General features: G+C 71.8%; 84 protein-coding genes, 1 pseudogene and 1 riboswitch. Of the genes and pseudogenes, 39 read left to right on the top strand and 46 right to left on the bottom strand.

From position 1 onward, the window contains the following. Positions 1-408 precede the first annotated feature (408 nt). Positions 409-1,053 carry a DNA-3-methyladenine glycosylase gene (locus HNQ79_RS27780; protein WP_185035705.1) on the bottom strand — a complete coding sequence of 215 codons (645 nt, stop codon included), beginning with the start codon at positions 1,051-1,053 and terminating at the stop codon, positions 409-411. 175 nt (positions 1,054-1,228) lie between these two features. Between HNQ79_RS27780 and HNQ79_RS27785 the strand changes: the two genes are divergently transcribed. From HNQ79_RS27785 to HNQ79_RS27795, 3 genes are all read left to right on the top strand, one after another. After that, positions 1,229-2,011, top strand: a complete 783-nt coding sequence (locus tag HNQ79_RS27785; RefSeq protein WP_185035635.1) for a sporulation protein — start codon at positions 1,229-1,231, stop codon at positions 2,009-2,011. 43 nt (positions 2,012-2,054) lie between these two features. Further along, the gene (locus tag HNQ79_RS27790) at positions 2,055-2,624 is read left to right on the top strand and encodes a YbhB/YbcL family Raf kinase inhibitor-like protein (protein ID WP_185035636.1); all 570 of its coding nucleotides are present in this window, start codon (positions 2,055-2,057) and stop codon (positions 2,622-2,624) included. A 215-nt stretch (positions 2,625-2,839) separates the two neighbouring features. After that, complete coding sequence (locus HNQ79_RS27795; protein WP_185035637.1) at positions 2,840-3,346, top strand: HNH endonuclease; 507 nt, start codon at positions 2,840-2,842, stop codon at positions 3,344-3,346. Between the two features lie 121 nt (positions 3,347-3,467). Here the strand turns inward: HNQ79_RS27795 and HNQ79_RS27800 are convergent, their stop codons facing one another. The 4 genes from HNQ79_RS27800 to HNQ79_RS27815 form a co-directional block, all read right to left on the bottom strand. Then, on the bottom strand, positions 3,468-4,244 hold the full coding sequence (locus tag HNQ79_RS27800) for a sulfite exporter TauE/SafE family protein (RefSeq protein ID WP_185035706.1): 777 nt from the start codon (positions 4,242-4,244) through the stop codon (positions 3,468-3,470). A gap of 83 nt (positions 4,245-4,327) precedes the next feature. Further along, positions 4,328-5,290, bottom strand: coding sequence for an SPFH domain-containing protein (locus HNQ79_RS27805; protein ID WP_185035638.1), 963 nt, complete (start codon positions 5,288-5,290; stop codon positions 4,328-4,330). Positions 5,291-5,452: 162 nt separating this feature from the next. Beyond that, positions 5,453-5,893, bottom strand: coding sequence for an NfeD family protein (locus tag HNQ79_RS27810; RefSeq protein ID WP_185035639.1), 441 nt, complete (start codon positions 5,891-5,893; stop codon positions 5,453-5,455). Positions 5,894-5,970: 77 nt separating this feature from the next. Beyond that, positions 5,971-6,762, bottom strand: a complete 792-nt coding sequence (locus tag HNQ79_RS27815) for an ABC transporter ATP-binding protein (RefSeq protein WP_185035640.1) — start codon at positions 6,760-6,762, stop codon at positions 5,971-5,973. A gap of 191 nt (positions 6,763-6,953) precedes the next feature. Here HNQ79_RS27815 and HNQ79_RS27820 point away from each other — a divergent pair, with 191 nt between their 5' ends. Continuing rightward, the gene (locus HNQ79_RS27820) at positions 6,954-7,727 is read left to right on the top strand and encodes an Rv1486c family protein (RefSeq protein WP_185035641.1); all 774 of its coding nucleotides are present in this window, start codon (positions 6,954-6,956) and stop codon (positions 7,725-7,727) included. 85 nt (positions 7,728-7,812) lie between these two features. On the opposite strand, the gene HNQ79_RS27825 is transcribed toward HNQ79_RS27820, so the two are convergent. The 3 genes from HNQ79_RS27825 to HNQ79_RS27835 form a co-directional block, all read right to left on the bottom strand. Further along, on the bottom strand, positions 7,813-8,058 hold the full coding sequence (locus HNQ79_RS27825; RefSeq protein ID WP_185035642.1) for a chaplin: 246 nt from the start codon (positions 8,056-8,058) through the stop codon (positions 7,813-7,815). A gap of 161 nt (positions 8,059-8,219) precedes the next feature. After that, a complete protein-coding gene (locus HNQ79_RS27830; RefSeq protein WP_185035707.1) occupies positions 8,220-8,852 on the bottom strand; it encodes a response regulator in 633 nt (210 codons plus the stop codon). Between the two features lie 28 nt (positions 8,853-8,880). After that, the gene (locus HNQ79_RS27835; protein ID WP_185035708.1) at positions 8,881-9,972 is read right to left on the bottom strand and encodes a GAF domain-containing sensor histidine kinase; all 1,092 of its coding nucleotides are present in this window, start codon (positions 9,970-9,972) and stop codon (positions 8,881-8,883) included. Between the two features lie 963 nt (positions 9,973-10,935). On the opposite strand from HNQ79_RS27835, the gene HNQ79_RS27840 reads away from it, so the two are divergent. After that, complete coding sequence (locus tag HNQ79_RS27840) at positions 10,936-11,604, top strand: transglycosylase SLT domain-containing protein (protein WP_185035643.1); 669 nt, start codon at positions 10,936-10,938, stop codon at positions 11,602-11,604. Between the two features lie 74 nt (positions 11,605-11,678). Here the strand turns inward: HNQ79_RS27840 and HNQ79_RS27845 are convergent, their stop codons facing one another. Continuing rightward, entirely contained in the window at positions 11,679-14,267 is a 2,589-nt protein-coding gene (locus HNQ79_RS27845) for an ABC transporter ATP-binding protein/permease (RefSeq protein WP_185035644.1), read from the bottom strand. A gap of 262 nt (positions 14,268-14,529) precedes the next feature. Between HNQ79_RS27845 and HNQ79_RS27850 the strand changes: the two genes are divergently transcribed. Together HNQ79_RS27850 and serB are read left to right on the top strand one after the other, a co-directional pair. Continuing rightward, complete coding sequence (locus HNQ79_RS27850) at positions 14,530-16,263, top strand: streptophobe family protein (protein WP_185035645.1); 1,734 nt, start codon at positions 14,530-14,532, stop codon at positions 16,261-16,263. 151 nt (positions 16,264-16,414) lie between these two features. Beyond that, a complete protein-coding gene (gene serB, locus HNQ79_RS27855) occupies positions 16,415-17,629 on the top strand; it encodes a phosphoserine phosphatase SerB (RefSeq protein WP_185035646.1) in 1,215 nt (404 codons plus the stop codon). 104 nt (positions 17,630-17,733) lie between these two features. Here the strand turns inward: serB and HNQ79_RS27860 are convergent, their stop codons facing one another. The 4 genes from HNQ79_RS27860 to HNQ79_RS27870 form a co-directional block, all read right to left on the bottom strand. Further along, a complete protein-coding gene (locus HNQ79_RS27860) occupies positions 17,734-18,252 on the bottom strand; it encodes a SixA phosphatase family protein (RefSeq protein ID WP_185035647.1) in 519 nt (172 codons plus the stop codon). Between the two features lie 81 nt (positions 18,253-18,333). Continuing rightward, the gene (locus tag HNQ79_RS27865) at positions 18,334-18,540 is read right to left on the bottom strand and encodes a hypothetical protein (RefSeq protein WP_221508226.1); all 207 of its coding nucleotides are present in this window, start codon (positions 18,538-18,540) and stop codon (positions 18,334-18,336) included. Between the two features lie 153 nt (positions 18,541-18,693). Next, positions 18,694-18,810 (bottom strand): SGM_5486 family transporter-associated protein, encoded by a 117-nt coding sequence (locus HNQ79_RS34085; RefSeq protein WP_260421832.1) that lies wholly within the window; start codon positions 18,808-18,810, stop codon positions 18,694-18,696. Positions 18,811-18,887: 77 nt separating this feature from the next. After that, entirely contained in the window at positions 18,888-20,234 is a 1,347-nt protein-coding gene (locus tag HNQ79_RS27870) for a CynX/NimT family MFS transporter (RefSeq protein WP_185035649.1), read from the bottom strand. Positions 20,235-20,334: 100 nt separating this feature from the next. On the opposite strand from HNQ79_RS27870, the gene HNQ79_RS27875 reads away from it, so the two are divergent. Continuing rightward, positions 20,335-21,033 carry a FadR/GntR family transcriptional regulator gene (locus HNQ79_RS27875; RefSeq protein ID WP_185035650.1) on the top strand — a complete coding sequence of 233 codons (699 nt, stop codon included), beginning with the start codon at positions 20,335-20,337 and terminating at the stop codon, positions 21,031-21,033. Positions 21,034-21,143: 110 nt separating this feature from the next. Here the strand turns inward: HNQ79_RS27875 and HNQ79_RS27880 are convergent. Then, positions 21,144-21,500 (bottom strand): annotated as a pseudogene (locus HNQ79_RS27880) (hypothetical protein); the annotation flags it as partial. A gap of 173 nt (positions 21,501-21,673) precedes the next feature. Here HNQ79_RS27880 and HNQ79_RS34845 point away from each other — a divergent pair. Continuing rightward, the gene (locus HNQ79_RS34845; protein ID WP_373312627.1) at positions 21,674-21,805 is read left to right on the top strand and encodes a hypothetical protein; all 132 of its coding nucleotides are present in this window, start codon (positions 21,674-21,676) and stop codon (positions 21,803-21,805) included. Positions 21,806-21,947: 142 nt separating this feature from the next. On the opposite strand, the gene fabI is transcribed toward HNQ79_RS34845, so the two are convergent. Beyond that, positions 21,948-22,709 carry an enoyl-ACP reductase FabI gene (fabI, locus tag HNQ79_RS27885; RefSeq protein WP_185035651.1) on the bottom strand — a complete coding sequence of 254 codons (762 nt, stop codon included), beginning with the start codon at positions 22,707-22,709 and terminating at the stop codon, positions 21,948-21,950. 5 nt (positions 22,710-22,714) lie between these two features. Further along, positions 22,715-23,431: a 3-oxoacyl-[acyl-carrier-protein] reductase gene (fabG, locus tag HNQ79_RS27890; RefSeq protein ID WP_185035652.1), complete on the bottom strand. Its 717-nt coding sequence runs from the start codon at positions 23,429-23,431 to the stop codon at positions 22,715-22,717. 186 nt (positions 23,432-23,617) lie between these two features. On the opposite strand from fabG, the gene HNQ79_RS27895 reads away from it, so the two are divergent. Genes HNQ79_RS27895 through tyrS form a run of 3 tightly spaced genes read left to right on the top strand, consistent with a single transcriptional unit; the run spans position 23,618 to position 27,877 of the window. Beyond that, the gene (locus HNQ79_RS27895; protein WP_185035653.1) at positions 23,618-25,165 is read left to right on the top strand and encodes a TldD/PmbA family protein; all 1,548 of its coding nucleotides are present in this window, start codon (positions 23,618-23,620) and stop codon (positions 25,163-25,165) included. Beyond that, a complete protein-coding gene (locus tag HNQ79_RS27900; protein ID WP_185035654.1) occupies positions 25,162-26,556 on the top strand; it encodes a metallopeptidase TldD-related protein in 1,395 nt (464 codons plus the stop codon). The genes HNQ79_RS27895 and HNQ79_RS27900 overlap by 4 nt, the downstream gene beginning before the upstream one ends. 43 nt (positions 26,557-26,599) lie before the next feature. Beyond that, positions 26,600-27,877: a tyrosine--tRNA ligase gene (gene tyrS / locus HNQ79_RS27905; protein WP_185035655.1), complete on the top strand. Its 1,278-nt coding sequence runs from the start codon at positions 26,600-26,602 to the stop codon at positions 27,875-27,877. Positions 27,878-28,036: 159 nt separating this feature from the next. Here the strand turns inward: tyrS and HNQ79_RS27910 are convergent, their stop codons facing one another. Beyond that, positions 28,037-28,312 (bottom strand): GlsB/YeaQ/YmgE family stress response membrane protein, encoded by a 276-nt coding sequence (locus HNQ79_RS27910; RefSeq protein WP_185035656.1) that lies wholly within the window; start codon positions 28,310-28,312, stop codon positions 28,037-28,039. Positions 28,313-28,524: 212 nt separating this feature from the next. Between HNQ79_RS27910 and HNQ79_RS27915 the strand changes: the two genes are divergently transcribed. Both HNQ79_RS27915 and HNQ79_RS27920 read left to right on the top strand, forming a co-directional pair. Further along, the gene (locus tag HNQ79_RS27915; protein ID WP_185035709.1) at positions 28,525-28,902 is read left to right on the top strand and encodes a DUF3099 domain-containing protein; all 378 of its coding nucleotides are present in this window, start codon (positions 28,525-28,527) and stop codon (positions 28,900-28,902) included. Positions 28,903-29,099: 197 nt separating this feature from the next. After that, on the top strand, positions 29,100-29,342 hold the full coding sequence (locus HNQ79_RS27920; RefSeq protein WP_185035657.1) for a hypothetical protein: 243 nt from the start codon (positions 29,100-29,102) through the stop codon (positions 29,340-29,342). A 70-nt stretch (positions 29,343-29,412) separates the two neighbouring features. Here HNQ79_RS27920 and moaA read toward each other — a convergent pair whose 3' ends face one another. The 3 genes from moaA to HNQ79_RS27935 form a co-directional block, all read right to left on the bottom strand. Further along, a complete protein-coding gene (gene moaA, locus HNQ79_RS27925) occupies positions 29,413-30,402 on the bottom strand; it encodes a GTP 3',8-cyclase MoaA (protein ID WP_229923734.1) in 990 nt (329 codons plus the stop codon). Between the two features lie 149 nt (positions 30,403-30,551). Further along, positions 30,552-32,192, bottom strand: coding sequence for a monocarboxylic acid transporter (locus HNQ79_RS27930; protein ID WP_185035659.1), 1,641 nt, complete (start codon positions 32,190-32,192; stop codon positions 30,552-30,554). Beyond that, positions 32,189-32,554, bottom strand: a complete 366-nt coding sequence (locus tag HNQ79_RS27935) for a DUF485 domain-containing protein (RefSeq protein ID WP_185035660.1) — start codon at positions 32,552-32,554, stop codon at positions 32,189-32,191. Before HNQ79_RS27935 ends, HNQ79_RS27930 begins: the two co-directional genes overlap by 4 nt. A 266-nt stretch (positions 32,555-32,820) precedes the next feature. Here HNQ79_RS27935 and HNQ79_RS27940 point away from each other — a divergent pair, with 266 nt between their 5' ends. Further along, positions 32,821-34,350 (top strand): S8 family peptidase, encoded by a 1,530-nt coding sequence (locus HNQ79_RS27940; protein WP_185035661.1) that lies wholly within the window; start codon positions 32,821-32,823, stop codon positions 34,348-34,350. 27 nt (positions 34,351-34,377) lie between these two features. Here the strand turns inward: HNQ79_RS27940 and HNQ79_RS27945 are convergent, their stop codons facing one another. The 4 genes from HNQ79_RS27945 to HNQ79_RS27960 all read right to left on the bottom strand — a co-directional run bounded on the left by HNQ79_RS27945 (position 34,378) and on the right by HNQ79_RS27960 (position 37,144). After that, positions 34,378-35,073 carry a lysoplasmalogenase gene (locus HNQ79_RS27945; protein ID WP_185035662.1) on the bottom strand — a complete coding sequence of 232 codons (696 nt, stop codon included), beginning with the start codon at positions 35,071-35,073 and terminating at the stop codon, positions 34,378-34,380. Then, positions 35,070-35,996: a sterol desaturase family protein gene (locus tag HNQ79_RS27950; protein ID WP_185035663.1), complete on the bottom strand. Its 927-nt coding sequence runs from the start codon at positions 35,994-35,996 to the stop codon at positions 35,070-35,072. The genes HNQ79_RS27945 and HNQ79_RS27950 overlap by 4 nt, the downstream gene beginning before the upstream one ends. A gap of 93 nt (positions 35,997-36,089) precedes the next feature. Continuing rightward, positions 36,090-36,359: a Clp protease N-terminal domain-containing protein gene (locus HNQ79_RS27955; protein ID WP_185035664.1), complete on the bottom strand. Its 270-nt coding sequence runs from the start codon at positions 36,357-36,359 to the stop codon at positions 36,090-36,092. Positions 36,360-36,433: 74 nt separating this feature from the next. Continuing rightward, entirely contained in the window at positions 36,434-37,144 is a 711-nt protein-coding gene (locus HNQ79_RS27960; RefSeq protein WP_185035665.1) for a VIT1/CCC1 transporter family protein, read from the bottom strand. Positions 37,145-37,429: 285 nt separating this feature from the next. Here HNQ79_RS27960 and HNQ79_RS27965 point away from each other — a divergent pair, with 285 nt between their 5' ends. The 4 genes from HNQ79_RS27965 to HNQ79_RS27980 all read left to right on the top strand — a co-directional run bounded on the left by HNQ79_RS27965 (position 37,430) and on the right by HNQ79_RS27980 (position 41,946). Continuing rightward, positions 37,430-38,428, top strand: coding sequence for a DEDDh family exonuclease (locus HNQ79_RS27965; RefSeq protein WP_185035666.1), 999 nt, complete (start codon positions 37,430-37,432; stop codon positions 38,426-38,428). A 57-nt stretch (positions 38,429-38,485) separates the two neighbouring features. Next, on the top strand, positions 38,486-39,292 hold the full coding sequence (locus tag HNQ79_RS27970; protein WP_185035667.1) for an SURF1 family cytochrome oxidase biogenesis protein: 807 nt from the start codon (positions 38,486-38,488) through the stop codon (positions 39,290-39,292). A 64-nt stretch (positions 39,293-39,356) separates the two neighbouring features. Continuing rightward, complete coding sequence (locus HNQ79_RS27975; protein WP_185035668.1) at positions 39,357-41,186, top strand: glycoside hydrolase family 15 protein; 1,830 nt, start codon at positions 39,357-39,359, stop codon at positions 41,184-41,186. Positions 41,187-41,190: 4 nt separating this feature from the next. Beyond that, the gene (locus HNQ79_RS27980; protein ID WP_185035669.1) at positions 41,191-41,946 is read left to right on the top strand and encodes an SDR family oxidoreductase; all 756 of its coding nucleotides are present in this window, start codon (positions 41,191-41,193) and stop codon (positions 41,944-41,946) included. Between the two features lie 240 nt (positions 41,947-42,186). Here HNQ79_RS27980 and amaP read toward each other — a convergent pair whose 3' ends face one another. From amaP to HNQ79_RS28005, 5 genes are read right to left on the bottom strand one after another with little or no spacing between them, the layout of a single operon-like run. Continuing rightward, a complete protein-coding gene (amaP, locus tag HNQ79_RS27985) occupies positions 42,187-42,780 on the bottom strand; it encodes an alkaline shock response membrane anchor protein AmaP (protein ID WP_185035670.1) in 594 nt (197 codons plus the stop codon). Positions 42,781-42,787: 7 nt separating this feature from the next. Further along, the gene (locus tag HNQ79_RS27990; RefSeq protein ID WP_185035671.1) at positions 42,788-43,414 is read right to left on the bottom strand and encodes a DUF6286 domain-containing protein; all 627 of its coding nucleotides are present in this window, start codon (positions 43,412-43,414) and stop codon (positions 42,788-42,790) included. Then, entirely contained in the window at positions 43,411-43,773 is a 363-nt protein-coding gene (locus HNQ79_RS27995; RefSeq protein WP_185035672.1) for an Asp23/Gls24 family envelope stress response protein, read from the bottom strand. Before HNQ79_RS27995 ends, HNQ79_RS27990 begins: the two co-directional genes overlap by 4 nt. Then, positions 43,770-43,973, bottom strand: a complete 204-nt coding sequence (locus HNQ79_RS28000; RefSeq protein WP_185035673.1) for a hypothetical protein — start codon at positions 43,971-43,973, stop codon at positions 43,770-43,772. The genes HNQ79_RS27995 and HNQ79_RS28000 overlap by 4 nt, the downstream gene beginning before the upstream one ends. A 43-nt stretch (positions 43,974-44,016) precedes the next feature. Then, a complete protein-coding gene (locus tag HNQ79_RS28005; RefSeq protein ID WP_229923735.1) occupies positions 44,017-44,544 on the bottom strand; it encodes an Asp23/Gls24 family envelope stress response protein in 528 nt (175 codons plus the stop codon). 100 nt (positions 44,545-44,644) lie between these two features. Between HNQ79_RS28005 and HNQ79_RS28010 the strand changes: the two genes are divergently transcribed. Beyond that, positions 44,645-45,382 carry a nucleopolyhedrovirus P10 family protein gene (locus HNQ79_RS28010; protein WP_229923736.1) on the top strand — a complete coding sequence of 246 codons (738 nt, stop codon included), beginning with the start codon at positions 44,645-44,647 and terminating at the stop codon, positions 45,380-45,382. A 16-nt stretch (positions 45,383-45,398) separates the two neighbouring features. Here HNQ79_RS28010 and HNQ79_RS28015 read toward each other — a convergent pair whose 3' ends face one another. From HNQ79_RS28015 to HNQ79_RS28030, 4 genes are all read right to left on the bottom strand, one after another. Then, on the bottom strand, positions 45,399-46,190 hold the full coding sequence (locus tag HNQ79_RS28015) for an enoyl-CoA hydratase/isomerase family protein (RefSeq protein ID WP_185035674.1): 792 nt from the start codon (positions 46,188-46,190) through the stop codon (positions 45,399-45,401). 193 nt (positions 46,191-46,383) lie between these two features. Continuing rightward, a complete protein-coding gene (locus tag HNQ79_RS28020) occupies positions 46,384-46,602 on the bottom strand; it encodes a helix-turn-helix domain-containing protein (RefSeq protein ID WP_185035675.1) in 219 nt (72 codons plus the stop codon). A gap of 401 nt (positions 46,603-47,003) precedes the next feature. After that, entirely contained in the window at positions 47,004-48,602 is a 1,599-nt protein-coding gene (locus HNQ79_RS28025; RefSeq protein ID WP_185035676.1) for an ABC-F family ATP-binding cassette domain-containing protein, read from the bottom strand. A gap of 103 nt (positions 48,603-48,705) precedes the next feature. Next, on the bottom strand, positions 48,706-49,452 hold the full coding sequence (locus HNQ79_RS28030) for a hypothetical protein (RefSeq protein WP_185035677.1): 747 nt from the start codon (positions 49,450-49,452) through the stop codon (positions 48,706-48,708). 209 nt (positions 49,453-49,661) lie between these two features. Between HNQ79_RS28030 and ypfJ the strand changes: the two genes are divergently transcribed. Next, complete coding sequence (ypfJ, locus tag HNQ79_RS28035; RefSeq protein ID WP_185035678.1) at positions 49,662-50,552, top strand: KPN_02809 family neutral zinc metallopeptidase; 891 nt, start codon at positions 49,662-49,664, stop codon at positions 50,550-50,552. Between the two features lie 107 nt (positions 50,553-50,659). After that, the gene (locus HNQ79_RS28040; protein ID WP_185035679.1) at positions 50,660-51,061 is read left to right on the top strand and encodes a VOC family protein; all 402 of its coding nucleotides are present in this window, start codon (positions 50,660-50,662) and stop codon (positions 51,059-51,061) included. Positions 51,062-51,090: 29 nt separating this feature from the next. On the opposite strand, the gene HNQ79_RS28045 is transcribed toward HNQ79_RS28040, so the two are convergent. The 3 genes from HNQ79_RS28045 to HNQ79_RS28055 form a co-directional block, all read right to left on the bottom strand. Beyond that, positions 51,091-52,488, bottom strand: coding sequence for a hypothetical protein (locus tag HNQ79_RS28045; RefSeq protein ID WP_185035680.1), 1,398 nt, complete (start codon positions 52,486-52,488; stop codon positions 51,091-51,093). 200 nt (positions 52,489-52,688) lie between these two features. Next, the gene (locus HNQ79_RS28050; RefSeq protein ID WP_185035681.1) at positions 52,689-53,831 is read right to left on the bottom strand and encodes an alpha/beta hydrolase family protein; all 1,143 of its coding nucleotides are present in this window, start codon (positions 53,829-53,831) and stop codon (positions 52,689-52,691) included. A gap of 90 nt (positions 53,832-53,921) precedes the next feature. Then, positions 53,922-54,608, bottom strand: coding sequence for a class II aldolase/adducin family protein (locus tag HNQ79_RS28055; protein ID WP_229923737.1), 687 nt, complete (start codon positions 54,606-54,608; stop codon positions 53,922-53,924). A gap of 303 nt (positions 54,609-54,911) precedes the next feature. Here HNQ79_RS28055 and HNQ79_RS28060 point away from each other — a divergent pair, with 303 nt between their 5' ends. From HNQ79_RS28060 to HNQ79_RS28090, 7 genes are all read left to right on the top strand, one after another. Then, positions 54,912-56,183, top strand: a complete 1,272-nt coding sequence (locus tag HNQ79_RS28060; RefSeq protein WP_185035683.1) for an inorganic phosphate transporter — start codon at positions 54,912-54,914, stop codon at positions 56,181-56,183. A gap of 12 nt (positions 56,184-56,195) precedes the next feature. Then, a complete protein-coding gene (locus HNQ79_RS28065; RefSeq protein WP_185035684.1) occupies positions 56,196-56,417 on the top strand; it encodes a hypothetical protein in 222 nt (73 codons plus the stop codon). Positions 56,418-56,515: 98 nt separating this feature from the next. Continuing rightward, positions 56,516-56,663: riboswitch (cobalamin riboswitch) on the top strand. Positions 56,664-56,698: 35 nt separating this feature from the next. Continuing rightward, positions 56,699-57,739 (top strand): cobalamin biosynthesis protein, encoded by a 1,041-nt coding sequence (locus HNQ79_RS28070; protein ID WP_185035685.1) that lies wholly within the window; start codon positions 56,699-56,701, stop codon positions 57,737-57,739. Next, on the top strand, positions 57,736-59,295 hold the full coding sequence (locus tag HNQ79_RS28075; protein WP_185035686.1) for a cobyric acid synthase: 1,560 nt from the start codon (positions 57,736-57,738) through the stop codon (positions 59,293-59,295). Before HNQ79_RS28070 ends, HNQ79_RS28075 begins: the two co-directional genes overlap by 4 nt. Before the next feature lie 67 nt (positions 59,296-59,362). Then, positions 59,363-61,411: a putative cobaltochelatase gene (locus HNQ79_RS28080; RefSeq protein WP_185035687.1), complete on the top strand. Its 2,049-nt coding sequence runs from the start codon at positions 59,363-59,365 to the stop codon at positions 61,409-61,411. Positions 61,412-61,413: 2 nt separating this feature from the next. Further along, on the top strand, positions 61,414-62,013 hold the full coding sequence (gene cobO / locus HNQ79_RS28085) for a cob(I)yrinic acid a,c-diamide adenosyltransferase (RefSeq protein ID WP_185035688.1): 600 nt from the start codon (positions 61,414-61,416) through the stop codon (positions 62,011-62,013). Continuing rightward, complete coding sequence (locus HNQ79_RS28090) at positions 62,007-63,407, top strand: cobyrinic acid a,c-diamide synthase CobB (protein ID WP_185035689.1); 1,401 nt, start codon at positions 62,007-62,009, stop codon at positions 63,405-63,407. Before cobO ends, HNQ79_RS28090 begins: the two co-directional genes overlap by 7 nt. A gap of 11 nt (positions 63,408-63,418) precedes the next feature. On the opposite strand, the gene HNQ79_RS28095 is transcribed toward HNQ79_RS28090, so the two are convergent. Further along, the gene (locus HNQ79_RS28095; protein WP_185035712.1) at positions 63,419-64,147 is read right to left on the bottom strand and encodes a ZIP family metal transporter; all 729 of its coding nucleotides are present in this window, start codon (positions 64,145-64,147) and stop codon (positions 63,419-63,421) included. Positions 64,148-64,239: 92 nt separating this feature from the next. On the opposite strand from HNQ79_RS28095, the gene HNQ79_RS28100 reads away from it, so the two are divergent. Both HNQ79_RS28100 and cobC read left to right on the top strand, forming a co-directional pair. Further along, the gene (locus tag HNQ79_RS28100) at positions 64,240-64,656 is read left to right on the top strand and encodes a cobalamin biosynthesis protein (RefSeq protein WP_308437370.1); all 417 of its coding nucleotides are present in this window, start codon (positions 64,240-64,242) and stop codon (positions 64,654-64,656) included. Between the two features lie 5 nt (positions 64,657-64,661). Further along, a complete protein-coding gene (gene cobC, locus HNQ79_RS28105) occupies positions 64,662-65,705 on the top strand; it encodes an Rv2231c family histidinol phosphate aminotransferase CobC (RefSeq protein ID WP_185035690.1) in 1,044 nt (347 codons plus the stop codon). Between the two features lie 71 nt (positions 65,706-65,776). Here the strand turns inward: cobC and HNQ79_RS28110 are convergent, their stop codons facing one another. Next, entirely contained in the window at positions 65,777-66,265 is a 489-nt protein-coding gene (locus HNQ79_RS28110; RefSeq protein ID WP_185035691.1) for a MarR family winged helix-turn-helix transcriptional regulator, read from the bottom strand. Between the two features lie 146 nt (positions 66,266-66,411). Here HNQ79_RS28110 and HNQ79_RS28115 point away from each other — a divergent pair, with 146 nt between their 5' ends. Further along, on the top strand, positions 66,412-67,485 hold the full coding sequence (locus HNQ79_RS28115; RefSeq protein ID WP_185035692.1) for an alkene reductase: 1,074 nt from the start codon (positions 66,412-66,414) through the stop codon (positions 67,483-67,485). 63 nt (positions 67,486-67,548) lie between these two features. Here the strand turns inward: HNQ79_RS28115 and thpD are convergent, their stop codons facing one another. From thpD to HNQ79_RS28140, 5 genes are all read right to left on the bottom strand, one after another. Further along, the gene (gene thpD, locus HNQ79_RS28120) at positions 67,549-68,448 is read right to left on the bottom strand and encodes an ectoine hydroxylase (protein ID WP_185035714.1); all 900 of its coding nucleotides are present in this window, start codon (positions 68,446-68,448) and stop codon (positions 67,549-67,551) included. Positions 68,449-68,472: 24 nt separating this feature from the next. Further along, a complete protein-coding gene (locus HNQ79_RS28125; RefSeq protein ID WP_185035693.1) occupies positions 68,473-68,871 on the bottom strand; it encodes an ectoine synthase in 399 nt (132 codons plus the stop codon). Between the two features lie 50 nt (positions 68,872-68,921). Continuing rightward, complete coding sequence (ectB, locus tag HNQ79_RS28130; protein WP_185035694.1) at positions 68,922-70,190, bottom strand: diaminobutyrate--2-oxoglutarate transaminase; 1,269 nt, start codon at positions 70,188-70,190, stop codon at positions 68,922-68,924. Positions 70,191-70,299: 109 nt separating this feature from the next. After that, positions 70,300-70,854 (bottom strand): diaminobutyrate acetyltransferase, encoded by a 555-nt coding sequence (ectA, locus tag HNQ79_RS28135; protein WP_185035695.1) that lies wholly within the window; start codon positions 70,852-70,854, stop codon positions 70,300-70,302. Positions 70,855-71,169: 315 nt separating this feature from the next. Continuing rightward, a complete protein-coding gene (locus HNQ79_RS28140; protein WP_185035696.1) occupies positions 71,170-72,276 on the bottom strand; it encodes a pyridoxal-phosphate-dependent aminotransferase family protein in 1,107 nt (368 codons plus the stop codon). A 132-nt stretch (positions 72,277-72,408) separates the two neighbouring features. Between HNQ79_RS28140 and HNQ79_RS28145 the strand changes: the two genes are divergently transcribed. After that, the gene (locus tag HNQ79_RS28145; protein ID WP_185035697.1) at positions 72,409-73,506 is read left to right on the top strand and encodes an amidohydrolase family protein; all 1,098 of its coding nucleotides are present in this window, start codon (positions 72,409-72,411) and stop codon (positions 73,504-73,506) included. Between the two features lie 275 nt (positions 73,507-73,781). Further along, positions 73,782-74,738: an SCO1860 family LAETG-anchored protein gene (locus HNQ79_RS28150; protein WP_185035698.1), complete on the top strand. Its 957-nt coding sequence runs from the start codon at positions 73,782-73,784 to the stop codon at positions 74,736-74,738. A 295-nt stretch (positions 74,739-75,033) separates the two neighbouring features. Here HNQ79_RS28150 and HNQ79_RS28155 read toward each other — a convergent pair whose 3' ends face one another. Together HNQ79_RS28155 and HNQ79_RS28160 are read right to left on the bottom strand one after the other, a co-directional pair. Beyond that, a complete protein-coding gene (locus tag HNQ79_RS28155) occupies positions 75,034-76,110 on the bottom strand; it encodes an aminotransferase class V-fold PLP-dependent enzyme (RefSeq protein ID WP_185035699.1) in 1,077 nt (358 codons plus the stop codon). 68 nt (positions 76,111-76,178) lie between these two features. Beyond that, positions 76,179-76,886 (bottom strand): DsbA family oxidoreductase, encoded by a 708-nt coding sequence (locus HNQ79_RS28160; protein ID WP_185035715.1) that lies wholly within the window; start codon positions 76,884-76,886, stop codon positions 76,179-76,181. Between the two features lie 128 nt (positions 76,887-77,014). On the opposite strand from HNQ79_RS28160, the gene HNQ79_RS28165 reads away from it, so the two are divergent. The 5 genes from HNQ79_RS28165 to HNQ79_RS28185 all read left to right on the top strand — a co-directional run bounded on the left by HNQ79_RS28165 (position 77,015) and on the right by HNQ79_RS28185 (position 82,328). After that, on the top strand, positions 77,015-77,500 hold the full coding sequence (locus HNQ79_RS28165; RefSeq protein ID WP_185035716.1) for a GNAT family N-acetyltransferase: 486 nt from the start codon (positions 77,015-77,017) through the stop codon (positions 77,498-77,500). A 111-nt stretch (positions 77,501-77,611) separates the two neighbouring features. Further along, complete coding sequence (locus tag HNQ79_RS28170; protein ID WP_185035700.1) at positions 77,612-78,649, top strand: hypothetical protein; 1,038 nt, start codon at positions 77,612-77,614, stop codon at positions 78,647-78,649. Beyond that, positions 78,646-80,016, top strand: a complete 1,371-nt coding sequence (locus HNQ79_RS28175; protein WP_185035701.1) for a sensor histidine kinase — start codon at positions 78,646-78,648, stop codon at positions 80,014-80,016. Before HNQ79_RS28170 ends, HNQ79_RS28175 begins: the two co-directional genes overlap by 4 nt. Beyond that, the gene (locus HNQ79_RS28180; protein ID WP_185035702.1) at positions 80,013-80,762 is read left to right on the top strand and encodes a response regulator transcription factor; all 750 of its coding nucleotides are present in this window, start codon (positions 80,013-80,015) and stop codon (positions 80,760-80,762) included. Before HNQ79_RS28175 ends, HNQ79_RS28180 begins: the two co-directional genes overlap by 4 nt. 105 nt (positions 80,763-80,867) lie before the next feature. After that, the gene (locus tag HNQ79_RS28185) at positions 80,868-82,328 is read left to right on the top strand and encodes a peptidoglycan D,D-transpeptidase FtsI family protein (RefSeq protein ID WP_185035703.1); all 1,461 of its coding nucleotides are present in this window, start codon (positions 80,868-80,870) and stop codon (positions 82,326-82,328) included. Positions 82,329-82,378: 50 nt separating this feature from the next. Here HNQ79_RS28185 and HNQ79_RS28190 read toward each other — a convergent pair whose 3' ends face one another. Then, positions 82,379-83,731: a S28 family serine protease gene (locus HNQ79_RS28190; RefSeq protein WP_185035704.1), complete on the bottom strand. Its 1,353-nt coding sequence runs from the start codon at positions 83,729-83,731 to the stop codon at positions 82,379-82,381. Positions 83,732-83,941 lie beyond the last annotated feature (210 nt).

Below are 83,941 nucleotides of genomic sequence, written 5' to 3' on the forward strand. Positions count from 1 at the left end.
CTTTTGGCACGCTGTTGAGTTCTCAAGGAACGGACGCTTCCTTCGTACTCACCCCTGCGGGCTTTCCTCCGGACGTTTTCGTTCGGTGTTTCTTTCGTGTTGTTGCGTTTCCGACTCTATCAGATCATTTTCCGCGCCGTTTCCGGTTTGGATAGTTACCCAATTGGCCGTCGGAGGGCCTCGCCTTTCGGCGTGTCCACTACTTTAGCGGCTTTCCCTGATGACACATAATCGAGCCGGCAAGCCTGAATTACGGCATGCGGACATGCCGGAACTCAAAACCCGTAAGGGAAGTCGTAGTGGTGGTTGGCCGCTTCGGGGGCTGCCTGGTTCGATCCTCTGGACCGTGCCAACAGCAGTGCCCGTCTCAAGCGGCTCGGGCCACGTTAGGCGCGCGCCGAGGGCACGTCAAGTCCTGCGGTGGCGGGGCTTGTGGGCCCGGTACGGGCTGACGGTGGGGTCGCCGGCGATCCAGAACCTCCAGGGGTGAACCGCACCCTCGCCGCCCACGCCTGTTCGGGGACCGTTCTGCCGCTGGTCAGCGGGGGCAGGAGTGCCGTGCAGTACCGAGAGCGGGGAGTCCGCGCTCGTACAGAGATCGACGCCGTCCAGCTCTCGGGTGATGTCCAGGCCGGTGGCCAGTCGGGCGGGGCCTTTGGCCAGTTCGTTGTCCTTGCGGGCTGAAAGTCGCCGTTTGCGGACGAACTCGGCGCCCGTGACGACCTCCCCGGCCCTCAGAAGGACACCGCTGGCCCTTCCCTCCGGGCCGCACACCAGGTTCACGCTGAACCACATGCCGTAGATGAAGTAGACGTACGCGTGCCCGGGCGGACCGAACATGGAAGCGTTGCGGGCCGTCCTGCCGCGGTAGGCGTGCGAACCGGGGTCCCGTTCACCGTCGTACGCCTCCACTTCGGTGATGCGCAGTTCGACAACAGGTCCCTCGGTCGTGCGACGTACCAGGGTGCGTCCGAGGAGGTCAGGAGCCACGTCCAGGACGGGGCGGTCGAAGAAGTCCCGGGTGAGCGGCGTACGGTCTGGGGTCGTCACGATCATGCCTGCCGAGGGTAACCGAACGCCCGCAGTGGGGGTCGGGGTCGGGTCGCGCTGAACAGGCGCGGCCCCAGGCATCCTGCCGCGGGGTTCGCGCGTGTGCAGTAGTACGTGGAGTACCGCGTGCGAAGTAGTACGTGAAGTACGTCGGGTCGAAACGAGACTGGGGAGAACCATGGGATTCAAGAAGCTGCTGGCGAGTCTGGGTGCGGGTGGGGCGTCCGTGGAGACGGAGCTCACCGAGATCAACGTCGTGCCGGGCGGTGTAGTGCAGGGCGAGGTGCGGATTCAGGGCGGGTCCGTGCCGCAGCAGATCGAGGGGCTGTCGGTCGGGCTCCAGGCGCGGGTCGAGGTCGAAGGCGGTGACCAGGAGGCCAAGCAGGACATCGAGTTCGCCAGGCTGAAGCTCGGCGGGGCCTTCGAGGTGCAGGCCGGAGCGGTGCACGTGGTGCCGTTCGGGCTGGACATCCCCTGGGAGACACCGGTCACCAACATCGCCGGGCAGCAGCTGCGCGGGATGGACATCGGGGTCACGACGGAACTGGCGATCGCCCGGGCAGTGGACTCCGGGGATCTGGACCCGATCAGCGTGCACCCGCTGCCGGCCCAGCAGGCGCTTCTGGACGCGTTCATCGAGCTCGGGTTCCGGTTCAAGAGTGCGGACATGGAGCGCGGGCACATCCGGGGGACGCGGCAGAAGCTGCCGTTCTACCAGGAGATCGAGTTCCTGCCGCCTCAGCAGTACCGGGGGCTCAACCAGGTCGAGCTGACGTTCATCGCCGACGACCGGGAGATGGACGTGATCCTGGAGATGGACCGCAAGGGCGGGATGTTCAGCGAGAGCAGCGACTCCTATCGGGCGTTCCAGGTCGGACTGCACGACTTCCAGTCCACGGACTGGGCCGGGTACATCAACCAGTGGCTGGCGCAGGTCGGGGGCCGGCGCAACTGGCTGTAGGGCCGGGCCCCGGTGCCGGGTCGTAGCGTGGAGGGGCAAAGAGATGAGCGAGCAGGAAGGTGTTGATGTGAGCGAGTCCGCCAAGGTCGAGAGGGCGCCGCTGCCCCATGACTTCCATCCGCCGGTGCCGTCCTTCGAGGTGCTGAGCGAGGACGTCGCGGAAGGTGCCGAGCTCAAGGACGCGCAGGTGTACGCGGGTGGGAACACTTCGCCGCAGCTGCGATGGGAGGGCTTTCCCGCGGAGACCAAAAGCTTCGCGGTGACGTGCTTCGATCCTGACGCGCCCACGGGGAGCGGTTTCTGGCACTGGTCCGTCTTCGACATCCCGGCCTCCGTGACGGAGCTGCCGGCGGGTGCGGGCAGTGGGGAGTTCGAGGGGCTGCCCCAGGGGGCCCTCCAGGCGCGCAACGACTACGGGACGAAGGACTTCGGGGGTGCCGCTCCCCCGGCCGGCGAACGGCACAGGTACGTGTTCACCGTGTACGCGGTGGACGTGGAGAGCCTGGGGATCGACGCCGACACGCCGCCTGCGGCCGTCGGGTTCAACCTTCGGTTCCACACCCTCGGACGTGCACAGCTCGTGGCCGAGTACGAGGCCCCGGCCGAGGGCTGAGGCCGAGCCGGTACGGAGGCGCCGCCGCGCGGGGAAAGATTCACTGGGTATTTGCCCGCTCCCGGTCTTGAAAGAGATCGGGAGCGGGCAGTTTTTGTTTGGGGTGTGGTGGCTCTCCCCCGGGGCGCCGTTAATGCGTTGTCCGATCTCGTGCGTCCCGCCAGAGTTGATCCAAGCCCGCCATGGGGCGGGCCGGCACACGGAGGGTGGGCGGGATGCGTGACACGCTGGTACTGAACGCGAGCTTCGAGCCACTGTCGACGGTGACACTGAACCGTGCGGTGGTGCTTGTCCTGCAGGACAAGGCCGTGGTCGAGAAGTCGCATCCCGGGCTGCGCATGCGCGCCGCTGCCGTCGATCTTCCGGTGCCCATGGTGATCCGGCTCAGCAGGTACGTACGGGTGCCGTTCCGAAGACAAGCTCCGTGGTCGAGGCGGGGCGTGTTGGTTCGGGACCAACACCGGTGCGCGTACTGCGGAAAAAGGGCGACGACCGTGGATCACGTGGTGCCGCGGTCGCGCGGTGGTGCGGACAGCTGGTTGAACACGGTGGCTTCGTGCGCCGAGGACAACCACCGCAAGGCGGACCGTACGCCGGAGAAGGCGGGGATGCCCCTGCTGTTCCAGCCCTTCGTACCCACTCCTGCCGACGCGATGCTCCTGTCGCTGCGCGGCGCCGAGTGGGATGCGTTGCCGGATTGGCTGGCAGAGGCGGCGGCTTAGGCCGTACGTCCTGTCGGTGAGGGGCCCGTCCCGTGGTGGGGGCGGGCTTCTTCGCGTACCGGACTCGTGCGCGTACTGGTGCTGCTCGTACCGGAGTGCTGTGCGGGTTGAGAAAGTCGCCTCAGGCGAGCAGGAGTTGGGTGATGGCGATGAGGCCTACGACGACGATCACCGCGCGCAGAGCCGTCGGGGGCAGGCGGCGGCCGATCCTGGCGCCGAGCTGGCCGCCGAGTGCGGAGCCGACGGCGATCAGGGCCACTGCGGTCCAGTCGAATTCGGCGACGAAGAGGAAGAACACCGCGGCGACTCCGTTGACGACTGCGCCGAGGATGTTCTTGACGCCGTTGATGCGCTGGAGGGTGTCGTGGAGCAGGAGACCCATGAGGGAGAGGTAGAGCACGCCCTGCGCCGCTCCGAAGTAGCCGCCGTAGATGCTGGCCAGGAGCAGGCCGACCAGGAGGGCCGGGCCGCCGTCGGGGTGCGGGCCCGCGGTGCTGTCGCCGTTCTGCTCGCGGCGGCGTGTGAGGGCTGCGGAGAGCTTGGGCTGGAGGACGACCAGGACCAGGGCGAGACCGATCAGGACCGGGACGATCGTGTCGAACGCCGATGAGGGGAGCACGAGCAGCAGGACCGCACCGATCAGGCCGCCGACCAGGGCGGTGAGGCCGAGGCGGACGATGCGGGAGCGCTGGCCGCGCAGTTCGTGGCGGTAGCCGATGGCACCGCTGATGGAACCCGGGACGAGGCCCAGGGTGTTGGAGACGTTGGCGGTGACCGGCGGCAGGCCCGTGGCGAGGAGCACGGGGAAGGTGATGAGAGTGCCGGAGCCGACGATGGTGTTGATGGTGCCCGCGCCGATTCCCGCGGCGAAGACGGCGAGCATCTCCCAGATCGTCATGCGGTGCTGCCCCTCGTGGTTGCCGTGATCGGTGCCGTATGCAGCGATCATGCACGAGGGGCAGTGGGCGGGGACGGACGGGGTCAGTCGATGGGGGGCTGTTCGCGGCGTTCGCGGCCATTGCCGGAGTTGCCGCCCGAGCTGCCGCCCGTGCTGCCTGAACCGCCGCCCATGGGGCCGAAGTTGCCCATGGCTCCGGAGAGGCCCTTGAGGGCGTCGCCGATCTCGCTGGGGACGATCCAGAGCTTGTTGGCGTCGCCCTCGGCGATCTTCGGGAGCATCTGGAGGTACTGGTAGGCGAGGAGCTTCTGGTCGGCGTCGCCGGCGTGGATGGACTCGAAGACCGTTCGGATGGCCTGGGCTTCACCCTCGGCGCGCAGGGCCGCCGCCTTCGCTTCGCCCTCGGCGCGCAGGATCGCGGACTGCTTGTCGCCCTCTGCGGTGAGGATGGCGGACTGCCGGGTTCCCTCGGCCTGGAGGATGGCGGCGCGCTTGTCGCGGTCGGCGCGCATCTGCTTCTCCATCGAGTCCTGGATGGAGGTCGGCGGCTCGATGGCCTTGAGTTCGACGCGGTTGACGCGGATGCCCCACTTGCCGGTGGCCTCGTCGAGGACGCCCCGCAGGGCCGCGTTGATCTCCTCGCGGGAGGTCAGGGTCCGCTCCAGGTCCATGCCGCCGATGATGTTGCGGAGCGTGGTGACGGTGAGCTGCTCGATGGCCTGGATGTAGCTGGCGACCTCGTAGGTCGCGGCGCGGGCGTCGGTCACCTGGTAATAGATGACGGTGTCGATGTTGACGACCAGGTTGTCCTGGGTGATCACCGGCTGGGGCGGGAAGGGGACGACCTGTTCACGCAGGTCGATCCGGTTGCGGATCGAGTCGATGAACGGGACGACGATGTTGAGGCCCGCGTTGAGGGTGCGGGTGTAGCGGCCAAAACGCTCCACGATTGCGGCGCTGGCCTGTGGGATGACCTGGATCGTCTTGATCAAGGCGATGAAGACCAGCACCACCAGAATGATCAGGACGATGATGATCGATGACATCGCTTCCCCGTGCCCTTCGTATTTCTCGGTCCTGCCGTGCCGGCCGAGCCTGCCGTGATGATCAAATCTGTGCTGAAGATGGAGCCTGCCAGATGACGGCGCGGCGTGCGGGGTGTTCGGGTCACCCGGCCGAGGACGTGGGTCGGCCCGCCGGCGGCCGGCTCACATGACCACGGCCGTGGCCCCGTCGATCTCGACGACGTCGACCTGCTGGCCGGGTTCGAAGGAGGCGCCGGCGTCGAGGGCGCGGGCCGACCAGATCTCGCCCGCGAGTTTGATACGGCCGTCGCCGCTGCCGTCGACGCGTTCCACAACAACCGCCTGACGGCCCCTCAGGGCGTCGACACCGCTGGCCAGTTGAGGCCGCTGACTTCGGTGTCTGGCGGCGATCGGCCGTACGACGACGATCAGCGCTGCCGAGACGGCCGCGAACACCAGGACCTGGGTGACGAGACCGCCTCCCAGGTACGAGGCGAGCGCGGCCGCCAGTGCGCCGACGGCCAGCATTCCCAGTTCGGGCATCGTGGTCACGACGAGGGCGACGCCGAGCACCGCCGCGCCGATCAGCCACCAGAGCCATGCGTCCATGTTCACAACGGTCATGGTAGGGGTGGTCGGTCGGCGCGGACAGGGCGCATGCGTCTCGCGTACGGGCTCAAGTGCCGTACGTACGCGGGCGATCAGCCGAGCGGGAGGCCCTGGGCGGTGTAGCGGTCGCCGCGGTGCTCGACGACGAGCGGCAGGCCGAAGCAGAGCGAGAGGTTGCGCGAGGTCAGCTCGGTCTCCACGGGTCCCGCGGCGAGGATCTTGCCCTGCCGGATCATGAGGACGTGGGTGAAGCCGGGCGGGACCTCCTCGACGTGGTGGGTGACCATGATCATCGAGGGGGCGTACGGGTCCTTGGCGAGCCGGCCGAGGCGGCGCACCAGGTCCTCGCGCCCACCGAGGTCGAGACCGGCGGCGGGCTCGTCCAGGAGCAGCAGTTCGGGGTCGGTCATCATCGCGCGGGCGATCAGGGTGCGCTTGCGCTCGCCCTCGGAGAGCGTGCCGAACCTGCGGTCCAGGTACTCGGTCATGCCGAGCCGGTCGAGGAAGGCACGGGCCCGCTGCTCGTCGACCTCGTCGTAGGACTCGTGCCAGGTGGCCGTCATGCCGTACGCGGCGGTGAGGACCGTTTCCAGGACGGTCTGGCGCTTGGGCATCTTCTCGGCCATAGCGATGCCGGCCATGCCGATGCGCGGGCGCAGGTCGAAGACGTCGACCCGGCCGAGGGTCTCGCCGAGGACGGTGGCGGAGCCGGAGGAGGGGAAGAGGTAGCTGGAGGCGACGTTCAGCAAGGTGGTCTTGCCGGCGCCGTTGGGGCCGAGAATGACCCAGCGCTCGCCTTCCTTCACCGACCAGGAGACGTCGTCCACCAGAGCCCGACCGTCGCGGACCACGGATACGTCCACCAGCTCCAGTACATCGCTCATGAGCGCGTTGTCTCCCCATGCAGTATCGAAATGTCGCGTGTGCCTGTGGGCACAGCGCCCAGGGAAAACCTACGCCACCGGCCGGACGGTGTTGCCCTTGGGACCGTACTTGGGTGCTGTCCCGCGGCTGTTTCCCGGCTGTCTCCGGGCTGTTCTTGGGGTCGGTGCGGGCGGGAATCTAGGCTGTCCGCATGCTCACGGAACCACGTTCAGGATTGCTGGCGGCCTGGGGGAATGCCCTGTTGGGCGGATTCGTCTCGCCGGACGACGCGGCCCTCGCGATTGTCGGGGACGACGCGGTGCACCGGGTGACCGGGCTGCCGGGAGAGACGGGGCCGGTGGGGCTCACGCTGGCGCTCGGCCGGCTGCGGGTGCTCGGGGCCACCGGGTTCCGGGTCGCGCTGCCCGCGCCGGGCCATCCGCTGGGGCTGAGCGGGCCCCCCGAATTCAACGCGCGGGCGCTGGATGCCGAGGAAGCGGTCGTCTGCACGGGCGCGGCGCTCGGGCTCGTGCCGGAGGTGGAGGAGATCGGGCCGGCCGGGGACGTACGGGTGGAGGTGCGGTGGACGTGCTCGGAGGTCCGGGACGCCCCGCCGGCGGACGTGCCGTCGCTCGGGGAGGCGGAGCGGGAGCTGGCGGAGGCGTTGCGGGACGCGACGGCGGTGCTCGCCCGGCTGGACGTGGCCGGATCGGGGCCGCAGGCCGCGGCGGCGCTCGACGCGTACCGGGCGCGGGCGGAGGCGACGGGGGACGCGTTGGCGCCCGGGTATCCGCCCCGGGCAGTGCGGGTCCTGGAGATGGCGCGGCGGGTGGGGCTGATGGTGTCACTGGCGTACGGGAACGGGCACGGGGGCGCGGTGAGCGCGTCCGAGATGGCCGCCCGCGGTGAGGCGCTGAGGCCGGTGGAGAGGGTGGCCCGACGGGCGATGGTGGCGGCTTACGGGGCCGTGGTGGAGAGGGGGTGACGAGAGGGGCGGGGAAGCGGAACGGCCCCCGGGAGGTCCCGGGGGCCGTTCGCGGTACGTGACGATGCTCGACGCGGGGGTCGGGTCAGTGGTTGAGTCCGTCGTTCCCGAAGGCCGGGTTGAGGGCGCCGATGACGGAGACGGTGTTGCCCACCGCGTTCACCGGGATGTGCACGGGGGCCTGGACCAGGTTGCCGGAACCGACGCCCGGGGACTGGACGGCCTTGCCGTGGGCGTCCGCACCGGAGGTGGCCGAGGCGGCACCGGCACCGGCCGCGACAAGCCCGCCGGCGACCAGGGTGATGGCGGCAGCCTTCTTCAGGTTCTTCACTACAGGTTCCTCCTAGCGATGGCTGCGGCCAGCCGCCGCAGCACGCCATGAAGAACGGGCCGGACCGCGTTCGGGATACGCCATGTGGGGGACTTCCACCCGACAGTATGAATCTCGGACCGGAGGGCGACGGTCCGCTTGCGGTCGGCCGAGGGCGTCGATCAGTCCGTCAGGCCATGTCGGACGGCATAGAGGGCTGCCTGGGTGCGGTCCGCGAGGTCGAGCTTCATCAGGATGTTCGACACATGGGTCTTGACGGTCTTCTCCGAGAGGACGAGGGCGCGGGCGATCTCCCGGTTGGAGCGGCCGTCCGCGATCAGCGCGAGGACTTCGCGCTCGCGGTCGGTGAGGGAGGTGCTGCGGCCCTGCCCGTTGTGCGGAACGTCCTGGGCGAGGAGCGCACCGGCGACTTCCGGCTGGAGGAGTACGTGCCCGGCGTGGACGGAACGGATGGCTCCGGCGAGCGCGTCCGGGTCGACGTCCTTGTAGACGTACCCGGAGGCACCTGCGCGCAGGGCGGGCACCACGGTGCGTTGCTCCGTGAAGCTGGTGACGATCAGTACCCGGGCGGGGTTGTCGAGTGCGCGGAGCCTGCGGAGCGCCTCGATGCCGTCGGTGCCGGGCATCTTGATGTCCATCAGGACGACGTCCGGGCGCAGGGATTCCGCCTGGGCGACTCCTTCCGCGCCGTCGGCCGCCTCGCCGACGACCTCTATGTCCTCCTGGACTTCGAGGAAGGTGCGCAGGCCGCGGCGGACGACCTGGTGGTCGTCGACCAGCAGGACGCGGATCATGGTCCGTGCGGGACGGGTGGGGCCGGTCTCAGGCACCGGGAACCTCCATTGTGATCGTGGTGCCCTCGCCGGGCGCCGATTCCACCGTCAGGGTGCCGCCGACGCCGCTCGCCCGGTCCCGCATGGACACCAGGCCGAGGTGACGGCCCGCGCGGCGCACTCCCCCGGGCTCGAAGCCGCAGCCGTCGTCGGTGACGCCGAGACGGACGCGCTCGCCCCGCTTTTCGAGTACGACGTCGACGCGGGTCGCACCGGAGTGGCGCAGGGCGTTGTGCAGGGCTTCCTGAGCGACGCGGAGCAGGGCCTCCTCCTGGGCGGCGGGGAGGGCCCGTACGCCGCAGCTGTCGAAGACGACGTGGGCGCTGTGGGCGCGGTCCATGACCTGGATCTGGGTACGCAGGGTGGCGACGAGGCCGTCCTCGTCGAGCGCGGCGGGCCGCAGTTCGACGACGGCGGACCGGAGTTCGTCGGCGGCTTCGGCGGCGAGGTCGGCGACCTGGTGGAGTTCCGCCTTGGCGCGGGCCGGATCGCGGTCGACGAGAGCGGTGGCGGCCTGGGCGGTGAGGCGCAGCGAGAAGAGCTTCTGGCTGACGGCGTCGTGCAGTTCGTGGGCCAGCCGGGAGCGTTCCTCCGCGATGGTGAGTTCGCGGCTGCGCTCGTACAGGCGGGCGTTGGTGAGGGCGATGGCGGCGTGCTGGGCCAGGATCGTGAGGAGTTCCTCGTCGGCTGCGGTGAAGCCGCAGCCGCCCTCGGGCTTGGGGCAGCGCTTGTTGGCGAGGAAAAGGGCACCGATGACCTCGTCGCCGTCCCGGATGGGCAGGCCCAGGAAGTCGGACATGTCGGGGTGGGCGTCGGGCCAGCCCTCGAAGCGGGGGTCCTTGCGCACGTCGGCGAGGCGCTCGGTGGCGTCGCCGTGCAGCATCGCGGCGAGGATGCCGTGCTGGCGGGGCAGCGGGCCGATGGCCTTCCACTGTTCCTCGCTGACGCCGTCGACGACGAACTGGGCGAAGCCGCCGTGGTCGTCCGGGACGCCGAGAGCGGCGTACTCGGCGTCGAGGAGCTCCCGCGCGGAGGCGACGATCGTCTTGAGCACGTCCCGGACTTCGAGGTGGCGGCTCATGGCGAGGAGGGCGGTACTCACGGCGGCGAGGCCGGACGGAGCGGAGGGGGCGGGGGGCGCGGGGGTCAGGGGTTGCGCCGGGTCTGCGGGGGTCTGTGCGGGGGCGGGTGCCCGGCACGGCGACGCCGAAGGGCGGCCCGGAGCCGCGCTCTCCCCCGCCGTCGGAGGGCCGGCCGGGGCTTCCGGGGGTGCCGTACGGGGGCGGCGAACGCGTCGGGGCCTGGTCATGCGGTCACCGTACCGGCGGGGGTACGGCGGAGGCATCGGGCCCGGGGACGCCTGAGGCCGGTCCCGCGGCCTAGGCCTGAGGGCGGGCAGGGAGTGGGTCTCCGGACCGGGACGGACGGTGGCCGGTCTCCCGCGCGCGGATTTCGCCCCGAGGGTCGAGCGACCGAGCCGCGTCGGCGGGAGGGCCTGGCCGGGGACGGCAGGCCGGGACCCGTCGCCCCGGGCGGGGCGGTGAGGGGATCAGCCGGTCGGGGCGGACGAGGAACACAGGACGGGCGGGGCGTCACAGCGAGGAGCTCCGGCCGGGCGCAACGGTGCGGAGCCCGGGCCGAGCAGAGGGCCGGGCGGAACGGCCAGGAGCCTGGGCGGTGGTTGTCGTCGGGGCGGTCCGGGCTGTCCCGGGGCGCTCTGCGACTCCGGGAGGAGGGTTGCGGAGGCGCCCTCGTACCAGGGGAGGAGATCTGTTACGGAGAGCTTTGCGGTCGTGACGTCATGTGAGTTCGACGGAGGCCCGATGTGAGCCCGCACATAGGACACAGGTCACTTACGAAGCCGTGTAGTCGACGGTTAAGTGCACTCTGAGCGGGCAGGGCGGGGGTCCGGGACGGTCCTGCGGCGCCCCCGCTCCACTATCGCGCTTCGTAGGTAGCGTCTTTGCCTGGGCATTTTGCGGCCGCTAACAATGGCTGCCGTCGCACACTCTGCGGCGCTTCCCCGTCCGAGAGGTTCGTCTGCATGTCCGCCAACTCTGGCCATTATCGGCTGACCAAGACCCACCGGGTCTCGATCGCCGGCGTCGCCGCTCTCGGCGCCGCCTCCCTCGCGCTCACCCTGCTGCCCGGCGGCGGAACCGCCGAGGCCGGTATGCAGCACGTGGCGCCGGTCGCGATGGTCGCCTCCCAGGACATCGGCACCGCCAAGACCAGCATCGCCGCCCAGCACGCCGCCGCCGACAAGCGGGCCAAGGATGCCGCGGCCGCCAAGGCCAAGGCCGAGGCGAAGGCGAAGGCCGAGGCGGACGCGAAGAAGCGCGCCGCGACCAAGGCGGCCGCCTCCCGGGCCGCCGCGCGCAAGCCGGTGTACGCGAACAACCTGGACGGCTGGATCCGCGAGTCGCTGGCCGTGATGAAGGCGAAGGGCATCCCCGGCTCGTACGAGGGACTGCACCGCAACATCATGCGCGAGTCGACCGGCAACCCGCGGGCCAAGAACGGCTGGGACATCAACGCGCAGAACGGCACCCCGTCGGTCGGTCTGCTCCAGGTCATCCAGCCGACGTTCAACGCTTACCACGTGCCGGGCACCCCGCACGACATCTACCACCCGGTCTCCAACATCACGGCCGCGGCCAACTACGCCGCCGACCGTTACGGCTCGATCGACAACGTCAACGGCGCCTACTGATACGTACCGGCGCACAGACGAAGGGCGGCCCCCGGAGCATTCCGGGGGCCGCCCTTCGTCTGTGCGCTAGCGGGTCACTTGCGCATGACCTCGGGCTCGTGCCGGCGCAGCAGGCGCGCGACCGCGAACCCGCAGATCACGCCGAGGGCCAGCAGGACCGCGATGTTGATGCCCCACTGCGAAGCGGTGTGCTCCCAGAGGGGGTCGAGGTCGGTGGGGTTCTTCTGGTCCCACGGCGGCATCAGGTGTGCCAGGTCGAGCGTGGTACCGGCGGCACCGATGGCCCACCGGGACGGCATCAGCCAGGCGAACTGCTCCAGGCCGATCTGTCCGTACACCTTGAAGAGGATGCCGGTGAACACGACCTGGACGATCGCGAACATGACCAGCAGCGGCATCGTCTTCTCGGAGGTCTTCACCAGCGAGGAGATGACCAGCCCGAACATCATCGAGGTGAAGCCGAGCGCGATCACCGCGACGCAGATCTCGACCGCGGGCAGCATGATCAGGCCCTCGGCCGGGAGGGCCCGGGTGGAGAAGCCGATGGCGCAGATGATGACGCCCTGGAACGCCGTGATCACGCCGAGGACGATGACCTTGGACATCAGGTACGCGGAGCGGGACAGGCCGGTGGCCCGTTCGCGCTCGTAGATCACCCGTTCCTTGATCAGCTCGCGGACCGAGTTCGCGGCGCCGGAGAAGCACATGCCGACCGCGAGGATCAGCATGATCGTTCCCGCGTCGCCGTTGAACCTCGACGGCGGCTTGGGCGGGCCGAGACCGAAGTCGGCCGGGATGACGACGCTGACCAGGCCCAGCACGGCGGGCAGGATCACCATCAGGCCCAGGAAGCCCTTGTCCGACGCGATGACGGAGACGTACCGCCGGATCAGCGTCGTGAGCTGCGCGCCCCAGCCCTGCGGCTTCGGCGGGCGCATCTGCTGAGGGGGCGGCATGTGGACGGGGGTCGCGGCTACGGCGTCGATGTCCGCGGCGTACATCTGGTAGTGCTGCGAGCCGCGCCAGCGGCCCGCCCAGTCGTAGTCGCGGTAGTTCTCGAACGCGGAGAAGACGTCGGCCCAGGTGCTGTAGCCGAAGAAGTTGAGCGCTTCCTCCGGGGGGCCGAAGTACGCGACGGAGCCGCCGGGCGCCATCACCAGGAGCTTGTCGCAGATGGCGAGCTCGGCCACCGAGTGGGTCACGACCAGGACGGTGCGGCCGTCGTCGGCGAGGCCGCGCAGCAGCTGCATGACGTCGCGGTCCATGCCCGGGTCGAGGCCCGAGGTGGGCTCGTCGAGGAAGATCAGCGAGGGCTTGGTCAGCAGCTCAAGGGCCACCGAGACACGCTTGCGCTGGCCACCGGAGAGGGAGGTGACCTTCTTCTCCTTGTGGATGTCCAGCTTGAGCTCGCCGAGGACCTCGTCGATCCGCTGGTTGCGCTCCGCCTCGGAGGTGTCCGCGGGGAAGCGCAGCTTGGCGGCGTACTTGAGGGCCTTCTTGACGGTCAGTTCCTTGTGCAGGATGTCGTCCTGCGGGACCAGACCGATGCGCTGGCGCAGCTCGGCGAACTGCTTGTAGAGGTTCCGGTTGTCGTAGAGGACGTCGCCCTTGTTGGCGGGCCGGTAGCCGGTGAGCGCCTTGAGCAGGGTCGACTTTCCGGAGCCGGAGGGGCCGATGACCGCGATGAGCGACTTTTCGGGGACGCCGAAGGAGACGTCCTTGAGGATGTCCTTGCCGCCGTCGACCGTCACCGTGAGGTGGCGGGCGGAGAAGGAGACCTCACCGGTGTCGACGAACTCTTCCAGCCGGTCGCCGACGACGCGGAAGGTGGAGTGGCCGACGCCGACGATGTCGTTGGGGCCCAGCAGCGCCGTGCCGGACTTCTGCATCGGCTGGCCGTTGATGTACGTGCCGTTGTGCGAGCCGAGGTCGCGGATCTCCATGCGGCCGTCGGGCGTCGCGTGGAACTCCGCGTGCAGCCGGGAGACCTGGAGGTCGGAGACGACCAGCTCGTTCTCCAGGGCACGGCCGATGCGCATGACCCGGCCCAGTGCCATCTGGTGGAACGTGGTCGGGCTGCGGTCGCCGTAGACAGGCGGGGCCCCCGCGACACCGCCGGCCTGGCCGCCCTGCGGCACGTGCGCCTGGGCGGCGGGCGTCTGCTGGTACGGCGGCTGCTGACTCTGCTGCTGCCAGCTCGGCTGCTGCGCCTGCTGCGGCGGCGGCCCCTGCTGGGGCTGCTGCTGCCAGCTGGGCTGCTGCCGCTGCGGAGCCTGGTGGGGCGCCTGATGCGGTGCTGCCTGCTGGTGTGCGGCCTGCGGCTGGTGCGTCTGCTGCGCGGCGGAGACAGCGCCCGGCGCGGCTCCCGAGAGCACCAGCTGCGGTCCGTCGGTGGCGTTGCCCAGGTGCACGCTGGACCCGGGGCCGATCTCCGTGTGGTGGACGCGCTGGCCCTGCGCGTACGTGCCGTTGGTGCTGCCGTGGTCTTCGATCACCCAGCTTCGGCCGCCCCAGCTGATCGAGGCGTGCCGCCACGAGACCCGGGCGTCGTCTATCACCACGTCACCCTGGGGATCGCGGCCGAGGGTGTACGACCGGGACGGATCGAGCGTCCAGGTCCTTCCATTCAATTCCAGTACGAGTTCCGGCACTCCATGCCCCACTAGTTGTCCCCCGTAGTTACGCCCGTCACCGGGAGTCTAGGGATGGTGAACATCGGGGGGAACTATTTCAGGCTCCGGCTCGAATACGAAAGTCGGGCCATGTGAAGAGGGGGTGCGCGCGCCCCGCGCGCGCCCGTTGACGCAGCCGAAACACCCCCGGAGAGTGGTAAGCGCCCACGAGTGCGCATGACTCCGCATGACTGTGTACGGATCATGCATGGCCGGGCAATCCATGTCGTACCGGTACAGATCGGGTGGCCTGATGGATGCGAACGGTCGGGTCGGCGTGCGTTGGGGCGATGTGGTGCTCGCCTCGATTGCCTCTGTGAGCTGGGCTTTGGCGGGAATGGCGGGCGTCGCCGCGCTGGGGCTGCACCTGCTGGGCGCGGACTCGGCCGGGTCGCTGCGGGCCATGACGGCGGCGGTCGTCGTCCTCGCGGTGGGCGGCTCCGTCACCCCGACCGGGAACGTCTCAGCCTTCGGGATCGAGAGCGCCGCGGCACGGACGGCCGTCGATATTGCGCCACTTGGTGTGGGTCTGGTCGGCGCGCTGCTCCTGTCCTTCTCCTTCCTGCGGTCGCTCAAAAGCGCGGGAGCGGAGATTCCGGGCGCCGAACTGGCCGTCCGGGCGGGCTCGGTCGCGGTGCTGTTCCTGGGCACGCTGGCCGGCCTCGCCTGGGCGGGTCACGACGTCATCACAATTGACGGCGGAAAGCTCGGAATCGACGGAATTCCCGGGAACGACCTCCCCGGCGGCATCCAGGACCGGCTTCCGGGGGCGATCGGCGGCCTTCTTCCGGACCGGATCTCCGACCTCGTCGACGCGAAGGCGACGGTCGGGTTCGGCGTCGACACGGCGGACTCGCTGCTCGGCGGTGCGGTGTGGGTGGTGGGCGTGCTGCTGATCGCGCTGCTCGCCTCGCGCCGTACGCCGTTGCCGCCCGGCTGGGACGCGGTGCACCGGGTGCTCCGCCCGGCCGCGTCCGCGCTGGTCGCCGTGGGGCTGCTGGCGGTGCTCGCGGGCGTCGCGGCGGCCGGGTACGCGGCGGCGGGCGACGACCACCCGGGCCGGGTGCTGGGCGCCGCGCTGCTCGGGGCGCCGAACGGGGTGTGGCTCGGCGTCGCGGTCGGGCTGTTCGTCCCCTGGCAGGGGCACGCGTCGGGACAGCTGGCGAACGTCCTGCCTGCGCCTTTCGACGAGCTGCTGTCCGCGTCCGGCGACCGGGCGTTGAGCGTGGGACGGCTCGCGGAGCTGGACGGGCGGGTGTGGCTGCTCGCTGTCGCCGCCGCCGTGGCGATGCTGTGCGCCGGGGTCGTCGCGGCGTCGCGGACACCGCGCGACGGCCTGTCGGCGGTGGAGTACACGGGACAGTGCGCGGTGGCGCTGGGGGCCGTGACCGGTGTCGGGCTGCCGCTGATGACGTGGCTGGCCGGGGTCTCGGCGGACGCGTCGCTGTCGGTGCTCGGCTTCGACGCCTTCGGGGCGGGGATCTCGCTGCGCGGGAACCTGGCGACGGCGTTGCTGCTGGGGGTGGCCTGGGGGGCCGGGGCGGGCACGGTCGGCGCGCTGCTGGCCTGCGCGACGGGGGCGGACGGCCGGCGGGCGGTGGTGCCGACGGAGCGTGGGGGCGGGGCCCGGGCGGGGAGGGGGCAGCGGACGTATCCGGATCTGGCGTACGTGCCGGGGCCGTATCGTCCTTCGCCGCGGTACGGCCCCGACCAGGACGGGACGAATCCGTATCTGCGGGCGTCGGACGGGGGTGGAAGGCCGCCCTCGTCCACGCCGCGGCCGGCCGGGGGGCAGGGCTCGGCTGCGCACCGCGGGGCGCAGGACGCCCGGCACGCGGCGCCGACGGTCACGGGGATTCCCGGGCCGCCGAGGCCGCCGGAGGTGCCGGGGCGCGGGCGGCGTGGGACCGTTCCGCCGGTGCCGCCTCCTCCTCCGCCGCCGTCCGGTGAGGGGCCGCCGCCGCCGGGGAGGCCCGGACGGAAGTGAGGGGCCGGAGCGGATGCCGTGGCCCGCGGCGCCCGTCCTGCCCGCCGCGCGAGCCCGCCCGCCGTTCGTGCCGGGCGCTCGCCCGTGGCGCTGTCCGCCAGTCGGGACAGGTGCCGGAAGTGCGGCGCCGGGCCGATACGGTGGGGGAACCATGAGCGCACTGCCGAACAACGACGTCCCGACCCTCCTCGTGAAGATCTTCGGGAAGGACCGTCCCGGGATCACCGCCGGACTCTTCGACACCCTGGCCGCCTACGGCGTCGACGTCGTCGACATCGAGCAGGTCGTCACCCGTGGCCGCATCGTCCTGTGCGTGCTGGTCACCGAGCCCACCGTGGCCGCCGCGGGCGAGCTGCGGGCGACCGTGCACAGCTGGGCCGACTCGCTGGATCTCCAGGCCGAGATCATCTCGGGCACGGGCGACAACCGGCCGCGTGGCAGCGGCCGTTCCCACGTCACCGTGCTGGGCCATCCGCTGACGGCCGAGTCGACGGCGGCCATAGCGGCCAGGATCACCGACACCGGTGGAAACATCGACCGCATCTTCCGGCTGGCCAAGTACCCGGTGACCGCCGTGGAGTTCGCGGTCTCCGGCACCGCGACGGAAGCGCTGCGCACCGCTCTGGCGACCGCTGCCGCGGAGATCGGCGTGGACGTGGCCGTCGTGTCGGCGGGCCTGCACCGACGCGCCCAGCGGCTCGTCGTGATGGACGTCGATTCGACGCTCATCCAGGACGAGGTGATCGAGCTGTTCGCCGCGCACGCGGGCTGCGAGGCGGAGGTGGCCGCCGTCACCGAACAGGCGATGCGCGGGGAACTTGACTTCGAGCAGTCGCTGCACGCACGCGTGGCGCTGCTGGAGGGGCTGGACGCCGAGGTGGTGGAGAAGGTCCGCGCGGAGGTGCGGATGACTCCGGGCGCCCGGACCCTGGTGCGGACGCTGAAGCGGCTCGGGTATCAAGTCGGCGTGGTGTCCGGGGGGTTCACCCAGGTCACGGATGCGCTGAAGGACGAGCTGTCGCTCGATTTCGCGTCCGCCAACACGCTGGAGATCGTCGACGGGAAGCTGACGGGCAAGGTCGTCGGGGAAATCGTGGACCGGGCGGGCAAGGCACGGCTGCTGCGCCGGTTCGCCGCGCAGGCCGGGGTCCCGCTCGATCAGACGGTGGCGATCGGTGACGGCGCCAACGACCTCGACATGCTCAACACGGCGGGGCTGGGCGTCGCGTTCAATGCCAAGCCGGTGGTACGGCAGGCCGCCGACACCGCGGTGAACGTGCCGTTCCTGGACACCGTCCTGTATCTGCTGGGCATCACCCGCGAAGAGGTCGAAGCGGCGGACGGGGACGTCGTCCACCTGCACTGAGGGCGGGACGTATTCCCCGCGTGCGGGCGGGGGCGGGAAGGAAGAGGGCCCCGGGAGCGAGTGCTTCCCGGGGCCCTGCCGGTACGTGGTGCGGCGGACGCGGATCAGTCGTGCGGCGCCCAGTAGCCCGTGAGCCTGCCCGTTCCGTGCTCCACCGACTTCCAGGAGCCGGTGAACTCGACGATGGCGTACGTCGCCGTGGGAAAGCCGCTCCGGGTCATCCGGGCCAGTGCCTCGGGGTCGGCCTGCCCGGCGAGGGCGTCGGCCAGTGCGTGCATCCCGGGGTTGTGACCGATGAGGAGGAGGTCTGCCACGTCGTCGGGCGTCTCGTTGACGAGGGCGATGAGTTCGCCGAGAGAGGCTTCGTAGAGCCGGTCCTCATAGACGGTCCTCGGCCGGCGCGGCATCTCCTGCACGGCCAGCTTCCAGGTCTCGCGCGTCCTCGTGGCGGTCGAGCACAGGGCCAGGTCGAAGGCGAGGCCGGTGTCGGCCAGCTTCCGGCCTGCGGTGGCGGCGTCCCTGCGGCCCCGGTCGGCGAGCGGTCGCTCCAGGTCGGACGCATCTGACCACTCGGCTTTGGCGTGCCGGAGAAGGACGATCCTGCGGGGTGTGTCGGCGCTCATGCACCCCAGCTTCGCATGAAACGCGCGCCGGGGCCCGGGGAGTTGGTGCGCTCCCCCGACACGGGTGAACGGCTGGATCCGTCAGAGCGACAGGGCGCCGAGGATCCGCTCCACCAGGTACGCGAGGCCCGGCGCGTCCGACGCCGCCACCGCGGCGCTCGCGTGGCCGGATCCGGCTGTCAGGACGAGCAGGACGGCGAAGGCGACGGCCGGGAGCACCACGGACCACCAGGGAAGGCGGCTGCCGAGGGCGGCGGTGCGGCGTGCGGGGTGCGTGGGGGCCGACATGGGCCGCCTCCGTGGGTGCGGTATCCGGTGGGACACCTCGAACCTACGGAGTACCAGCGCCCGCGCCCATCCGGAGAACTCCCCATTCACCCCTGAGTACAGCCCCCTAGGGGAGGGTGGGGACAGCCCCACCCTCTGCCCTGTCTCCCCCGGTCACGGGGAGAGGATCATCGCGACGACGGCGATGATCACGGTGATGGAGAGCATGGCGCCGAGCACGTACAGGAGCTTTTTGCGGCCGTTCGGGGGGTGGGGGTCGAGTACAGGCATGGCAGTCAGTCTCGCACCCTTCGTCCCTCCCCCGCTCGTCCCTCCCCGCCGGACCCGCCGGTGGCACGGGGCACCGGTCAGGTGGCCAGTTCGATCTCGATCGTGCGGTTGCGGCCGGCCAGGACACCGGCGGCCATCTGCGGCAGCATCAGCCCGGCCATCAGCGCGATGGGCAGCCCCCAGCCGCCGGTCGCGTCGTGCAGTACGCCGATGAGCAGCGGGCCAGGGATGGAGATGAGGTAGCCGACGCTCTGCGCGAAGGCCGACAGCTTGACGACGCCCTGGTGGCTCTTGGCGCGCAGCCCGATCATGGTGAGGGCCAGCGGGAACGCGCAGTTGGAGACGCCGAGCAGGAGGGCCCACGCCCAGGCGCCGCTCGCCGGGGCGAGGTAGAGGCCCGCGTATCCGGACAGTCCGCACAGGCCCAGGACGAGGACGACGGGGCCCTGGCTGGGGAGGCGGGTGGCGACGCGCGGGATGACGAAGGCGAGCGGGATGCCCATCGCCATGGTGAGGGCCAGCAGCATGCCGGAGGTGCCGGCGGAGAGGCCGGCGTCGCGGAAGATCTGCGGCATCCAGCCCATGGTGATGTACGCGGCGGTGGCCTGGAGGCCGAAGAAGCAGGCCAGCGCCCAGGCGGTGCGGCTGCGGACCATGGGCAGGGCGGGGGCGGGGACCGGAGCTTCGGCGGCGGACTCCACGGCCTCGGCGCCCGGGGTCCGGGGCTGCGGCTTCGTACCGGCGGCGGGCCGGGTCCGGTCGCGACCGTGCCGGACGGCCAGCGGCAGCCATACGCACAGGGCGAGCGCGGCGAGGATGCCCCACACGGCGAGGCCGGTCTGCCAACTGCCGCCCAGCGCCTTGGTCATGGGCACGGTGGACAGGGCGGCCAGCGAGGTGCCGATGGCCAGTGCCATGGAGTACAGGCCGGTCATCGTGGAGACCCGGTCCGGGAACCACTGCTTGACGATCGCCGGGAGCAGGATGTTGCTGACCGCGATGCCGACGAGGGCGAGCGCGCTGGCGGCGAGGAAGCCCGCCGTGCCGCCGGCGTACGGGCGCAGGAACAGGCCGATCGCGATGGCGGTCATGCCCGCGCAGACGATGGTGGCGGGTCCGAACCGGCGGGCGAGGCGCGGGGCCATGATGCCGAAGACCGCGAAGCACAGGGACGGTACGGAGGTGACGAGGCCGGCGACGGCGCCGCTCATCCCGAGCCCCTTGCGGACCTCTTCGAGGAGGGGCCCGAGGCTGGTGATGGCGGGCCGGAGGTTGAGCGCGGCGAGGACCAGGCCGACGACCATGAGCCGCAGGAGCCAGACCGAGCGGTGCGGCTTCCCGTCCGGGCTCCGCACAGCGGCCGTGCGGTGCTCGCGTGCGGCGCGGGGCTCGGGGCTCAGGGTCCGGGTTTCGTCGACAGGCATGTGAACCATCATAGAATCATGGGATGATTGGTTGTCCAATCGCTTCCCGGCCGGAGCCCGACGGCACCCGAGCCCTCTTTGACCCCGAACGAGGAGCACCATGACGCTGACCTCCGCCCGGCGTTCCGCACTCTCCGACCAGGTGATCAGCGCCCTGCGGAACCAGATCACCTCCGGCGAGTGGCCGGTGGGGTCGCGCATTCCGACCGAACCCGAGCTGGTCGAGCAGTTGGGGGTGGCCCGCAACACGGTCCGCGAGGCGGTGCGCGCGCTCGCGCACAACGGCCTGCTGGACATCCGGCAGGGCTCGGGTACGTATGTACGGGCGACGAGCGAGCTGGCGGGCGTCATGCACCGCCGCTTCGCGGACGCCGATCCGCTGCACATCGCCGAGCTGCGCTCCACCCTGGAGTCCTCGGCCGGGCGGCTCGCCGCGCAGCGCCGCACCGAGAAGGACGTCAGGCAGCTGGACGCACTGCTCGCGCGACGCGAGGAGGCGTGGGAGTCGGGGGACGCGGAGCAGTTCGTGACGGCCGACGCCTCGCTGCACCTGGCGGTGGTGACGGCCTCGCACAACGACGTGCTGATCGGGCTCTACGCCGACCTCGGCGACCTGCTGCGGGACTGGCTGCGCGACGATGTCGGGCACGAGCTGCGGCCCGAGGACCACATGGACCACGGCCGGCTGATCGAGGCGATCCGGGCGGGCGACGCGGAGGCGGCGGCGTCCGAGGCGGCGGGTTACGCGTTGAACTGCCTGTCGGAGCGCGGCTGCCGTACCGGGGGCACGCCCGGCTGAGGTCAGCCGCCGGTGAGGTGCCGTGGGAGGAGTTCGCCGGTGAGCTGCGGCTCGAAGTGGCGGCCGGGTTCCTGGACGTGACCCGGTGCGTGCGGCGGATCCGCCGGCTCGGGGGCGCGCGCGTGGGTGACCCAGGTGCTGCTCACCTCCTTCCAGCAGCGACCGGACAGCCGTACGGTCTCGGCGGGGCCCACGGCGACCGGGGCGCTGTCACCGTCGATGTCCCACCAGCGCCTGCACTCGGTGTGCAGTTGGACCAGGTCGGTCTCCGGATACGGGTTGTGGCAGTACGCGACGGACTCGGAGCGCTCGATCGACGTACGGCAGAAGGCGCCGAAGGGGACCGGGCGGGGGGAGTGGGAGGCGGCGGGCGGAGCTGCGGACGTCGGGGTTCCGCCGGGTATCGAGGCGTGCGCGGCCGCTCCGGCGAGGCAGGCGGCCAGGGCGACCGAGGACAGGGCGAGCACCGCGCGTCCCCCGTGTCTGCCGTATGTCGTCACCGGCTGCCCCCGCCTTCTTCCCTGCGTTCCACCCACGGACGAGTACCGTCCCGTTTCGGACAGTCTGCGATGGTTGCGCGGGGTTTTCGACTTGAGGGGGGCCTGACGAGCACGTTCCGTCGCGGAGGGACGTCTTCGTGGTGGACGGGCTGCCGGGGAGCCCGCTGGATCCGTCGTCGAGGCCGGACGGGACGACGTCACGGGTGGCGCTGGACGCCCCGCGGGGGTCGGCTTCCACGGGGTGCGGGTACGGCCGGCCCCGGAGCGGGTGACGGCGGCGCGGCGGGTCCTGGGCGCGTAGCGCGGGCGGGCGGGGTGCGGGGCCGCGCTGCGGAGACTCGGCCACACGCGCCGGAGCGCCGGCCGGGCCGGGGGTGTCGGCCGGACCGGCGCTCCGGTGCGCACTGCGGAAAGTCAGGCGCCCATCATGTGCACGCCGCCGTCGACGTGGATGATCTCGCCCGTCGTCTGCGGGAAGAAGTCCGACAGCAGGGCCACGATGCCCTTGCCCGCGGGCTCCGGGTCGCCCATGTCCCAGTTCAGCGGGGAGCGGGTGTTCCAGATGTCCGCGAGGTCGGAGAAGCCCGGGATGGACTTGGCCGCCATGGAGCCGAGCGGGCCCGCGGAGATCAGGTTGCAGCGGATCTTCTCCTTGCCCAGGTCGCGGGCGAGGTAGCGGCTGGTGGCTTCGAGGGCCGCCTTGGCCGGGCCCATCCAGTCGTACTTCGGCCACGCGAACTGCGCGTCGAAGGTGAGGCCGACCACCGAGGCACCGTCGCTGAACAGCGGACGGCAGGCCAGCGTCAGCGACTTCAGGGAGTACGCGGAGACGTGCATCGCCGTCGACACGTCCTCGAAGGTGGCTTCGAGGAAGTTGAAGGCGCCCGGCGGGGCGAAACCGATGGAGTGCACGACGCCGTCGAGCGAACCCAGTTCCTCGCGGACGAGGCCTTCCAGGCGGTCCAGGTGCTCCTGGTTGGTCACGTCCAGCTCGATGACCTTCGCGGGCTTCGGCAGCTTCTTCGCGATGCGCTCGGTCAGCGTGGGGCGGGGCCAGGCCGTCAGGATGACGTTGGCGCCCTGCTCCTGGGCCACCTTGGCCGCGTGAAAGGCGATGGAGGACTCCATCAGCACACCCGTGATGAGGATGTTCTTGCCTTCGAGGATTCCACTCATGGCGATCAGTGACCCATGCCCAATCCGCCGTCAACCGGGATGACGGCTCCAGTGATGTACGACGCGTCGTCGGAGGCGAGGAACTTCACCGCGGCGGCGATCTCCTCCGGCTGTGCGTACCGGCCGAGCGGGACCTGGGCGACGATGCCCTTGCGCTGCTCGTCCGTGAGTGCCTGGGTCATGTCGGTGTCGACAAACCCGGGCGCGACGACGTTGAAGGTGATGTTGCGCGAACCCAGCTCGCGGGCGAGTGAGCGCGCGAATCCGACCAGACCGGCCTTGGAGGCGGCGTAGTTCGCCTGCCCGGCGGAGCCGAGCAGGCCCACGACCGAGGAGATCAGCACGACGCGGCCCTTCCTGGCGCGCAGCATGGCGCGGTTGGCGCGCTTCACGACCCGGAAGGTGCCGGTGAGGTTGGTGTCAAGGACGGACGTGAAGTCCTCCTCGGACATGCGCATCAGGAGCTGGTCCTTGGTGACGCCGGCGTTGGCGACCAGCACCTCCACGGGACCGTGCTTCTCCTCGATCTCCTTGTAGGCCTGCTCCACCTGCTCGGTGTCGGTGATGTCGCACTTGACGGCGAGGAAGCCCGCCTTTTCGAGGTCCGACGGGTCACCCGAGCGGTACGTGATCGCGACCCTGTCGCCGTTGTCGGCGAAAGCGCGGGCGATGGCGAGGCCGATGCCCCGGTTTCCTCCGGTGACGAGAACCGAGCGGCTCAACGGATCACCCTTTCGATAGCGGTGTGGTACCGACCGAAACTATCGGTACCGGGGCCCGTACGGAGAATCGGGCCCTGACAGGTCGGCCATCCGCCCGCTGTCGGATCCCTACAGAAAGTGTCTGTGCACGGGAGTCCCGGACGCGACATGATCGGACCGACCTCGTCTCGACGACAGGAGACATCCGTGCCGCATTCCCCTCATCCCCGTTCCCCTCATCCGGTCGACCCGTCCTTCACCGCGCTCCCCCTGCGCGCCCTCGCCGACGCCGCGCTCGCGCGGGCCCGTGCGCTGGGCGCCGAGCACGCCGACTTCCGGCTGGAGCGGGTACGCAGTGCCTCCTGGCGGCTGCGGGACGCCAGACCGTCCGGGTCCAGCGACTCCACCGACCTCGGGTACGCGGTACGGGTGGTGCACGGCGGGGCCTGGGGGTTCGCGTCCGGGGTGGATCTGTCCATGGACGCCGCCGCCCGGGTCGCGGGGCAGGCCGTGGCGATGGCGAAGCTGTCGGCCAAGGTGATCAAGGCCGCCGGTTCGGACGAGCGGGTGGAACTGGCCGACGAACCCGTGCACGAGGACCGGACGTGGGTCTCCTCGTACGGGATCAACCCGTTCGACGTCCCCGGCGAGGACAAGAGCGCCCTGCTCGCCGACTGGAGCGCGCGGCTGCTGCGGGCGGACGGGGTCGCGCACGTCGACGCCTCGTTGCTGACCGTGCAGGAGAACAAGTTCTACGCCGACACCGCGGGCACCGTGACGACGCAGCAACGCGTGCGGCTGCACCCTCAGTTGACGGCCGTGGCGGTGGACGAGACGTCCGGGGGGTTCGACTCCATGCGGACGATCGCACCGCCGGCGGGCCGCGGCTGGGAGTACCTGACGGGCACCGGGTGGGACTGGGACTCCGAACTGGAGCAGATCCCCTCGCTGCTGGCGGAGAAGATGCGCGCGCCGAGCGTCGAAGCGGGCACCTACGACCTGGTCGTCGACCCGTCGAACCTGTGGCTGACCATCCACGAGTCGATCGGGCACGCCACCGAGCTGGACCGCGCGCTGGGGTACGAGGCCGCGTACGCCGGGACGTCGTTCGCGACCTTCGACCAGCTCGGGAAGCTGGCGTACGGGTCGTCGGTGATGAACGTGACCGGCGACCGGACGGTGGAGCACGGGCTCTCGACGATCGGGTACGACGACGAGGGCGTCGCCGCGCAGTCCTGGGACCTGGTGAAGGACGGGACGCTGGTCGGTTACCAGCTCGACCGCAGAATGGTCAGACTGACGGGGCTGGGCCGGTCCAACGGGTGCGCGTTCGCCGACTCCCCCAGGCACGTGCCCGTGCAGCGGATGGCGAACGTGTCGTTGCAGCCGGAACCGGGAGGGCTGTCGACCGAGGACCTCATCGGAGGTGTGGAGCGCGGCATCTACGTGGTCGGCGACCGGTCGTGGTCGATCGACATGCAGCGCTTCAACTTCCAGTTCACCGGGCAGCGCTTCTTCCGCATCGAGAACGGAAGGCTCGCGGGCCAGTTGCGGGACGTGGCCTACCAGGCGACGACCACCGACTTCTGGGGCTCGATGGAGAAGGTCGGCGGTCCCCAGACGTACGTCCTGGGCGGCGCGTTCAACTGCGGCAAGGCCCAGCCTGGCCAGGTCGCCGCCGTTTCGCACGGCTGCCCCTCCGCCCTCTTCCGGGGCGTCAACATCCTGAACACCACGCAGGAGGCAGGGCGATGAGCCGCGCGAGCAGCAAGCCGTACGAGATCGTCGAGCGGGCTCTGGAGCTGTCCACCGCCGACGGGTGCGTGGTGATCGCGGACGAGCGGTCGTCGGTGAATCTGCGGTGGGCGGGCAACGCACTCACCACGAACGGGGTGACGCGCGGGCGCTCGCTCACGGTGATCGCGACCGTCGACGGCGCCGAGGGAACCGCTTCGGGTGTCGTGTCGCGGTCCGCGGTGACGGCCGGGGAGCTGGAGCCGCTGGTACGGGCGGCCGAGGCGGCGGCACGGGCGGCGGGCCCGGCGGAGGACGCACAGCCGCTGGTCACCGGGGTACCGGTGTCGGCGGACTTCCGGGACGCGCCCGCCGAGACCTCCCCGGGCGTCTTCGACGCGTTCGCGCCCGCTCTCGGGGAGGCCTTCGCCCGTGCGCGGTCCGGCGGCCGGGAACTGTACGGGTTCGCGCACCACGAGATGACGTCCAGCTATCTGGGCACGTCGACGGGGCTGCGCCTGCGGCACGACCAGCCCAACGGCACCCTGGAGGTGAACGCCAAGTCCCCCGACCGTACGAAGTCGGCGTGGGCCGGGCGCTCCACCCGGGACTTCACGGACGTCGACCCGGCCGCACTGGACGAGGAGCTCGCGAAGCGCCTCGGGTGGGCACAGCGGCGCCTGGACCTGCCCGCCGGGCGGTACGAGACGCTGCTGCCGCCCAGCGCCGTCGCGGACCTGCTCGTGTACCAGCTGTGGTCGTCGGGGGCGCGGGACGCGGTGGAGGGACGCACGGTGTTCTCCAGGCCCGGCGGCACGACCCGGCTCGGCGAGAAGCTCTCCGGCCTGCCGCTGACGCTGCGCAGCGACCCGCAGGCACCGGGGCTCCAGTCCGCGCCGTTCGTGCTGACGCACTCCTCGGGCGGGGACTCGTCCGTGTTCGACAACGGGCTGCCGCTGGCCCCCACCGAGTGGATCAAGGACGGGAGGCTGGAGCGGCTGATCACCACCCGCAGCACCGCCGCCCTGACCGGGCTGCCGGTGACACCGGACGTCGACAACCTGATCCTCGACGCGGGCGGCACGAAGACGCTGGACGAGATGGTCGCCGCCACCGGGCGCGGACTGCTGCTGACCTGCCTGTGGTACATCCGCGAGGTCGACCCGGCGACGCTGCTGCTGACCGGTCTGACCAGGGACGGCGTGTATCTGGTGGAGAACGGCGAGGTGGTCGGCGAGGTGAACAACTTCCGGTTCAACGAGTCGCCGGTGGACCTGCTGTCGCGGGCCACGGAGGCCGGTGTCACCGAGAAGACGCTGCCGCGCGAGTGGGGCGACTGGTTCACCCGGGCCGCGATGCCCGCCCTGCGGGTGCCGGATTTCAATATGAGTTCTGTCAGCCGGGGCGTATAACCTCGGTCAGCACACACCGCACATCTGAGGAGATACGAGAATCGTGACGGACATCGTCGACGAGCTGAAGTGGCGCGGGCTGTTCGCCCAGTCCACTGACGAAGACGCACTGCGCAAGGCGCTCGCGGACGGCCCCGTCACGTTCTATTGCGGCTTCGACCCGACTGCGGCGAGCCTGCACGTGGGGCACCTGGTGCAGGTGCTCACCATGCGCCGGCTGCAGCAGGCGGGTCTGCGCCCGCTGGCGCTGGTCGGCGGGGCGACCGGGCAGATCGGCGATCCGCGGCCCACCGCCGAGCGCACGCTGAACGACCCGGAGACCATCAGGGAGTGGGTGGACCGGCTGCGCTCGCAGATCGAGCCGTTCCTCGACTTCGACGGCTCGCGCAGCGCCCACCCGGCGACGATGGTGAACAATCTGGACTGGACCGGCGGCATGTCGGCCATCGAGTTCCTGCGGGACATCGGCAAGCACTTCCGGGTCAACAAGATGCTCACCAAGGACTCGGTGGCCCGTCGGCTGGAGTCCGACCAGGGCATCAGCTACACCGAGTTCAGCTACCAGCTGCTCCAGGGCATGGACTTCCTGGAGCTGTACCGCCGCTACGGCTGCACCCTCCAGCAGGGCGGCAGCGACCAGTGGGGCAACCTCACCGCCGGCCTGGACCTGATCCACCGCGTCGAGCCGGAGGCACAGGTGCACGCGCTGGCGACGCCGCTGATGACGAAGGCGGACGGCACCAAGTTCGGCAAGACCGAGGGCGGGGCCGTCTGGCTGGACCCGGAGATGACGACGCCGTACGCGTTCTACCAGTTCTGGCTGAACGTGGACGACCGGGACGTCTCGAAGTACCTGCGCATCCTCAGCTTCCGTACGCGGGCGGAGCTGGAGGAGCTGGAGGCGCAGACCCAGGAGCGTCCGCAGGCGCGGGCCGCCCAGCGTGCGCTGGCCGAGGAGCTGACGACGCTGGTGCACGGCGCGGACCAGTGCGCCGCCGTCGTCGCCGCGTCGAAGGCGCTGTTCGGGCAGGGCGAGCTGTCCGAGCTCGACGAGCCGACCTTGCAGGCCGCCCTGAGCGAGCTGCCGCACGCCCGGGTCGAGGCGCTCGGACCGGTCGTGGACCTGTTGCTCGCGGCCGGTCTGGCGCCCAGCAAGGGCGGCGCGCGGCGCACCATCAAGGAGGGCGGCGCGTACGTGAACAACGTCAAGATCGCCGCCGAGGACGCCGAGGTCACCGTCGGCCAGCTGCTGCACGGCCGCTGGCTGGTGCTGCGCAAGGGCAAGAAGAACCTCGCGGCGATCGAGATCACGGCGGGCTGAGGGCCCTCCGCACGAAAGCTGCCGCCCGTACGGGAGCCGCCGCGGCTGCCTGCCGTACGGCGTCCTGGCGGGTACGGCGGGCGGTGTGATGTACGAGGTGGTGGGCCGGAACCCCGTCGGGGTTCCGGCCCACCGCCGTTCCTCGGCCGGGTCCCTGTCTCAGGCGCGCCGTCGGTTGCCGCGCAGCGAGGCGTAGATCGCGTCGCCCACACCCACGACGACCACCGCTCCCACGACCTGGAGGAGGTGCCGTCCCCAGTCGATGCCCTTGGTGTCGTTGATGCCGAACTGGGTGGCCATCCAGTTGCCCAGGACCGCTCCGATGATGCCGAACACCGTCGTCAGCCAGAGCGGGATCTGCTGTTTGCCCGGGATGATCGCCTTGGCGATCAGACCGAGCACCAGCCCGACGATGATTGCCCACAACCAACTCATGTCGCCTCCTCGTACCGGCGCGGATGTGCGCTGTGATCGAGTCTGACGCCGTCCCCCGTACGGCGCATGTCGGACACCGCCATACGCGGGACGCCGGTCCCCCTCCGTCCGGGCCCGGCCGCCCCCGCTCTGCCGCCTGTCGGAGTACGGGCGTACCGTGGAAGGTGTCCGGGCCGGGGAGCGCCCGGCTCTGGAAACGGGTGGTGGAACGTATGCGGAAGCTGCGCGGAGCCGAAGTCGTCCGGATCACCGGCGCGCGGCAGTCGCTCGCCGACGACGTCCGGGGCAGGCAGCGCCGGTACATCATTTCGATGTCGGTCAGGACGGTGGCGGTCATTCTCGCCGCGGTGCTGTGGAACGTGGAACGGCACGTGGCGATCGTGGCGCTGGTGGCCGGTGTGCTGCTGCCGTACGTGTCGGTGGTGATCGCGAATGCGGGCCGGGAGACGGTGAAGGTGATGCCGTCGACGTTCATTCCCGCGCCGGTACGGCCCGCTCTCGGGCCGGCGCTGGAAGGCACGGTGATGGGTCCGGACGAGGGACCGAAGCGCGCGGAACCCGCCAACGACCCACAGGGCCGGAGCATTTAGTACCGGCCAAGGTCGGGAAAAGCTCAGATCAATCACGCGGTTCCGGTGCACCGCACCCCGTCCCCCGTGACATACTTCGTAGGCGCTCCGCATCCCCCGTCGGAGCGACGGACCGACGCCGGGCAGCTCCCCCCGTGGCTGCTCGGCGTCGCCTTTGTTCGGGCCCCTTCTGTGCGGCCCCCGTTGGGAATTCAGCTGTGAGTGACGAGACCCCCATCTGCTCCGCCAAGGGATGCCGTGCGGCCGCCGACTGGGTGCTGGCCTGGAACAATCCGAAGCTGCACACGCCCGAGCGGCGCAAGACGTGGCTCGCGTGCGAGGAGCACCGTGAGCACCTGTCGCAGTTCCTGGGGGTACGGAGCTTTCTCAAGGATGTCGTGACGCTCGACGACTGGGAGCGGGAGCGCACGGGACCGGAGGACCCGGCCGCCGGGCGCTGACCGCGGGCCCCTCGGGGGCAGCGCGCTCCGGCCCGCGGGCCGCTCCGGTGCCACTGTGCCGGGCGGACGCTCAGCCGCCGATCGCCGACATCGGGCGGTCCGGCTGGAGAAACGTCGGGTCGTCGAGGCCCGAGCCCGCCTTCTTGCCCCACATGGCGACCTTCCACAGCTCCGCGATCTCGCGGTCCGTGGCCTCCGAGCGCAACGCCGCACGCAGGTCGGACTCCTCACGGGCGAACAGGCAGGTACGCACCTGGCCGTCGGCGGTGAGCCGGGTGCGGTCGCAGGCCCCGCAGAACGGGCGGGTCACGGAGGCGATGACGCCGACCCGGTGCGGGCCGCCGTCGACCACCCAGCGCTCGGCGGGCGCCGACCCGCGCTCGCGCTCGCCCTCCTCGGTGAGGGTGAAACGGGTGCGCAGCGATTCCAGGATGTCCCCGGCGGTGATCATGCCGTCGCGCTTCCAGCCGTGCTGGGCGTCGAGCGGCATCTGCTCGATGAAGCGCAGTTCGTACTCGTTCTCCACGGCCCAGGCGAGGAGGTCGGGGGCCTCGTCGTCGTTGAGGCCGGGCATCAGGACGGCATTGACCTTGACCGGGGTGAGCCCTGCCGTGCGGGCGGCCGCCATGCCGTCGAGGACGTCGCGGTGCCGGTCGCGGCGGGTGAGGGTCTTGAAGACGTCGGGGCGCAACGTGTCCAGGGAGACGTTGACCCGGTCCAGGCCGGCCGCCTTGAGGGCGGCGGCGGTGCGCTTGAGTCCGATGCCGTTGGTGGTCAGCGACATCTTCGGGCGGGGCTCCAGGGCGGCGCACTGCTCGACGATGGAGACCAGGCCGGGGCGCAGAAGGGGTTCGCCGCCGGTGAAGCGCACCTCGGTGATGCCGAGGTCGGTGACGGCGATGCGGATGAGTCGGACGATTTCGTCGTCGCTGAGGAGTTCCTGCTTGCCGAGCCATTGCAGGCCCTCTTCCGGCATGCAGTACGTGCAACGCAGGTTGCACTTGTCCGTCAGCGAAACACGCAGGTCGGTGGCGACCCGGCCATAGGTGTCGATGAGCACTGTGGGCCCCCTCCCCGATGGGTGTCTGTTGTATTCGACACTACGCGACGACACCGACAACGCCGGGAAGAGATTTCCACGAGGGACGGCGGGGCCGCGTCGTAGGTCCCTACGACGCGGCCCCGGAATGCTGCGGGACAACGGGTGGCTCAGTGCGCCCCGGTGCCCGTGAGGGACTTGACCTCCAGCTCGGCGTACTTGCCCTTGTCGGGCTCCTCCTTGGTGAGGACCGAGCCGAGCCAGCCGAGCAGGAAGCCCAGCGGGATCGAGATCAGGCCGGGGTTCTCCAGCGGGAACCAGGCGAAGTCGACGCCCTTGAACATGGACGTCGGCTTGCCGGAGACGACGGGCGAGAACAGGACGAGGAAGACGGCCGTGAAGAGACCGCCGTAGATCGACCACAGGGCGCCCTGGGTGGTGAACTTCTTCCAGAACAGGCTGTAGAGGATCGTCGGCAGGTTGGCGGAGGCGGCGACCGCGAAGGCGAGGGCGACGAGGCCGGCGACGTTGAGGTCACGGGCGAGGGCGCCGAGCGCGATCGAGACGACGCCGATGAAGACGGTGGCCCAGCGGGCGGCCCTCATCTCCTCCTTCTCGGTGGCCTTGCCGCGCCGGATGACGTTCGCGTAGATGTCGTGCGCGAACGACGACGACGAGGCGAGGGTGAGGCCCGCGACGACCGCGAGGATCGTGGCGAAGGCGACGGCGGAGATCACGGCGAGGAGGATCGCGCCGCCGGTGGAGCCGGAACCGCCGCCGATTTCGAGCGCGGCCAGCGGGGCCGCGGTGTTGCCCGCCTTGTTGGACGAGGTGATGTCCTCGGGCTTGAGGAGTGCTGCCGCGCCGAAGCCGAGCACGATCGTCATCAGATAGAACGCGCCGATGATGCCGATCGCCCAGTTCACGGACTTGCGGGCGGCCTGGGCGGTGGGAACCGTGTAGAAGCGGATCAGAATGTGCGGCAGGCCGGCGGTGCCCAGCACGAGGGCGATGCCGAGCGAGAGGAAGTCCAGTTTGCTCATCGCGCTGACGCCGTACTTCAGGCCCGGCTCCAGGAAGCCTTCCTTGCCGCTGTTGGTGGCGGCCGCGCCCAGCAGGTCGGAGACGTTGAAGTTGAACTTCAGCAGGATCAGGAAGGTGATCAGCAGGGTGCCCGCGATGAGCAGGACCGCCTTGACCATCTGCACCCAGGTGGTGCCCTTCATGCCGCCGATGGTGACGTACACGATCATCAGGATGCCGACCAGGGCGACGATGGCGATCTTGCCGCCGTCGCTGGTGATACCGAGGAGCAGCGAGACGAGGACGCCCGCGCCCGCCATCTGCGCCAGCAGGTAGAAGATCGACACCACGATGGTGGAGGTGCCCGCCGCGGTCCGCACCGGGCGCTGTTTCATGCGGTACGCGAGGACGTCGCCCATCGTGTACCGGCCGGAGTTGCGCAGCGGCTCGGCGACGAGGAGCAGTGCGACCAGCCAGGCGACGAGGAAGCCGATGGAGTACAGGAAGCCGTCGTAGCCGAAGAGGGCGATGGATCCGGCGATGCCGAGGAAGGACGCGGCGGACATGTAGTCGCCGGAGATCGCCAGGCCGTTCTGGAAGCCGGTGAACTGGCGGCCGCCCGCGTAGAAGTCGGAGGCGCTCTTGGTCTGCTTGCCGGCCCAGACGGTGATGCCGAGGGTGGCGACCACGAAGAGGCCGAAGAGGGTGATGATCAGCGGACGGTGTTCGCTCGCGCCCTCGCCGGCGGCGAGCTGCCAGCCCGGGTGGGTCGGGTCGAGAAGGTTCATTCTCCGGCCTCCAGACGGGACTTGATGGCGGCCGACTTGGGGTCGAGCTTGGTCGCCGCGTGCCGCGAGTAGAACCAGGCGATGAGGAAGGTCGTCAGGAACTGGCCGAGGCCGAAGACGAGAGCGACGTTGATGTTGCCGAAGACCTTCGTGCCCATGAATCCGCCGGCGTAGTTCGACATCAGTACGTACAGCAGGTACCAGGCGATGAACGCGAGGGTGAGGGGGAAGGCGAAGGAGCGGTGGGCACGGCGCAGTTCGCCGAATTCCGCACTCTCCTGCACCTCGACGAACTTCTCCGTCGTGGGCCCGGCAGGGCTGGTGTCCGATCCGCCCTGGGGCGGTGGTGCCTCGGTGGTCACGGAATCTCCTCGCGACGCGGGTGGGGTGGGTGTCGGGGTGGAGCGGCTCAAAATGACCTCACGGGGAAGGGGTGGTTGGTGCTGCCTCCCCCTGACAACGGCACGGTCCGCGTGGCGACTCGGTTCACGGGTCGTGTTTTCTTTTCCGAACTCGTTGTCCGAACTCATTGATCCGGCGGGTTGATCGGCGATAGCTTCGCTGGTCATGTACCCGTCCAACCGCAGATGTGCGGTAGGGCGTTCGGCACGGATGATGTGGAGAACCCATGGCTCATCTGGGAACCAGACGGTCGCGCGCACTGGCGCTGCCCGTCGGGCTTGCACTGACTGCCTCGCTCGGCTTCCTGCCGATGACCTCGGCGACGGCGGCCCCCGTGGAGGAGGTTGCGGCTGCCGCCCCCGTCGCGGACGGCCCGAAGCTGTCGTACGTGGTGAACATCAGCGGCGGCAAGTCCACCGCGGCGTCGGTCAAGAAGGCGATAGCCAAGGCCGGCGGCACCATAGTGGTGTCGTACGACAAGATAGGCGTCATCGTCGTCACCTCCCAGAACCCCGAGTTCGGGAAGCAGATCCGCACGGTGCGCGGCGTCGACTCGGCCGGTGCCACCCGCACCGCTCCGATCCAGGTCGCCGCCACCACGGAGGAGGGCTCCACGGAGCGGCTCACCGCGAGCGAGGCGCAGGCCGCCGCGAAGAAGGCGACCGCGGCCGAGGACCCGCTGGAGCCGCTGCTCTGGGCACTGCCGGCCATCCGCGCGGACAAGGCGCACCAGAAGACCCTCGGTTCCAAGAAGGTCAACGTCACCGTCATCGACACGGGTGTCGACGACACCCACCCGGACCTGGCGCCGAACTTCGACGCCAAGAGCTCGGCGAGCTGCGTCGGCGGCAAGGCGGACACCACGGCCGGTGCGTGGCGTCCGAAGGCCGACGAGTCCGACCACGGCACGCACGTGGCGGGCACCATCGCCGCCGCGAAGAACGGCGTCGGCGTCACGGGCGTCGCCCCGGGCGTGAAGGTCTCCGGCATCAAGGTCGCCGACGCGACCGGCTTCTTCTACACCGAGGCCGTCGTCTGCGCGTTCATGTACGCCGCCGAGCACGGTGCGGACGTCACGAACAACAGCTACTACACCGACCCGTGGATGTTCAACTGCAAGGACGACCCGGACCAGGGCGCCCTCGTGGAGGCCACGGACCGGGCCCACGGGTACGCCTGGAAGAAGGGCACGATCTCCGTCGCCTCGTCGGGCAACTCGAACTTCGACCTCGCTGCCAAGGAGATCGTCGACACGACGAGCCCGAACGACTCCACGCCGGGTTCGCGGACGATCGACCCGAAGAAGTGCCTCGACATCCCGATGCAGCTGGACGACGTGCTGACGGTCTCCGCGACCGGCGCCAAGAACCTGAAGTCGTCGTACTCCAACTACGGCAAGGGTGTCATCGACATCGCCGCTCCCGGCGGCGACCGCACGGCGTACCAGGCGCCGGAGGGCCCGGCCGTCGACGGCCGGATCCTGTCGACCGTGCCGGGCGGCTACGGCTACAAGAACGGCACCTCGATGGCGTCGCCGCACGTCGCGGGCGTCCTCGCGCTGCTGAAGTCGACGCACCCGAACGCCACTCCGCGCCAGCTGGAGCGGATGGTGACGACGCACGCCGAGAGCACCCCGTGCGGTGAGCCGTACGACATCAACAAGGACGGCAAGATCGACGCGGTCTGCGAGGGCGGCGTGAACGACAACGGCTTCTACGGAGCCGGGATCATCGACGCCCTGCGCGCGGTGCGCTAGACGGCACCGCCGGGCACTGGTCAGGAGTCAACGGGGCGGGGAGCTGCGCGTGTCCCGCCGGTCGCGGACGTTCCGCGGCCGGTGGCGCGGCGCCCCGCCCTCCTTGCTGCCCGGTGCCCCGAGTACCCCGAGTGCCAGCAGGAGTTGGGCCGCGGTGTAGGTGCCCATGACCCAGAAGTCGGGCGCGGGCGGCTGCGGCCACTGGGCGACGCCGGTGGCGATGAGGGTGTCGGAGAGCAGGAACAGGGCGCCGCCCGCACCCGCGTACGGGCCGAGGCCGCCGGCCCGGAACGCCATGCCGGTGAGCAGCAGGCTGTACCCGGCGACCGGGACGCGCATGTCGGCCGGCAGGTCGGGCCAGAGCAGGACGACGACGGCGACGAGCGCGAGCGCGTACCCGGCGCCGAGCGGGCGGCTCACCGGTGCGCCCCGGAAGAGCAGCAGGTAACAGACGTGCCCGAGGGCGAAGGACCCCATGCCGAGCAGGAAGGCCGGGTCCGCGTCGAAGAGCAGCGCGACGTCGCCGCCCCAGCCGAGGAGCAGCGCCACGACCAGCAGGCGCGGTCCGCCGCGCGCGGCCACGTACCCGGCGAGCAGCGGCATCAGGAGCGGTTTGGCCGTCGCGTGCACCGCCCACGCCCCGGCGAGCAGTCCGGCGAGGTCGACGGCGGCGGCGCAGAGGAAGGCGGCGAGCAGGGCGCGGGACAGCCGGCCACGGGTCACGCGGCGGGCTCCGGCTGCTGCGCGGTGGCGGTCGTGTCCGCCGGGGTCGCGGTCGTCTCGACCGGGGTCGCGGTCGCACCGGCCGGGGTCGCGGTCCCCGGCTGCCAGCCGGGCCCCGCGAAGACGCGTCCCGCGCGCTCCCGCCAGGTGCGCGCGGCGCGTACGTCACGGGCGATGGCGGCGTACTCGTGGGTGGCGACGCGCAGCGGGTTGTAGGTTTCGATGTTCTTCGTCAGCCCGTAGACGGGGCGGTCGGTCTCGCTCACGAACGAGCGGAAGAGCCGGTCCCAGACGATCAGGATGCCGCCGAAGTTGCGGTCCAGGTAGCCGCCCTGCGAGGCGTGGTGCACCCGGTGGTGCGAGGGCGTGTTGAGGACGTACTCGAAGGGCCTGGGCAGCTTGCCGACCCGTTCGGTGTGCACCCAGAACTGGTAGACGAGGTTCGCGGACGAGCAGAACGCGAGGGCGGCCGGATGCACTCCGCAGGCGATGAGCGGCAGGTAGAACGGCCAGACGGTGAGCGTCGTCCAGGGCTGGCGCAGCGCGGTGGTGAAGTTGAACTTCCGGCTGGAGTGGTGGACGACGTGGCAGGCCCACAGGATGCGGACCACGTGGTGGCCGCGGTGCGACCAGTAGTAGAAGAAGTCCTGTGCGAGCAGCATCAGCGGGATCGTCCACCACAGCACGGGGACGCGGGCGGGCGTCAGTTCGTACACCGCCGTGTAGACCGCGACGATGGGGATCTTCCACAGGAGGTCGAAGCCGATACTGCCGAGCCCCATGGTGATGCTGGTGGCGGCGTCCTTGGTCTCGTACCCCTCGGCGTCGTCGTCGGGATGCAGGCGGTAGCTCACGATTTCGAGCACGGTGAGCAGGACGAAGGCGGGTATCGACCACAGCACGACATCGGGCAGGTTCGGCATGCCCGCACGATAGAGGCGCGGGCGGGGGCCCGACTAGAGGTTGTTACCCACAAGTATGTAAGAAGTCCCGTCAGGAACGGGGGCGGTGCGGGGTCAGGGGCGCGGCCGGTCGGTGTGCCGGTTCTCGTGGTACGTGGGTGACGTGACGAGCGTCAGCAGCCGCTTGTCGATGTCGGAGGGCTCGACCAGTTCGGCGAGCACCTGCGTCGGCACGGCGTCGGGGTCGCGCAGCAGCGCGAGCATCAGGTGTTCCGCGCCGGTGTGGCGGTGCCCGAGGGAGACGGCGATGCGGCCCGCCTCGGCCACCAGGGCGTCAAAGCGCGGCGTCGTACAGGGAGTTGTGTCGTGCGCCATACGGTCCATGCCCACCATGGTGGCGAAGGTCCGTGCGACGGGGCACCCCCTCGGCCGGACAAAAACCACGCGGTGCCCCGCCGTTACACGCCCACCGCGCCCAGCAGGGTTCCCGCCAGGTACGTCACCGCCATCGCGAGCGCCCCGCCCGCCATGTTCCGCCACACCGCCGGCCTGGGCGGTGCGGCACCGAGCCGGGCGCTCCCCCAGCCGGTGAACGCGAGGGCGAGCAGCACCGAGACCACCGTCACCGGCAGCCGCCACGACTGCGGCGGCAGGATGATCGCGAGGAGCGGGAGCAGTGCACCGACGGTGAAGGCGGCGAAACTCGCCCAGGCCGCGTGCCAGGGATTGGTGAGTTCGTCGGGGTCGATTCCTAGCTCCACACGCGCGTGCGCGCGCAAGGCGTCGCGCTCGGTGAGCTGTTCCGCGGCCTCCCGGGCCAGCTCGGGGGTCAGGCCGCGGCTCTGGAGGAGCTGGGTCAGCTCGTCCAGTTCCTCCTCGGGCTGCTCCCTCAGTTCCCGCTTCTCCAGCGCCAGGGCGGCCTTCTCCGCGTCGCGCTGCGTCGACACGGAGACGTACTCGCCCGCCGCCATCGACATGGAGCCCGCGAGGAGGCCGGCCAGACCGGCCGTCAGGAGGGTGGCACGGTCGTCGGTGGCTCCGGCGACGCCCACGACGATGCCCGCAGTGGAGACGATGCCGTCGTTCGCGCCGAGGACCCCGGCCCGCAGCCAGTTGAGGCGGGATCCGAGGTCCTCGTGGTGGGGTTCGTACCCCTGCGTGTCGCTCACCCCGCGAGGATTCCACCCCGCCGTTCCCCGGACGCGTACCGACCCGCCCGGCGCGACGGCGGGCGCGGCGCCCCGCTCTGGTGGCTGTTGGACCGGTCGCCGTACTCGCGGCGCGGAGCGCGTCTCGGCGGGGATGGTTCCTTGCGCCACCGGGCGGCGCCCCAACCCCCGCGCGACCCTTCCTCGTTGTGCCGCGGACACCGGGCGGCGAGGGTCTCCTCGCGACCGCCGGGACGGGGCAGACCTGGGCGAATAGGGGACTGTCAGTCCCGGCCCGTATTCTCTGTGACCATGCTCGATGACCAGACGACAGCGGCAGCACCCTGGCCGACCGCCTACCCGCAGGGGTACGCGGTCGTCGACGTGGAGACCACGGGGCTCTCCCGCGACGACCGCATCATCTCCGCTGCCGTCTACCGGCTGGACACGCACGGCGACGTCGTCGACCACTGGTACACGCTCGTCAACCCGGAACGGGACCCGGGCCCCACCTGGATCCACGGCCTGACCAGCGACGTGCTGCGGAGCGCGCCGCTGTTCCCGGAGGTCGTGGGCGAGCTGTCCGACCGGCTCGACGGGCGCGTCCTGGTCGCGCACAACGCGATGTTCGACTGGTCGATGCTGGCCCGCGAGTACGCACGGGCCGGGCACACCGCCCCGGTGCAGCACCGGCTGTGCACGATCGCGCTCGCCAAGGAACTGGCGCTGCCGCTGCCCAACCACAAGCTGGCCTCGCTGGCCGCGCACTTCGGCGTCGTGCAGCAGCAGGCGCACCACGCGCTGGACGACGCGCGGGTGCTCGCCGAGGCGTTCCGGCCGAGCCTGCACGCGGCGGCCCGCGGCGGGGTACGGCTGCCGCTCCTGGAGTGCCGGCCGCTCACCGAGTGGTCGGACGCCCCGCCCCGGCCCCGGATCGGCTACCAGCCTTCGTACGGCGGAGGCAACGGCGGCCCCACGAGCTGGCGGCCCTCCCGCAGGCGGCCGGCCTGCCCGTACCCCAACCCCGGCCGCTACCGGGCGGACCAGCCGTTGATGCAGGGGATGCGGGTGGCCTTCTCCGGCGACACCTCCGTGGACCGCGACCTGCTGGAGGACCGTACGGTCGAGGCGGGGCTGCACGTCGCGACGAGCGTGTCCCGGCTCACCAGCCTCCTGGTCACCAACGACCCGGACTCGGCGACCTCCAAGACGCTCAAGGCCAAGGCCTTCGGCACGCCCGTCGTCGACGAGGCCGCGTTCACCCACCTGCTCCGCGACGTGGCGCCGGCACCTTCGGACGGGTGAGGGCGGGCCGGGCAACCCGCCCGCCCGGGGTCTCCTCCCGCCAGGTACCGTCGATGCGTGTACCGCTTCCTGTTGTCCCGGCAGTGGGTGTTCCTCACCCTTTTCGTGCTCGTCCTCGTCCCGACGATGGTCGAGCTCGGCTTCTGGCAACTCCACCGCCACGAGCACAGGGTCGCGCAGAACCAGCTGATCGCCGGGAACCTCGCCGCCCCGCCGAAGCCCGTGGGCGAGCTGACCGCCCCCGGCCACACCGTCCCTCGGGCCGACTTCTGGCGCACCGCGACGGCCACCGGGACCTTCGACACCACGCACGAGGTCGTCGTGCGGCGCAGGACCTCACGGGACGACCAGGTCGGTTTCCACGTACTGACCCCGCTGGACCTCAAGGGCGGCGGCACGGTCCTGGTGAACCGCGGCTGGGTGCCCTTCGGCTCCGACCAGCAGCAGTTCCCGCATATCCCGGAGCCGCCCCGGGGCGAGGTGACCGTCACCGGCCGGCTCAAGGCCGACGAGACGACCTCCGGCAGCGGCATCAAGGACCTCGCGGGGCTGCCGCCGCGGCACGTCATGCTGATCAACAGCGAGCAGCAGTCGAAGCTGCTCGGCCGTCCCGTACTCGGCGGCTACCTCGAACTGACGAAGCCCGTCCCCTCCGACGGCAGTCCCGAGACGATCGGCGTGCCGGACTCGGAGTCGATCGGCGCGCACATGGCGTACGCCGTCCAGTGGTGGCTCTTCGCGGCGAGCGTGCCGGTCGGCTGGGTCGTTCTCGTACGGCGCGAGAAGCACGAGCGGGACGAGGCGGCGGCCCGCGCCGCGACGGAGGACACCGGGGCCGCCGAGCCCGCCACCGCCTCGGCGTAGCAGCCCGCGGTCGTCCCCGGCCCGCGTGGATTGGTCCCGCTCGTCACCGGGCAGACGCCTGAGCGTGACCCAACGCATCGAGGACTACGCACTCATCGGGGACCTCCAGACCGCCGCACTCGTCGGCCGTGACGGCTCTCTGGACTGGCTCTGCCTGCCCCGCTTCGACTCCGCGGCCTGTTTCGCCGCCCTGCTCGGCAACGAGGAGAACGGCCACTGGCGGATCGCTCCCGAGTCCTCCGCCACCTGCACCTCCCGCTCGTACCTGGGCGACTCGCTCGTCCTGGAATCGGTGTGGGAGACCCGCTCGGGGACGGTCAAGGTCACCGACTTCATGCCGCAGCGGGACATCGCCCCCGACGTCGTGCGCATCGTGGAGGGCCTGTCCGGCGAGGTCGAAATGCGCTCCACGCTCCGGCTGCGCTTCGACTACGGCAACGTCGTCCCGTGGATGCGGCGCACCGACGGCCTGCGGGTCGCGGTGGCGGGTCCCGACGCGGTCTGGCTGCGCGACGTGCCCAGCTCCGACCGGGTGAAGGTCAAGACGTGGGGGCAGCAGTACAGCACCCGCTCCTCCTTCGCCGTGCGCGAGGGCGAGAAGGTGGCGTTCGTCCTCACCTGGCACCCCTCGCACGAGCACCGCCCGGCGCTCATCGACCCGTACGAGGCGCTGGAGCACAGTCTGGAGGACTGGGCGCTGTGGGCGGCCAAGTGCACGTACGAGGGCCCCTACCGGGAGGCCGTGCTGCGCTCGCTCATCACGCTCAAGGCCCTCACCTACGCACCCACCGGCGGCATCGTCGCCGCTCCCACCACCTCCCTGCCCGAGCAGATCGGCGGGGTCCGGAACTGGGACTACCGCTACTGCTGGCTGCGCGACTCCACCCTCACCCTCGGCGCGCTGCTCGCCGCCGGGTACGTCGACGAGGCGGCCCACTGGCGCGACTGGCTGCTGCGCGCGGTCGCCGGAGACCCCGCCGACCTGAAGATCATGTACGGGCTGGCGGGCGAGCGCAGGCTGCCGGAGACGGAACTGCCGTGGCTGTCCGGATACGAGGGTTCCGCCCCGGTGCGGATCGGGAACGACGCCGCCGAGCAGCTCCAGCTCGACGTGTACGGCGAGGTCATCGACTCCCTCTACGTCGCGCGCGGCTCGGGTCTCGCCGTCAAGCCGCACGCCTGGAACCTCCAGCTCAGTCTGCTCGGCTTCCTGGAGACGATGTGGCGCGAACCGGACGAGGGGCTGTGGGAAGTACGCGGCCCGCGCAGGCACTTCGTGCACTCGAAGGTCCTGTCGTGGGTGGCCGCCGACCGCGCGGTCCGCACCCTGGAGGCGGACCCCACGCTGCCCGGCGACGCGGCGCGCTGGCGGGCGATGCGCGACGAGGTGCACCGCGAGGTCTGCGAGAAGGGCTACGACCCGGAGCGCAACACCTTCACCCAGTCGTACGGCTCGCAGGAACTGGACGCGGCGACCCTCCTGATCCCCATGGTGGGTTTCCTGCCACCGGACGACCCGCGCGTGGTGGGCACGGTCGAGGCGGTGCGCAGCGAACTCGCCCGGGACGGCAGCTTCGTCCGCCGCTACAGCGCGGACGAGACGGGCGACGGGCACCGGGTGGACGGCCTGCCCGGCGGCGAGGGCACGTTCCTGGTCTGCTCGTTCTGGCTCGCGGACGCGCTGCTGATGACGGGCCGGGTCAAGGAGGCCCGCGACCTCTTCGAGAAGCTCCTGGCCCTGCGCAACGACGTGGGGCTGCTCGCCGAGGAGTACGACCCGCTGGCGGGCCGTCTGCTGGGCAACTTCCCGCAGGCGTTCAGCCACATCGGCCTGGTGGGTACGGCGTTGGCACTGGCCCGGGAGGACGCCGCCGCGACGGAGGGTGCAGGATAGCGCCATGGATCTTGCACTGAAGGACCGTGTGTACGTCGTCACCGGAGCCAGCCGGGGGCTGGGCTTCGCCGCGGCGAAGGAACTGGTGGCGGACGGGGCGAAGGTCGTCCTGACGGCCCGCGACGAGAAGGCCCTGACCGACGCGGCCGGTGAACTGGGCCCGAACGCGGCGGCGTTGGCGGCGGACAACGCGGACCCGGCGACGGCCGCCCGGCTGATCGAGGAGGCACGCGGCCGGTTCGGCCGGTTCGACGGCATCCTCATCAGCGTCGGCGGGCCGCCCGCCGGCACGGTGGCCGACAGCACGGACGAGCAGTGGCGCGACGCGTTCGAGACGGTGTTCCTCGGCGCGGTGCGGCTGGCACGGACCGCGGCGGAGTCCCTCGGCGAGGGCGGGGTGATCGGCTTCGTACTGTCCGCGTCGGTGCACGAGCCCATCCCGGGGCTGACCCTCTCCAACGGTCTGCGACCGGGGCTGGCGGGGTTCGCGAAGTCGCTCGCCGCCGAGGTGGGACCGCGCGGCGTGCGCGTGGTCGGGTTGCTGCCGTCGCGGATCGACACCGACCGGGTCCGCTACCTGGACTCGCTGGCCGGGGACCCGCAGGCGGCACGCGCGGGACACGAGGCGAGCATTCCGCTGCGGCGGTACGGGACCCCCGAGGAGTTCGGCCGGACAGCGGCGTTCCTGCTGTCACCGGCGGCGTCCTACCTGACGGGCATCATGCTCCCGGTCGACGGCGGCGCCCGCCACGGCTTCTGACGTCAGCCCCCCTCGGGCGGCGGAACCCGCCTTACGTCAGCCCCGTTGGGCGGCGGAGGCGCCCTACGTCAGCCCCTCTGGGCGGCGGAGGCGCCCTACGTCAGCCCCTTTGGGCGGCGGGGCCGCCCCGGGGGCGGAACGGGCGGGCAAGGGGGCGGCCCCCACCGGAGGTGCACCCTCCCGCCCTACGCCGCCCCCTCCCCCGTACGCCACACGCTCACCCTCACCCCGCCGCTCCCCTCACCGCACCCGTCCCATCCCTCCCCGGCGGCCCCCAGCCCCCCGCACCCGCACCTCCGTAGGCAGCCTCTCCAGCCGCACCGACTCCCGTGCCCGGGCCACCGCCACCGACGCCAGGTCCGCGACCGCCTCCGCGGGGACCGCGGACGGCCGCACCGTCAGCCGGATACGGACGCGCGGCGCGGACTGGCGGCCCGTCAGCGCGACCACGGCCCGGTCGACGCCCTCCACCGCTTCCGCCTCCTCCGCGAGGACCCGTTCCAGCGCCCGCCCGCGCAACAGCACCGGACCTTCCTCGTCCGGCACCCGCAGCACCGCGAGCCTCCGCCGCCGCAGCTGTGCCAGCAGCCACCACAGGGCCAGCAGCGCGAGGACGGCGAGCGCGGCGATCACGACCGGCCACCACCACTCCTCGTCCCGCCACCGGGCCCGGTCCGCCGTGCTCAGCAGCACGTCGTCGCGGCCCGAGAAGGGCCACCAGGAGGGGACCCGGACACCGAGTCCCGCCATCAGGGCGGATCCGCCCAGCGCGAGCAGCGCCAGGCCCAGCAGTCCCAGCAACACCCTGTTCACCCGTGTCAGCACGGTCTGCACTCCCCCCTCACCCCTCTCCGCCCGTCACCCGTTCCGACCGCTCGACCCGCACCGCGAGCGCGGGCTCCCGGGCGAGACCCAGGTCCGCCGCTCCGGCACGCATCGCGTCCTCCAACTCCTCGCGTACGTCCGCGAGTTCACGGAAGTGCGAGACGGCCCGTACGGTAACCTTGGTGCGGCCGACCCGTACCCGGGCCGCCTCCACCCCGGGCACCGCCATCGCGCGGTCGCGCAGCACCAGGGCCGCGGCGCCCCGGTCGAGCCCGGCCCGGACGTCCGGATCGGTGGCGTCCGCGCGCATGGGCAGCAGGGATCGCAGACCCGGAGTCACCGCGAGCACCACCAGCCACAGACCGAGTGCGATAGCCAGGCCCGCACCGACCTGCACCCACACCTGGTCCAGCGGGCGCTCGGCCAGCTGCGACGCGATGTCGCGGCGCCAGCCCATGCCGGGCTGGCCGGCCCGTACGGCGATCACGTCGTAGAGCAGCAGGCCGGCCATACCGAGCAGCAGCGCGGAGACGAGGGCGGCCGGAACCTTCCGCGCGGACCAGAACCGCTTCCCGGACGCGGCGTCGCGCCGGCCGGACGATGTCTCGGGCTCGGCCTGGAGCGTGGGTACGTGTTCGCTCACCGCGTCCTCCTGCCGTGCGGGTCCACCCGGAGCAGCCGGTCGACCACCACCGTCACCTCGGGCACCTCCATGCCCGCCAACTCCCGCACCTTCAGCGAGACCTGGCGGCGCACCAGGGCGCACTGCGCGGCGATGTCCGAGGGGAAACCCAGTTCGAGCCCGATCCGCACCCGGGCGCGCGAGTCACGCACGGCCACCTCGGCGTGCGGCGCCGCCACGCCCGCCGGCGGTGTGTCGCCGAGCGCTTCGCTCGCCGCCCGGGCGGCGATCTTCGTGACGACCCGGTCCGCGATCTGCAGCGCACCCCGGTCGGCGGCGGGCACGGACGCGGGCGGCCGCGCCTCCACCACCGCCGTCACCGCGGCCGGGAACGGTCGTCGCGTCCGCGGTCCCGGGGCCGCAGGAGGTCACCGGGGTCGAGGTCGCCGTCCAGGTACCTGCCGACGAGGCACCCGATGAGGCCGAGCGCCGCGACGATCACGAACGCCCCGAACCCGCCGAAGTACCCGGCGAACCCGAGTGCGATGCCGACCGCAAGGCCGACCAAAGACAGACTCATCGAACCGCCCTCACTCCCGGGTCTGCACCCTCGGATCCGTGGTTCACCGCAGCCTCTGTTCCGGCTCGTCCTCGTCCTCCTCGTCGGGCAGCTTCACGTCGCCGACCGCGATGTTGACCTCGACAACCTCCAGGCCGGTCATCCGCTCGACGGCCGCGACCACGTTCTCCCGCACCGCCCGCGCCACGTCGGCGATGGAGACGCCGTACTCGACGACGATGTCCAGGTCGAGCGCGGTCTGCACCTCGCCGACCTCGGCCTTCACGCCGCGGCTCACGGACTTGGCGTTGCCGCCCGGCACCCGGTCGCGGACCGCGCCGAACGTACGGGAGAGGCCGCCGCCCATCGCGTGGACGCCGTCCACGTCACGGGCCGCGAGCCCGGCGATCTTCTCCACCACTCCGTCGGCGATGGTCGTGCGGCCACGGGTGGACGGGTCGCCGCCGCCGCGCTGGGGGGTACTGGCTCCGGACGCGGACACGCCCGGGGATACGGACAGTTCCTTCTCCGGGCCGCCGGTCCGGATGTTGCCGCGCTGCTGCTCGTTGCGCTGCTGTTCGGTGTCAGCCATCGCTGTTCATCCCTTTCCGGGGGGTACGCGGTACTGGACTCCGTTGCCACATTAAGTCCGCTTGCCCGATGTCGCGCCCGGGATGCGGCAGGCTGGCCCCATGGCATCCACAGCACCCGACGAGGGTTGGACGCAGGCGGTACGGCAGCGGCTTGGCCTGGGCAGACTGCTGCCCCTGGGCGGGCCGGGGGACGGCGTGTGGATCGCGGAGCGCGCGGCGGACCACGTACTGCGCCTCGCCGGCCGGTCGGTCGACGGCGCGGCGCTCGGGGCGCTCAGGGTGGGTCTGGCCGAGCCCGACGCGGTGCCCGCCGGCCCGGCCGTGCCGCCTCCGCCGGGTTCACTGCCGCTCGGACCGCTGTGCGTGACGGCCGAGTTCCGGGCGACGCCGCACGAACCGATCCCGTACACGGCGAAGCGGCTGCGGTCCGCGCTGTTCACGGCGGCCGAGGAGCGGCTGGGGCTGGAGGTCGTGGAGGTGGACCTGCGGGTCACGGGTCTGCTGGGCGAGGCACCGGCGAGGTCCGGCGCGGAGAAACAGCCGCCCGCTGGTCCACCCGGGCGACCGAACGGGGCTCCGGCCTCCGACGGGCCGGAAGCGCTGGCGGCCCTCGGGGTTCCCGGGGTGGCCCGACTGACCTCCGTACTGGGCACGCGACCGGTCACGCACGACACGGCACCCCCCGGTGGTCATCTCCTTGTGGAGGTGGCGGTGACCGGGGAGCGCCGTGCGCTGGAGGTGGCCCTGGAGGTCCGCGCGCGGGTCGCGGGCGCGGCTCAGGGGCGTCCGTCGGTGGCCGTGCTGATCACCGAGGTGATCACGGACGGCGTGGCCTAGGCCGGACGTCGGGGGATCAGTCGGAGAGCCCCGCGAGGTCCCGCAGCCGACGCGCCTGGGCCGCCCGCTCCGCGGTGCGCTGCTCGTCGTACGTACGGCCCGCGGCGCCTTGCAGGAGTGCCTTCGTCTCGACGACCGCGTCGCGCGGCGCGGCGAGCAGGGCGGCGGTCAGGTCCCGCACCGCGCCGTCGAGTTCGGCCGCTGGCACGACGAGGTTGGCCAGGCCCGTGCGTTCGGCCTCCGCCGCGTGGACGAAGCGGCCGGTCGCACAGATTTCGAGCGCGCGGGCGTACCCGACGAGACTCACCAGGGGGTGCGTGCCCGTCAGGTCCGGCACCAGGCCGAGGCTGGTCTCGCGCATGGCGAACTGCACGTCCTCGGCGACGACCCGCAGGTCGCAGGCGAGGGCGAGCTGGAATCCGGCGCCGATCGCATGCCCCTGCACGGCGGCAATGCTGATCAGGTCGGGACGCCGCCACCAGGTGAACGCGTCCTGGTACGCGGCGATCTCCGCGTCGAGGTCCGCATCGGAACCACGCGCGAGGTCGAGGAAGGACGGCTCACCGTCGAAGCCTTCCGGAGTGAACGCCTGCCGGTCGAGACCCGCGGAGAAGGATTTGCCCTCTCCGCGCAGCACGACCACCCGGACATCGCCGGGCAACGCCCTCCCGGCCTCCGTCAACGCCCGCCACAGAGCGGGGGATTGGGCGTTGCGCTTGGCCGGGTTGGCCAGGGTCACCGTGGCTACGGCGTCCTCGACGGTGAGTTGCACGCCGTCTTTGTCGAGTACGGGGTCGAGCGAAGCCATGGGGTGCCTCCGGGGTCGGATACGGTGCCGTCACCACTCAAGCGGACTTAAGTGACTGCACAGTAACCACCCGGCCGATCGCGGGAACGACCGGCCCCACACACTGCGACCGCGTACCCGTCCCGTGCGGGGCACGAGGTCCCGTCCGGGTCGAGCTGCACACGTAAAGCCGGTAACTCCGTACGCGCGGCCGTCAGGCGGTTGCCTTCTTGCCCCGTGTCGCTCCGCCGCGTCCGCGCAGCGTCACTCCGGATTCACTCAGCATCCGGTGGACGAATCCGTAGGAGCGGCCGGTTTCCTCGGCCAGCGCCCGGATGCTCGCACCGGAGTCGTACTTCTTCTTCAGGTCTGCCGCGAGCTTGTCGCGCGCGGCGCCGGTTACCCGGCTGCCCTTCTTAAGAGTCTCGGCCACCCGTGCCTCCTCAAGGAAGTGCGCTCTGGACTTCTCATGATCACCCCTCCCCGGCTTCCTGGCCACCCATTCGGCAAGGTCCGTACAACAAGCTTCGCCGTGGAGGAAGTGACAGCCCCACCCGGATTGGCTTATTCCGCGTGTCCTTCGCCATAGCGGAAACCGGTCACTCCCGGGAATGTCCAGGTCAGCACCGCGAAACGATCAGTGGCGCGCCGAAGACCCGCCCCGGCACGGGACGGGTCTTCGGGGCGGGTGCGCCGCGCCGCGGTACGAGACGCACTCACTCAGATTGAGGATCACGCGTAGGCCGAATGATCCAGCCGAAGTGGATCAGCGGGACCGCACTGCCAGGTACTTTGCCGCCGGACTGTGCCGGTGCCATGCGGCGGGCGGACCGGCTACGCCAGGGCCACGAGGTCCGCGTAGTCCGGTCCCCACAGGTCCTCGACGCCGTCGGGGAGAAGGATGATCCGCTCCGGCTCCAGCGCGTGGACGGCGCCCTCGTCGTGGGTGACGAGGATGACGGCGCCCTTGTACGTGCGCAGCGCGCCGAGGATCTCCTCGCGGCTGGCCGGGTCGAGGTTGTTCGTGGGCTCGTCGAGCAGCAGCACGTTCGCGGACGAGACGACGAGGGTGGCGAGCGCGAGACGGGTCTTCTCGCCGCCGGAGAGCACCCCGGCCGGCTTGTCGACGTCGTCGCCGGAGAAGAGGAACGAGCCGAGCGTCTTGCGCACCTCGACCAGGTCGAGATCGGGTGCGGAGGAGCGCATGTTCTCCAGGACGGTGCGGTCCGGGTCGAGCGTCTCGTGCTCCTGGGCGTAGTAGCCCATCTTGAGGCCGTGGCCCTCGATGACCTGGCCCGTGTCGGGCTTCTCGGCCCCGGCCAGCAGCCTCAGCAGGGTCGTCTTGCCGGCGCCGTTGAGGCCGAGGATGACCACCCGGGAGCCCTTGTCGACGGCCAGGTCGACATCGGTGAAGATCTCCAGCGAGCCGTACGACTTGGACAGGCCCTCCGCCATCAGCGGGGTCTTGCCGCAGGGAGCGGGCTCGGGGAAGCGCAGCTTGGCGACCTTGTCGGAGACCCGGACGGCGTCCAGGCCCGCGAGCATGCGGTCGGCGCGCTTGGCCATGTTCTGGGCGGCGACGGTCTTGGTGGCCTTGGCGCGCATCTTGTCGGCCTGCGCGTGGAGGACCTTGGCCGTCTTCTCGGCGTTCTGGCGCTCGCGCTTGCGGCGCTTCTCGTCGGCCTCGCGCTGCTGCTGGTAGAGCTTCCAGCCCATGTTGTAGACGTCGATGGCGGCGCGGTTGGCGTCCAGGTAGAAGACCTTGTTGACGACCGTCTCGACCAGCTCCACGTCGTGGGAGATGACGATGAAGCCGCCGCGGTAGTTCTTCAGGTAGTCGCGCAGCCAGACGATGGAGTCGGCGTCGAGGTGGTTGGTGGGCTCGTCCAGGAGCAGGGTGTCGGCGTCCGAGAAGAGGATCCGGGCCAGTTCGACGCGACGGCGCTGGCCGCCGGAGAGGGTGTGCAGCGGCTGGCCGAGCACCCGGTCGGGCAGGCCGAGGGCGGCGGCGATGGTGGCGGCCTCCGCCTCGGCGGCGTACCCGCCCTTGGTGAGGAACTCCGTCTCCAGGCGCTCGTACTTCTTCATCGCCTTCTCGCGGGTGGCGCCCTGCCCGCTGGACATCCGCTCCTCGTTCTCGCGCATCTTGCGCAGGACCGAGTCGAGGTCGCGGGCGGAGAGGATGCGGTCCTTGGCGAGGACGTCCAGGTCGCCGGTGCGCGGGTCCTGCGGGAGGTAGCCGACCTCACCGGAGGAGGTGATGGTGCCGCCGGCCGGGGTGCCCTCGCCGGCCAGGCACTTGGTGAGCGTGGTCTTGCCCGCTCCGTTGCGGCCGACGAGTCCGATGCGGTCGCCCTTGGCGATGCGGAAGGACGCGTTCTCGATGAGCATGCGGGCGCCGGCGCGCAGCTCGATGCCGGAGGCGGTGATCACGGAAGTACTCCTGTGCGGGGTGGGACGGCGGAAGGTGGGAAACGGGCGGGAGATTCTGCTTCGACGCCGCTAATGCGCAAGGAGAAGAGCCATACGACCCAGTCTAACGGGAGCTCGCAATCCCTTTTCGGGGCCCGGGGGCCGCCCCGGGCACGGGCCGGTGGAGGGCTTCGTTCCGGCGCGTGCCCGCGGATCTGTTGCCCAGCGGGAGGCGGCCCGGGGTGACGCGGCCGAGGACATCGACGGGAACGACCTGGTCGGTCCAGGCGGCGGGTTCCGTGCAGGGCTGCGCCACCAGGAGGACGCGGCTCCTGCGCACCGTACGGGCCGCCGAGAAGGCACAGCCGGACCGGGCGGGCAGCACCCAGCGGAGATCGCCGTCGGCGGTGCGGTAGGCAGCGATGTGCCGGGGGGTGACGACGGCGAGCATCTCGGCCGCGGGGTCGAGCGGCTGGAGGACGCCGGTGGCGCGGCCGTCGAAGCCGGGGATCGCGCGGTGCCAGCGGACCGGACGGCCGTCGGCCCTGGGGGTGTCGGTGACCAGTCCGTCGCTCCAGAGGGTGAAGGCGTGTCCGGACGCGGGGCGTACGTCCAGGGGGCGGCGCCCCGTACGGGTGTACGTCCACCGCACGCGCCCGGTGGCTTTCTCGTGCGCCTCGACGGCCCGGTGCCGGATGCGGACGGCGGGGGCCGGGCCGGGGGCGGTGACCGGCGCGTGGACGGTGAGCAGGTCGCCGTAGGGGGCGGGGCGGGCCTGGCGGGCGGCGGTGAGCAGGGGGACCGCGAGGGCGGCGGCCAGGACGGGGGCCAGCAGACGCGAGAGGCGGCGGCTCGGGCGGGGTCGGAGCATGGAGCGGAACGTATCGGCGCACGACCGGTGCGGGGGACGGGAGAGGGGGCGACACGGCGGGGCGGCGGGCCGGCGGTCCCCCGTTCGGCGGTGTGCTCCGGGGGCAGGAGAAGCGCGTAACGGAGTGAATGGGCTGATACTCGGCGCAGGGCGGCGGATCGCCGTCGCCGCCCGGCCGATGCAGCGCGAGCAGAGGGTGGTGTGGCCCCGTGCAGTTCGACGACGACGCCAGTCTGGACACCTCGGAGGTCCGGGACGTGCGCGGAAGCCGCATTCCCGGTGGCAGGGCCACGATCGGCGGAGGCATCGTCGGCTTCATCGCGCTGATCATGGGAGTGCTGTTCGGGGTGGGTCCGGATCAGCTGGGGCTGTCCTCCGACGAGGAGGATCCCGTCGCGGCGCCGTCCTCGCAGGCCCAGGTGCAGCAGGCCTGCCGGACCGGCCGGGACGCGAACACCAGGGACGACTGCCGGATCCTCGGCGTGGTCAACAGCGTGCAGGACTTCTGGCGGCAGGAGTTCGCGCGGCGGGACGCGACGTACGGGCCGGCGAAGACGGTGTTCTTCACCGACCGGGTCGGCACCGCGTGCGGCGCGGCCACCTCGGCCGTCGGCCCCTTCTACTGCCCCGGCGACAAGCAGGTCTACCTGGATCTGGGGTTCTTCGACGAGCTCCGGACGAAATTCGGCTCCAGCGGCGGCCCCTTCGCGCAGGCCTACGTGGTGGCGCACGAGTACGGACACCACATCCAGAACCGGATGGGGACTCTCGCCCGCTCGCAGGACGGACGGCAGGGCGCGGACAGCAACGCGGTGCGGGTGGAGCTCCAGGCGGACTGCTACGCCGGGGTGTGGGCCAAGCACGCGACCCGCACGCCGGACGACAAGACCGGCAAACCCTTGATCACGAAGCTGACCGACGAGGACATCAGGGACGGCCTCGACGCGGCGGCGGCGGTCGGCGACGACCGGATCCAGGAGAAGTTCCAGGGGCGGGTGACGCCGGAGACCTGGACGCACGGGTCGGCGGCCCAGCGGCAGCAGTGGTTCTACACGGGCTTCGAGACGGGCGACATGGCGCGCTGCAACACCTTCCGCTGAGCCCCTGCTGGCGGCGTGGGCGCTGGTCGGCGCGATTGTCGGTGCCGCCTGCAAGACTGTGTCACAGGTCACATCATGCGACGCGCACGGATCGAGGGGTGAGTGACATGACCGACGTACCGAGCATGTACCCGAGCCTGCTGTACCGGGACGCGAAAGCGGCGATCGAGCTGCTGACCGGCGCCTTCGGCTTCACGAGGGGCCCGGTGTACGAGGGCGAGGGCGGCACCGTGGAGCACGCCGAGCTGAGCTTCGGCAACGGCACGGTGATGCTGGGCAGCAAGGGCCGCGGCGGCCAGTTCGACGAGGCGATGGCGGATTCGGGCCCGTCGAGCGTGTACGTGGTGGTGCCCGACGTGGATGCCCACCACAAGCACGCCGCGGAGCGCGGGGCGGAGATCCTCATGCCGCCCACGGACCAGGACTACGGCTCGCGGGACTACATGGCCCGCGACCCGGAGGGCAACATCTGGGCCTTCGGAACGTACGTGCCGGGGGCGCATCGCTGAGCCCCCGGCAGGCGTGCGCGTACCTCGCCCTACGCCCCGCCGGTGTGCACCTGGAACGCCGCGCGGCGCACCGCCTTCGCGAGGGCGGGGTCGGGGTGGGCTGCGGCAAGCGCGACCAGTACCTGCACGGTGCGCGGGTGGCCTACGGCACGCACCTCGTCGAGCAGGGCGGGCACGGTGCCCTGGACCGCCGATTCGAGGTGCCGGACCAGCAGTTCGCTCTCGCCGTGGTCGGCGACGGCCGCGGCGGTGTCCACCCACAGCCAGGTGGACTCCTCGCGGGTGAGCAGGTCGTGGGCGTCCTCGGGGTCGACTCCCTCGTGCTCGGCGAGCCACAGCAGGGCGTACGGGCGCAGCGCCTGCTCGTCTGCGGCGGCGCGCACCTCGGCCTCGGCGGGCGCGCCCACCACCCGCAGCGCCTCGAAGGCGAGACCGCGCAGCAGGGCGTCCTCGCCGCGGGCCACTTCGAGGAGTTCGAGGACCGCGCTGCCCACGGTGCGGGCGGCCAGCCAGGCGCGGTACTCGGCACGGGCCGGGCCCGGGGTGAGCCGGGCGCAGCCGCTGAGCATGGCGTCGGCGGACTGCTCGATGTTCCCGGCGGGGCTCTGCGCGGCCACGCAGATCTGCTCCAGCTTGACCCAGACCGCCCAGCTGCCGAGCGGGGTCAGGGTGGCCTGGCCCTCGCCGAGGGTCAGGGCGCCGACGGAGGCGAGGCCTTCCAGGGCCCAGTCGAGGAGGGAGGACAGCGGTGCGGGCGCGGAGTGCGCGGCGGACTGGGCGGGGATGCCGTGCAGGTGCGGCGGCACCTCGCAGCGCTCCTCGTGCAGCTCGGCGACGCGCTGCTGGAGCAGGTCGAGCAGCGCCGGTACGAGGACGGGCCCGGCCGAGAGCTGAAGGAGGGAGAGCACCTGGGGGACGGACTCCACGACCTCCGCGACGGTGACCGGGGTGATGCCCTCGGGCGCCGGGTGGACGATCGACCAGGCGTCGAACAGGGCGACCCAGCCGCGCAGTACGGCGGCGTCGTCACGGTCCCAGGCGCGCAGCCGCCAGCCGGGGCGGGCGCTGGCGCCGTGGATCTCGACGAGTCCGGCGAGCCGGGCCCGGTCCCATCCCGCGCGGACCTTGGCCTCGGTGAGACGCAGGGCCTCGGCGGCACGTTCGGCGGAGGCGGCGGAGAGTGTGCCGGCCTGGCCGGGCCGCGGGGCGGCGCCACGGGCCCGCTCAGTGTCGGCCCAGCGGGCGATGCGGGCGGCGTCCGCGAGCACCTCCCGGGCGTGACGGGCCAGTTCCGCCTGGGCGGGGGTCCCCTCTGGGGGGCGGGGTGCCGGGCGGGTACGCCGGTTCGACACGGCCCGTCGGGCTGTGGCGAGGGGTCGCGGGCGGACAAGTCGGAGTCTGGAGTCGCGCGGTGTACGGGACGTCACGTGCAGCAGTGTCTCCGCTGACTGCCCGAAAGCCCAAACGGAATGTCGCGCACCGCCCACGGAGCGGCGTCGGATCTGCTACGAGGCGCCTGTCCGGACGGGGCCGGCCGGTGCGCGACCGGCTGCGGGGCCTGCGCCCCGGCGGCGCGGACGGCCGCGCGGGGCACGCGTCCCGGTTGCCCCGCCCCTGCCCGGGGCCGCTACATGAGAGGGGTGAGGAACCGCCGTAGTACCTCTTCGTAGCCGGCCGGGTCGGCGTTCCACATCGCCGCATGGGCGGCATCCGGAACGGTGTGCAGGGTGACCAGGCCGGGCCGGGCGTGCGCGAGCGCGCGGGACGGCCCCCAGGGGGCTACGGTGTCGGCCGGCCCGTGAAAGATCAGCGTCGGGACGCGCAGCCCGTCGGGGTCGGCCGCCGCGCTCAGCCGGTCGCCGTGCGGTCCGGTGCTGCCCTGCGCGGCGCGCACCACGAGCGGCAGCAGAGCGCCGGGGGTGCGCCGGGCCCGGGCCAGGGCGCGCACGGTGGCCTCCCAGTCGAGCACCGGGGAGTCGAGGACGAGCCCGCTCACGAGGTGGCGGACGGAGGAGGACGTCGCCGCGCGCAGCGCCATCGCGGCGCCGGTGGACCAGCCGTACAGGATGACCCGGTCGGCGCCGTGGCGCACCGCGTGCCGGATCGCGGCGTCCAGGTCGCGCCACTCCGAGTCGCCGAGGTGGCCGAGGCCGTCGGGCGAACGGGGTGCGCCCGCGTCGCCCCGGTAGGCGAGGTCGAGCACGGGCATGCGGTGGCGGTGCAGAAACGCCAGGACGTTGAGCGGGTGCTCGCGGGTCGCGTCGAGGCCGTGCACGGTGATCACCCAGGTGGCGCGGGATCCGGGTACGAACCAGGCGGGCAGCGCCCCGAGTTCCCCCATGACGTCCGTGTGCTCGAAGTCGAGGCCGAGCGCGCTGCCCGGATCGCCGGTGTGGACGTACGGGGTGAGCCGGACCTTCGTCCCCGGTTCGAGGGAGCCGAGGGTGACGCGCTTCAGGCGGCGTACGACCGTGTCGGCCTCGTGCGGGACCTCTTCAAGGACCGGGCCGACGACGGCGTGGACGCGTTCGCCGTCCGCTCCGGTGCCCTCCAGTCCGTACACGCCGGACTGGAGCGTGGTCAGGTCCCGGGTCAGGGTGATCCGGCCGGGCGCCGTGGAGTGCACGGTGACGCCGGGGTCGCCGGGCGGGGGCCGTCGGGGCGAGGCCTTGAGGGCCGCGGCGCCGGCGTACCGGGCGGCGGCGACCGTGGCGGCGCCGATGCCGATGAGGGTGGTGACGGCCGCTGCCGTCGCTTTAGCCGGGTGCACCGCTCCAGTGTCCGCACGGCGGGACGGAACTGCCAGTGGGCGCGGCCGGTGGAGGCCGATCCCGCTTTCCGGGACCGGCCTGCCGGGAGGTCAGCCGCGCTGTCCGTAGCCGCGCAGCTGTTCCTTCACGGCGTCGAGCTGGGGGCCCGAGAGCAGGGTCGGGGAGTGCTCGGGGACGGAAGAGGCGGTGAGCCACAGGCGGCACATCCACTCCAGCTGGGCGGTGCGGTCGTAGGCCTGGTCGAGGGTGTCGCCGTAGGTGAGGGCGCCGTGGTTGGCCATCAGGCATCCACTGCGGTCCCGCAGCGCGTGCACCACGTTCTGCGCCAGTTCCTCCGTTCCGTACGTGGCGTAGGGGGCGGTGCGGACCGGGCCTCCCATGGCGGCGGCCATGTAGTGGATGAGCGGGAGCCGGTCGACGAGGGCGGAGACGGCGGCGGCGTGCACGGCGTGGGTGTGCACGATCGCGCGTGCGTCGGTGGCCCGGTAGACGGCGAGGTGCAGGGGCAGTTCGCTGGTCGGTGCGAGGGCGCCGAGCACCGGGCGGCCGTCGAGGTCGACGCCCACGGCGTCGTCCGGGCCGAGCCGGTCGTAGGGGACGCCGCTCGGGGTGAGCAGGACGAGGTCGCCGAGGCGGACGGAGACGTTGCCGGAGGTGCCGACGACCAGGCCGTCCGCCACCGATCTGCGGGCGGTGGCCAGCAGTTCCCGCCAGGCACGGGACACCTCGGCGGCCCCGCCCGTCCCGTCCGTCACAGCCGTCGCCTCGTTTGTCATGGGCGGCATCCTGCCAGCCGGGGCGCCGGTACGGCAGCGCCGTACGGAAGGTGCGGGGAGGGCGGACGGCGGCCGGGGCCACTTCGGGGTGACGAGGATCTCCTCGACGGGTCGCTCGGGCGGTTGAGCGGCCCCGCGCGCTGTTGACGCGCCGGTCATCCCTTACGGCGCCGCTGTTCCGGTGGAAAGCGGAACGGAGGGAGGGCGTTTCGGGTCACCGCAGCGCCCTGCCCAGTTCATCTTCCGTTCACTCAGGTTGCCTACGTTCAACGGGCCACTGACCTCAAACGATTGCCTGGGTAAATGGAACACATCACGCTCCTTCTCGGAATCGTGATCGTGACCGCTCTCGTGTTCGACTTCACGAACGGTTTCCACGACACTGCCAACGCGATGGCCACCACCATCTCGACCGGCGCACTCAAGCCCAAGACGGCGGTGGCCATGTCCGCCGTGCTGAACCTCGTAGGTGCGTTCCTCTCCGTCGAAGTCGCCAAGACGATTTCCGGTGGGCTCATCAACGAGAGCGGCATCACGACGGAAGTGATCTTCGCGGCGCTCGTCGGCGCGATCCTGTGGAACCTGCTGACCTGGCTGATCGGCCTGCCGTCCAGCTCCTCCCACGCACTCTTCGGCGGCCTCATCGGCGCCACCCTGATGTCGGTCGGCGCTTCCGGCGTCAACGGCAGCGTCGTCATCACCAAGGTGCTGCTGCCCGCCATCGCCGCCCCGATCGTCGCGGGCATCGCCGCGTACCTCGCCACGAAGCTCACCTTCAAGCTGGCGAGCAAGACCGACGAGAAGGCCACCGCCAAGGGGTACCGGGCGGGCCAGATCGCCTCCGCCGGTCTCGTCTCGCTCGCGCACGGCACCAACGACGCGCAGAAGACGATGGGTGTCATCACCCTCGCCCTGGTCACCGGCAACGTCCTGGTCCCCGGCTCCAACCCGCCCATGTGGGTCATCGTCTCGGCCGGTGTCGCCATCGCGCTCGGCACCTACCTCGGCGGCTGGCGCATCATCCGCACCATGGGCAAGGGCCTCACCGACCTCCGGCCGCCGCAGGGCTTCGCCTCCCAGACCAGCGCCGCGACGGTGATCCTTGCCTCCTCGCACCTCGGTTTCTCCCTCTCCACCACCCAGGTCTGCTCCGGTTCCGTGATGGGCGCCGGCCTCGGCCCCAAGGGCGGCGTGGTCCGCTGGTCGACCGCCACCCGGATGTTCGTCGCCTGGGGTCTGACCCTCCCGGCCGCCGGTGCGATCGCCGCCGCCGCCGAGTTCCTCACCGGTCAGGGCACCTGGGGCGTCACCGCCGTGGCGATCCTGCTGGTCGTCGGGTCGGCCGTGATCTGGCTGCTGTCGCGCCGCAAGCCGGTCGACCACACCAACGTCACCGCCGACGACCTGGACGCACCGGCCGGCGAGAACGCCGGAGTCGTCTCCGCGGCCGTCGCCTCGGTCTCCCCGCCCCCGGCGGGCGTGCTCCCGCACGAGGCCACGCACATGGTCACCGGTGACATAAAGGCCACCCTCCACTCCCCCACCGAGGCGTCCCGCCCGGCCGCCTCGGTCTAAGGAAGCGCACACATGAACATTGACTGGGCAGCTCTGGGCACCGTCTTCGGCGTCAGCCTCGTGGCCACCGTGGGTCTGGTGGGTCTGTTCACCCTCGGCATCGTCGGTCTCTCCAAGCAGACCGCGGCCGCCGCGTCCGGCGGTTCCGCGACCGCGGCCCGCACCGGCGCGTACGCCTGCTTCGCGCTGTGCGCGGCGGCCGTGGCGTACGGGATCTATCTGATCGTCGCCTGACACCCGTTCCCCCGAACCGCCCCGCGCTCCCGTGCGCGGGGCGGTTCTGCGTGCTCTCCCGGGTTCCCGCCCGTCGCAGGTCAACCCCAGGTTGACGGGCGTTCGCGGGGCGTGGTGGACTGCCGGAGCCAATACGGCGGCATGGAGAGGAAGCCGGTGCGAATCCGGCGCGGTCCCGCCACTGTCACCGGGCGGCTCGCACGAGCCGTACGGAAGCCAGGAACTCCCAGCCGCTCGTCACGTCGAACCAGGGCGCGGACCCTGAGTGAGGACACACAGCCATGCCCGGCTGCGGAACCCGCAGTTCAGCCGTCCCCTGCCCGGTTTCCGGCACGGGAGGCACCCCTGCCGTCGCCGACGCCCGCCTCTTCGCGTACGGCGCCGCCGCCGGAATGCTCGCGGACCTCCTGTTCGGTGATCCGCGCCGCGGGCACCCGGTCGCCGCCTTCGGCCGTGCCGCGGGCGCCGTGGAGCGCGTGCTGTGGCACGACCGGCGGGCGTGGGGCGCACTGCACACCCTGGTGTGCGCCGGCGGGGCCGCCGGCGCGGCGGCCGTCGCCGCACGGGCCGTACGACGCTCTCCCGCCGCTTCCCTCGCGCTGACCGCCGCGGTGACGTGGTCCGTCGTGGGCGGTACCTCGCTGGGGCGCGAGGCACGGGCGATCGGCGGGGCCCTCGCGGCGGGCGACCTGGAGACCGCGCGCGAGCGCCTGCCCCACCTGTGCGGACGTGACCCGCACAGCCTGGACGGGCAGCAGATGGCGCGGGCGGTGGTGGAGTCCGTCGCCGAGAACACGTCGGACGCGGTGGTCGGCGCACTGGTCTGGGGCGCGCTCGGCGGCGTCCCCGGCCTGGTCGCGTTCCGGGCCGTGAACACGCTGGACGCGATGGTCGGGCACAAGTCGGCGCGGTACCGCCGGTACGGCTGGGCCTCGGCCCGGCTCGACGACGTGGCCGGCTGGCCGGGCGCACGGCTGACGGCAGCCCTCGCGGTACTCGCCGGGGACGACACGCGCGGTGCCGTACGGGCCTGGCGCGCCGACGCCGCCGCGCACCCGAGCCCCAACGCGGGCCCGGTCGAGGCGTCGTTCGCGGGGGCGCTGGGTGTACGGCTGGGCGGGACGCTGTCGTACGCGGGCCGGGTCGAGCACCGGGCGGTGCTCAACGGGGTGGCCGGCCGCCCCGTCGGCGTGCCGGACATCGAGCGTGCGGTGCGGCTGTCGCGCCGGGTGGGTGTGCTGGCGCTGGCCGTGTGCGCGGCCGGGCGGCTGGCGGTTTCGTACGTGCGGGCCGGACACGGGGACAAGGGGCACAGCGCATGAGCGGCGGCGGACTGCTGGTCGCGGGGACCACCTCGGACGCGGGCAAGAGCGTCGTCACGGCGGGGATCTGCCGGTGGCTGGTGCGGCAGGGCGTGAAGGTCGCCCCGTTCAAGGCGCAGAACATGTCGCTGAACTCGTTCGTGACGCGCGAGGGCGCGGAGATCGGGCGCGCACAGGCCATGCAGGCGCAGGCGGCGCGCGTCGAGCCGACCGCGCTGATGAACCCCGTACTGCTGAAGCCGGGCAGCGACCGCTCCAGCCAGGTGGTGCTGCTGGGCAAGCCGGTGGGCGAGATGAGCGCGCGCGGCTTCTTCGGGACGGCGGGCGGCAGGAAGTACGGCGAGGGCGTGCAGGGCGGGCACCGGGAGGCGCTGCTCGGCACGGTGACCGAGTGCCTGGCCGAGCTGAGGAGCCAGTACGACGCGGTGATCTGCGAGGGGGCCGGCAGCCCGGCGGAGATCAACCTGCGGCGCACCGACATCGTGAACATGGGCATCGCACGCGCCGCCGACTTCCCCGTGGTGGTGGTCGGGGACATCGACCGGGGCGGCGTCTTCGCGTCGTTCTTCGGCACGACGGCGCTGCTGGCCGAGGAGGACCAGCGGCTGATCGCCGGGTATCTGGTGAACAAGTTCCGGGGCGACGTGTCGTTGCTGGAACCGGGCCTGCGGATGCTGGAGGACCTCACCGGGCGCAGGACCTACGGCGTGCTGCCGTACGCGCACGGCCTCGGCATCGACGAGGAGGACGGCCTGCGGGTGTCGATGCGCGGTGCGGTACGGGAGTCGGTGGTCGCGCCTCCGGTCGGCCAGGACGTGCTGCGGGTGGCGGTGTGCGCGGTGCCGCTGATGTCCAACTTCACCGATGTCGACGCGCTGGCGGCCGAGCCGGGCGTGGTGGTGCGGTTCGTGGACCGGCCGGAGGAGCTGGCGGACGCGGACCTGGTGGTCGTGCCGGGGACCCGGGGCACGGTGCGCGCGCTGGAGTGGCTGCACGAGCGGGGGCTGGCGGCCGCGCTGCGGCGGCGGGCGGCCGAGGGGCGGCCGGTGCTGGGGATCTGCGGAGGGTTCCAGGTGCTCGGGGAGCGCATCGAGGACGAGGTGGAATCCCGGGCGGGCGTGGTGGACGGGCTGGGACTGCTGCCCGTGCGGGTGCGGTTCGCGCGGGAGAAGACCCTGGCGCGGCCGGTGGGCGAAGCACTGGGCGAGCCCGTGGCGGGTTACGAGATCCATCACGGCGTCGCCGAGGTCCTGGGCGGGGAAGCCTTTCTGGACGGCTGCCGGGCCGGCTCGGTGTGGGGCACGCACTGGCACGGGTCGCTGGAGAGCGACGCGTTCCGGCGCGCCTTCCTGCGCGAGGTCGCTACGGCGGCGGGTCGGCGGTTCGTGCCGGCGCCGGACACGAGTTTCGAGGCGCTGCGGGAGGAACAGCTCGACACGCTGGGGGACTTGATCGAGGAGCACGCGGACACGGACGGGCTGTGGCGGCTGATCGAGTCGGGTGCCCCCGGCGGGCTGCCGTTCGTACCGCCGGGGGCACCGGAGGTACACGGATGAGAAGTGCCGTATGCGCGACAGCGGTTGCGGCTGTGACAGCTGTGCCAGGAACCACTATGGAGGCCGCATGAGTACGCCCTATCCCTTCACCGCGCTCGTCGGACAGGACGACCTGAGGCTCGCCCTGCTGCTCAACGCCGTGTCCCCGGCGGTCGGCGGGGTGCTGGTGCGGGGTGAGAAGGGGACCGCGAAGTCCACCGCCGTGCGTGCGCTGGCGGCACTGATGCCGCAGGTGACGGTGGTCGCGGGATGCCGGTTCTCCTGTGACCCGGCGACTCCCGACCCGGCGTGTCCCGACGGGCCGCATCCGGGTGGCGACGGCGTGTCGCGGAACGCCCGGACGGTGGAGCTGCCGGTCGGCGCCTCCGAGGACCGGCTGGTGGGCGCGCTGGACATCGAGCGGGCGCTCAGCGAGGGGGTGAAGGCGTTCGAGCCGGGGCTGCTGGCGGACGCGCACCGCGGGATTCTGTACGTGGACGAGGTCAATCTCCTCCATGACCACCTGGTGGACCTCCTCCTGGACGCCGCCGCCATGGGCGCCTCCTACGTCGAGCGCGAGGGGGTGTCCGTGCGGCACGCCGCGCGGTTCCTGCTCGTCGGGACGATGAACCCCGAAGAGGGCGAGCTGCGCCCCCAGTTGCTCGACCGGTTCGGGCTGACCGTGGAGGTGGCCGCCTCCCGGGACACCGATCTGCGGGTGGAGGTCGTACGCCGTCGGCTCGCCTACGACGACGACCCGGCGGGATTCGCCGCGAAGTGGGCCGGGGAGGAGGCCGACCTCAGGGAGCGGATCGTCGCGGCGCGGGCACTGCTGCCGCACGTGCGTCTCGGTGACGACGCGCTCCGGCAGATCGCCGCGACCTGTGCCGCGTTCGAGGTCGACGGCATGCGCGCGGACATCGTGATGGCCCGTACCGCGACCGCGCTGGCCGCGTGGGCCGGGCGTGAGGACGTACAGGAGGAGGACGTACGGCAGGCCGCCCTCCTCGCCCTCCCCCACCGCAGGCGGCGCAACCCCTTCGACGCGCCGGGCCTCGACGAGGACAAGCTCGACGACACGCTGGAGCAGAACAGCCCTCCGCGGAACGAGGACGAAGGCGGCGGGGACGACGATCCCGATCCGGGCCCGGACGGGCCCGGTGGCGGCATTCCGCCGCAGAGCGACGGCGGCGGACCCGACGCGCCCGAGCGCGCCGGGTCGGAGCAGGGCGACTCGCCCGAGCCGCCGGCCGAGCAGCCGGAGCAGCAGAGCGCCCCGGCCGGCCGGGGCGCCGGCGAGCAGCCCGCAGCCCGGGCCGCCGAGCCGTTCCGTACGAAGATGCTGAGCGTGCCGGGTCTCGGCGACGGGGCGGCGGGACGCAGGTCCCGTGCGCGCACCGAGCACGGCCGTACGACGGGGGCCGTGCGTCCCCGGGGTGCGCTCACCAAGCTGCACCTGGCCGCCACCGTGCAGGCCGCCGCCCCGCACCAGCAGGCGCGCGGGCGCACCGGGCGCGGGCTGGTCGTGCGCCGCGACGACCTGCGGCAGGCGACGCGCGAGGGGCGCGAGGGGAACCTGGTGCTGTTCGTGGTGGACGCCTCGGGGTCGATGGCGGCCCGGCAGCGGATGAGCGCCGTGAAGGGTGCGGTGCTCTCGCTGCTGCTGGACGCCTACCAGCGGCGGGACAAGGTCGGCCTCGTCACCTTCCGGGGCAAGGACGCGGAGGTCGTCCTGCCGCCGACGTCGTCGGTGGACGCCGCCGCCGCACGTCTGGAGCTGCTGCCGACGGGCGGGCGTACACCGCTGGCGGCCGGGCTGCTCAAGGCGCACGACGTCCTGCGGGTGGAGCGGCTGCGCGATCCGTCGCGCCGTCCGCTGCTGGTCGTGGTGACGGACGGGCGGGCCACCGGGGGCCCGGAGCCCGTGGCGCTGGCGGGCCGGGCGGCGCGGCTGCACGAGGCGGAGGGCGTCGCCTCGGTGGTGGTGGACTGCGAGTCGGGAATGGTGCGGCTGGGTCTGGCGGCCGAGCTGGCACGGGAGTTGGGCGGCACCGCCGTCACGCTGGACGAGCTGCGCGCGGACTCCATCGCCGGGCTGGTCAAGGACGTACAGGGCACTTCGAGGAAGGCTGCATAACGATGCCGCAGGGACAGCCGGAGAACGTACCGAACGACGGGCTCACCACCCGCCAGCGCCGCAACCGGCCGCTGCTGATGGTGCACACGGGCGTCGGCAAGGGGAAGTCGACGGCCGCGTTCGGCATGGCGCTGCGGGCCTGGAACCAGGGCTGGCCGATCGGGGTGTTCCAGTTCGTGAAGTCGGCGAAGTGGAAGGTCGGCGAGGAGAACGCGCTGAAGGCCCTCGGCGCTACGGGCGAGGGCGGGAGCGTCGCCTGGCACAAGATGGGCGAGGGCTGGTCCTGGGTCCAGCGCGACGATCAGGCCGACAACGAGGACAAGGCGCGGGAGGGCTGGGAGCAGGTCAAGCGGGACCTTGCCGCCGAGACGTACAGGTTCTATGTGCTGGACGAGTTCGCCTACCCGCTCCACTGGGGGTGGATCGACGTCGAGGAGGTCGTGCGGGTGCTGCGCGACCGGCCGGGCACGCAGCACGTGGTGATCACGGGGCGCAATGCTCCGCAGGCGCTGCTGGACGCGGCCGACCTGGTCACCGACATGTCGAAGGTGAAACACCCGATGGACGCGGGTCAGAAGGGCCAGCGGGGCATCGAGTGGTAGCACGCATCGTGGTGGCCGCCCCGTCGTCGGGGAGCGGGAAGACCACCGTCGCGACGGGGCTGATGGCTGCCTTCTCCCAGCGGGGGCTTGCCGTGTCGCCGCACAAGGTGGGGCCGGACTACATCGACCCCGGCTATCACGCACTGGCCACCGGCCGGCCCGGACGCAACCTGGACGCGTACCTGTGCGGGCCCCAGCAGATCGCCCCGCTGTTCACGCACGGCGCCGCCGGGTGCGACCTGGCGGTCGTCGAGGGCGTGATGGGCCTGTACGACGGGGCCGCCGGGCAGGGCGAACTCGCCTCCACCGCACAGGTGTCGAAGCTGCTGCGCGCCCCGGTGGTGCTGGTGGTGGACGGCTCGTCGCAGTCGCGGTCGGTGGCGGCGCTGGTGCACGGCTTCGCGTCGTGGGATCCCGAGGTGCGGATCGGCGGCGTCATCCTGAACAAGGTGGGCTCCGACCGGCACGAGGAACTGCTGCGGGAGGCCCTCGACGGGTCGGGTGTTCCGGTGCTCGGCGTGCTGCGCCGCGCCCGGCAGGTCCGGACGCCCTCGCGTCATCTGGGCCTGGTGCCGGTGGCCGAGCGGCAGGCCGAAGCCGTCGAGTCGGTGGCCGCTCTCGCGGAGCAGGTACGGGCCGGGGTCGACCTGGAGGCCGTGCTGGCACTGGCCCGGAGCGCCCCGGAGCTGGGCGCGGAGGCGTGGCGCCCGGAGGTGGGGGACATGACGGGTTCGCGGGAGGCCGGCGAAGGGGGCGCGGAGGACGGCGGTGGGGAGCGCGCCGTGCGCACCCGGCCCGTCGTCGCCGTCGCCGCGGGGGCGGCGTTCACCTTCTCCTACGCCGAGCACACGGAACTCCTCGCCGCCGCCGGGGCCGACGTCGTCTCGTTCGACCCGCTCAGGGACGAGCAACTGCCTCCCCACACGCGGGGGTTGGTGATCGGGGGCGGGTTCCCCGAGGTGTACGCGCCGGAGCTGTCGGCGAACGAGCCGCTGCGCAAGGCCGTCTCCGAACTGGCCGCGGCCGGGGCGCCGGTGGCCGCCGAGTGCGCCGGACTGCTCTACCTGGCAGGGTCGTTGGACGGGCGGCCGATGTGCGGCGTGCTGGACGCCGAGGCGCGGATGTCGGAGAAGCTGACACTCGGATACCGGGAGGCGGTCGCCGTCGGGGACAGTGCGCTGGCCGCCGCGGGGACCCGGCTGCGCGGGCACGAGTTCCACCGGACGGCCGTCGAGCCGGGTGCCGGAACGGCGCCGGCGTGGGGGTTCACGCATCCGCAGCGGCGTGTCGAAGGTTTCGTACAGGGCGGGGTGCACGCCAGTTATCTGCATACGCACTGGGCGGCGGCACCGGAGATGGCGTACCGGTTCGTGCAGCGGTGTGCCGCGCCGTGAGCCCTCGCGTCCTACTCCGCGGCCAGGCCCACCACCAGCCACACGAAGCCCGCGCCCGCCGTCGTGCAGAGCAGGGTGGAGCGGGCCGGGTGGTCGTGGTGCGCCTCGGGCAGGATCTCGGCGGCCGCCAGGTAGAGGAGCACGCCGCCGAAGAAACCGAGATAGCAGCCGAGGAGTTCGGCCGGCAGGGTGAACAGGAGCGTGGACGCCGCGCCCACGACGGGGGCCGCCGCGTCCGCGAACAGCATCGCCAGGGCCTTGCGGCGGGCGTTGCCGTACACGCGGGTCAGCGTGTAGGTGTTGAAGCCGTCGGCGAAGTCGTGGGCGAGGACGGCGAGGGCGACCGCCAGGCCCATGCCGCCGCCGATCTGGAAGGCCGCACCGAGGGCGATGCCGTCCATCAGGCTGTGGGCGACCATGGCGGACGCGGCGGTCATCCCGACCTCGGGGATGCGCTCACCCTCCACTCCGCCGTGCGCCGCGTGCCGTCCGGCGAGCAGGTGCTCGCCCACATGGGCGGCGAGGAAGCCGCCGACGAACAGGAGCAGCGCAGCCGGTACGCCGAAGACCTCGTTGCCGGCCGCCTCCAGGGCCTCCGGCAGCAGGTCCAGGCCGACGACGCCGAGCATCAGCCCGCCCGCCAGGCCGAGCACGAGGTGCCGCCGGTCGGTGACGCGCTGGGCGACCCAGCCACCGAACAGCGTCATCAGGAACGCGCCGAGCGCGACGAGGACCGCCATGAACGCCATGTGCCCTTGCTAGTCGATGCGCCCGGTGCGGCGCACCTCGGACTGGGCCGATTCGCCGCGCGAAAGGATGTCCGGTGGACTGCGTGGACCCTCTGATCCGGGTCGTGGTCGGGGTCGGCGCCTGTGAGGACGCGCCCGTCGAGGAGCTGTACGAGCTGGTCACGGGCGCCCTTGCGGACGCGGGGCTGGCGCCGGCCGGCGTCACCGCGCTCGCCACCGTCGACGTGAAGGCCGGCGAGGGGGCGATCGTCGAGTGCGGGCGGCGGCTCGGGGTGCCGGTCCTGTCGTACGGGGCGCGGGTGCTGGCCGGGGTGACGGTGCCGAACCCGTCCGGGCGGGCGCTCAGTGCGGTGGGGACGCCGTCGGTGGCGGAGGCGGCGGCGCTCGCCGCGCTCGGCCCCGGCCGCGAACTCCTGGTGCCCAAAAGGAAGTCGAGCCCTGCGGGGCGGCCGGCCATGGCGACGTGCGCGGTGGCGGTCTGTGCGGATACGGAACGGTGAAGCCTGTGCCTCCTCTCGTCCATGACCTGCGCCACCACGGCGACGCCGAAGTCCGCGGCGCGGCGGCGGACCTGGTCGACCTGGCGGTCAACGTGCGGTCCGACACGCCGCCGTCCTGGCTGAGGGAACGCCTCGCGGCGTCCCTGCACACCCTCGCCGCCTACCCGGACGGGCGGGCGGCGAGGGCGGCGGTGGCGGCGCACCACGGGCTGCCGGTGGAGCGGGTGCTGCTGACGGCGGGGGCGGCGGAGGCCTTCGTGCTGATCGCCCGCGCGTTGCCGGCGCGTCACCCGGTCGTGGTGCATCCGCAGTTCACCGAGCCGGAGGCGGCGCTGCGGGACGCGGGGCACGAGGTGGGGCGGGTGCTGCTGCGGGCCGGGGACGGCTTCCGGCTGGACGTGGCGGCGGTGCCTGAGGAGGCCGACCTGGTCGTCGTCGGCAACCCGACGAACCCGACGTCCGTGCTGCACCCCGCGGAGACCGTCGTCCGGCTGGCGCGTCCGGGGCGGACTCTGGTCGTGGACGAGGCGTTCATGGACGCGGTGCCGGGTGAGCCGGAGGCGCTGGCCGGGCGGACCGATGTGCCGGGCCTGGTCGTCCTGCGCAGCCTCACCAAGACGTGGGGGCTGGCGGGGCTGCGGGTCGGGTACGTGACGGCGGAACCGGGCACGATCGCGCTGCTGGAACGGGCGCAGCCGCTGTGGCCGGTGTCGACACCGGCCCTGGTGGCGGCGGAGGCGTGCGTGTCGGCCGAGGCGTCGGCGGAAGCGGCCGGGGCGGCCCGGCGGATCACCTCGGACCGGGCCCGGCTGGTCGCCGGACTGGGCGAGTTGCCCGGCGTCCAGGTGGTGGAGGGGGCGCGCGGCCCCTTCGTCCTCGTACGGATGCCGGAGGCGGCGAAGGTGCGGGAGCTGCTGCGCGAGCGGGGGTTCGCGGTGCGCCGGGGCGACACTTTCCCCGGGCTCGGGGAGGAGTGGGTGCGGGTCGCGGTGCGCGAGCGGGCGACGACGGACCGCTTCCTGCGGGAGCTGGGGTCGGTCCTGGGCTGACCGGCCCTCCTTTGCGTACGACCGCGCTGGGGCAGGGGAACGCGCGCGCTCCTTCGTTCACCGGGGGCGCCTCAGTCCGCGCACTCCTCCGCCACCGCGGGGCAGAGGTTCGCCTCCACCTTTCCCAGCAGTCGGAGCAACTCCTGCCGTTCCCCCTCCCCCAGCCCGGCCAGCGTGGTGTCCTCCAGCTCGCTCCACGCGGCCACCACCTGCGAGCGCAGCTCACAGCTCGTCTCCGTCGCCTCGACGAGGGACGCCCGCCGGTCCGCCGGGTCCGGCCGCCGCCGTACGTGCCCCGCCTGCTCCAATCGCTGGAGCGACTTCGTCACCGTGGACGGGTCCAGTCCCACCGCCTTGATCAGCTCGGACTGCCGCACCGCGCCCGCTTCCCACAGGTGCATCATCACGAACTCCTGCCCCGGGTAGAGCCCCAGGCGGCGCAGCACCCGGCCCGCCGCGATGCGGTGCAGCCGGGCCACCACCGACAGGGAGTGGCTGACCGGGCCGCCGATGGCGGCTGCCGACAGTGCACCGGGACAGGCTGCGGGTTCGGGATTCATGGGGGTTCCTCGGCTCTTCGGGGCGGTGCGCGCAGTTCTTCGCCACTTTAACTTGGCCGGCCAATCAATGCGCTACAGTGGCGCCGTCGACCTTTACTTGGCCGACCAACCTTTGTCGTCGCTCACTGCCTTGGGGGGCTTCCACCATGACCAGCACCGCCTTCACCTCGTACGAACTCGCCGGCACCACCCTCGCCAACCGCGTCGTGATGGCTCCGATGACCCGCAGCCGGGCGGGCGGCGGCGGCGTGCCCACCGAGCTCGTCGCCGAGTACTACGCCCAGCGGGCCTCCGCCGGGCTGATCATCACCGAGGGCATCCAGCCCTCGGTGGTCGGCCAGGGGTACCCCACCACCCCGGGCCTGCACAGCGAGGAGCAGCTCGCCGGGTGGCGCAAGGTCACCGATGCCGTGCACGCCGCCGGCGGGGTGATCTTCGCCCAGCTCATGCACGCGGGCCGCATCGGCCACCCCAGCGTGCTGCCCGACGGCCTGACCCCGCTCGCCCCGTCCGCCGTGACCCCGGCCGGACAGCTCTTCACCGGTACGGCAATGGCGGACTTCACGGAGCCGCGCGCCCTGACCGGCGACGAGGTCCGCGAGACCGTACGGGACTACGCCCGCGCCGCCCGCAACGCCGTCGAGGCCGGCTTCGACGGCGTCGAGCTGCACGGCGCGAACGGCTACCTGATCCACCAGTTCCTCTCCACGAACACCAATCTCCGCACCGACGAGTGGGGCGGCGGCGTCGGCAACCGCATCCGCTTCGCCGTCGAGGTGGTCGAGGCGGTCGCGGCGGAGATCGGCGCCGCGCGGACCGCGCTGCGGGTGTCTCCCGGCAACCCGTACAACGACATCGCCGAGACCGACACCGCCGAGGTCTACACCGCCCTGGCGCAGGCGATCGAACCGCTCGGCCTCGGCTACCTGCACACCGTCGAAGTCGCCCCGGAGCACCGCGAGTTCACCAGGACGCTGCGGGCGGCGTTCCCCGGGACCTTCATCCTGAACCCCGCCACGGACGGCCCGACCGACCACCGTGCGCTTGGCCTGCTGGAGGACGGTTCGGCGGACCTGATCGCCTTCGGTGCGCTGTTCCTCGCCAACCCGGACCTGCCCGCCCGGCTCGCGACGCAGGGCCCGTACAACACCCCGGACCCGGCGACGTTCTTCGGCGGCACGGAGAAGGGCTTCACCGACTACCCGGCGCTGGGCGGGTAGCACAGCCGAGCGGGGCGGGACCTCGCCGAGAGGTCCCGCCCCGCTCCCGTACCGCCGTCGGGGCTACTTCACCGGCGTGAAGTCCCGCGCACCGATGAACTCCGGGCGCCGCACCGGCGCCGCGAACGGCTCGACCGCCGTGTTCTCCACGCTGTTGAACACGATGAAGACGTTGCTGCGGGCGTAGGGCGTGATGTTGTCGCCCGAGCCGTGCATGCAGTTGCAGTCGAACCAGGTCGCCGAGCCGGCCCGCCCGGTGAAGAGCTTGATGCCGTGCGCGTCGGCCATCCGGGTCAGCGCCTCGTCGGACGGAGTGCCCGCGTCCTGCATCTGGAGCGACTTCTTGTAGTTGTCCTTCGGCGTCTCGCCCGCGCAGCCCAGGAAGTGCTTGTGCGAGCCGGGCATGATCATCAGCCCGCCGTTGGTGTCCAGGTTCTCCGTGAGCGCGATCGAGACCGAGACGGTGCGCATGTTCGGCAGGCCGTCCTCGGCGTGCCAGGTCTCGAAATCGGAGTGCCAGTAGAAGCCGGAGGCGCCGAAACCGGGCTTGACGTTGATCCGCGACTGGTGGACGTAGACGTCCGAGCCGAGGATCTGGCGGGCCCTGCCGACCACCCGCGGGTCCCGCACCAGCTGGGCGAAGACGCTGCTCAGCTTGTGGACCTCGAAGACCGACCGTACGTCCTGCGACTTGGGCTCGATGATGGAGCGCTCGTCGGCCCGGACCGCCGGGTCGGCGACCAGGCGGTCCAACTCGGCACGGTAGAGCGCTACTTCGTCGTCCGTGATGAGCTGGTCGACGGTGAGGAAGCCGTCGCGCTCGAAGCCGGAGAGGTCACCGGCGGAGATCGGGCCCCCGGCGTCCGGGGCCCACAGCACCGGGTCCTGGCGCGGGGTGGTCACCTCGGTCCTGCCGCGGGTCGGATAGAGGTCGCCCGCGGCGGAGCCCGTCGGGTTCGTCATGTCCGGGGTAAGGGTGCTCATGTTTCAGGCCTCCTCGGTCAGCAGCGGGTACACGCCGTTCTCGTCATGGTCCTCCCGTCCGGTCACGGGCGGGTTGAAGACGCACACGCACCGGAAGTCGGTCTTCGGGCGCATGGTGTGGCGCTCGTGACCGTCCAGCAGGTACATGGTGCCGGGCTCGATCCAGTGGGTCTCGCCGGTCTCGTCGTTGGTGAGTTCCGCCTCGCCCTCGACGCACAGCACGGCCTCGATGTGGTTGGCGTACCACATCGACGTCTCCGTGCCCGCGTACAGGACCGTCTCGTGCAGGGAGAAGCCGACCTTTTCCTTGGCGAGCACGATGCGCTTGCTCTCCCAGGTGCCGGACTTCGCCTTCACATGGCGGTCGGTTCCTTCGATGTCCTTGAACGAGCGGACAATCACGGTGGCTTGGGCCTTTCTCTTACGTGCGGAAGGGAAGTGCTGACGGGCCGTCAGGCGGTCTCGCGGACCGCGCGCGCCAGGGTGCGCAGGCCTTCGTCCAGCTCGTCGGCGGAGATGGTGAGGGCCGGCAGGAGCTTCACGACCTCGCTCTCCGGGCCCGAGGTCTCCAGCAGCATGCCGAGCTCGAAGGCGCGGCGGCAGACGGCGGTGGCACGGTTCTTGTCGGTGAACTCGATGCCCCAGACCAGGCCGCGGCCTCGGAAGCTGACGCCGGCCCCGGCGTTCTCGTCGGCGATGGCGAGCAGCGCGCGCTCGACCATCTCGCCGCGGGCCAGGGTCTGCTTCTCCATCTGGCCGTCGGCCCAGTAGGCGTTGAGGGCGGCGGCGGCCGTGACGAAGGCGGGGTTGTTGCCGCGGAAGGTGCCGTTGTGCTCGCCCGGCTCCCACACGTCCAGCTCCGGCTTGAACAGGCACAGCGACATGGGCAGTCCGTAGCCGCTGATGGACTTCGAGAGGGTGACGATGTCCGGCTGGATGCCCGCCTCCTCGAAGGAGAAGAACGCGCCGGTGCGGCCGCAGCCCATCTGGATGTCGTCGACGATCAGCAGCATGTCCTGGCGGTGGCACAGGTCCTGGAGGGCGCGCAGCCACTCGGCGCGGGCGACGTTGATGCCGCCCTCGCCCTGCACGGTCTCCACGATCACGGCGGCGGGCTTGTTGAGGCCCGAGCCCTGGTCCTCCAGGAGGCGCTCGAACCACAGGAAGTCCGGGACCTGGCCGTCGAAGTAGTTGTCGAACGGCATCGGCGTGCCGTGGACCAGCGGGACACCGGCGCCGGCGCGCTTGAAGGCGTTGCCGGTGACGGCGAGCGAACCGAGCGACATGCCGTGGAAGGCGTTGGTGAAGGACACCACCGACTCGCGGCCCTTGACCTTGCGGGCCAGCTTCAGCGCCGACTCGACGGCGTTGGTGCCCGTCGGGCCCGGGAACATCACCTTGTAGGGCAGGTCACGGGGGCGCAGGATCACGTTCTGGAAGGTCTCCAGGAACGCCCGCTTGGCGGTCGTCGCCATGTCCAGGCCGTGGGTGACGCCGTCCCGCTCGATGTAGTCGATCAGGGCGCGTTTGAGAACCGGGTTGTTGTGCCCGTAGTTGAGCGAGCCGGCCCCGGCGAAGAAGTCGAGGTAGGTGTGACCGTCCTCGTCGTACATGTGCGAGCCCTGCGCGCGGTCGAACACGGCGGGCCAGCTGCGGCAGTAGCTGCGTACCTCGGACTCAAGGGTTTCGAAGACGCTCAGGGCGGGCGGGGTGATGGTCACTGCGGTCTCCTGGGATGGGGAGAGGGCGGGTGTACGAAGGTGCTGCGGGACGCGACGGCGTCCACGGCCGCAACCGGGGGTTGCCCGGCGGGCCGGACGGCCGGAGGCGTCAGGCCGCGACGGGGCTGATCCGGTAGAGGACCTCGGGCAGGTGCGCGTCGCCGCCCGCCTCGTGCGGGAACAGCCCTCCGTCGAAGAGGACCTCCCGGTTCAGGGACGCGCCGCGCCGCTCGGCGTAGGAGGTGAACAACCGGTCGGACGGGACGTTGTCCGGGGTCACGGTCGTTTCGACGGTGGTGACGCCGTGGCTGGCGGCGACCTTCACGGTCAGCGCGTCCAGCAGCGTGCCGGCCAGGCCACGGCCGCGGTGCGCGTCGTCCACCGCGACCTGCCAGACGACCAGCGTCTCGGGGCGCTCCGGGCGTACGTAGCCCGTGATGAAGGCGATCGGCTCGCCGTTCGGCCGGTCGCGGGCGACCACGGAGGTGGCGGCGAAGTCGCGGCACCACAGGAGATAGCTGTACGAGGAGTTGAGGTCCAGGACCTGGGAGTCGCGGGCTATGCGCCAGATCGCGGCTCCGTCCTCCACTCGCGGGCTGTCTATCTGGAGGTTGTCTCTGCTCATCAGGTGTTCGGTCGGCAGGTCTGCTTGTGCGGCAGTCATGTCGGTGAAATTTACCGAGGTAAATCAAAAAATGCATGGTGGCGCAGGGTTGGCTAAACACGAAGGACGTGTTATCGCGCGAGCCGGTGCCCCAGGTGAACCGGTCGCGAATCAGGGCGATTTGCCCGGAAATTACCGGGCAAATCTCCTTGTCTGTGGAGTCGATCACATGTTTGTAACCATCCGGAACCCGCCCGGAAATCTCGGTGTTTAACCCTTGGGAGAGCGGGCAGAAGAAGACGGGAAGCTGCGGTGAATAAGCAGCTTCCCGCTTTCTGTGAATTCCGGCGTATTACCTCGTTATTGTTTGGTGAATTACTCGCCGGGCCAGGTTTCCGTCACGGCCTGCCGGGCAGAAGCGTTGTCCACCGGCCGTCCGAGCGCCGTGAGCGCCCCGCCGAGGGCGGCCAGCGACGCCAGCACGACGTGCCGGGAGGCGTCCCGTCCGTAGTGGTTGACGCGGATCATCTCCTTGGCGAGTGCTCCGCCGCCGGCGATCAGCGGCACCGACGGGTTGAGGGCGAGCGCCCTGGCGACCACTTCCCGGGCGTCGAGGCCGTCGGTCACGCGCAGCGTGGTGGCGACGGGCGCGGCGTCCTTCGCCTCGTACACGAACGGCTCGACGCCTGCGCCCAGCGCGTTCGCCCCGGCCCGGGTCGCGGCGGCCGCAGCCGCGTGCCGTCCGGTGACCCCGTCGACGCCCTCTTCCTCGATCCGTTCCAGGCAGGCGTCCAGTGCCAGCATCTCCAGCTGCGCGGGGGCGAACATCAGGGCCTTGCGTCCGCCGTCGATCCACCTGTCCTTCCAGTCCAGGAGGGAGAGGTACGAGCCGCGCGGCGCGTGGGGGTTGGCGGCGAACCGCTCCCAGGCGCGTGCGCTCACCGACACCGCCGACACTCCGGCGGGGCCGCCCATCGCCTTCTGCGCGCCGATGATGCACATGTCGACGCCCCATGCGTCGGGCAGCACCGGCTCCGCGCCGATCGAGGCGACGGCGTCCAGGTAGAACAACGCGCCGTGCGCGCGCACCACTTCGCCGATCTCCGCGACGGGGTTGGTGTTCCCGGTCGCCGCCTCCGCGTGCACCAGCGACACGAAGCCGGTCTCCGGCTGCGCGGCGAGCGCCTCGGCGACCCGGTCCGCGGTGACCGCCGTGTGGAACGGCACCACGAGGTCGGTCACCTGCGCACCGCAGTCCCGCAGCCAGTTGCCGAAGGTCTGCCCGTAGGGTCCGGTGACGATGTTCAGCGCGCTCGACCCGCGCGGCGCACCGGCCCGGATGCACGCCTCCAGGGGCAGCAGCGCCTCGCCCTGCATGAGCACCACGTCCTGCGCCGTGCCGAGCAGCGCGGCCACCCGTCGTTCGATGCGCGCGAAGTCCTCGGCGGTGACGGCGGGCAGGTCAAGGAGGGGGTGTGTCACGACGGTGCTCTCTTCGCATCGGTGTTCGGGCCTACCCGGCGAGGGTAGTCCCCTGCGCCTGCCGGGCCGTGCTGCCACGGCCGGTACGGCGGGCGCGGCCGCCGCCGGGTGCCCCCTCGTACAGTGCTGGGCATGAGTGATCACGAGGTGCTGCACGTGAAGGGGCGGGTGCTGGTCGGGCCCGAGGACGTACGGGACGGGCTGTGGGCGGTGGACGGCCGGATCACCTACGAACGCCCCCTCGGAGTCCGCGAGTTCGCGACCGTGGAGGGCTGGGTGATGCCCGGCCTCGTGGACGCGCACTGCCACGTCGGGCTGGACGCGCACGGCGCGGTCGACGCGGAGACGAGCGAGCGGCAGGCGCGGACCGACCGGGATGCCGGGACACTGCTGATCCGGGACGCCGGGTCGGCGGCGGACACCCGGTGGATCGACGACCGGGACGACCTGCCGAAGATCATCCGGGCGGGGCGGCACATCGCCAGGACCCGACGGTACATCCGCAACTACGCGCACGAGATCGAGCCGGGCGACCTGGTCGCCTACGTGGCGGCCGAGGCGCGCCGGAGCGACGGATGGGTCAAGCTCGTCGGCGACTGGATCGACCGGGAGGCCGGTGACCTGACCCCGTGCTGGCCGCGCGGGGAGGTGGAGGCCGCCATCGCGCAGGCGCACCGGCTGGGGGCGCGGGTGACCGCGCACTGTTTCGCCGAGGATTCGCTGCGGGACCTGGTGGAGGCCGGGATCGACTGCGTCGAGCACGCGACCGGGCTGACCGAGGACACCATCCCGCTTTTCGCGGAGAGGGGCGTCGCGATCGTGCCGACGCTGGTGAACATCGCGACGTTCCCGCACCTCGCGGACGGCGGCGAGGCCAAGTTCCCGGACTGGTCGGCCCACATGCGCCGGCTGCACGCACGGCGGTACGAGACGGTACGTGCGGCGTACGACGCGGGCATTCCCGTCTTCGTCGGGACCGACGCCGGTGGCGCGCTCGCCCACGGGCTGGTCGCGGAGGAGGTGGCTGAGCTGGTGCGGGCCGGAATCCCCGCCCGGGACGCGCTCGGCGCGACGGCGTGGGCGGCGCGGGAGTGGCTGGGGCGGCCGGGCCTGGAGGAGGGCGCGCCGGCCGACCTGGTGGTGTACGAGGCGGACCCGCGGGCGGATGTACGGGTGCTGGGGGCGCCCCGGCACGTGGTGCTGAACGGGCGGGTGGTTGACGGGGGGTGAGTGGTACGGGGTGACGTGGGGGCGGCTCCGGTCGTTGTACGTCCTCATGGGCGCGCCCCCGGCGAAGAGCCATTCCCCGGGGTTTCTGCGAACGCCTGTGGTGAAAGATGCGAACGTACGGCCGGAAACCCCCCTTTGGAGTGAACTGACGTCGCGTGCCTGTGCATTCACTCTCCGTGCGTAAGTATTCCGGTGTTCCGGTCGTCGGCCGCACTCACGGTGTCCCCCGTGGTGAATGCCCGGCGACGTCTTTCTCCTGTGGGGGTTCCACCACCTTGAACAGCTCTCTCTTCCGCATGCCCGCACGCCGCTGCGCCGCCGGGGCGGTGGCGCTCGCCCTGACCGCCGGCCCGCTGACGCTGCTGACGGCGGGTTCGGCGCACGCCACCGGTGACACGCCGGAGCCCGGGAAGGCGAACGCGTCCGTGCTGCGGGCCGGGCTCGACGTCTCCCTGCTCAACAAGACCGTGCACGTACCGGTGAAGGCCACTCTGAACGAGGTGCAGGCACCGGCGAGCGCGCAGCGCACGGCGCTGAGCGTGGCGCTGGACGGAGTGGACGGCGGGCGTCCCGTGTCGCTGCTGCGCGCGGACGTCGCCACCGCGAAGGCGACCGTGGAGGGCGAACGGGCCGAGGGGCGTGCGGAACTCGCGCGCGCCAAGGTGCACGTGCCCGGACTGCCGCTGCTCTCGCTCATCGAGGTCGAGAAGGTGACGTCCAGGGCGGTGTGCGTGGCGGGGGCACGACCCGAGGCGGAGGCCAACGTGCTCGGGCGGGTCACGGTGCTCGGCAAGCGGGTCACGCTGACGGCCGGCGGCGTGACGCGAGTGGCCGTCCCCGGTGTCGGGGAGGTCGCGCTGACCCTGTCGAAGACGCACACGACCACGCGGACGGCGGCAGCCGCCGCCCTGGAGCTGAAGGTGTCGGTGAATCCGCTGAAGCTGAACGTGGCGGAGGTGGAGGGCGTGGTGACGCTGGCGGAGACAGGGTGCACGGTGCCGGAGGTACGGACCGCGGAGGCGTCCCCCGCCGCGCCGTCCGCCGCGCCCGCCGAGGTGAAGCCGCAGACGGCAGGAGTCATCGAAGCGGCCCCGCCCGCCCCCGCCGAGGAAGCCGTCAATCTGGCGGAAACGGGAGGCAGTTCGGCCACGCCCTACCTGGTGGCCGGCGGCGCGGCCCTGCTCCTCGCAGGCACCGCAGCCACCCTGAAAGCCCGCCGCCCCCGCCCCTGACCCCCACCACCAAGCCGCACACCCCCGGCCCCCGCCAGCCTCCTCGGGCGGCGGGGCCGCTCGCCGTCCCCCTTGGGCCGTGGGGCCGCTCGGCCATAGCGCCTTGGGCAGCGGGGCCGCCTCCACCCCCGTAGCCCGCTTGGGCGGCGGGGCCGCCCCCGGGGGCGGAACGGGCGGGCAAGGGGGCGGCCCCCACCGGAGGTGCGCCCCCCGCCGGAGGCCCCGAGTCCCCCACTCCGCCCGGCGCCCCCGACCCGCACCACACTCCCCGCACCAGCCCCCCGCGCTACGGCCCCTACCGCCCCCCGCTGCCCAAAACCCCGAGCACCCGCTCCACATCCCCCACCCCGTTGTAGAGGTGGAAGGACGCCCGCAGATTCCCCTCCCGCGCGGAAACCATGACCCCCGCCGCCGCCAGTTCCTCCGCCCGCGCGCCGAGCCCCGGTACCGCCACCACCGCCGACCCGGGCGAGGGCACCGGGGTGTGACCCAGGGCCGCGACGCCCTCCCGGAAGAGGTCGGCGAGGGCGACGTTGTGGGCGTGGATCGCGGCGACCCCGATCGACTCCACGAGCGCGAGCGACTCCACCGCCCCCACGTAGCACAAGAACGCCGCCGAGGTGTCGAACCTCCGTGCGCTGGACGCGAATTGACTCACCGGCCCGTAGTTGCTCGCCCAGGTGTCCTCGGCCGCCAGCCATCCCGCCTGCAACGGCGGGGTGTACTCCTGTGCCTGTTCGGAGACGGTGAGGAAGGACGTGCCACGCGGGCACAGGAGGTACTTGAAGCCGCCGGCCACGGTGTAGTCGTAGAGCCCCGCCGAGGTCGGCAGCCAGCCGGCGGACTGCGACATGTCCAGCAGGGTCCGCGCGCCGTGCGCCGCGGCGGCCTCCCGTATCGCGGTGTCGTCGGCGACCCTGCCGTCCGCCGACTGCACCCCGGACCAGGCGACGAGCGCCGTCTCCGGACGGATTTCCCCGGCCAGGCGCTCCAGCCCCACGTACCTGACCTTGAGTTCGCCCCGTACCGAGAAGGGCGTGACGAGCGAGGCGAACTCGCCCTCGGGAAGCAGGACTTCGCTGCCCGGAGCGAGCGCCGCGGCCACCACCGACACATGCGCCGACACGGATGCGCCGATGGCGACGCGCTGCGCAGGAACGCCGAGCAGCCGGCCGAACGCCGCACGCGCCTGCTCGACGGTTTCGTAGGAGCCGGGGTTGTGGTCGCGGCCGGTGGCGTTCCGCTCGGCGAGCGCCTTGACCGCCTCGACGGTCCGGCGCGGAGCCAGCCCGTACGAGGAGGTGTTGAGGTACGTCGTCTCGGGGGCGAATTCGTCGGGAGCGAGGTTGCGCAGGGGCGATGGCGTCGTCATGCGGGCCACTGTGCCCCTGCGCCAACTCCCTTGTCCACAGGTCTTTTCCGTACCCGTTTCGGCCTGGTCTAGGCGCAGTTTCCGTCGGTGTCGCAGGTCGCGCCGTCGGCGGCGGCGGACGTCACCGGCTTCAGCGGGGCGCGGTCCTGCCAGGCCTGTTCCAGCGCCTGGGTGAAGACCTCGGCGGGCTGTCCGCCGGAGATCCCGTACCGGCGGTCGAGTACGAAGAACGGGACGCCGTTCGCGCCCAGTTCCGCCGCCTCCCGCTCGTCGCCGCGCACGTCGTCGGCGTAAGCGGTGGGGTCGGCGAGCACGCCGCGCGTCTCGGCCTCGTCCAGTCCGGCGGCCACGGCGAGCTTCACCAGGACCTCGTCGTCGAAGACGGAGGCCTCCTCGGCGAAGTTCGCGCGGTAGGCGAGGTCGAGCAGCCCGGACTGGCGGCCTCGCGCCTTGGCCAGGTGCAGGACGCGGTGGATGTCGAAGGTGGGGCCGTGGTCCCGGCCGTGGGTGCGGTAGTCGAGTCCTTCGGCGCGGGCGTGCGCGGCGACCGTCTCCTCCATGGCCTGCGCCTCCTCGCGGGTGCGGCCGTACTTGCGGGCCAGCAGGTCCAGCACCGGCGCGACATCGCCCTTGGCGCGGTCCGGGTCCAGCTCGAAGGAGCGGTGCACGACCTCGACGCCGTCGCGGTGCGCGAAGGCCGCCAGGCCCTTCTCGAAGCGGGCCTTGCCGACGTAGCACCAGGGACATGCGATGTCCGACCAGATCTCGACGCGCAGGGGCGCGGCGGGGGTGGAGCCGGTGACTGGGGGGACCGCGGGGCTGGCCATGTGTCTTCTCTCCGATGCAACAAGTCTCAACCACTCTCCCCAACCGTGCGGGGCCCACGTACATTCCCTCCATGCCTCTGCACATCTCCCTGCGCGAAGTGCGCGACAGCGACCTGCCCGTCTTCTACCGGCAGATGACCGACACCACGTCCCTGACGATGGCCGCCTTCACCAGCGAGGCTCCGGCGGACCGCGGGAACTTCGCCGCGCACTGGGCCCGGGTGCGGCGCGACCCGCGGGTGATCTGCTGGACGGTGGTGGGCGACGGGGAGACCGTCGTCGGGCACGCCTCGGTCTTCGGTCCGCCCGGGGAGCGGGAGATCACGTACTGGATCGGCCGCGAGTACTGGGGCCACGGGGTGGCCACCGCCGCGCTGCGGGCGTTGCTCGACCTGGTGCCGGACCGCCCGCTGCACGGGCGGGCCGCGGCGGACAACAGCGGATCGATCCGCGTCATGGAGAAGTGCGGGTTCGTGGTGACGGGGCGGGAGAGGGGCTACGCGAACGCGCGCGGCGAGGAGATCGCCGAGGTGGTACTGACACTCGCAGCCGTGCAGGGCTGAGGACGGACACCCCGGGACGCCCGCTTCCGGGCGCCGTCTCCCCCGTGCGGCGGAGGCGGATCGTCGGTACGCAGGAGGTGGCGGGGGCGGCCGGCCGGGAGTGTGGTGCGTATGACACAGACGACTCCGCTCATCCGGGATCCCCGCTCCGTGCCCCGCACCGGCCGCTCCCTGCCGCTCACCCCCGCCCGCCGCGTTCTGCGCGCCCTCGCCGTCCTCGCCTGCGTGCCGTACATCTCGCTCAAGGTCCTGTGGATCGCGGGCGGTCGGCTGGGCATCCCGGACGGGAGCGTGCTGCTGGAGCGGCCCGGGGCGATGGCCGCCGCGAACGCCGTCACCGTGGTGATGGACGCCTGCGTGATCGTTCTGGCGCTCCTGCTGACGCAGGCGTGGGGCCGGCGCGTCCCGGCCCCGCTGCTGGTGCTGCCGATGTGGGTGGCGACCGGGCTGCTCGCCCCGATCATGGCCGCGTTCCCGCTGCAACTGCTGGTGAAGGCGTTTGGCGGGGACGGGGAGGGTCCTGCCCCGGACGGCAGCGCGTCGTTCCTCGATCCGTGGGTCTTCGGCGTGGTGTACGGAGGCTTCATCGTGCAGGGCATCGCGCTGGGGGCGCTGTTCGTGCTGTACGCGAAGGAACGCTGGGCGCACCTGTGGCAGGGTCGGACCGGTCAGCTCCCGACCGCCGGCGGCGGGTCGACCGCTGTGGGTGGGATCGTCGCCGTCCTGGCGGTGGCTGCCGCCGTGCCGCAGGCGCTGCGGGCGGCGGGCGGGGATCCGGCGGGCGAGGGGCCGCTGTCGGTGGATCTGCGGATCGTGGAGGGTGTGCACGCGGGGTTCGCCGTGTGGTGCGCGGTGAGTGTGCTGGCGCTCCTGCTGCGGCCGGGACGGGGCAGGCGCACGGAACAGGGGGAGCGTACGGGGAGCGGGCTGCCGGTCAAGGTGGTGCTGTCAGCCGCCTGGGTGACGTCCGGGGCGGTCGGCTGCACGGCCGGGTGGATGCTCGTCACCCTGCCGTTCGCGGGCGCTGCCGCAGACACACCCGCCACGCTGACGCTGGTGTCCTACGCTGCCGAGGTGATCCTCGCTCTCTTTGCCCTCGTGGGCGGCACTGTCTTCCTCCTGCGACTGCACGAGCGGCACACGGCATGACGCACCGGGCGCTGTGGAGGAGGCTGTTCGGGCGGCGGGCCCGGGTCGGCTGGCTGCACCTGGTGGTCGGCGGCGCCCTGCTGATGCCGTTCTACCTGCTCGCCATGGTGGTCGTCGGACCCCTGGCCGGTGACGGCAGCCCCTTCGCCTCGGTGACGACGCAGCTCCTGTCCTTCGCGGCGACGCTGCCGCTGATCGCCGCCTTCGGCATGCTGGCCCCCGCCCGGCCGCTGTCCGTGGCGGCGATCCGCTCGCTCGGGCTGCTCGTGGACGTACGGGCGAACGGTGGGCCCGCGGCGGTACGGCCGCGGGGCGACGGGCTCGCGGAGGGTCCCGCCCGGACGCGGGCGGCCCGGCTGCGGGCCTCCGGGTGGTTCACGCTGCACTTGGCGCTCGGCGGGATCATCAGTGGAGCGACCCTCGCCCTGACGCCGTTCGCGGGACTGTTGCTGGTGCTGCCGTTCGTCCCCGCGCTGCGGGATTCCCCGTACGGCGTGCCGGAACTCGCCGGCCGGCAATGGCTGTTGGCACTCATGCCGGGCGTGGGGATCCTCTCCATGCTCGCGCTCGCCGCCGTGAGTGCGGCCTGCGCCGAGCTGCTCGCCCGGTCGGCCCCCGTACTCCTCGGACCGACGCCCGCCGACCGGGTGGCGGCGGCCGAGCGCCGGGCCGCGGACCTCGCCGTACGCAACCGGCTGGCCCGGGAGCTGCACGACTCGGTCGGGCACGCGCTGAGCGCGGTGACCCTCCAGGCGGGGGCCGCACGCCGGGTGCTGGACAGCGGGCGGGCGTCGGACGTGGAGTTCGTACGGGAGGCGCTGACCGCGATCGAGGAGACCACCCGGCGTACGGTCGGCGAACTCGACGCCGTACTGGGGGTGTTGCGGCGTGGTGAGGACGAAGCGGCCGGGATCGCCGGCCCGTCCCTGGAGACCCTGGACGACCTGTTGGCCCGCAGCGGTGTACAGGTCGCGCTCAGCGGGGACGGCGACCTCGCGAAGGTGCCGGATCAGGTGTCCCGGGAGGCGTACCGGATCGTGCAGGAGGGGCTGAGCAACGCGCTGCGGCACGCCGGAGCGGCGCCGGTGACACTGCGACTGAGCGTGCTGGACGAGGAGTTGGAGATCGTGATGGAGAATCCGCTGCCCCCCGAGGCCCCGGCGGTACGCCCGGGGGGAGGCCGGGGCCTGCGCGGCGTGGCCGAACGCTCGATCCTGCTGGGCGGCCGCACGGAGGCCGGCCCGCACCATGGGAAGTGGCGCGTCGTGGCACGGCTGCCCCTCACGGGCGGGCGGCTCCCCGCCGCCCGGGGCCCGGGGGACGAGAACGCACACCGCGAGGACCACCGGGACGGGAACGGCCGATGAACACCCCCGACGCCGAACCGCGCCCCGCGCATCCCGGCCCCACGCATCCCGACTCCGCCCAACCCGCCTGCGCGCCCCCCGCCTGCGCCCGCCCCACCTCCGTCCGTCTCGTCGTCGCCGACGACGAGCGCATGGTCCGTACCGCCCTGCGCGTCATCCTCGACGCCGAACCCGACCTGGAGGTGGTCGGTGAGGCGAGCAGCGGCGCGGAGGCGGTGTCGGTGGTGCGGGCGCTGCGGCCGGACGTGGTCCTGATGGACGTACGGATGCCGGGGATCGACGGAATCCGCGCCACCGAGCAGATCCTTGCCACGCACGCCGACCCGCCCCGGATCGTCGTCGTCACCACCTTCGAGAACGACTCCTATGTGTACGACGCGCTGCGCGCGGGCGCGGCCGGCTTCCTGCTCAAGCGGTCGGCGGCCGAGGACCTGGTGCGGGCGGTGCGCCTGGTCGCCCGGAGCGAGAGCCTCCTCTTCCCTGCGGCGGTACGGGCGCTGGCCGCCGCGTACGGCACCCGGAACCCGGCGGCCCCGCCCTGGGCGGCGCGGCTCACCGACCGGGAGGCCGAGGTGCTGCGGCTGCTGGCGAAGGGGCTGAGCAACGCGGAGATCGCGGCCGCCCTGGGCTTCGGGGCGGCGACCGCGAAGACCCACGTGGCGGCGGTGCTGGCGAAGACCGGGGCCAGGGACCGTACCCAGGCGGTGATCGTGGCGTACGAGTCGGGATTCATCCGCCCCGGCTGACAGGCGGGCGAGCGGACGGACCGGCGGGCGGCACCGGATGAGGAAAGCATGAGAATCGGGGCGTAACGGAACTCGTGCCCGGGCCCCGCTCGTCCTGCGTACAGGATGAACAAGACGATCAGGCACGCCGCCGCCTTCTGCCTGCTGCTCGTCCTCGCCCTGCTGGTGCGAGTGACCTGGGTGCAGGCGTACGAAGGCAAGGCCCTCGCGAACGACAAGAACAACCGGCGGAACGTGGTGGCGCAGTACGCGCAGCCGCTGGGGAACATCATCGTGGCCGGGTCCCCGGTCACCGGATCGAAGAAGACGGAGGGCAGCGACCTCGCGTACAAGCGCACCTACACCGACGGCAAGCTGTACGCCGCCGTGACCGGCTTCCGCTCGCAGGTGTACGGGGCCACCCAGCTGGAGGGGATCTACGGCAAGATCCTCGACGGCACCGACGACCGTCTCAGGACCCCGTCCGACCTGCTGACCGGAAGGACCCCCCGCCCCGGCAACGTGGTCACCACCATCGACCCGGCCGTGCAGAGGGCCGCGTACCAGGCCCTCGGCGACAGCAAGGGGGCGGCCGTCGCGATCGACCCGAAGAGCGGCCGGATCCTCGGCATGGTCTCCACCCCCTCGTACGACCCCTCGACGATCAGCGGGCAGGCCGACGGAGCGGCCTGGCAGAGGCTGAACGGCCAGGAAGAGGAGGACAAGGCGATGACCAACCGGGCGATGCGCCAGCCGCTGCCGCCCGGCTCCACCTTCAAGCTGGTGGTGGCGTCCGCGGCACTGGAGAACGGACTGTACGGGTCCGTGGACGTGCCGACGTCCAGCCCCGACCCGTACACCCTCCCCGGCACCCGGACCGTCCTGCACAACGAGAACCGTTCCGCCCCGTGCGAGAACGCGAGCCTGCGCACCGCGCTCAAGTACTCCTGCAACAACGTCTTCGCCAAGCTGGCCGTCGACCTCGGGCAGGACAAGGTGCGGGCGATGGCGGAGAGGTTCGGCTTCAACACGGACGAGCTGGACGTGCCGGTGCGGGCGTACGAGAGCGTCTACCCCACGGGCCTGGACAAGGCGCAGACCGCGCTGACCGGCATCGGCCAGTTCGACGTGACGGCGACGCCGCTCCAGATGGCGATGGTCTCCGCGGCCCTGGCCAACGGCGGTGAACTGGCCGCCCCGCACCTGGTGTCCGAGGTGACGGGCGCGGGCGGCGACGTGCTGGAGAAGCACGGGGACGGCGCGGGCACGAAGCGGATCGTCTCCGAGCGCACCGCGGAGCAGCTGCGCAGCGCCATGGTCACGGTCGTCGAGGACGGCACCGGCACCAACGCCCGCGTCCCGGGCGCGGAGGTCGGCGGCAAGACGGGCACCGCCCAGCACGGAGTGGCCAACAGCAAGACGCCGTACGCCTGGTTCACGTCGTACGCGAAGGACTCGTCGACCGGCAAGGAGGTCGCGGTGGCGGTCCTCGTCGAGGACTCGGGCGCGGCCCGCTCGGAGGTCAGCGGGAACGGCCTCGCCGCGCCGGTCGCGCAGAAGATGATGGAGGCGGCGCTGGACAGGTAGCGGCCGGGTGCGGTGCGCGGGCCCGCACCGCACCCTTGCTCGCCGCCCGGCTACTGCACCCCGGCCCAGCGCTTGACCGTCGCCTCGGCCTCGGCGCGCTGCTCCGGCGTCAGCTTGGAGATGAGCGCGCCGTGGTTGGTGTTCGGCGCGACGTACAGGTGCGAGTCGTGCTTGCTCGGGCGGTACCGCTCGGCGCTCCACGGGTCGTTCTGCCCGTACACGAACATCATGCGCTCGCCGCGGGTCTTCACCCAGCGGTCCACGTCCTTGGCGTCCCGGCCGCTGTACGAGGTCCGCATGCCGGCGGGCAGGAGGGAGTTGGGCTGGTAGATGTCCGGGTGGTTGCGGACGTCGCGCAGGTGCGGGAACCGGAGGTCGGCCCAGCCGAGCTGGGCGGCGGCCTGGCGGTAGTACGGGCCGGTGCCCGCGGGGCCCGCGTCGGCGTCCGAGTAGATGCTCAGACCGTGGCCCAGCGACCAGTCGTAGAGCTCCTGGTCGGTGGCCTTCCTGGCGTCGGGCACGGTCGGGCAGTCGGTGTGGGTACCGGACTGCCAGAAGTTCCAGACCTGGTCGAGGACGGAGAACTCGTAGGCCCGGTCGGTGGAGCCGAGCTGCTGGAAGGTGAGGCCCTGCTCCTTGGAGGTGGCCTCGAAGAGCGGCAGGATCGTCTTGCGGCGGACCAGCATCTCGCGCTGGACGGCGTCCAGGGCGGTGCGGCACTCGGCGGTGCCGACGGTCCTGAAGAACCGGTCGTAGACGTGGTCGTCGCGGTTGTTCGCGTCGTTCGGGGCGACGTACGCGACGACGGCGTCCAGGTCCTGCGGGTAGAAGCGCTCGTGGTAGACCTGCGTCATGCCGCCCTTGCTGGCGCCCGTGCCCAGCCACTTCGCCCGGTAGATCAGCTTCATCGCCTGCACGATGTTGTGCTCGTCCGCCGCCTGCTGCTGGATCGTCAGCTTGCGCCAGTCGATCTGCCCCGCCGCAACGGACTTGGCGAAGAACCGGTGCTCGACGCTGACCTGGTTGGCGTCCAGGAGGCGGGTCAGCTCGCGGGTGCTGGAGGACAGGGTGTAGCCGCCGGTGTAGTGGACCATGGGGGCGGTCTCCGCCTTGTGCCACAGGGTGAACTGCTGCTCGAAGGTGCCGCGGCGCGGGTTGTCGTGGTCAACGGGCTGCCGGAACGTGAGGGTGAAGAAGGGGCGGCCCTCCTTCTCGGTTTCCGAGACGACCGTCACCCGCGTGATCCTCTCCAGCTGCGCGCGGATGCCGTCACCCAGGGCCGCCTGCGCGGCAGGGCCGGTGACGGTGCCGGCGGCCGCCGCGGTGGCGCCACTGCCGGTGAGCACGCTGGTGGCGGCTATGAGACCGGCGCAGAACAGGGTGGGAAGTACCTTCGTACGCACGCTGAATTCCCCTCGGGCGGATGGTGACACGGAGATGTGTGCGTCACAGCCACGCATGCTATGCACGGCACCCGGTCCGCCGTCAGCCCCCGGACGGGAGGGCCCCGTCCTCCTCGCCTAGATGAATGAGTCCGATGTTTGTGCTGGTCGCGACCATGGCGAAGGGCGTCCGTTGGTCAGTGTGTGAAGACAGACCTGGACGCCCTTCTG

This window comes from Streptomyces candidus (assembly GCF_014207445.1).
In the GTDB taxonomy this organism is placed as follows: Bacteria; Actinomycetota; Actinomycetes; order Streptomycetales; family Streptomycetaceae; genus Streptomyces; species Streptomyces candidus.

Coding starts and splice junctions, on each gene's coding strand:
- HNQ79_RS34085 (WP_260421832.1), bottom strand. CDS start 18,810: ATGCCTGTACTCGACCCCCACCCCCCGAACGGCCGCAAAAAGCTCCTG.
- HNQ79_RS27915 (WP_185035709.1), top strand. CDS start 28,525: ATGCGGAAGCTGCGCGGAGCCGAAGTCGTCCGGATCACCGGCGCGCGG.
- HNQ79_RS28005 (WP_229923735.1), bottom strand. CDS start 44,544: ATGGCTGACACCGAACAGCAGCGCAACGAGCAGCAGCGCGGCAACATC.
- cobO (WP_185035688.1), top strand. CDS start 61,414: ATGCCGCAGGGACAGCCGGAGAACGTACCGAACGACGGGCTCACCACC.
- HNQ79_RS27865 (WP_221508226.1), bottom strand. CDS start 18,540: ATGTCGGCCCCCACGCACCCCGCACGCCGCACCGCCGCCCTCGGCAGC.
- HNQ79_RS27900 (WP_185035654.1), top strand. CDS start 25,162: ATGAGCCGCGCGAGCAGCAAGCCGTACGAGATCGTCGAGCGGGCTCTG.
- HNQ79_RS27930 (WP_185035659.1), bottom strand. CDS start 32,192: ATGAACCTTCTCGACCCGACCCACCCGGGCTGGCAGCTCGCCGCCGGC.
- HNQ79_RS27950 (WP_185035663.1), bottom strand. CDS start 35,996: ATGCCGAACCTGCCCGATGTCGTGCTGTGGTCGATACCCGCCTTCGTC.
- HNQ79_RS28175 (WP_185035701.1), top strand. CDS start 78,646: ATGACGCACCGGGCGCTGTGGAGGAGGCTGTTCGGGCGGCGGGCCCGG.
- HNQ79_RS28010 (WP_229923736.1), top strand. CDS start 44,645: ATGGCATCCACAGCACCCGACGAGGGTTGGACGCAGGCGGTACGGCAG.
- HNQ79_RS28185 (WP_185035703.1), top strand. CDS start 80,868: ATGAACAAGACGATCAGGCACGCCGCCGCCTTCTGCCTGCTGCTCGTC.
- HNQ79_RS27860 (WP_185035647.1), bottom strand. CDS start 18,252: ATGAGCGCCGACACACCCCGCAGGATCGTCCTTCTCCGGCACGCCAAA.
- HNQ79_RS28170 (WP_185035700.1), top strand. CDS start 77,612: ATGACACAGACGACTCCGCTCATCCGGGATCCCCGCTCCGTGCCCCGC.
- HNQ79_RS28030 (WP_185035677.1), bottom strand. CDS start 49,452: ATGCTCCGACCCCGCCCGAGCCGCCGCCTCTCGCGTCTGCTGGCCCCC.
- HNQ79_RS27940 (WP_185035661.1), top strand. CDS start 32,821: ATGGCTCATCTGGGAACCAGACGGTCGCGCGCACTGGCGCTGCCCGTC.
- HNQ79_RS27955 (WP_185035664.1), bottom strand. CDS start 36,359: ATGGACCGTATGGCGCACGACACAACTCCCTGTACGACGCCGCGCTTT.
- HNQ79_RS27805 (WP_185035638.1), bottom strand. CDS start 5,290: ATGTCATCGATCATCATCGTCCTGATCATTCTGGTGGTGCTGGTCTTC.
- HNQ79_RS27850 (WP_185035645.1), top strand. CDS start 14,530: ATGGATGCGAACGGTCGGGTCGGCGTGCGTTGGGGCGATGTGGTGCTC.
- HNQ79_RS28075 (WP_185035686.1), top strand. CDS start 57,736: ATGAGCGGCGGCGGACTGCTGGTCGCGGGGACCACCTCGGACGCGGGC.
- HNQ79_RS27800 (WP_185035706.1), bottom strand. CDS start 4,244: ATGACGATCTGGGAGATGCTCGCCGTCTTCGCCGCGGGAATCGGCGCG.
- HNQ79_RS28080 (WP_185035687.1), top strand. CDS start 59,363: ATGAGTACGCCCTATCCCTTCACCGCGCTCGTCGGACAGGACGACCTG.
- HNQ79_RS27795 (WP_185035637.1), top strand. CDS start 2,840: ATGCGTGACACGCTGGTACTGAACGCGAGCTTCGAGCCACTGTCGACG.
- thpD (WP_185035714.1), bottom strand. CDS start 68,448: ATGACGAACCCGACGGGCTCCGCCGCGGGCGACCTCTATCCGACCCGC.
- serB (WP_185035646.1), top strand. CDS start 16,415: ATGAGCGCACTGCCGAACAACGACGTCCCGACCCTCCTCGTGAAGATC.
- HNQ79_RS27785 (WP_185035635.1), top strand. CDS start 1,229: ATGGGATTCAAGAAGCTGCTGGCGAGTCTGGGTGCGGGTGGGGCGTCC.
- HNQ79_RS27835 (WP_185035708.1), bottom strand. CDS start 9,972: ATGAGCCGCCACCTCGAAGTCCGGGACGTGCTCAAGACGATCGTCGCC.
- HNQ79_RS27815 (WP_185035640.1), bottom strand. CDS start 6,762: ATGAGCGATGTACTGGAGCTGGTGGACGTATCCGTGGTCCGCGACGGT.
- HNQ79_RS27840 (WP_185035643.1), top strand. CDS start 10,936: ATGTCCGCCAACTCTGGCCATTATCGGCTGACCAAGACCCACCGGGTC.
- HNQ79_RS28065 (WP_185035684.1), top strand. CDS start 56,196: ATGAACATTGACTGGGCAGCTCTGGGCACCGTCTTCGGCGTCAGCCTC.
- HNQ79_RS27810 (WP_185035639.1), bottom strand. CDS start 5,893: ATGACCGTTGTGAACATGGACGCATGGCTCTGGTGGCTGATCGGCGCG.
- fabI (WP_185035651.1), bottom strand. CDS start 22,709: ATGAGTGGAATCCTCGAAGGCAAGAACATCCTCATCACGGGTGTGCTG.
- HNQ79_RS28055 (WP_229923737.1), bottom strand. CDS start 54,608: ATGACAAACGAGGCGACGGCTGTGACGGACGGGACGGGCGGGGCCGCC.
- HNQ79_RS28015 (WP_185035674.1), bottom strand. CDS start 46,190: ATGGCTTCGCTCGACCCCGTACTCGACAAAGACGGCGTGCAACTCACC.
- HNQ79_RS27980 (WP_185035669.1), top strand. CDS start 41,191: ATGGATCTTGCACTGAAGGACCGTGTGTACGTCGTCACCGGAGCCAGC.
- HNQ79_RS28060 (WP_185035683.1), top strand. CDS start 54,912: ATGGAACACATCACGCTCCTTCTCGGAATCGTGATCGTGACCGCTCTC.
- HNQ79_RS27820 (WP_185035641.1), top strand. CDS start 6,954: ATGCTCACGGAACCACGTTCAGGATTGCTGGCGGCCTGGGGGAATGCC.
- HNQ79_RS27870 (WP_185035649.1), bottom strand. CDS start 20,234: ATGCCTGTCGACGAAACCCGGACCCTGAGCCCCGAGCCCCGCGCCGCA.
- HNQ79_RS28180 (WP_185035702.1), top strand. CDS start 80,013: ATGAACACCCCCGACGCCGAACCGCGCCCCGCGCATCCCGGCCCCACG.
- ectA (WP_185035695.1), bottom strand. CDS start 70,854: ATGACTGCCGCACAAGCAGACCTGCCGACCGAACACCTGATGAGCAGA.
- HNQ79_RS27875 (WP_185035650.1), top strand. CDS start 20,335: ATGACGCTGACCTCCGCCCGGCGTTCCGCACTCTCCGACCAGGTGATC.
- HNQ79_RS28115 (WP_185035692.1), top strand. CDS start 66,412: ATGACCAGCACCGCCTTCACCTCGTACGAACTCGCCGGCACCACCCTC.
- HNQ79_RS27830 (WP_185035707.1), bottom strand. CDS start 8,852: ATGATCCGCGTCCTGCTGGTCGACGACCACCAGGTCGTCCGCCGCGGC.
- HNQ79_RS27910 (WP_185035656.1), bottom strand. CDS start 28,312: ATGAGTTGGTTGTGGGCAATCATCGTCGGGCTGGTGCTCGGTCTGATC.
- HNQ79_RS28070 (WP_185035685.1), top strand. CDS start 56,699: ATGCCCGGCTGCGGAACCCGCAGTTCAGCCGTCCCCTGCCCGGTTTCC.
- HNQ79_RS28155 (WP_185035699.1), bottom strand. CDS start 76,110: ATGACGACGCCATCGCCCCTGCGCAACCTCGCTCCCGACGAATTCGCC.
- HNQ79_RS28110 (WP_185035691.1), bottom strand. CDS start 66,265: ATGAATCCCGAACCCGCAGCCTGTCCCGGTGCACTGTCGGCAGCCGCC.
- HNQ79_RS28095 (WP_185035712.1), bottom strand. CDS start 64,147: ATGGCGGTCCTCGTCGCGCTCGGCGCGTTCCTGATGACGCTGTTCGGT.
- HNQ79_RS27790 (WP_185035636.1), top strand. CDS start 2,055: ATGAGCGAGCAGGAAGGTGTTGATGTGAGCGAGTCCGCCAAGGTCGAG.
- HNQ79_RS28145 (WP_185035697.1), top strand. CDS start 72,409: ATGAGTGATCACGAGGTGCTGCACGTGAAGGGGCGGGTGCTGGTCGGG.
- HNQ79_RS28000 (WP_185035673.1), bottom strand. CDS start 43,973: ATGAGTCTGTCTTTGGTCGGCCTTGCGGTCGGCATCGCACTCGGGTTC.
- HNQ79_RS28040 (WP_185035679.1), top strand. CDS start 50,660: ATGACCGACGTACCGAGCATGTACCCGAGCCTGCTGTACCGGGACGCG.